Annotated in this window: 79 protein-coding genes and 1 tRNA gene; 31 read left to right on the top strand and 49 right to left on the bottom strand. The window is 72.2% G+C overall.

The annotated features are described in order from the left end of the window. Positions 1–199 precede the first annotated feature (199 nt). On the bottom strand, positions 200–736 hold the full coding sequence (locus ACGFZ2_RS27520; protein ID WP_393458345.1) for a pyridoxamine 5'-phosphate oxidase family protein: 537 nt from the start codon (positions 734–736) through the stop codon (positions 200–202). A gap of 257 nt (positions 737–993) precedes the next feature. Next, positions 994–1,347 (bottom strand): hypothetical protein, encoded by a 354-nt coding sequence (locus ACGFZ2_RS27515; RefSeq protein WP_393458342.1) that lies wholly within the window; start codon positions 1,345–1,347, stop codon positions 994–996. A gap of 162 nt (positions 1,348–1,509) precedes the next feature. Between ACGFZ2_RS27515 and ACGFZ2_RS27510 the strand changes: the two genes are divergently transcribed. Together ACGFZ2_RS27510 and ACGFZ2_RS27505 are read left to right on the top strand one after the other, a co-directional pair. Beyond that, entirely contained in the window at positions 1,510–1,950 is a 441-nt protein-coding gene (locus ACGFZ2_RS27510; protein ID WP_393458339.1) for a hypothetical protein, read from the top strand. Positions 1,951–2,278: 328 nt separating this feature from the next. Then, positions 2,279–3,025 (top strand): Sir2 family NAD-dependent protein deacetylase, encoded by a 747-nt coding sequence (locus ACGFZ2_RS27505; protein ID WP_357703687.1) that lies wholly within the window; start codon positions 2,279–2,281, stop codon positions 3,023–3,025. A gap of 157 nt (positions 3,026–3,182) precedes the next feature. Here the strand turns inward: ACGFZ2_RS27505 and ACGFZ2_RS27500 are convergent, their stop codons facing one another. Beyond that, on the bottom strand, positions 3,183–3,869 hold the full coding sequence (locus ACGFZ2_RS27500) for a hypothetical protein (protein ID WP_393458336.1): 687 nt from the start codon (positions 3,867–3,869) through the stop codon (positions 3,183–3,185). Between the two features lie 65 nt (positions 3,870–3,934). On the opposite strand from ACGFZ2_RS27500, the gene ACGFZ2_RS27495 reads away from it, so the two are divergent. Then, positions 3,935–4,462 carry a VOC family protein gene (locus tag ACGFZ2_RS27495; protein ID WP_393458333.1) on the top strand — a complete coding sequence of 176 codons (528 nt, stop codon included), beginning with the start codon at positions 3,935–3,937 and terminating at the stop codon, positions 4,460–4,462. 131 nt (positions 4,463–4,593) lie between these two features. On the opposite strand, the gene ACGFZ2_RS27490 is transcribed toward ACGFZ2_RS27495, so the two are convergent. Beyond that, entirely contained in the window at positions 4,594–5,406 is an 813-nt protein-coding gene (locus ACGFZ2_RS27490; protein WP_393458330.1) for an SAM-dependent methyltransferase, read from the bottom strand. A 39-nt stretch (positions 5,407–5,445) separates the two neighbouring features. Between ACGFZ2_RS27490 and ACGFZ2_RS27485 the strand changes: the two genes are divergently transcribed. Together ACGFZ2_RS27485 and ACGFZ2_RS27480 are read left to right on the top strand one after the other, a co-directional pair. Continuing rightward, positions 5,446–5,568: a hypothetical protein gene (locus tag ACGFZ2_RS27485; RefSeq protein WP_393458327.1), complete on the top strand. Its 123-nt coding sequence runs from the start codon at positions 5,446–5,448 to the stop codon at positions 5,566–5,568. A gap of 396 nt (positions 5,569–5,964) precedes the next feature. Further along, on the top strand, positions 5,965–7,185 hold the full coding sequence (locus tag ACGFZ2_RS27480; RefSeq protein ID WP_393458324.1) for a hypothetical protein: 1,221 nt from the start codon (positions 5,965–5,967) through the stop codon (positions 7,183–7,185). Positions 7,186–7,425: 240 nt separating this feature from the next. Here ACGFZ2_RS27480 and ACGFZ2_RS27475 read toward each other — a convergent pair whose 3' ends face one another. Further along, the gene (locus ACGFZ2_RS27475; protein WP_393458321.1) at positions 7,426–8,187 is read right to left on the bottom strand and encodes an alpha/beta fold hydrolase; all 762 of its coding nucleotides are present in this window, start codon (positions 8,185–8,187) and stop codon (positions 7,426–7,428) included. Positions 8,188–8,215: 28 nt separating this feature from the next. Here ACGFZ2_RS27475 and ACGFZ2_RS27470 point away from each other — a divergent pair, with 28 nt between their 5' ends. Continuing rightward, entirely contained in the window at positions 8,216–8,833 is a 618-nt protein-coding gene (locus ACGFZ2_RS27470; protein ID WP_393458318.1) for a TetR/AcrR family transcriptional regulator, read from the top strand. Positions 8,834–9,222: 389 nt separating this feature from the next. Here ACGFZ2_RS27470 and ACGFZ2_RS27465 read toward each other — a convergent pair whose 3' ends face one another. The 5 genes from ACGFZ2_RS27465 to ACGFZ2_RS27445 all read right to left on the bottom strand — a co-directional run bounded on the left by ACGFZ2_RS27465 (position 9,223) and on the right by ACGFZ2_RS27445 (position 14,594). Beyond that, a complete protein-coding gene (locus ACGFZ2_RS27465; protein WP_393458315.1) occupies positions 9,223–9,633 on the bottom strand; it encodes a hypothetical protein in 411 nt (136 codons plus the stop codon). 12 nt (positions 9,634–9,645) lie between these two features. After that, positions 9,646–11,739 (bottom strand): hypothetical protein, encoded by a 2,094-nt coding sequence (locus ACGFZ2_RS27460; protein WP_393458312.1) that lies wholly within the window; start codon positions 11,737–11,739, stop codon positions 9,646–9,648. Positions 11,740–12,848: 1,109 nt separating this feature from the next. Beyond that, complete coding sequence (locus ACGFZ2_RS27455; protein ID WP_393458309.1) at positions 12,849–13,883, bottom strand: tyrosine-type recombinase/integrase; 1,035 nt, start codon at positions 13,881–13,883, stop codon at positions 12,849–12,851. Further along, a complete protein-coding gene (locus ACGFZ2_RS27450; protein ID WP_393458306.1) occupies positions 13,873–14,394 on the bottom strand; it encodes a hypothetical protein in 522 nt (173 codons plus the stop codon). Before ACGFZ2_RS27450 ends, ACGFZ2_RS27455 begins: the two co-directional genes overlap by 11 nt. A 113-nt stretch (positions 14,395–14,507) precedes the next feature. Then, positions 14,508–14,594 (bottom strand) — tRNA-Leu (locus tag ACGFZ2_RS27445). A gap of 222 nt (positions 14,595–14,816) precedes the next feature. On the opposite strand from ACGFZ2_RS27445, the gene ACGFZ2_RS27440 reads away from it, so the two are divergent. The 6 genes from ACGFZ2_RS27440 to ACGFZ2_RS27415 all read left to right on the top strand — a co-directional run bounded on the left by ACGFZ2_RS27440 (position 14,817) and on the right by ACGFZ2_RS27415 (position 25,952). Then, complete coding sequence (locus ACGFZ2_RS27440; protein WP_393458303.1) at positions 14,817–17,645, top strand: tetratricopeptide repeat protein; 2,829 nt, start codon at positions 14,817–14,819, stop codon at positions 17,643–17,645. Positions 17,646–17,800: 155 nt separating this feature from the next. Next, the gene (locus tag ACGFZ2_RS27435; protein ID WP_393458300.1) at positions 17,801–20,425 is read left to right on the top strand and encodes a fibronectin type III domain-containing protein; all 2,625 of its coding nucleotides are present in this window, start codon (positions 17,801–17,803) and stop codon (positions 20,423–20,425) included. A 27-nt stretch (positions 20,426–20,452) separates the two neighbouring features. Beyond that, on the top strand, positions 20,453–21,448 hold the full coding sequence (locus tag ACGFZ2_RS27430; RefSeq protein WP_357700432.1) for a MoxR family ATPase: 996 nt from the start codon (positions 20,453–20,455) through the stop codon (positions 21,446–21,448). Between the two features lie 12 nt (positions 21,449–21,460). Further along, the gene (locus ACGFZ2_RS27425; protein ID WP_393268200.1) at positions 21,461–22,633 is read left to right on the top strand and encodes a DUF58 domain-containing protein; all 1,173 of its coding nucleotides are present in this window, start codon (positions 21,461–21,463) and stop codon (positions 22,631–22,633) included. Between the two features lie 152 nt (positions 22,634–22,785). Beyond that, positions 22,786–25,149 (top strand): transglutaminaseTgpA domain-containing protein, encoded by a 2,364-nt coding sequence (locus ACGFZ2_RS27420; protein ID WP_393458366.1) that lies wholly within the window; start codon positions 22,786–22,788, stop codon positions 25,147–25,149. A 401-nt stretch (positions 25,150–25,550) separates the two neighbouring features. Beyond that, on the top strand, positions 25,551–25,952 hold the full coding sequence (locus ACGFZ2_RS27415; RefSeq protein WP_393458297.1) for a hypothetical protein: 402 nt from the start codon (positions 25,551–25,553) through the stop codon (positions 25,950–25,952). Positions 25,953–26,161: 209 nt separating this feature from the next. On the opposite strand, the gene ACGFZ2_RS27410 is transcribed toward ACGFZ2_RS27415, so the two are convergent. The 7 genes from ACGFZ2_RS27410 to ACGFZ2_RS27380 all read right to left on the bottom strand — a co-directional run bounded on the left by ACGFZ2_RS27410 (position 26,162) and on the right by ACGFZ2_RS27380 (position 34,019). Beyond that, positions 26,162–27,061 (bottom strand): CU044_5270 family protein, encoded by a 900-nt coding sequence (locus tag ACGFZ2_RS27410; RefSeq protein ID WP_393458294.1) that lies wholly within the window; start codon positions 27,059–27,061, stop codon positions 26,162–26,164. Between the two features lies 1 nt (position 27,062). Continuing rightward, positions 27,063–27,677: an RNA polymerase sigma factor gene (locus ACGFZ2_RS27405; protein WP_393458291.1), complete on the bottom strand. Its 615-nt coding sequence runs from the start codon at positions 27,675–27,677 to the stop codon at positions 27,063–27,065. A 356-nt stretch (positions 27,678–28,033) separates the two neighbouring features. Further along, complete coding sequence (locus ACGFZ2_RS27400; protein ID WP_393458288.1) at positions 28,034–28,459, bottom strand: hypothetical protein; 426 nt, start codon at positions 28,457–28,459, stop codon at positions 28,034–28,036. Between the two features lie 334 nt (positions 28,460–28,793). Next, positions 28,794–29,438 (bottom strand): dihydrofolate reductase family protein, encoded by a 645-nt coding sequence (locus ACGFZ2_RS27395; protein WP_393458285.1) that lies wholly within the window; start codon positions 29,436–29,438, stop codon positions 28,794–28,796. A gap of 277 nt (positions 29,439–29,715) precedes the next feature. Next, on the bottom strand, positions 29,716–31,416 hold the full coding sequence (locus tag ACGFZ2_RS27390) for a substrate-binding domain-containing protein (RefSeq protein ID WP_393268178.1): 1,701 nt from the start codon (positions 31,414–31,416) through the stop codon (positions 29,716–29,718). Between the two features lie 840 nt (positions 31,417–32,256). Next, complete coding sequence (locus ACGFZ2_RS27385; protein WP_393268175.1) at positions 32,257–33,048, bottom strand: SDR family oxidoreductase; 792 nt, start codon at positions 33,046–33,048, stop codon at positions 32,257–32,259. Next, positions 33,045–34,019, bottom strand: a complete 975-nt coding sequence (locus ACGFZ2_RS27380) for an LLM class F420-dependent oxidoreductase (protein ID WP_393458363.1) — start codon at positions 34,017–34,019, stop codon at positions 33,045–33,047. The genes ACGFZ2_RS27385 and ACGFZ2_RS27380 overlap by 4 nt, the downstream gene beginning before the upstream one ends. Positions 34,020–34,167: 148 nt before the next feature. On the opposite strand from ACGFZ2_RS27380, the gene ACGFZ2_RS27375 reads away from it, so the two are divergent. Both ACGFZ2_RS27375 and ACGFZ2_RS27370 read left to right on the top strand, forming a co-directional pair. After that, positions 34,168–35,382 (top strand): low temperature requirement protein A, encoded by a 1,215-nt coding sequence (locus tag ACGFZ2_RS27375; protein ID WP_393458282.1) that lies wholly within the window; start codon positions 34,168–34,170, stop codon positions 35,380–35,382. Between the two features lie 79 nt (positions 35,383–35,461). Next, positions 35,462–36,343, top strand: a complete 882-nt coding sequence (locus tag ACGFZ2_RS27370) for a DUF1028 domain-containing protein (protein WP_393458279.1) — start codon at positions 35,462–35,464, stop codon at positions 36,341–36,343. A gap of 135 nt (positions 36,344–36,478) precedes the next feature. Here ACGFZ2_RS27370 and ACGFZ2_RS27365 read toward each other — a convergent pair whose 3' ends face one another. Next, positions 36,479–37,147, bottom strand: coding sequence for a maleylpyruvate isomerase N-terminal domain-containing protein (locus ACGFZ2_RS27365; RefSeq protein ID WP_393458276.1), 669 nt, complete (start codon positions 37,145–37,147; stop codon positions 36,479–36,481). Between the two features lie 123 nt (positions 37,148–37,270). Between ACGFZ2_RS27365 and ACGFZ2_RS27360 the strand changes: the two genes are divergently transcribed. Next, entirely contained in the window at positions 37,271–37,723 is a 453-nt protein-coding gene (locus ACGFZ2_RS27360) for a YbhB/YbcL family Raf kinase inhibitor-like protein (RefSeq protein WP_357458858.1), read from the top strand. Between the two features lie 100 nt (positions 37,724–37,823). Here ACGFZ2_RS27360 and ACGFZ2_RS27355 read toward each other — a convergent pair whose 3' ends face one another. After that, complete coding sequence (locus ACGFZ2_RS27355; RefSeq protein ID WP_393458272.1) at positions 37,824–38,711, bottom strand: phosphatase PAP2 family protein; 888 nt, start codon at positions 38,709–38,711, stop codon at positions 37,824–37,826. 86 nt (positions 38,712–38,797) lie between these two features. Here ACGFZ2_RS27355 and ACGFZ2_RS27350 point away from each other — a divergent pair, with 86 nt between their 5' ends. Further along, complete coding sequence (locus tag ACGFZ2_RS27350) at positions 38,798–39,484, top strand: DUF3159 domain-containing protein (RefSeq protein WP_393458269.1); 687 nt, start codon at positions 38,798–38,800, stop codon at positions 39,482–39,484. A gap of 349 nt (positions 39,485–39,833) precedes the next feature. Here ACGFZ2_RS27350 and ACGFZ2_RS27345 read toward each other — a convergent pair whose 3' ends face one another. Then, the gene (locus ACGFZ2_RS27345; protein ID WP_393458266.1) at positions 39,834–40,772 is read right to left on the bottom strand and encodes a cyclase family protein; all 939 of its coding nucleotides are present in this window, start codon (positions 40,770–40,772) and stop codon (positions 39,834–39,836) included. Positions 40,773–40,919: 147 nt separating this feature from the next. Then, entirely contained in the window at positions 40,920–41,531 is a 612-nt protein-coding gene (locus tag ACGFZ2_RS27340) for a CGNR zinc finger domain-containing protein (RefSeq protein ID WP_393458263.1), read from the bottom strand. A gap of 84 nt (positions 41,532–41,615) precedes the next feature. Here ACGFZ2_RS27340 and ACGFZ2_RS27335 point away from each other — a divergent pair, with 84 nt between their 5' ends. Continuing rightward, on the top strand, positions 41,616–42,209 hold the full coding sequence (locus ACGFZ2_RS27335) for a hypothetical protein (RefSeq protein WP_393458260.1): 594 nt from the start codon (positions 41,616–41,618) through the stop codon (positions 42,207–42,209). A gap of 276 nt (positions 42,210–42,485) precedes the next feature. On the opposite strand, the gene ACGFZ2_RS27330 is transcribed toward ACGFZ2_RS27335, so the two are convergent. The 3 genes from ACGFZ2_RS27330 to ACGFZ2_RS27320 form a co-directional block, all read right to left on the bottom strand. Then, complete coding sequence (locus ACGFZ2_RS27330) at positions 42,486–42,908, bottom strand: roadblock/LC7 domain-containing protein (protein WP_393268154.1); 423 nt, start codon at positions 42,906–42,908, stop codon at positions 42,486–42,488. Continuing rightward, the gene (locus ACGFZ2_RS27325) at positions 42,905–45,397 is read right to left on the bottom strand and encodes a nitrate- and nitrite sensing domain-containing protein (RefSeq protein ID WP_393458257.1); all 2,493 of its coding nucleotides are present in this window, start codon (positions 45,395–45,397) and stop codon (positions 42,905–42,907) included. Before ACGFZ2_RS27325 ends, ACGFZ2_RS27330 begins: the two co-directional genes overlap by 4 nt. A 103-nt stretch (positions 45,398–45,500) precedes the next feature. Next, complete coding sequence (locus ACGFZ2_RS27320) at positions 45,501–46,880, bottom strand: FGGY family carbohydrate kinase (protein WP_393268149.1); 1,380 nt, start codon at positions 46,878–46,880, stop codon at positions 45,501–45,503. Between the two features lie 255 nt (positions 46,881–47,135). Between ACGFZ2_RS27320 and ACGFZ2_RS27315 the strand changes: the two genes are divergently transcribed. Continuing rightward, positions 47,136–49,109, top strand: coding sequence for a chorismate-binding protein (locus tag ACGFZ2_RS27315; protein WP_393458254.1), 1,974 nt, complete (start codon positions 47,136–47,138; stop codon positions 49,107–49,109). An 85-nt stretch (positions 49,110–49,194) separates the two neighbouring features. Here the strand turns inward: ACGFZ2_RS27315 and wrbA are convergent, their stop codons facing one another. Next, positions 49,195–49,812 (bottom strand): NAD(P)H:quinone oxidoreductase, encoded by a 618-nt coding sequence (wrbA, locus tag ACGFZ2_RS27310; RefSeq protein WP_350711126.1) that lies wholly within the window; start codon positions 49,810–49,812, stop codon positions 49,195–49,197. Positions 49,813–49,921: 109 nt separating this feature from the next. Here wrbA and ACGFZ2_RS27305 point away from each other — a divergent pair, with 109 nt between their 5' ends. Then, complete coding sequence (locus ACGFZ2_RS27305) at positions 49,922–50,410, top strand: GNAT family N-acetyltransferase (protein ID WP_393458251.1); 489 nt, start codon at positions 49,922–49,924, stop codon at positions 50,408–50,410. Between the two features lie 46 nt (positions 50,411–50,456). Here ACGFZ2_RS27305 and ACGFZ2_RS27300 read toward each other — a convergent pair whose 3' ends face one another. Beyond that, positions 50,457–50,843 (bottom strand): DUF4190 domain-containing protein, encoded by a 387-nt coding sequence (locus ACGFZ2_RS27300; protein WP_393458248.1) that lies wholly within the window; start codon positions 50,841–50,843, stop codon positions 50,457–50,459. 164 nt (positions 50,844–51,007) lie between these two features. Here ACGFZ2_RS27300 and ACGFZ2_RS27295 point away from each other — a divergent pair, with 164 nt between their 5' ends. Together ACGFZ2_RS27295 and ACGFZ2_RS27290 are read left to right on the top strand one after the other, a co-directional pair. Continuing rightward, positions 51,008–52,075, top strand: a complete 1,068-nt coding sequence (locus ACGFZ2_RS27295) for a winged helix DNA-binding domain-containing protein (RefSeq protein ID WP_393458360.1) — start codon at positions 51,008–51,010, stop codon at positions 52,073–52,075. A gap of 150 nt (positions 52,076–52,225) precedes the next feature. Then, positions 52,226–52,960 carry a YsnF/AvaK domain-containing protein gene (locus ACGFZ2_RS27290; RefSeq protein ID WP_393458245.1) on the top strand — a complete coding sequence of 245 codons (735 nt, stop codon included), beginning with the start codon at positions 52,226–52,228 and terminating at the stop codon, positions 52,958–52,960. Positions 52,961–53,021: 61 nt separating this feature from the next. Here ACGFZ2_RS27290 and ACGFZ2_RS27285 read toward each other — a convergent pair whose 3' ends face one another. Genes ACGFZ2_RS27285 through ACGFZ2_RS27270 form a run of 4 tightly spaced genes read right to left on the bottom strand, consistent with a single transcriptional unit; the run spans position 53,022 to position 57,353 of the window. Continuing rightward, positions 53,022–54,227: an ABC transporter ATP-binding protein gene (locus ACGFZ2_RS27285; protein ID WP_393458242.1), complete on the bottom strand. Its 1,206-nt coding sequence runs from the start codon at positions 54,225–54,227 to the stop codon at positions 53,022–53,024. Between the two features lie 9 nt (positions 54,228–54,236). Beyond that, positions 54,237–55,070, bottom strand: a complete 834-nt coding sequence (locus ACGFZ2_RS27280; protein WP_393268134.1) for a carbohydrate ABC transporter permease — start codon at positions 55,068–55,070, stop codon at positions 54,237–54,239. Between the two features lies 1 nt (position 55,071). After that, positions 55,072–56,067, bottom strand: a complete 996-nt coding sequence (locus ACGFZ2_RS27275; RefSeq protein ID WP_393458239.1) for a carbohydrate ABC transporter permease — start codon at positions 56,065–56,067, stop codon at positions 55,072–55,074. Continuing rightward, positions 56,064–57,353, bottom strand: coding sequence for an ABC transporter substrate-binding protein (locus ACGFZ2_RS27270; protein WP_393458236.1), 1,290 nt, complete (start codon positions 57,351–57,353; stop codon positions 56,064–56,066). The genes ACGFZ2_RS27275 and ACGFZ2_RS27270 overlap by 4 nt, the downstream gene beginning before the upstream one ends. A gap of 231 nt (positions 57,354–57,584) precedes the next feature. On the opposite strand from ACGFZ2_RS27270, the gene ACGFZ2_RS27265 reads away from it, so the two are divergent. From ACGFZ2_RS27265 to ACGFZ2_RS27250, 4 genes are all read left to right on the top strand, one after another. Then, a complete protein-coding gene (locus ACGFZ2_RS27265) occupies positions 57,585–58,163 on the top strand; it encodes a DsbA family protein (RefSeq protein ID WP_393458233.1) in 579 nt (192 codons plus the stop codon). Positions 58,164–58,378: 215 nt separating this feature from the next. After that, positions 58,379–59,083 (top strand): VOC family protein, encoded by a 705-nt coding sequence (locus ACGFZ2_RS27260; RefSeq protein WP_393458230.1) that lies wholly within the window; start codon positions 58,379–58,381, stop codon positions 59,081–59,083. 186 nt (positions 59,084–59,269) lie between these two features. Further along, entirely contained in the window at positions 59,270–59,701 is a 432-nt protein-coding gene (locus tag ACGFZ2_RS27255; RefSeq protein ID WP_393458227.1) for a hypothetical protein, read from the top strand. A 47-nt stretch (positions 59,702–59,748) separates the two neighbouring features. Continuing rightward, complete coding sequence (locus ACGFZ2_RS27250) at positions 59,749–60,024, top strand: hypothetical protein (protein ID WP_350684079.1); 276 nt, start codon at positions 59,749–59,751, stop codon at positions 60,022–60,024. A gap of 37 nt (positions 60,025–60,061) precedes the next feature. Here the strand turns inward: ACGFZ2_RS27250 and ACGFZ2_RS27245 are convergent, their stop codons facing one another. From ACGFZ2_RS27245 to ACGFZ2_RS27220, 6 genes are all read right to left on the bottom strand, one after another. Further along, positions 60,062–61,957 carry a BTAD domain-containing putative transcriptional regulator gene (locus tag ACGFZ2_RS27245; protein WP_393458224.1) on the bottom strand — a complete coding sequence of 632 codons (1,896 nt, stop codon included), beginning with the start codon at positions 61,955–61,957 and terminating at the stop codon, positions 60,062–60,064. A gap of 940 nt (positions 61,958–62,897) precedes the next feature. Continuing rightward, entirely contained in the window at positions 62,898–64,583 is a 1,686-nt protein-coding gene (locus ACGFZ2_RS27240; protein ID WP_393458221.1) for a hypothetical protein, read from the bottom strand. Between the two features lie 71 nt (positions 64,584–64,654). Then, on the bottom strand, positions 64,655–67,423 hold the full coding sequence (locus ACGFZ2_RS27235; protein WP_393458218.1) for a DNRLRE domain-containing protein: 2,769 nt from the start codon (positions 67,421–67,423) through the stop codon (positions 64,655–64,657). An 86-nt stretch (positions 67,424–67,509) separates the two neighbouring features. Then, positions 67,510–68,313 carry a L,D-transpeptidase gene (locus ACGFZ2_RS27230; protein ID WP_393458215.1) on the bottom strand — a complete coding sequence of 268 codons (804 nt, stop codon included), beginning with the start codon at positions 68,311–68,313 and terminating at the stop codon, positions 67,510–67,512. A gap of 494 nt (positions 68,314–68,807) precedes the next feature. Continuing rightward, positions 68,808–69,515, bottom strand: a complete 708-nt coding sequence (locus tag ACGFZ2_RS27225; RefSeq protein ID WP_393458212.1) for an HAD family hydrolase — start codon at positions 69,513–69,515, stop codon at positions 68,808–68,810. Positions 69,516–69,952: 437 nt separating this feature from the next. Beyond that, the gene (locus ACGFZ2_RS27220) at positions 69,953–72,601 is read right to left on the bottom strand and encodes a glucosidase (RefSeq protein ID WP_393458357.1); all 2,649 of its coding nucleotides are present in this window, start codon (positions 72,599–72,601) and stop codon (positions 69,953–69,955) included. Positions 72,602–72,700: 99 nt separating this feature from the next. Here ACGFZ2_RS27220 and ACGFZ2_RS27215 point away from each other — a divergent pair, with 99 nt between their 5' ends. The 3 genes from ACGFZ2_RS27215 (at position 72,701) to ACGFZ2_RS27205 (ending at position 77,176) form a co-directional block, all read left to right on the top strand. After that, the gene (locus tag ACGFZ2_RS27215; RefSeq protein ID WP_393458209.1) at positions 72,701–74,644 is read left to right on the top strand and encodes an amylo-alpha-1,6-glucosidase; all 1,944 of its coding nucleotides are present in this window, start codon (positions 72,701–72,703) and stop codon (positions 74,642–74,644) included. Positions 74,645–74,782: 138 nt separating this feature from the next. After that, complete coding sequence (locus tag ACGFZ2_RS27210; protein WP_393268115.1) at positions 74,783–76,114, top strand: glycosyltransferase family 4 protein; 1,332 nt, start codon at positions 74,783–74,785, stop codon at positions 76,112–76,114. Between the two features lie 252 nt (positions 76,115–76,366). Beyond that, positions 76,367–77,176 (top strand): metal-dependent hydrolase, encoded by an 810-nt coding sequence (locus ACGFZ2_RS27205; RefSeq protein ID WP_350711186.1) that lies wholly within the window; start codon positions 76,367–76,369, stop codon positions 77,174–77,176. Between the two features lie 15 nt (positions 77,177–77,191). Here ACGFZ2_RS27205 and ACGFZ2_RS27200 read toward each other — a convergent pair whose 3' ends face one another. From ACGFZ2_RS27200 to ACGFZ2_RS27180, 5 genes are all read right to left on the bottom strand, one after another. Beyond that, positions 77,192–78,250 carry a phosphotransferase gene (locus tag ACGFZ2_RS27200; RefSeq protein ID WP_393458207.1) on the bottom strand — a complete coding sequence of 353 codons (1,059 nt, stop codon included), beginning with the start codon at positions 78,248–78,250 and terminating at the stop codon, positions 77,192–77,194. 11 nt (positions 78,251–78,261) lie between these two features. Then, positions 78,262–78,816 carry a hypothetical protein gene (locus ACGFZ2_RS27195; protein WP_393458204.1) on the bottom strand — a complete coding sequence of 185 codons (555 nt, stop codon included), beginning with the start codon at positions 78,814–78,816 and terminating at the stop codon, positions 78,262–78,264. A gap of 211 nt (positions 78,817–79,027) precedes the next feature. Next, complete coding sequence (locus ACGFZ2_RS27190) at positions 79,028–80,203, bottom strand: zinc-dependent alcohol dehydrogenase (RefSeq protein ID WP_393458201.1); 1,176 nt, start codon at positions 80,201–80,203, stop codon at positions 79,028–79,030. Positions 80,204–80,258: 55 nt separating this feature from the next. Next, a complete protein-coding gene (locus tag ACGFZ2_RS27185) occupies positions 80,259–80,852 on the bottom strand; it encodes an NTP transferase domain-containing protein (protein ID WP_393268287.1) in 594 nt (197 codons plus the stop codon). Between the two features lie 195 nt (positions 80,853–81,047). Next, positions 81,048–81,860, bottom strand: a complete 813-nt coding sequence (locus tag ACGFZ2_RS27180) for an NAD(P)H-binding protein (protein ID WP_393458198.1) — start codon at positions 81,858–81,860, stop codon at positions 81,048–81,050. 80 nt (positions 81,861–81,940) lie between these two features. Between ACGFZ2_RS27180 and ACGFZ2_RS27175 the strand changes: the two genes are divergently transcribed. Next, positions 81,941–82,354, top strand: a complete 414-nt coding sequence (locus tag ACGFZ2_RS27175; RefSeq protein ID WP_393268104.1) for a winged helix-turn-helix transcriptional regulator — start codon at positions 81,941–81,943, stop codon at positions 82,352–82,354. A gap of 13 nt (positions 82,355–82,367) precedes the next feature. Here the strand turns inward: ACGFZ2_RS27175 and ACGFZ2_RS27170 are convergent, their stop codons facing one another. From ACGFZ2_RS27170 to ACGFZ2_RS27160, 3 genes are all read right to left on the bottom strand, one after another. Next, positions 82,368–84,041, bottom strand: a complete 1,674-nt coding sequence (locus tag ACGFZ2_RS27170; protein WP_393458195.1) for a bifunctional 3'-5' exonuclease/DNA polymerase — start codon at positions 84,039–84,041, stop codon at positions 82,368–82,370. 60 nt (positions 84,042–84,101) lie between these two features. Further along, positions 84,102–85,322 (bottom strand): MFS transporter, encoded by a 1,221-nt coding sequence (locus ACGFZ2_RS27165; RefSeq protein ID WP_393458192.1) that lies wholly within the window; start codon positions 85,320–85,322, stop codon positions 84,102–84,104. Positions 85,323–85,397: 75 nt separating this feature from the next. Then, a complete protein-coding gene (locus ACGFZ2_RS27160; RefSeq protein ID WP_393458189.1) occupies positions 85,398–85,880 on the bottom strand; it encodes a hypothetical protein in 483 nt (160 codons plus the stop codon). A gap of 67 nt (positions 85,881–85,947) precedes the next feature. Here ACGFZ2_RS27160 and ACGFZ2_RS27155 point away from each other — a divergent pair, with 67 nt between their 5' ends. Beyond that, positions 85,948–87,732 carry an ABC transporter ATP-binding protein gene (locus tag ACGFZ2_RS27155; RefSeq protein WP_393458186.1) on the top strand — a complete coding sequence of 595 codons (1,785 nt, stop codon included), beginning with the start codon at positions 85,948–85,950 and terminating at the stop codon, positions 87,730–87,732. After that, positions 87,729–89,459, top strand: a complete 1,731-nt coding sequence (locus ACGFZ2_RS27150; RefSeq protein WP_393458182.1) for an ABC transporter ATP-binding protein — start codon at positions 87,729–87,731, stop codon at positions 89,457–89,459. Before ACGFZ2_RS27155 ends, ACGFZ2_RS27150 begins: the two co-directional genes overlap by 4 nt. 63 nt (positions 89,460–89,522) lie before the next feature. Here ACGFZ2_RS27150 and ACGFZ2_RS27145 read toward each other — a convergent pair whose 3' ends face one another. Genes ACGFZ2_RS27145 through ACGFZ2_RS27125 form a run of 5 tightly spaced genes read right to left on the bottom strand, consistent with a single transcriptional unit; the run spans position 89,523 to position 94,552 of the window. After that, entirely contained in the window at positions 89,523–90,452 is a 930-nt protein-coding gene (locus ACGFZ2_RS27145; RefSeq protein ID WP_393458179.1) for a carbohydrate ABC transporter permease, read from the bottom strand. Next, positions 90,452–91,360: a sugar ABC transporter permease gene (locus tag ACGFZ2_RS27140; RefSeq protein WP_357699230.1), complete on the bottom strand. Its 909-nt coding sequence runs from the start codon at positions 91,358–91,360 to the stop codon at positions 90,452–90,454. Before ACGFZ2_RS27140 ends, ACGFZ2_RS27145 begins: the two co-directional genes overlap by 1 nt. A 20-nt stretch (positions 91,361–91,380) precedes the next feature. Then, entirely contained in the window at positions 91,381–92,817 is a 1,437-nt protein-coding gene (gene ngcE, locus ACGFZ2_RS27135; RefSeq protein ID WP_393458176.1) for an N-acetylglucosamine/diacetylchitobiose ABC transporter substrate-binding protein, read from the bottom strand. Between the two features lie 26 nt (positions 92,818–92,843). Next, positions 92,844–93,593, bottom strand: coding sequence for a sugar isomerase domain-containing protein (locus ACGFZ2_RS27130; RefSeq protein ID WP_393268092.1), 750 nt, complete (start codon positions 93,591–93,593; stop codon positions 92,844–92,846). Beyond that, positions 93,590–94,552, bottom strand: a complete 963-nt coding sequence (locus tag ACGFZ2_RS27125) for a MurR/RpiR family transcriptional regulator (protein WP_393458173.1) — start codon at positions 94,550–94,552, stop codon at positions 93,590–93,592. The genes ACGFZ2_RS27130 and ACGFZ2_RS27125 overlap by 4 nt, the downstream gene beginning before the upstream one ends. Positions 94,553–94,658 lie beyond the last annotated feature (106 nt).

Genomic DNA, 94,658 nt, shown 5'->3' with positions numbered 1-94,658 from the left:
GCCCTCATCTGCCTCGCCCGACGCCGCTGCGACGTCCTGTTCGCCATGCTCCGCGACAAGATCCCCTACCAGCCCCGCCCCACACCGCCGATCACAGCTTGACGAAACCCATAGGGACACCCCCCCTTCGGACCGGCTCCCGGCCGCTTCACCAGATCTCTCATCACGTGGCTGGTCCCGATGCGGCCCGTGCTGCGGATCAGGACTGGGACGCCGCAGTGAGCTTCGCGATGTCGGGGGCGTAGACGGTCATCCAGTGCGGATGTAGCCGGTAGTAGACCACGTCGTTTTCCCAGTCGAAGAAGTCGTCGCCGTCGCCGTAGAAGTCCTTGAAGTACGCGAGCAGGTCGGGCCAGTCCGCGGCCGGCTCGCCGTCCTGGGGGTTGAGGATCTCCACCTTGCCGTGCGTGAACACGCCTAGGTCCTCACCGCGCATATGCGCGGCGCTGGCGGCGGGCCGCGCCGCGAGATGGCGCGCCTTGGCGGCGTTGCGCGCCGTGCCAAAGTGCCACTTCCCGTGCAGGAAGTGCCCGTCCACACCGCTGATCCGTGGCTCGCCCTTCGCCGTCACGGTGGACAGGGCGAGGGTGCGCATGCCGGTGAGGACCTGGGTGAGCTGCTCCGCGGTCAGTGTGCTTTCAGCCCTGATGATCGAGCGGAGGTGCGAGGTGGAGCGGGAGAGGGAGGCGTCAAGGAGGGCCTGAAGCTCTTGGAGATCTTCTGAAGTTTCGCGCATGGAGGTCCTTATCTATCCCATATGTATCCGTGGTGCCCAGTCCGCGCCATCGACGCCGACCGGTGAAGCCATACTCGACCCAAAGTCTGACACCTTGTGTCATATTTCTTCCTCTGTCTTGCGGACATCACCGCCCCGGTAATCATCGGCAGGATGCCTGGCCATGGATCCCCTAACGGGACGCCAGCACAGACGCCGATGGCCGAGCCCCACACCACCTACCAAGATCCACTATTTGGCCCCTGGTGTCGCCGTTCTTACCAGCACCCCAGTAACGCCCGTAGCGCCGCCGCCAGCCCACGCTCCACGTCGTTACCCGCCGCCGCCTCCAGACGGTCAACTTCGGCGTCGAGCTGCGGCAGATCCTCACGGCTGAGTACGCCATCTGACCATGGGTCAAGCTGACCCAAGATCGGAAGTTGGTTTCCGCCGGCCGCATTCATCAACGGCAACAGCTCCTCCACAGACACTTCGAGCAGCAAACCGCGTTCCTTCGCCGCGGCCCACTCTTCGGCGTCAGCGCGGTGGCGCTCACGCCGCTGCGTCCGGGTAGCACGGCGCAGGCTCTTCGGACGCGACTGCGGAGGGCGCAGCACCAACAGCAGACCCACCCCGGTGACGCTACGGCATCACTTTCACTGAGCCGGCGTCAGATCCACTGATCCAAGGCATCAACTCTCCCGACCCGCATCAGTTGCGCCGAGCCAGGACAGGCGGCACGTCTCGCCTTCCCAGTGGGCGACCGGGTAAGAGGCACCATAAGTGCCATCCCGATGGGTCCGGGACGGGTAGGGGTTCTGGTAGACCTTGGTCAGCCGCCGCAGGGATGGGTCGACGTCCTGCACCTGCCGGACGACCCGCCCGACTGGCCCGCGGTCGGCAAGACGGGGCTCTTCGAGGTGTTGCAACATCGGCCCGGCCAGGTGCGGCTGTTTCCGTTGGACGCCAGGATGCGCGGTCGACGAACCCGCTTCTCACGTTGGTCGGGTGAGGAATGGGCCGCGATCACCAGACGCTTCCCCGAGGGCACACTTGTCGTGGGAACCGTCACGAACGTGTTCCCCGGCAACCGGGAGTACACAGCCACGTTTGACGATTGCTGGTCGGCGGTCGAGTACGACGATACAGCGCCGTCGGTCGGCTGGACCGGCCCGTTTCAAGTGACGCGCCTGCTGGAGTGGACCCACCGAATCTTGCTGAGGCCGGCGACGTAGCGAGCGAGCAGATGGATATGCAGGACTCGCGTCGATCAGCCGAGCGCCTCCAAGGTCGCCGACGCACTCGAGTCGGCAAGGACCGATGATTCTCCCCCATCGCGCCTCATCACGAAGCGTGGTGCCCGGTCAGCGGCTACCGAAAGTCGAGACGCCCTACCGGCGGCAAGTAAGTGCACGGCGCCCTGCTGCAACCTGTGGTGAATGTTGTGGCAGATCAACCTATGCACGGAGTCCGGCATGGAAGGGTAAATGGGTTCGTGCCGACCGTGTCCGCGGCCTACCATCGGCGGTCATGGCCATGTGTTGGGCGGACGGGGTGACCCGGGTGGCGATACTTACCGGAGCCGGCATCTCGACCGACTCCGGTATCCCCGACTACCGCGGACCCTCGGGCGTGTGGACCCGCGACCCGACGCTGGTCAAGGCGTTCACCTACGACTCGTTCATGGCCGCGCCAGCGGTGCGGGCAAGGTTCTGGCAGACCTATCTCGAGCACGCCGCGTGGCGGGCCGAGCCCAACGCGGCGCACTATGCGCTCGCCGACCTGGAGCGCACCGGGGTCGCGGTGCGCCTCCTCACGCAAAACGTCGACGGATTGCACCAGAAGGCGGGCTCCAGTCCGCGTAAGGTACTCGAACTGCACGGCACGATGCGCGAGGTGGTCTGCACCGGTTGTCGCATGCGCGCGCCGAGCGAACAGACGTTGGCGCGAGTGGCGGCCGGCGACGGCGACCCTCGGTGCACCGACTGCGGCAACATTCTCAAGCTTGCCGTGGTGCTGTTCGGGGAGCGCCTCGACCCGGTTACGGTCAGCCACGCCGAGCGGATCGCCGCGAATAGCCAGCTTATGCTCGCGGTCGGCAGTTCGCTGCAGGTCGAGCCGGTTGCCTCCCTGTGCTCCGTGGCGGTCAATGCAGGTAGTCGGTTGATAATCGTCAACCGTGACCCAACCCCGTACGACGACCTTGCCGTTGAGGTGATTCGCGAGTCGATCGGTACGGCACTACCCCGGATCTGCGCCGCCCTCGGCTCGGCCGCTCAGGGCACCTCCGGCACGCCGGTCACACAGTAGCCGCCGGCGGCTACCAAGGTCTCTCGCAGGGCGCGGCGGACGGGAATGACCGCATCCGCCGAACGCGCTGATCGCGGCAGATCCGTGCGTTCCGACCTGAGCGCGGCAGGGCCTGTCAGCGGTCCGCAAAGCACTCGTCAACTGGGCACCGGGCTGTTCATCGGTAGAGCGGCTGGTCCTGGGTGGGGTCGGCGGGGACCACGTCGAGGCGCAGGTCGGTGGTGAGTTGGGTGATCAGCGCCCGGGTCCCGCCGATCCCGGCCCAGTGCGGATCGACGTCTTTGGCCACGCACCAGGCGTGATCAGCGGGCCAGGCGAATGCTGGCTCGGCGTTGCTGAGACGACGCTGGCCCGGCCACCCCGCAGCGGTGTCCCATGTGCCGACGTCGGCTAACGGCCCTCGAAACAACCAGTACGCACGGTGGGGCACCACAACCTTGGGCACACGCGGTGTCGAGGGCGGGGCAGCGGGTGTGAGTGCCAGTCCCGGCTGGCCGCCGAGCCGCTCGAGCAGGCCGCCTGTGTTCTCCTCGCCGATGTACACGGCGTCGTCGTCGGCTGCGTCGTCGGCGTCGCCGAAGCCTTCCCAGACGCAGAAGTAGCAGTCTTCGGGGGTCGTGGTGTGGGTGGCCAGCACCTCGAAGAGGGTGGGCAGTTGGTCGGTGGGCCAGTCCGCGTCGACGTCGTTCTCGCTTTGGCCGGGGCGTGTCGGATCGGGCAGGAACCGAAGCCGCCCGTAGGCGTCGAAGCCCGCAGGGCCGAGGCCCACAAGCTGCTGCCACGGCAGGTCGCTGTGGGTGATCCAGCCGGCGGCCGACAGTTCCCGACAGAAGTTGAGTGTCACCCACACAGGAAACGCCAAGTAACGCCCGGACGGCGGCAGATCCGGACGACCAGTAAGGTCGTGAGATGGTGCCCGTGACTCGGCTGGACCACGCCGTCATTGCTGTCTCGGATTGGCGGGTCTCCACCGACTTCTATCGTGATGTCGTCGGTGCTGAGGTGATCGGCGTTGGCGGCGACCGCGTTGCGTTCCGAGTCGGTCCCAACCAGTTGAACGTTCATGGGCCGGGTGTCGACCTTGCGGACAACGTTGCCCGTCTCCCCGTTCGCCCGGGGAACAGTGACATCTGCTTCGTCTGGGAGGGGCCGATCGAGGAGGCGGTGGCACACCTGCAACAACACAATGTCGAGGTGGAAACAGGACCTGTTCCGCGATTCGGTGCCGGCGGGACAGGGACGAGCGTCTACTTTCGCGATCCTGATGGAAGCCTGCTCGAGTTCATCTCCTACGAGGCGTCCCCGCGGCGGGCCAGCCCCGACCCGGCCGACCCCGACAGGCCAGCAGGCGGCCGTCCAGGCGTTGCCGATGCCCCACGCTCGTCACGGACCACATCTTCGCGCAGAAGCCGCAGGCCCGAACCTGGCTCAGCATGATCAGACATCCGCGCATCGGCACGTCCGGACGTCCTCGCACCGGGATGCGCCACCGTGACGGCTGCCGAGGGCGACGGACGTGCCAGCACCGACGCGCGTTGCCTGCGGCATGAGAGTGAACCGCACCACGATCAGGTACGGCGTAGCACCAGCGTCACGAAGCCCAGAACGTTGCGGTACCCGCGCAACCACTGATCGCGGTGCTCCCGGGCGGCGGTGAGTGCCTCGGCAGCGTCCGGATGGCCGGGGTTGTCCAGCGCCCACTCGGTGAGCGAGCCGGTCCACGACCATTCGTAGTCGTCCCACTCGGCGGAGTCGCTGACATGGGCGTACACCGGCGTCCAGCCGGCCTGCTCGGCAGCGTCGACCAGGCCGGCGAGGTCGGTGAATTCCTCAGGCTTTGCATTGAGCGCTGCGAGTGCCTCCGGAGTCGGCGGGACTTGCCAGAATCCTTCACCGACCATCAGGATGCCGTCGGCATTCACATGCCGACCGGCCATCTCCAGCGTCTCGCCGAATCCGCCGAACGCGTGTGTCGACCCGACGCACAGCACCAAGTCGTAGTCGCCGTCAGGAACGTACGTCCGGGCGTCGCGCTCGTGCAGTGTGAGCCGGTCGGCGAGGCCGCGTTCGGCGGCAGCGCTGGCGGCACGTTCAAGGGCGTACCGGCTGACGTCTACGCCGTCCGCGTGCCCGTCGGGGTAGTGAGCGAGGGCCTGCAGCGCCCAGGCTCCCTCTCCGCAGCCGAGGTCGAGGACACGAGCCGCCGGTTGGCGGCCCGCTCGGCGCAAGAGCCGGTTGAGGTTGACACCGAAGATCGGGGCCGCGATCGGGTGGTGCGAGTGCGCGATGCTGCTGAGCCGTTGACGATCCACCGTCAAAGTCAACCCGAGTCCGGTCGACGCCCGCAATCGGGTTGTCATGCCAGGCGCGGTCTGCGGCATGTGCGGATGGTGGCGTGGGCGCCGTGAGACGATCTAGGCGTGACAGAGTTCCGGCTCGACGTGCTGGTCGAGGAGCAGCTTGAGTCGGTCGTCTTCGTCAGGGACTACCTGCAGCTCGACTTTGTGACGCACGTTTTACCGCCTACGTCTGGCCAGCTGTGACCGTCGGCAACACCGTCCTCGAGTTCGGTGAGCCAGGCTATCGGGATGCGCTCTGTGCGTTCATCTCGCAGGAAGTCACCGCCGTATCGGAGTCACCAGAATGTGGTCTGGTGATCCGCTTCGCCTCGGGTGAAATTGTCACCAATCCCAAGCCATCCGACCTAGATGGACCGGAGATCGCGCAGTTTGAGGCGTATGACCCCGTATGCCCGCTGCTCGGGGTTTGGCGGCCCGGCGAGGACATCTTCGCTGGCCTCGATTGGTCGCAACTACGACGCGCGGTCCTCGGCATGTCCGAACGTTGCCGCGCCTGTACGTGCATAGGTCGACGAATACCGATCGTGACGGACGCGCCAGCGCCGTCGCGCGCTGCCTGCGGCAGAGTCGGATGCCCACATGGGTCGTCCCAGGATACCCAGATCAGGAACCGTTACCGGGAAGAATGCATTCGTGCATCACCCCTTGACCGCACACCGGCGGGACACGGTCCTCGCGCTGTTGCGCCCGCTGCATGGTGGGTCCGCGTCGCTGGTGGCGGAGGTGCCGCTCGGGCACGACTGGGCACCGGTTACGCGGTTGACGTTCGACCGCGACCTGCCCGGCGTCGGCCGGACTGTGGTGGTCAAGACGCGCCGCGTGGACGGGGCCGGTCACGGCGGCCCTGCCCACCTGCGACGGGAGGAGGCCGCGCTGCGGATGGCCGCGCCCACCGGGGTCCCCGCGCGGTTGATCGCCTCCGACCAGCCCGCGGGTGTCGTGGTCACCACCGACCTGGGGGACTGGCCGACGTTGGAGGATGTCCTCCTCGGCGCCGATGCCGACGCCGCCACGCGAGCGGTAGTGGAGTTCGGCGTGGCCGTCGGGCGGCTGCACGCCGGCACTCGTGACGCGGGTGAGGGGTACAGGCAGGCGCTGGCTGGTCTCGGCGCGCCGGAGGCGGATGCCGGCCCTGGACTGCCCTGGCCCGGTTTGGACAGGTGGCGGGACGTCGAGGTCGCCTGCGCCGCGCTGGGCCTGCCGGACGCGCGCGTCGCGGCTGGCGACGCCGCGTTCGTCCAGGATCGGATCACCGACCCCGGCCCGTTCGCGGCACTGACGCACACCGACCTCAATCCCGGGAACGCGCTGGTGACACCGCACGGCGTGCGGATAGTGGACTTCGAAGGCGCGATCTTCGGACACCTCGGCTTCGACGCATCGTTCCTACACTTTCCGTTCCCCACCTACAGCGCCCACTGGGCGACGCTGCCCGACAGCGTGGTGACCGAGGCCGATCGTGCCTACCGCCGGGCACTGGCCGAGGCCATGCCCGGTGCAATTCTCGGACGCCTTGACCAGGCACTCGCGGTCGGTGCTGCGGCAGCCCTCGCCGTCCGGGTGCAGCGGCTGCCGCTGCTGGCCGCCATCGACCAGCCGCCACGCACCCGCTGGCGCCGTCGAGCGCAGCTTGTGCAACAGATCCGGGTGTTCACCCAGCTCGCCGAACGAGCCACGACGCTGCCGTCGATGGCCGACTGGTTCGCCCGGCTCGCCGAGGCGATGTCCGCCCGCTGGCAAGACACGACAACCCCGCCGCCGGCAACGTTCCCCGCCTTCCGGCCGGCCAGGCAAAGATGACGCCCAAGCGGGCCGCACGGCGACCGGCGGACGTAGGCAGCGAGTGAATCCGGCAGGAAACCCACACCACTCCCGGCATGGCCAAGTGCACTGTACTCGGCATGACCAGACGCCGACCCGACCGAGCGCCGTGACGTCGCGTAGCGCGCGACTCGCGGCAGATCCGGATGGTGGCGCCGCGCTTCCGTCGCTCCCGCGTTAACCACTCGGACGGCTTCTTCCGTGGGTCGCCCCTCGGCCTCAGCGAAGGAATTCGCTGAGCACCGGGGCCAGGGTGCCCGCAGGCACGCCGTGCCACTCGCCGGGCAGGCTGCGGTGAACGGCCTGGGGAAGCAACTCCGTTACGACCGTTGCCATGTGAGTCAGATCGGTGGTGCTGCCCGCGCTGTTCAGTACCAGCGTCGGTGCCGTGACGTGTCGAAGCAGGTCCGCGTCGATGGTTTCGCTGAACATGCTGTCGTACGCCAGCGTGGATGCGACGGTGACCATGGCGGACCAGTGCGGCGTGTCCCGCATGCCGGCAAGGGTCTCGGCGGGCACACCGATGCTGGTCAGGAAGAACTCCACCGCGTCCGCGCCGGTGAGGCGCCGCAGTTGAGCGGTGAACGCTCGTTGCTCTGGATTGTCGCTTGCGGGCTCGATCGGCGGCTCAAGCAAGGCCAGACGACGTACGGCCAGGCCGGCTGCAGCCGCGTGCAGCGCGACCAGGCAGCCGGACGAGTAACCGTAGAGCGTCGCCGGCCCGCCGACCGTGTCGATCAGCGCCGCTAGGTCTTCCACCTCGCGTGCGGGGGCGTATGGCGGGGTGTCGGTGCTGGCGCCACGGCCGCGGCGGTCATACCGGACGACGGTGAAGTCCTCGGCCAGCAGGGTGGCGAGTTCACCCAGTGGACTGTTGGCGCGGAAGTGTCCGGCGGCGTCGATGAGGATGAGCGTCGGGCCGGAGCCCTGCTGCTCGTATGCGATGCGGGTCCCGTCCCGGGACGTAATGACAGCCTCCATGAACTGAACGGTATAGTACAGTTGAGGGGTGCGGAAAGAGCAGAAGCGTCAGGCGATTCTCGATGCTGCCCTGGCGGAGTTCCTGGAACACGGCTACCGGGGTACAAGCATGGACCGGATCGCCGCTCGCGCAGCAGCCTCGAAAGTCACGCTCTACGCGCACTTCGCCGACAAGCAGGCGCTCTTCGAGGCCGTCTTCACCAACGCGATCGCTGAAGCGGAGCGCTCAGGTTCACCGCTGACCGAATCACTGGCCGAGTCCCGCGACCTGGCCCGCGACCTGCGTGCTTTCGCCCGCGAACATGTCAGCACCGTCACGCAACCCCACTTGATCCACCTGCGGCGCATGATCATCGGCGAGGCCGTCCGGTTCCCCGAACTGGCCCGCACCTGGCATCGGAGCGCACCCGAACGCGGCGCCGCGACCCTCGCCCGCGCCATCGCCCGGCTCGCCGAGCGCGGGCTGGTCCACGCACCGGACCCGCTGCTGGCGGCACAGCACCTGAACTACCTGATCCTGTCGATCCCACTCAACGAGGCGACGTTCGCGGTCCGTGAGCGCCACGACGAGGCCGATCTGCACCGCTGGGCCGACCAAGCCATACGGGTATGGCTCGCCGCGTACGGCGTTGCCGGGACGGCCTGATACTGCCGATCAACCAACCTTCCACTCCGCACTAACATCGGCATGTTGGTACGCCGCGGATCGGAGACCAGCACCCTTTCGCCGACACGGACGGTGACGAGCCCGCCAGCGACCGCGCGCCTTGACAGCGGCAGATCCGGTCGTTCGATCTTGTGGGGGCCGTGTAGGCCGTCGAACTTGAACATGTTGAACGGGCAGCTCCTGGTGGAGTTGCCTGCTTGGCGTTTGGACGGCACGGTGATCACGTTGTTTTGGGTGCAGTCCTCCCGATCAGCCGCGCCATCAGGTAGGTCCGAGCAGCACGGACGGGTTGCCCGCTACACAACGAACCAGCCGCCCGCGTCGTCGCCGCCCAACCTCGACGCTGGACCGTCGCTGCGTCATAGACCTCAGCCTCGTTCGGGGACCGTGAAGTCGTACGGGTTTGGCCCGGGGGCCGGGTTGATGACCTCGTCGAGCGACGTACAGACGAGGAGAATGCCCGGCCGGAAGTGTGCGCTGCCCCAGCTTGGCGAATTGTCCAGGCCGGACTGCAGCTCGACGACCAGTTCGCCGTTCGCGTTGAGATCCGTCGATCGCGTGAACACGGCGGTGATCCACTCGGGTGGATCGTCGCGGTTCAGGAACGCCACCTCCACCGTCCACGCGTCGCCGGTCACGACCATGTCCAGGGGCACGTCGAAGTCGACCATATAGTGTCCGTCGACGCTCTCCGAGCCCGCGATCCTTAAGCGCTGCGTCGGACTAAGATCGCCATCCGCGAGGACAACGTGGAACGGACCGTACAGCGTTTCTGGCATAAGACTGTCTCCCTACGCCTCTTCGAGCCCTCGCTGGCGGGTGAACTCGCTGCTGAAGCCGTTCCGCCCGCCGTCCTCGGTAATGTGGCGCAGCGCCTGTCGCCAGAATCCCAGGTTGCCGCCCGGGTTGAGCGGGCTGTCGCCATAGATGCCCTCGACCTCGTCGCGGGTGTTGTCGTTGCGCTGGCCCCAGTGGAGCAGCCCGCGGATGTTTGGGTTGCGCGCCAGCTTCACCGCATAGTCGACAAGCTCCTGGCTGCCGCTGACGTCCCGAAGGCACGCGACCTCGACGGAGCACGTGGTGTCGAACTTCTGCATGCCGATCAGGGCCCGGGTCCGCTTCGTGAACCTGAGCGAGGCATAGCCGACGAATGCCTTTCCTTCGAACTCCTGCTTCATCTCGAAGGCGATCAGGGAGTCGACGAACGCGATCAGGCGGTCGTCCACGGCGTCGAAGAAGACTTCGACCGAGTCGACATTCACCTCGCAGCTGACGTTAAGATAATCCCGCTGATCCATGACCGCATAGCTGATCGCCTCGTAGTCGCGGTCGCCCTGCTGCGACTGGAAGGCGGCGTAGTAGATGAGCTGCCAGGTGAGGAGCCCGGCCGCCCTTTTGGCCGGGTTCGGTTCGTCGGGGTCGAGCAGCTCGTTCTTGATGTGCTCCATCTGCTCGCCGAACCGGCTGTCGTCGTCGAAGGCGTCGAGAATTTCCTTCAGGATGACCAGCGTGAGCAGCAGCGCCGGGATGAGCGCGAGGAGCCCGACCCCTCCCGGCACGGCAACCGCCGCGATCGTGGTTCCGACCACCGCCCCTTTGCTGTTCACGAACCGCTCGATCTCCTCGATCGTGGCGCCGATGATCCCTTTGAGGAAGCTGGAGTCGGCACACGCCCGCTCCAGCATTCCGGGGTCGGCGCCCTTGTGCGGGTCGTCCGGATCGGGGCTGAAGGCATGGTTCGCGCCGGCCCTCTCGAACCGCGGAGCCTGCAGCCGCTGGTCGAAGGGATCCACGATGCGCCCGACCCGCTCGTCGCGCCCGGCCGTGTTTACCGGCGGTCGCAGGGTCCAGCGTTTCGTGATGCCCACGAGGTTGCGCTGGAAGTTCGCGTGGGTCGTAAGGCAGACCGCGATCTGGAGAAAGCGCTGATCGCCGAACACCGGTGTCGAGGGAACGAACGTGGCGCCAGCCGGGACCGCGACGTCGGTGTAGAGCGGACTCCGGACATCCTTGATCTGGTGCCTAATATCCTGCCAGAGGTGCAGCCGCCGTCGCTCATAGAGCGCATACTGCGGCACGGCCTTGAGCACCACGGAATAGATCACCCCGAAGCGCCCCGCCGAGACGAGCACCGCGTCGAACACGTTGTTGTCGCGGATCAGCTCGAAGTTGGCTGCGCCACCCAGCTCCTCGGTGCGGAACTCGAGACTCATCAGGAAGTCGTCGGTCAGGTGCGGTTCGTTGCCGTCGACCGCCTCGATCCAGTAGTGCTTGCCGCCGTCGGCCACCAGGTGGATCGCCAGGACGCTGTCGGCGAGCGGTGGCCGGTCGAAGTCGCCCCCGTGCGTGCCGGTGTTGAAGGCTCCGACGACGGTCTGCCCGCCGGCGCCACCCAGGGTCGCGAAAGCCCACGGCCCGCCATACCTGGGGTCGCCGAAGTGGCGGTTGATGTAGCCCGCCAGCGTGGACGGATCACCCACGTCGATCACCTGGTCGAGCTCGGCATAGAGCTGGTAGATGCGCTTTCCCGCCTCGACGTGCACCAGATAGGAGGGGATGTCCTGCCCGAGCTGGACCATGCGCTCGACATAGTCGCGGTTCAGGCAGCCCGGAATGACGCTGATCAGCGTCCTGCCCATCGCCTGATGCACGTTGCGCGGGTCGTGAGTCTCGATGAAGGTATGGTCGCTGATCGCGGCCCGCGAGAGCGCCCAGTGGCTGCCGGCTGCCTTGAACCGTTCGTCGGGTTCGCGGTCCCGGCAGAGTTCGATCAGCTCGGGCAGGGACGTGGGATACACGATGCGGGACGCCTGTGGGATGAGGTTGAACCGAGGGTCGTCGTGCTTCCGCGTCCACGGGCTGTTGAAAACTTCGTCTATCGGCATCGCACCGCTCCTCCTCCGGACAGCAAGGCCTATCGTGGGACCGTCGCCGCCTTCTCGATCTCCACCTGACGCCCTACCCCGCCTCACGCGGCGCCGTGTGCTATCCGCTTCACCACGACGGTCTTCAGCCAACGCCGCGTGGCAGGTTTGAAGCCTCTCCGCAGGGCGGCTCCGAAGGGCCAGAACCGAACTCTCCTTGGCACTCAGAGCGCAATGTCCACGACGGACATAGCGGTGTCCAGTCTCCTTAACACAAGTTTCGCCTTGACCAGATCCAGTCGGTAGTCAGGCACCGAGTTCTTCACCAGGTACCTGAATATCCGTGCGGGCATGCCGACAACTCCTCGTGGCGGGAAGTCGCTGTTCTGATGACTGCTAGGCCTGACCATCGCTCAAACGGCGCCACTCCCCCAGCCCGGGTGCAGACCGGGCGGATGGTCAACGTGCGTGTCCACGCCACCCATTGTGGGGCTCCCGCCCTCGAGTCGTGCGCCTTTGCCCGGTTCCAATCAAGTGCTGGCGACGCGCCAGGTCCGCACCCCGGGCGGTCACCGCTCGCGGCGTGTCGGTGCGCCGGTGGACCGTGCTGCTCGCCTTCGCCAACTCGATCATCGATTAGGCCAAAGCTCAGCCTCCCCGACATAGCCACCATCGAGGTGGCTATCGCTGAAGAGGTCCGTTTCGCCCACGACGACGGTCGTATCGGCCGGAACCAGTGCAGTTCGCCGTTCCACAGTTATCTTCAAGATCATGTACGCCAAGATTGGCCTGACCGAAAGGTCCGACGCTCACCAATCGCAGTGGATGGGTGCGTACTCCCGTGAGGTTCGCCGACCCCAAGATCGTCATGATCATGGACTAATGCGCAGGGATGGAGATCATTCCAAACGCATTACTCCAAGGTAGGTGATGCCGGAGGCCGCACGGCGGAGCGTTGGCGGCCGAACCCAACCGCCGGACAAGATCAAACACGCTCTCATCGGCAGATCCGAATGCGGAGTGGTTCGCCGAAGTGGCGCGCGCCTGTTATGCAGTGTTACCGATCGGGAGCTGTGGGCGCAGGACCCGGGGGTAACGGCCCCATGCACTGACTGCGGCACGACCCTCGCCTATCTATCGGGTGTAGGCGTGAAGGCGGCGAGCGGGTGGGGCTGGCCGGTCATGGCGGCGAGGGCGGTGGCGACGGCGTGGAGGTCCGCCTTGATGTAGGTGGTGGTGGCGGGTCCGCGGCGGTCGGTGTGGCCGGCGTAGGCGCGCGCGATGCCGTAGCCGAAGTGGCGTTCCACCCAGGTGAGGGTGGTGTGGCGCAGCCAGTGGGTGGAGATGCCCTGCGCGGCGACCCATGGCAGGCGGTCTCCGATGCGTTTCCAGAGGTGGTCGTAGCGGCGGCTGCTGATCGCTTGCCCGTTGCGGTAGCGCAGCAGCCGGTCGGTGGGCAGGACCGCGCCCCGAGCCTGGGCGTGCTCGAGGAGGCGTTCGGTGAGGGTCGGGGTGATGGGTTGCCAGCGCAGGGTGCCGCCCTTCTCCGTGAGGCGGACCAGGCAGTGGCGGGTATCGAGGTCGACCAGGCGGAGAGCGAGGGCGCCGCCGCGTCGGCAGGCGGTTTCGGTGTGCAGCCGCAGCAGCAGTGCGTCGAGGATGACGTCGTTGCCGCTGTTCCGCGCCGCATGGTTGATGTCCTGCAGTTCCCCGGGCGTGAGGGCACGGCGGGGGTTGGGCAGCCGACGTGGCTTGGCCACCCGGTGGGCGGGGCTGTCCGCGGCGGTGAGGTAGCCGTCGGCGATGGCCCGGCGGTAGACAGCGCGGGCGGCTGCGATCACATGCTCGCCAGCGTGGCGGCCTTGGCGGCCGGTCCGCCGGGAGCGGGCGCTGGCGGTGACCTGCCGCATGAGGGCTTCGATGTCGCTGGCGCTCACCTCGTCCAGCCGCAGATGACCGAGCACGGCGGCCATCCGGTCCCAGTAGGTGCCGTAGGTGCGCCGCGTGCCCGGGCTGGCCGCGGCCGCGACGCGAGGCACGTACTCGGCGACTGTCGGCATCGTGCGGCCGGAAGTGTCGGGGTGGGCGGTGAGGTCGGCGGGGGTGAGGCCGAGATGGGCCAGCATCTGCCGGGCGGTGACGATGCGTGACGGATCAGCCGGCATCAGAGCGGCCTCCGAGGACGGCGGCGTGCAGGTCCGCGAGGAGCCGCGTGATGGTGTTCGAGGGGTGCACGACGAGCAGATCCCGCGCCGGGACCGCCGCCAGCAGCACCACCTGGTGCAAGGTGATGCCGCACATCTGCCGGGCCGCGACAGGCAGCGGGAGTGCCCCGCGGGCTCCCACGGCGTGCATCCCGTCGGCCATGGTGGTGATGAGCAGCAGGCCGTCGGTGACGTCGACATGGAGGCGGTGACCGGACGGCCAGCCCAGCGCCCGCAGCAACGCCCGGGCGGCCACCCGGCCGTCGGCGTCCGGGCGGGCCACGTCGAAGACGATGCCGTCGGCCGGTTCGCGCCCAGGTGGAACGGCTGCGGGTAGCTCCGCCATCGGGGCCAGCGGCGGTGCCGGGCGAGGACGCGGGGTGGGGATGACCGCGCCGATCAGATGCTCGTCGAGGTGCTGGCGGGGCGGTTGCCGGGCGGCCGTCATGGTGACCGCCGCAGCCGTTCGCACGGCCTCAGCGCGTGGTGCCGAGAGCCCTGACCTTCGATGGGTGCACGAGTGCTACGGGGTGCCCTCATCGGGAGCCACCGGGGTGGTGAGCTCCCGTGATCCCGCACGAAGACTGGTGTCCGAGGGGGGACTTGAACCCCCACGCCCTATACGGGCACTAGCACCTCAAGCTAGCGCGTCTGCCATTCCGCCACCCGGACTTACTCGTCCAGCCTACCGCGCCGACCTGGGGGATCTCATCACCCGCAGGCCGCTCTGGCGGGCCGCACGAGGAGTTACTGTACACGCCCCGGGTGGATCATGCACATCGGCTTCCGGCCGGTGCGTCCGTGCAGGTCGGGCCGGTCCACGACGCGGGACGACCGACGCCGACCGGCGGGCCCGGGTAGCGTCCGGCGGGTCCGACCCGGCAGCATGACCACGTGTCCCATCCCTCTCCCCTGGCCGCCGTCCAGCACCGGGCCCTCGCCCTGCGCGCCGCGGGCGATCTCACCGCCGCCCGCCGGTTGCTCGCCGACGCCGTCGGATCCGCCCGGCCGCCGTACGGCGAGGATCACCCGGATGTGCTGAGCACCGCGCACCTGCTGGCCCGCCTGCACCGGGAGGCGGACGACCCGGGCACTGCCCGTCGGACACTGGAGGAGGCGTACGCCGCCGGCGAGCGACGCTGGCCGCCCGCCGACCCGCTGATGTTGGCGCTCTCCTTCGAGTTGGCCTCGGTGGCGCATGAGTTGGGCAACCGGCACGAGGCCCGCCGCAACTACCGCCTCGTCGCCTCCCTGGGCCCCGCCGTGCTCGGTGTCGACCACCCGGCCGTACGCACGGCCCGGCAGTATCTCGGCGATGCCGCTCCCGCCCCTCAGCCGGCCGCGCCGGGCCCGCGGCCGGACCTGTCGGCCCTGTCGGAGCCGACCATCTCGCTGGCCGCCCTCTCCACCGCGTGGCGGCCCCACGAGCCGACCGCGATCCCCCAGCCACCCCGGTTTCCGGCCGCACAGCCCCCGACAGTGCAGCCTCCGCCCGCGCCGCAGGCGACCGCTGGCCCAACCACGGCGCCGCCCGCTCCGCCGTACCACCGGCCGATCCCGCCGCCGCCCACCGTTCCGGCTCCGCCGGGTCCGGCTCGGGCCACCGCCACCCCGCCGCACCCGCCACACACCGGCGCCGCGCCGGTGCCGCACCAGCCGCCGGCCCAGCCCTACCCGGGTCCGCCGCATGCCGGCCGTGTGCCGCCCCCGCCGGTGGTGCCCGCGCCGCCGCACGCCACCCCGGTGCCGCCTCCCCCGGCGGTGCCCGTCCCGCCACACACCGGCGCCGCCCCGGTTCCGCCCCCGCCGGTGGTGCCCAGCCCGCCGCACAGCGGATGGGCTCCCCCGGCCCCGCCCGTCGTACCGAACCCGCCGCACGCCGCCCGGGTGCCGGCTCCGCCCGTACCGCCGCACGCCGCCGCGACCGGACAGGCCACTCCGCACGCCGTCCCGGCGCAACAGATCCCGCCGCCTCCGGCGGTACCGCCGCACCACGCCAGCGGTACAGCAGCGCCGCCGCAGTCTCCGTGGGCCCCTGCCCCTGCCCCCGCGCAGCCGTCCGTGGCGCATGGTCCGTCGGCGCCCGCGCCGCAGAGCCCGCCTCATCCCGCCGCACCGGCGGCCGAGGGCACCTCCCCGTCCGCCAGGACGATCCCGCCACCGCCGCCGGTCCCGCCGCACGCGGCGCACGCCGTCTCGTCTCCCCCGCCTGCGGCGACGACCGCGGCGTCGGGCCCGCGACACGCGGCGCCTCCCGCCCCCGCCGCCGTGTCGGTGCCGCCCACGCCGCCCGCCGTCGCGCCGTCGCGGCCGGGCCCCGCCGTGCCACCGCAGCAGCGGACGGCCCACGGGGCGACGGCCGACGCCACGCCCTCCACGGCACCGGAACCCACCGCCGAACCGGCCGCGTCCCCGGCATCCGGCGGTCGGCCGACCGCGGCACCGACGTCCGGCGACAGGACGCCGACACCCCCCACCCCGCCGTCGGTCCCCACCGCCCAGACGTCCGCCCCGGCCGCCGCACGCCCGGCGCCCGACGCCGAGGCACCGCGTCCGGCCGTGCCGGACGACGCGGCGTCGGCCGGGCCGGAGGCGCCGGAACAGTCGACGCGCGGGCCCAGGTGGGACAACCCCACGATCCAGGTACGGCAGATCGAGCCCCTGCTCGCCGAGGAGGCCGCCCGCGCCGCCAACGCGAAGCAGGCCGAGGCCGCTGCGGCCACGCCGGCCACCACCGCGCCACCCGGTACGTCGGAGGCCACCCCCGCCTCACCCGGGACGTCCGAAGTCACCGCCACGGCCCCGCACCCGCCTGCGCCGACGACACCGGTCAGCGCACCGCCGGTTCCCCCGGTCAGCGCGCCACCGATCAGCGGACCGCCGGTCAGCGCGCCTCCCGGGTACCCGCCCGTCAGCGCACCGCCGCAGCCCTCGCCTCCCGTGAGCGGGGCGCCGGCGCCGCCGTGGAGCATGACCGCGCCGCCGTGGAGCAGCACGGCTCCCCCACAGGCGCTGACCGAGCCGCCGGCCACCGGGAGCGACCGCGACCAGGACGTCGAGGACGAGCGGGACCAGGAACCCGCGCTGGAGCGGAAGCGGGGCCGGGAGCAGGGGACCGGAGAGCAGGCGCCGGCGTACCTCGACATCGACGAGACGTTCCCCATGAAGGAGGTCCCGTCGCCGTCCACCGTGCCCGGGCCGGCCCACCAGGTGCCGGCCTTCCCGCCGCCGCCGGCGGCGTACCCGATGGTCGCGGAGCCCGAGGAGCGCGGCCGGAGCCGGACGGCGGTGGTCGTCGCCGTGGTCGTCGCGGTCCTGGCCGTGGCGGCGCTCGTCGGGGTGGGCGTGCTGGTGCTCAGCCGGGAGGCGGCGCCGCCGGCCGGGCCCGCCTCACCGACCGCGTCGACGACCGCGGCGGCCTCGCCGAACGCGGCCGGCCCGCCGCCGGGCGACCTGGCGCTGCGGGACGACTCGGCGACGATCACCCTGAGCTGGACGGACCCGGCGCGCGGCGGCGTGCCGTTCATGGTGGCCGGCGGCCGGGCCGGGCAGAAGCTGGGCGTGATGGCCACGGTGGACCCCGGCCAGACCAGCTACACGGTCAACGGCCTCAACTCGCGGGTGGACTACTGCTTCACGGTGCTGGCGGTCTACTCGACGGACTCGTTCGCCACGTCGGGGCAGGTCTGCACCGAGCGGGAGGGCGACACGCCGACGACCTGAGGCTGACCCCCGGCGCGGCGCGCACGCTCGGTGTCCACAGCGGGACAGCGCGGGTTCCCCCGCCCCCGGCCGGGCCATATGATGGCACCCGGCTCAGGGGAGGGTCGCCGGTCAGGGCGCGCCACCTGCCAGGACGACACGGGAGGCAGCCGGTAGTGGCCACCATCGACGACGCCGCGAACGCCGGCGGTCCGCGTCCCCGCTCCCGCCGGATGCGGGGCGGTCTGGTCACCATCGGGACGGTGGCGGCGCTGCTGGCCGCGATGGGGCTGACCGTCCTCGGTCTCGGCGCGGCGGACAACGCGGTGGCGAGCTACGACGCGAGTTCCTGGCTGTGGAGCACCGCCCGCAGCGAGATGGCCCGGGTCAACGGTGTCACCGCGCGGGTCGACACCCGGGTCGAGATCCCGGCCGCCCGCCGACACCCGATGCAGGTCACCCAGACCGACCGGCTGCTGATCCTGCGGGACCTGAACACCGGCCAGGTCAGCTCGCTGGACCTGGCCACCCTGCAGATCACCGCGACCACCCGCACCACCCCGGGCCTCGGGGTCAGCGTCGCCCTGCACGAGGACGCGGCGTTCGTCGTCGACGCCGTGCAGGGCATCGTCCGGCAGCTCGACCCGCAGTCCCTGACGCCGGTCGGCGAGCCCGTGCGCTACCCGCCGGGCATCACCGGCGGGTCCTTCGACGGGGAGGGCCGGCTCTGGATCGCGGTGCCCAGCGAGGGCACCGTCTCGGCGATCACCGCCGCCGCGCTGCCCTCCGCGCCCGCCTCGGCCGCCGCCGGGGCCGGCCTCAGCCCGAAGCAGGTCGAGACGTACGACGTCGCGGAGGCCAGTCACGAACTGGTCGTCTCCACCCTGGACGACGGCGTCGCGGTGCTCGACCGCACCGCCGGCGCGCTGGTCACCGTGCAGCGGGGCCAGGTCCGTCCAACGCCGCTGACGATGAGCGCCCCGGGCGCGCTGCCGGCGCGGACCAGCGGGCCGGCGGTGCCGGTAACGGTGCCCGGCGAGCGGCGGGTATACGTGGTCGGCAACGGCGGCGAGGTGCGCGTGTTCACCGTGCCGGGCACGGGCGACCGGCTCAGCCCGGCGGTGGCGTGGGCCGGCCGGTTCTACTGCGCTGACGAGGCGTCGGGCACGGTCTACGCCTTCGACGCGAACGGCCAACTGGTCGACACCATCCGGGGTAAGGGGACGGGGCCGCTGGAGCTGGAGGTGCGGGAGAACCACCTCTTCGTCAACGCCCCCGACTCGGCGACCGCCCGGGTGGTGGACGACAAGCACCAGGTCCGCGAGGTCGACAAGTACGCCAACGACGTGCTCGGTGGCGACCCGCCGCCGGCTCCCACGCCGCCGCCCCCGCCGAAGAAGCCCAAGGTCGGCAAGCCGGGCGCGCCGCGCAGCGTGACCGCCGCCGCCGGCAATGCGCAGGCCCGGGTCAGCTGGCGGCCGGCCCCGACCAACGGCGCGGAGATCACCCGGTACGTGGTGGAGGGTGCCGGCCAGCGGGTGCAGGTGGGCGCCAACCAGCGGGCCGTGGAGATCAAGGGCCTGACCAACGGCGAGACGTACCGGTTCTCGGTACACGCGGTCAACGCCAAGGGCGACGGCCCGGCGCGGACCAGCAACCCGGTGACGCCGACCGCCGCGGTGCCCGACCCGCCGGCCAGCGTCACCGCCCAGGAACGGCCGGACGGCACGGTGCTGGTGCGTTGGCCGGCGGCGAACGGTCAGGGCAACACCATCGCGAAGTACGTGGTGACGGCCACCTCGGCGGGCACCAACGCGCCGGCCGGCGAGTCCCGCAAGACGGAGCTGGTGGTGCCCGCCGGTGAGCTGGAGTACGGCACGCAGTACGCGTTCACCGTCGTCGCCGTCAACGACCGGGGCGCCGGCTCGGCGGCCTCCCCGGTGAGCAACACCGTCGTGCCGTACGCGGCGCCGGACCGGCCCGCCGACCTGCGGGCGACCACGGTCGCCGACCGGCCGGGCACGGTCGCGGTGCAGTGGTCGCCGGCCGGGGCGAACGGCCGCCCGGTGACGAAGTACCTGGTGGACGTGGGTGGGCGCACCAGCGAGGTGACCGACACCCGGGCCACCGTGGACGGGCTGGGCAACGGCCAGAACGTCACCGTGAAGGTGAAGGCGGTCAACGAGGCCGGTCCCGGCCCGGAGGCCACCGCCACGGCCCGCACGGTGGCCGAGCCCCGCATCACCGTGACCGGCTCGTCGGCGACCGCCACCTCGGCGACGGTCACGTTCACCGTGGACGCCGGCGGCGGCAAGGCGACCTGCTCGCTGAGCACGAACGGCGAGCCGACGAAGACCGGGAACTGCTCCGGCATCACGATGACGGGCCTGGCCCCGGGCACGGCGTACACCTTCACCGTGACCGCGAGCAACGCCGCCGGCAAGGGCACCGCCACCCGCGCCCAGGCCACCGACGCCCTCTACGGGATCGCCACCTGCAACAACGGCCCCGACGGCGACCAGCGGACGTACTGCAACTCCGACGTCGACGGCCGCAACGGCAACGAGATCTTCTCCGTCCCCCGGCAGGACAACAACCGGCAGGTCGGCTGGGCGAAGCCCGGCACCCGACTCAAGGCGTACTGCAAGAAGTCGGGCGAGAACGTCGACTCCTGGATCTACAACAACCAGAAGCAGAGCACCTGGTGGGTGCAGGTCGAGTACAGCGGGAAGAACTACATCCCCTGGGCCTGGCTCAACCTCGAGGGCGGCGACAACATCAACGTCCTGCCCACCTGCTGACCGCCCAGGCAAGGAGCACCACCGACCGTGAACACCCACGAGCCGCTCACCCAGCCGGAGGTGCAGGGCTTCGCCGCCCTCGCCGCCCGGCTGGCCGAGAACGTCAACGCGGTCGTGCTGGGCAAGCCACAGGTGGTCCGGTTGGCGCTCACCGCGCTCTTCGCCCAGGGACACGTGCTGCTGGAGGACGTGCCCGGGGTCGGCAAGACCACCCTGGCCCGGGCCATCGCCGCCACCGTGAAGGGACAGTGGCGGCGCATCCAGTTCACCCCCGACCTGCTCCCCTCGGACGTGTCCGGGGTGACCATCTTCAACCAGGCCACCCGGGGCTTCGAGTTCCACCCGGGGCCGGTTTTCGCCAACATCGTCATCGCCGACGAGATCAACCGGGCCTCGCCGAAGACGCAGTCGGCGCTGCTGGAGGTGATGGAGGAACGCACCGTCACCGTCGACGGCGTCCGGCACCCCGTGCCGCAGCCGTTCCTGGTGGTGGCCACCCAGAACCCGGTGGAGATGGACGGCACCTACCGGCTGCCCGAGGCCCAGCTCGACCGGTTCCTGGTGAAACTCTCCGTCGGCTACCCCGACGAGGCGGTCGAGGTGGAGGTGCTGCGCGGCGCGACGGTCCGCTCCCCCGAGGCGCTCACCGCGGTCACCGACACGGCCACCGTCGGGGAGATGGTCCGCATGGCCCGCCGGGTGCACATCGCCGAGCCGCTCTACACGTACGCGGTGCGGCTGGCCGCGGCCACCCGCGCCCACCCGCAGGTGCGCGTCGGGGTCAGCCCCCGGGGCGTGATCGCCCTGACCAGGGCGGCGTGCGCGTACGCGCTGATCGACGGGCGGGGCTGGATCATGCCGGAGGACCTCAAGGCGCTGACCGAGCCGGTCTTCGCGCACCGGCTGCTGCTCACCCCGGACGCGCAGGTGCGCGGGGTGACCGCCGCCGAGGTGCTGCGCCAGGCGGTCGCCTCGGTGCCGGTGCCGCTTCCCTCGGGCCAGCCCGCCCCGGTCCAGGGCTGACCGGCAACGCCGGTGTCCGCGCTCACCGCCCGAGGCGTCGGGCTGCTCGTCGCCGCCGTCGTGCTGCTCGGCGCCGGCTTCCGCTTCGCGTACCCCGAGCTGACGCTGCTCGGCGCGGCGGCCGGCACCGCCGTCGGCTACGCCCTGGCGACCGCGGCCTGGCGGCCCCGGCTGGAGGTGACCCGCAGCGCGGACCCCGACCGGGTGGCGCGGGGCGAGCCGGCCGCGATGACGCTGACCGTCCGCAACGCCGGCCGGCTGCCGGCGGCGAGCCTGGTGGCCGAGGACCGGTGCGGGAACCGGTCGGTCCCGGTGCCGCTGCTGCGGCTGCGACCGGGCCGCGACACCACAGTCCGCTACGACGTACCGACCTCCCGCCGCGGCGTGGTGCCGGTCGGGCCGCTACGGGTGACCCGGCGCGACCCGCTGGGCCTGGTGGCGCTGGCCCGCCCGTACGGCGGCACGGTGCCGGTCTGGGTGCACCCGCGCATCCATCCGCTGCACGCGGTGCCCACCGGGGCGGGACGCAGCCTGGACGGCCGGGTGGACAAGGTGCCGCACGGGTCGATCACCTTCGACTCGCTGCGCGAGTACGTGGTCGGCGACGAGCTGCGCCGGGTGCACTGGCGCACCAGCGCCCGGGTCGGCGAGCTGATGGTGCGGGAGAACGTCGACACCAGCCTGCCCCGGATCGTGGTGCTGCTGGACAACCGGGCGGTCGCCCACCCGGAGCGGGTCGACGGGGTGGCCGAGTCGTTCGAGTCGGCGTGCGAGGCCGCCGCCTCGGTGGTGACCGCCGCGGTCCGCGAGGACCTGCCGGTGGTGCTGCTGGTGGTCGCCCCGGAACCGTCCGGGCCGGACACCACGGGCGACGAGACGGGGCACGGCGGCGGGCCGCTGGACCGACTCGCGGCGGCACAACTCGCCGACGACGACGTCCTCCAGCCCGCCACCGCCCGACTGCGGCGGGAACGGCTCGGCGACACGCTCGTCTTCCTCACCGGTCCGGGCGGCCGGGGCGACCTGGGTGCGGTGGGCGCGCTGCGCGCCGCGTACCCGTCGGTGGTGGTGGGGATCTTCGGGGCGGCGGAGCCGGCGCCGTCGGGCGCGGCCGGCCTGGTGGTGATCGACGCCCCGGACGGCGCCGCGTTCGCCGCCGAGTGGGACGGGGTGCGCAGGTGGTGAGGGCGACCGGCGGAGTCCGCGCCGGCACGGCGGTGCCGCCGCCGGCCGACAGCGGCGGCCAGGCCACGGGCAGCAACGGCCAGGCCGCGGGCAGCGCCGGGCCGGACCGGGACGGCACCGGCGGCAGCGGGACCGCCGGGCCGGGGCGGGCAATGCTGCGGGCGCTGCGGGCCGTGCCGGTGCCGCTGGCGCTGATCGCGATGATCGGCCTGGCCGGCGCGGTGCTCGGCCGGGTCTACGCCGGCCCGCTGCTGACCCGGCTGGTGCTCGGTGCCGCGATTGGTTCGGTGCTGGTCAGCATGGCGGCCCGCCGGCTGCCGTCGTGGCTGGTCGCGCCGGTCTCGGTGACCGCGATGGCCGGCTGGACGGCCTGGTCGCTGCGGCTGACCGGGACCCGGGCCGAGCTGCCCGGCGGTCTCGCCGAGGTGACCGCGGACGCCGCCACGAACGGCATCCCCCGGCTGCTGACGGCGATGATCCCGGTCGAGCCGACCCCGGACACGGTGCTGGTGCCGCTGGTCGCCGCCTGGCTGGCCGGGCTCGCCGCGGCGGAGGTGGCGCTGCGGGCCGGCCGGGTGCTGCTCGGCTACCTGCCGCCGGTGCTGCTCTACGCCGCCGCGCTCTACGTGGTCGGCCCGAACGCCGACCCGGCGATCGGGCCCACCCTGGCCTTCGTGGCCGTGGCGGTGCTCGGCCTGGCGGTACCGCCGGGCGCCGCGGCGACGGCCGGCGGCGACCCGACCGCCGGGCTGACGCCCGCGGTCCGCGCCGCCGTGCGGACCCGGCTCGCCGCCGCCTCCGCCGCCGGGCTGGCAGTGGTCGTCGGCCTGGCCGCCCTGCTCGGCCCGGCGCTCGCCGGCCAGGTCGACGGCCGGCCGGTGGACCCGCGCCGGTACGTCGAGCCGCCGCAGGTGGAGGCGCTCGACGAGAGCCCCCTCATCCGCATCTCCGGGTGGGCGCTCAACCCCGGACAGAAGCTGCTCGACGTCCGCACCGACTCCCCGGACGCGCCCGCGCCGACCGGGGCGCCCGACCCCGCCCCCGACTCCGGGCCGGACACCGGCGGCCGGCCGGCACCGATCCGGCTGGCCGTGCTCAGCGACTACGACGGCGTGACCTGGCGGGTCGGCGCGACGTACCGCAACGCCGGACGGATCCTGCCGGCGACGGCACCCGCGCCGGACAGCACCGTGCGGACGGTACGACAGGAGATCACCGTCGCCGAACTCAGCGGCCGGCTGCTGCCCGCCGTCGCCACGCCGCGCGAGGTCACCGGGGCGCGGGTGGCGTACGACCCGACGACCGGGACGCTGATCCGGCCGGAGGGGCTGACGCCGGGCCTGAGCTACACCGTGACCTCGGCCGTGGAGACGCCGGACGGAAACCTGCTCAGCACGGCGGACGTGCCGGCCGGCGACGAGGTGGCCCGGGTGCTGCGGGTCGCCGACGGGGTGCCCGAGCCGCTGCGCCGGCTCGCCACCCAGCTCGCCGAGTCCAACGGCGCCCCGTACGCGCGGGCAGCCGCCGTGGAGCAGTTCCTCGCCGAGCACTACCGCCTCGTCGCGGACGCGCCGAGCGGGCACGCGTACCCGAACCTGAACTTCTTCCTCTTCGGACCGCGCGACGCCGGCGGCCAGCGCGGCACCTCCGAGCAGTTCGCGGCCGCGTTCGCCGTGCTGGGCCGGCTGGCCGGGCTGCCGACCCGGGTGGTGGTCGGTTTCCGGTCCACCGGCGACGGCCCCGTCCGGGCCGGCGACGCGTACGCCTGGCCGGAGGTCCTCTTCGACGGGCTCGGCTGGGTGCCGTTCGACCCGCTGCCCCGACCCGACGAGGAACCGCGCCCGGTGGAGGAGGACTTCCGCCCGACGCCCGACGAACCGCCCCCGTCGGAGGTGCCGGAGCCGACGGTCGAGCCGACCGCCCCGCCGGAGCCGGTGGCCGCGCCGGGCAAGCCGACCGACGCCGGCGGGCCGTCCACGGCGCTGCTCGTCGGCGGCGGTACCGGCGGCACCCTGCTGCTGGTCGTAACGGCGCTGCTCGTCCTGCTGGTGATGCGCCGGGCGCAGACCCGGGCACGGCTGGAGCGGGGCGACCCCGGCCAGCGCATCGCGGGCGCCTGGCGGGAGCTCACCGACGCGCTGCGGCTGGCCGGCCGACCGGTCGGCGGGGACCTGGCCGCCACCGAGGTCGCCGCCCACGCCCGCCGGGCCCTCACCGACGGCCGGGCCGGCATCTCCGGGGCCCCGGCCGATCCGGTCGGCACCGCCGGTCCCGCACCGGCAGACACCGGCCCGCCGCGCACCACGGCAGGTGGCGGGGATCCCGACGCCCGGGTGGACGAGCTGGCCGGCCTGCTCAACCAGGCGGCCTTCGCCCCGGGCACGGTCACGCCCGAGCAGGCCACCCGGGCCGGCGCGATCGCCAACGACTACGTCACCGCGCTGCGGGCCGCCCGCCCCTGGTGGCGCCGCGTCCTCTGGTCGGTCCGCCCCGGCCCCCTCCGCTGGCGGCGCTGAGCTCTGTCACGCAGGCCACCACGGATGAATGACCGGGGCTACGATGTGCCGCACCGTGACAGGAGGGCCGGTGGCACATCGTCTGCGGTTCGTCGCGCTGCTGCTGGGCACGGTCGGCCTGTACGTCGGCTTCTGGTGGCTGGCGGGCCGAGAATGAGGGGCTGACGGTCACGCTCACCCACCAGGCGCGACCTGCGCCGCGATCGTCGTAACGCGATCGAGGAACCACACTTGCTCCCTGACGAGGGCCACCAGGTTGAGTACCGCGACTCAGGCGGGCTGGCACGTGCCGGGCCAGGATCAGGGGCATGACCAACGCAGGGGATGACGACCGGCACGACGGTGCCGTTGCGGGCTCTTCCCCTCCCCGAGAGCCAGGCCACTGGGCGTACCCCTGGTTGATGCTGATCCTGGCGCTGCCCGGCGCCGCATGGTCCCTGTACGCGGGCCTCATCTCCTCCGCGGCATTTTTCGGTGAGCAGCCCTCTCCGACCGACCACGCCACCACCACCGCCGCTGTCCTGTCCGGGGCGTCTCTATGGCTGGTAACGGCTCTGCTCACCGCAGTCGTGTTCCGCCGCGCGGTGGTGCCGGTACTGTGTGGCCTTGCGGCAGCCGGCTTCGCTACGGCGGCCATGTCGGTGCAGCCGCGTGCTCCGCTGAACACCGCGGACAGTGCGGGCTGGCTGTCGGCCTGGACTCCACCGACGAGTTGGGCGATCGTCCTCTGGGGCGCTACCGCGCTGGTGCTGTCGGCGTACGGCCAGGCGGCCAGGGCGCGTGGCCGCCGCGCGGCCCGCTGACGACCGGGCGGCGCCCCCCTCAATGGGCAGCGGGTTGTCTTCTTGCCCAGCCACCACCGCACCACCTGCTCAGAACGCCGTCACCGCACCCCTGCCGTGGCCGCTGCGGTCACCTTCACCACGTGGAAGTCGGAACTGCTGGACATGGGATACCAGCCGGGCACCGATGGCGGGCCGCGCCGGGCGGCCCGCCCGGGTGGTACTGGAGGTCAGCCCGTCTGACCGACTTCGTCGACGACGGTGTGGGTGATCACCGCCGTGTATCGCGAGGTGCCGAGGTAGGCATAGGTTTCGGGGTGGAAGACGAGGACCATCTGCTCCGCTCCGTTCGTGGACGGCCAGGCGATTCCAATGCCCGGCCGGCCCGCGCCATCCGTGACGTGCTCGACGGCGCGTAGACCCGGGGCTGCTGCTGCGGCTTCGTACAGCGCCGCCCGCGTCTGCGGTCGTAGATAGCTCTCGGCGAGGAAGAGCACGTCCTTGCCGGCGGCATTCACGTCACCGGCTTCGCCGCTGCGGTGCTCGGCCAGGTAGGTCCGCATGGCGGCCGCGTCGGTAGGCAGGTCGGAGCGGTACGCGGGTTCCGGGGCGCACTGCTCGGTCCGGCCCGGAACCACCTGGCCGCCCTTCACCGCGGCCATCCGCCCGTTCCGGCAGCCCGGAATGACCGTCTCCGTGGTGCCGCCAGCGGAAGTTTCTCTGACCAGTCCGTCTCGGGTCCCGTCCACCGACATCCAGCTCTCACGGATCGACTGGCGGTTCTGAGTGCGCTGGTAGATGAGCTGGTCGGATCGGGGGGTGAGGTCAGGCATCCGGAGCGAAACGGCCGCCGCGTTCCGCAGCACCTGGCTGGCATCGGCCCTGGCAACCGGCGCGTCACCGCCGAGCTGATCCGGAGCGAGCACGACCACCGAGGTGACCGCCGCCGCGACGCCCACCGCCACCATCCCGCTGAGTACGAGTCGCCAGTTCCGTCGGTTCGAGCGGCGAATCGTCGTGGGAGCAGGGGACGTGGCGGTCATCGCGGCTAGAAGCCGGCCGCGGGCCGAGGCCAACTGTTCGGGGGCGGCCGGCGGGGTCTCCTGGCCGATTTGCTGGAGCAGTCGCATGTCATCCATTGCTCATTGCCTCCTCGATCGTGATGGTGGAATCGCCGCCCAGCGCGTCGCGGAGCAGCCTGCGGGCGCGGTTGAGTCGTGATCGCACGGTGCCCACCGGAATCCCGAGCGCGGCGGCCGCCTCGTCGTAGGTCAACTCCTCCCAGGCGATCAGGAGCAGCACATCCCGGTCGCCGGTGGAAAGCTCGGCCAGGGCGCCGAACAACATTCGGCGCAGCGACTGCGCGGTGACCACAGTGGCGACACGGTCGTCGTGCGACGCCTCGTTTGTCGCGGGGACGTACGCCTGCCGCAGCCGGTACTCGCGCTCCTCCTCGCGTCGGTGCTGGCTGACGATGTTGGTCGCGATTCCGTAGAGCCATGGCCGGGCGTCCGGACGGGCGGTGTCGTACCGCTCCCGGCGACGGAACGCCACCAGGAACGTCTCGGCGGCCAGGTCGTCCGCGATCCCGGTACCAAGCCGCCTCGCCAGGTAGCGGTGGATGTACGGGGCGTGCCGGTCGAAGATCACCGCGAAGCTCTCAGCATCCCGGATGGATCGCTCGATGACTGCCCCATCCGTCAACGTGCCGACGTCGACAGCCTTCACTCGTCTAAAACGGTTCATGCGCGACCTTCCGCGGAGCCGGGATTCATCACCTGTTATCCGCAGGTCGCGGGAAAACGGTTCACAGGCTGGCGCTCGTGCCGGGTGAACCTATCCGGCGGGTGGAGTGTTGCCGGCACCCAGCGAGGAGCCAACACTCGGAGTGGGAGCCGCTACTGCCCCGTCACCTTTTGATCGTCCCCAGCCGGGGACTCCTCGGTCGCCCGGTCCGGTACGACTTACTGCCCCTGTCGTTCGGACGATCCGGTGGGGGTGTTGTCGCCGGGTCGGGTGGCGTCGGTGGACCGCTGATGGGGACACGGGCAGCGAACGCCGACAACGCTGGGGCCGACCCCGCACCACAGCCGCCTGTCCGATCAGACCCGACGACGTTCATGGATAGCGCACTCGCCGGCACGTCGCGGCCGGTGCAGCCAGGGCGCGACCCGGGGCGCCGCCGCGATCAGGGCAACCGCGAGTGTCGTGATCACCGCTTGCCCGATCCGGCCGGGCGTGATGCCCGGCGCGGTGTCCAGCACGTAGTTGGCGTACCCATTCGCCGCCGCGTCGCTGCCCAACAAGACACAGCCGAGCAGCAGCCCTTCGATCCGGCGCAGCACCAGCAACAGCCCGGCGAGCGGATCGAACACGGTCAGCGAGGTGAAGTACAGCGTCAGCCAGGTGGGGATGGACTGGCTCGGACCACCCGGCCGGATGCCGAGCAGGTCGCCCAGGTGCACGATCCCGCCGTACGCGAAGAGGCAGACGGCGGCGATCGCGACGACCCGAACCCACCGGGGCACGCCGGCCCACCGCCGGAGCGATGTCTGCCGCGTCGCGCCCACTGGCCCCCCGTTCCGGTCGGGCTCGGCCCGCCCGCGCCGCTGTCGACCCTACGCCCGACTCCGTCCCCGCCGAGCAGGACGCTTAGTCGGTTCGGCGGAGTCGTGCCGTTCGTCCTTGCGGCATGAATGCCGCCCATGGCCTCTCTGTGGTCGTCAGGCTGGCGGATCAGGCGGGCAGCGGCGGTGGCAGATCGCGGTTCGCGACGGGCCGTGTCCGCACCTGTTCAGCTGGGCGCTGCCCTCGAACGGGACCGCAGAGCAGCCAAGCAGCCGCTGCCCAGGTGCCGTCGGGTCACTTTCGCCAGAACAGGTGGTGTGTCACGCCGCTCGGGCTGGGCACGACCTCGAGATGGAACCGGTCGAGCAGCTCATCGTGGGACTCCCAGAGTCGTAGTCCAGACCCGAGCTTCACCGGCGAAACCGCCACATGCATGGTGTCGACGAGGTCCGCGTCGAGGAACTGCCGGATGGTGGTGACCCCACCGCCGAGTCGGATGTCCTTGCCCTGCGCCGCCTCCCGCGCCTGCTCGAGGACCGTGGCCGGGTCTCCGTCGATGAAGTGAAACGTGGTGTCGGAGAGCGTGATCGAAGGACGTTTGTGGTGGGTCATGACGAACACCGGGGTGCGGAACGGGGGCTCGTCACCCCACCAGCCGCGCCACTCATGGTCGCTCCAGGGCCCGCGCTGGGGCCCGAACTTGTTGCGGCCCATGATTTCGGCGCCGATGTTGCGTGCGTAGTCCCGCGTGAAGTAGTCGTCGAGGCCCCGACTTCCCCCGGGGGCGGTGCGCATGGGCCAGCTCGCCGTGGCGCCGGCCCAGGCGAACAGCCTCTCGGGGTCGGCGTGGCCGAACGGACGCTCGAGGCTCTGGCCCTCACCGGCACCGATTCCGTCACTCGACACGTTGAAATTCTGCACTCTCAGTAGTTGAGTCACGCGTTCCTCCTGTGTTGTCGATGATGCTGGTGAGACTCTCCGGGCCGGAGAAACTCATCGCTGCGTCCGTGCCCGGCCAGAAATTGAGCTACCTCGTAGTAGTGACCATGAGCGTTGTTGACGGCGTGGCGGGTTGAAACGATGAGACCTCCGGCGAGGTGTGAGGTGCTGACGCCCACGACCAAACCGGAGGTCTCATGGCCCAACATCGCAGCCACGCCTCACTCGGCGGCAAACCACCGGTCACCCGCGTCAACAACGGTGCCGGGCATTCCAACTAGAAGCTACTGACCAGCTTGACGAACGCGTCGTCGATCTTCGCCGGGTCACGGGCGTCGAACGCCTTGCCCGCGGACGCCTTGGCGATCCGGTCCAGCGTCCCGAAATCGGACTGCTCATCAAAGGCGATGCAGAAAATCTTGATCGGTCGTTCCGGATCCAACGCGACGTCTTGGAGCAGCCGGGCGAGGTTGCTGTCCTTGTTGTACTCGTTCTTGCCGTCTGTCAGTACGACCACCGCGTTGATCCGGGACTGGTCATAGTGGTCGAGCATGTGACGGTGTGCCGCCCGTACGGTGGCGTACAGAGCGGTGCCGCCCTCGACGTGGAGGTTGTTGATCTTATTGGTGAGCGCCTTCTGGTCGAACGCCGACAGCCGGACCTCCTCGCTGTACGGCGACTTCGGCCGCTGTTTCGTCTCGGACGAGAACGACCAGAGCGCGACCTGGTCCTCGGAGTTCAAGAGGCCAAAGCCCTTGGCGGCGGCCCTGGTCGCCACCTGGAACCTGGTCCGGTCACCGATCCTTGCGTTCATCGAACCGGACGTGTCGACGGCCACGAGGATGTTCGCCTTCTTGCGCAGCGTGCCCCAGCCGGTGAGGATCGCCTTGACCACGGTGGGATCCGGCGGGTCGAAGTAGGTGAGGTCTTGGGCCCCGCGCCCGCCGACGGAGGCGATCAGCGGGCGGGCCGCGTTCTGCTGGTGGTCGCGGAACCCGAGCCGGCTGAAGCTCTCCTGCTGCGGCGCCTCTTGGAGGAACGCCAGGAAATCGGCAGCGGCGTCACGTTGCTCCGGGCTGGCCGAGGGGAGCACCACGTACGGGTGGTCGAGGTTGAACGTGCCCTCCTTCGGATACAGCGCGACCAGGGGGACCCTCGGCTTCTCGCCCCGGGTCGGGCTCAGCTCCCCCTCGTTGTACTGGTAGACCAACTCCTCCTGCGTCACCACCGCGCTCATGTCCGTCGGGGCCGCCGTGCCGGACAGGTCCGCCTCGGCGCGGTCCTTCAGCAGATCCACGATGTCGTCGCTGTAGTGGGACACGTTGGCCTCGATGCGACGGACGAACTGGGTCACCGTCGGATTCGCGATATCGCGCTCGGTAAGGTCACTGGCCCGGTTGATGGCCGCGTAGTAGCTCGCGATCGTGGCCGCCAGCCCGGAGGTGGACAGGTTCGGGTTGACCTTGCCGAAGGTAAACCGCCCCCACTCGGGGCGACCGAAGGTGGCCCAGCCCGAGCGCCCGGACGAGCCCAGGATCTCGCCCCAGCCGAGGGGACCCTGCTGTTGGAGCAGCTCTCCCTTCGGCTGCGGCATGGCGATGACCAGCGGGCTGTTCGCGATCGACGGATACCGGCCGGGGGTCTGCGCCGGACGCCCGGCGGCCTCGTCCCGCAACTTCAACTGCCCGGTCCACAGGGTGGACGTCGGCAACCACACCTGCGGCCGTGGCAGGTTGGGCTGCTTGACCGACCATTCGCCGGCCAGCGCGTCCGTCGCCGCACCGGACGAGAGTCCATGTACGGTCACCGCGGCGCACCGGCCACCGAACCGCCGATCGCTCTTGTTGTAGCGTTCCGCCAACTCGCCGAGCAGCACGTCCTTCTCGATCGACGAGCTGACCTCCAGCGGCGTGCACCCGACGTCCGCCGCCGGCCGAACGATCAGGTAGGCCGCCGTGACGACCGCGAATCCGGCCACGATGGCTGCGGTGTACGGCAGCCACGGCCGAGCAGTCGGTCGACCTGAAACCATGTGGTCCCTCCAGAGTGTCGGCTGACGGCGTCGACATCAGCCACCAGCCCGGCCGAGCCGCCATGCGGGCCGACCGGATCGTGTTCGTGGGTCAGGGCCCGGACCGGCCGAAGTCGATCACGCGGGGCCGTCGCATCCGGACTGACGGTGGCCGGCATCAGGTCGCGATGGACCAGGCCGGACGGGCGGGTCGCGGTCGACGCGGTGGCGGTGCCAACGGTCGGTCAGTCGGTGCGGCGCCTCCCCGGAGATCGGGCCACGCTCACGGACGTGCCGCTCCAGGGTCGGGCCATCGATGAACTCGCTGACCACGTACGGTGGGTCCGCGTCCACCTCCCGGTTGTCGTTCACGTCCCTGCCCGGGTGGACGACGCCCCGGCCGCCCGCACCCAGCCGCCCGAGCAGCTGGTAGGGCCCCGCCGTGCGTGGATCATGCGAACTCAGCGGCGTGGTACCAGGCATCGCTGCCCCTGTCAGCCCGGTCATTGTGGCTCCACCGAAACCCTTACGAGCCGCGCCGATGCGACGGACGACACAGGCATGATGTCACGGCTCCACCAGCACGAAAACCACTCGCGTTTCGGCGTGTCGTTCGACGACTTCGGCGATTTGGTCGACGGTAGAGACCGTGCCGCCACCATAAGGCCCCCACAACCCGCCGCGCCGTCGACAACGCTCATTCGTCACCACAATTAGTCGCGGGCGCCCTCTCGCTGCCGACGCCACACCAAGCCGCGCCAGCCACTACCGCCGACGCGGCTACCCGCCATGACTGCCGTCGCGGTACTACCCCCGCAGGCGGCGGACGAGTTTGCGCAGGCCGGCCTGCCAGCCGTCCGGGTCCTCCGCGCGGCGGAGGGCGTACGCGGCGACCTCCGGGTGCGGCAGGATGAGGAAACGCTCCTCGGCGAGGCCGGCGATCACCGAGTCGGCGACCTGGTCGGGGCTGAGCACCGCGCCGGAGGCGGCGATGACCCGGGCCCCGAGGTGCCCGGCGGCCAGCCCCTCGGCCAGCATCGGCGTGTCCACGCCCTGCGGGCACAGCGCACTGACCCGCAGGCCCTGGTCCCGGTAGGTGACGGAGAGCCACTCGGCGAAGCCGACCGCGGCGTGCTTCGTCGTCGTGTACGCCGCGTCGCCGACCGCGGTCAGCACGCCCGCCGCCGAGCACGTGTGCAGCAGGTAGCCGCCGCCCCGGGCCAGCATCGCCGGGAGCACCGCCCGGGCCGCGTAGACGTGGGAGAGCACGTTCACCCGCCACGCGCGGTCCCAGCCGGCGTCGTCGACCTCCACTCCCCCGCTCGTGGTCACGCCCGCGTTCGCGCAGAACAGGTCGATCCTCCCGTACCGCCGCTCGGTGTCGGCGACCAGCGCGCGGACCTGCTCCTCGTCGGTCACGTCCAGGGCGGCGGCGTGGGCGACCGGGCCGACGCCGTCGGCGACCGCGCGGGCCGCGTCGGCGTCGAGGTCGGCCACCACCACGGCGGTGGCGCCCTCGGCGGCGAACCGCCGCGCCAGGGCCGAGCCGATGCCGCCGGCCCCGCCGGTGATCACCACCACCCGGTCGGTGAGGTTCATCGCGGCTCACCCGGAGCCAGGCGCGTGATCAGGTCAGCCAGCGCCGCCGTGCCGCCGGCGGCCACCTCGGGGGTGGGCAGCAGGGCCAGCACCGGCACGTCGATCCCGGCGTCGGCGTAACGGCGGACCTGCTCACGGCAGTGTTCCGGCGAGCCGTGCAGCACCAGCGCGTCGACCACCTCGTCGGGCACGGCCGCGCCGGCGCCGCGCCGGTCCCCGGCGGCCCAGGCCCGCCACATCGGCCCGAGCACTTCCTCCCGGCCCAGCCAGCGGTGGAACTCGGCGTACGCGGGAACGGTCAGGTAGCTGGTGATCAGCCGGCGGCCCAGGGCGCGGGCGTGCGCGGCGTCGGAGGTGGGACAGACGAAGATCCGGGCGACCACCTCGAAGCCCGGACGCCGGTCGCCCACCTCGGCGAGCGCCCGCGCCACGTCACTCGCGGCGAGCCAGTTCAGGATGACGCCGTCGGCCTCCGCGCCGGCCAGTCCCAGCATCCCGGGGCGCAGCGCGGCGAGCAGCAGCGGCGGCGGCACGGCCGGCGGCCGTTCCAGGCGGAACCGGCGCACCGCGAAGGTGTCGTACGCCTCGTCGACGGTCGCGCCGGAGAGCGCCGCGCGCAGGAAACGCAGCACGTCCCGGGTCCGCCGGAACGGCTCGTCGAACGGCACGGCGTTCCAGTTCCGCACGATGACCGGCGAGGACGCGCCGATGCCGAGCGCGAACCGGCCGGGCGCGGCCTCGGCGAGCGCGGCGGCGCTCATCGCCAGCAGGCCGGGCCCCCGGGTGAAGACCGGCGTGATCGCGGTGCCCAGGCGCAGCTGCGGCTGCCAGGCGGCGGCGAGCGCCAGCGGGGTGAACGCGTCCGCCCCGGCGACCTCGGAGGACCACACGTCGGTGAACCCCGCCCGGTCGAGGGCCGCGTAGGCCGCGGCGTGGTCGGCGAGCGGGATGCCGTCCAGCGGCACGGTCATGCCCCATCGGGTCGTCATCGGTCGATGGTGCCCGCCGGCCGCCGGCCGGATCAAGATCCCGCCCCGGTTTCCCGGTAGTCGGGCGGTCGGGCGGTCGGCGGTGTTACGACTGCGGGATGGGCGCACGTGACGGCGGGGCGAGCTGACCATGGCCGCCCACGAGGCGGGACGCCAACTGCCCCCGGCCGTCGACGCCGGCCGGGCCACGTTCCTCGAACTCTTCTTCGACCTGGTGTACGTCTTCGCGCTCACCCGCATCTCGGTCCGCTCGTTCGAGGACCTGGCGCTGGAGCCCGGGGGCGCCCGGGGCTGGGGCGCGGTCACCGGCGGCGCCAAGACGCTGCTGCTGATCCTCGCGCTCTGGGCGGTGTGGCAGGGCACCTCCTGGACGACCAGCCGGTACGACCCGCACCACGCCTGGTTGCAGGCTGTCGTCATCACCGCCGCGGTGGCCAGCATGGTGATGGGGGTGGCGATCACCCGGGCGTTCAGGGAGACCGGGCTGATGTTTGCCGTGGCGTACGTGACCGCACAGCTCTCCCGCCCGCTGATCCTGCTGCTCGCCCTGGGCTCGCACCCGTACCGACGGCTGAACCTGCGGATGCTGCTCGTCTACAGCGCGACCGGCACGCTCTGGATCATCGGCGCGTTCGTGCCGACCAATCCGCGGGTGTTGCTGTGGACCACCGCGCTCGCCGCCGAGTACCTGGCCGCCCGGTTCGGCTGGCCGGTGCCGGGGCTGGGCCGCTCGACCGTCTCCCGGTGGGACATCGCCGGTGAGCACCTCGCCGAGCGGTACCAGCAGTTCTTCCTCATCGCGCTCGGCGAGACGATCCTGGTCGCCGGCCTCGCCTACAGCGAGGGCCCGTACGGCGGCGGGCACGCGCTCGCCTTCGCCCTGGCGCTGGTCACTTCGATCGTGCTGTGGCGGATCTACGTGCAGCGGGCCGGGCAGATCCTCGCCGAGGCCGTCGCCCGGGCCCGGCACCCGGCCAGCATCGGCCGGTCCGCGGCCGACACCCACCTGGTCATGGTGGTCGGGCTGACCGCCACCGCGATCGGTTACAAGCTGGTGATCGAACACCCGCTGGACCGCCCCGAGGCGGCCTGGCTGGCGATGGTGCTCGGCGGGCCGGTGCTCTTCCTCGCCGGCCGGGCCCGGTTCGAGTACGAGGTGTTCAGCCGGGTGTCGCCGTCGCGCTGGATCGCCGCCCTCGTGCTGCTGGTCCTGATGCCGGTGCTGCTGCGCACCGTGTCGCTGGTGGCCGCGGCCGTCGCCGCCGCGTTGCTGACCGCGGTCGCGGTCGCCGACGCCCGCCGGGCCCGGGGCGCGCCGCCGGAGGCCGCGGCGCCGCCCTTCTGAGCCATTGCCGGACCCACGTCGGCAGGAGGGTCGCATCCAGCACCGACGATGGCCGCCGGCAGCGCGCTAGTCTCCTGTCGTGACCTTCTCGCTCGTCGCCCGCTCCGACGACGGCCGCCTGCACGGCGTCGTCGTGGCCAGCCGGTTCCTGGCCGCCGGCGCGCTGGTCCCGGCCGCCGAGGCCGAGGTCGGCGCGCTCGCCACCCAGGCGCACGTCAACCTCGCGTACCGGCCGCAGGGGCTGACGCTGCTGCGCACCGGGGTGGCCGCGGCCGACGTGGTCGCCGGCCTGGTTGCCGCCGACCCCGACCGGGACCACCGCCAGCTCGGCGTGGTCGCCGCGGCGGGCGCGGGCGCGACCTGGACGGGCCCGGCCTGCCACCCGTGGGCCGGCGGCCAGGCCGGCGACGGCTGGGCGGTGCAGGGCAACATCCTGGCGGGCCCGCAGGTGGTCGACGCGGTGCGGGACGCCTGGCTGGGCGGGGCGGCGCTGCCGTTCCCCGACCGGCTGCTCGCCGCGCTGCGCGCCGGGGACCAGGCCGGCGGCGACCGGCGCGGCCGGCAGAGCGCCGGGCTGCTGGTGGTCGAGCGCGGCGGCGGGTACGGCGGCACCAGCGACGTCCTGGTCGACCTGCGGGTCGACGACCACCCCGATCCGGTGACCGAGCTGGGCCGGTTGCTCGCGCTGCACACCCTGCTCTTCGGCCGGCCCGATCCGGCCACCCTGCTCGACCTGACCGGGGCGGTGGCGACGGAGGTCGGCGGGCTGCTGGCCGCGCTGGGTCTGCCGGTCGACCCGGACCGACCGGAGGAGGCGCTCTTCGCCTGGGCCGGGATGGAGAACCTGGAGGAGCGGCTGGTGCCCGGCCGCATCGACCCCGTGGTGCTGGACCACCTGCGCAAGGCGGTGCCGCGGGTGCCCGCGCCGCGCGCGGCGGCGGACCCGTTCGCCACCACCTGACCCGCGTCGCCCGGCGACGACCATCCCGGGGAAGGGGGCGGACACCCGCGCGGGGAGACCGCGAGCAGCCCAGCCCCGGCCTCGCCGGTCGCCCGGACGCTGCGGCGGCTCGCGCGGTCGGCGGGAGGAGACCGGTCAGCCGCCGAAGGAGAGCCAGCGGAAGCCGGTGGCGCCCAGGACGGCCCGCTCCCGGGCGGTGAGGTCGGTCCGGCCCGTGGCCCTGCGGATCAGCGTGAGCCGGTCCCATCCCAGCTCCGCCGGGACGGGACGCCCGCCGGTGAGCAGGCCGGCGACGACCTCCGCCGCGGTGGGCGTCAGCCACGGCTCCCGGTCCAGCGCCGCCGCCAGGTCCAGGCCGTGCACCCCGACCTCCACCACGCGGGTACGCAGGAACTCGGCCAGCGCCATCGCGTCGCCGTGGCGGGTGCGCACCACCCGACCGGGCGGCTGGGCGTCGACGGCGGCCAGGGCGTCCCGCCAGGCCCGGTCGAAGTCGGCCACCAGGGCGGGGCCGTCGAGTTCCCGGGCCTCCCGCCGGCCGCTGTCGATGCGGGCGGCGTCCACCGGCGGGGTGAACTTGGCGGCGCCGTAGTACGCGGCGGCGTCGACCTCGGCGCGGGGCGGGGCCGGCGCGGCGAGCATGTCGACCAGCCGCCCGGCGCCGGTGCGCACGTGGGCCAGCAGCTCCCGCACGGTCCAGGGGCGGCAGTCGGTGGGGCGGTCCAGATCCGCCTCGTCGACGCCGCGCAGCACCTCGCCGAGCCGCGCGCACTCGTCCCGGAACGCCGCCCGTACCCGCTCCACCGGTCCTCCCCCGTCCGTGTCTGCCGCTCCGACCCTCTCACACCGCCGATCGGCGGCGGCGTGGCCGTTTCGGCGGTCGCCAGGCGGGTACGCGCGGCCGGGCCGAGGAGAGGAGCGCCACCGATGGCCGGGATCATGCTGCGCAGCACCGCGTTCAACGACCACGACATGTTGCCGACCCGCTTCGCCCGCGAGGGAGGCAACGTCTCACCGCCGTTGGAGTGGTCGCAGGTGCCGGAGTCCGCGACCGAGCTGGTCCTTTTCGTCGAGGACCCGGACGCCGGGAAGACCCCGTTCCTGCACTGGCTGGTGACGGGCATCGCGCCGACCGCGGCCGGGGTGCCCGAGGGTGGGGTGCCCCTGGGCGGCCGGGAGTGGCCCAACGACTTCGGCACGACCGGGTGGGGCGGGCCGCACCCGCCGCAGGGCGACGATCCCCACCGGTACTTCTTCCGGCTCTACGCGCTGGACCGGCCGCTGGAGCTGCCCGACACGCCGCACGCCGACGACGTGCACCGCACGCTCGTGCAGCGGGACATCGCGAGCGGGACGATGGTGGGCACCTACTCCCGCTGACGCGGGCGCCACGCCTGCCGGGAGGCGGCGAGCCGGGGCAACCCGGTGCCGGGAGGCAGCGGGGCCGCTGTCAGCCCTGCCGGGAGGCGGCGGGCCGGGCTCAGCCCTTGACGCGGGGCACCAAACGGTGGACGGCGGCGAGCACCAGCGCCATCACCACGCCCATCGTCCCGGCGATGCCGGCGGCGCTGCCGGCGTACCCGACGAACAGCGGCCGGCGGGCCAGCTCGTCGGGCGGGGTGGCGCGCAGGTCGAGCAGCCAGGCCAGGGCGAGCCCGCAGGCCACCGCCGCCAGCGCGCCGCCCATGCCGAGCACCGTGGCGGCGACCCGGTGCGCGTCGGCCGACTCCACCTGCGCCTGTTCGCGTTGCGTGACCAGCAGCAGCAGCCCGGCCAGCGCCGCCCACACCCCGACCACCAGGAACGCCGCCACCGCGTCGCTGGGCCGGTGCCAGCCGGCGGAGAGGGTGGCGACCCCGGCGACCGCGGCGTAGCCGGCCCCGAGGAAGGCGCCGAGTGCCCGCACCTTTTGCGGCAGCACGAGCACCAGCGCCACCGCGACCGATGCGGCGACGGTGGCGTGCCCGCTGGGCAGGCTGTTGCCGGCGTAGATCCGCTCCGGGTCGATGCCGAAGTCCGGCCGGGCCAGTCCGTACTTGAGCAGCTGGGTGGTGCCGTTTGCGCCGGCGATCAACAGGGTGGCCGTGACGGCGAGCGCGATGCGACCCCGGATCAGCGCGATGAAGCCGATCACCGCGGTCGCCGCCAGCAGCGACACGACCGACATGGCGTTGAGGATCCGGTCCACCGGGCCGTCGATGCGGTCCTGACCGATCCGGTTGCCGGTCAGGGCGACGGTGTCGATCCACTGGCCCGCCTCGATGTGCAGGGCGACCCGCCACACGGCCAGGAAGGCGGCTGCCTGAACGATCGCCAGGACGACCAACCAGACTGCGGTCCAACCCCTCGGCGTCGCTCGCACCCGCACACCGTAGCGGCCAGCCCGCCCCGGTCACCCGCTGGCCCGCCCGCTGGCGACGGATAGGTTGGGGGGCGGACGTGAGGAGGTGGCGGGTGGTCAGCACACCGGAGCGCGGGAAGCCCCCGGCGGACCGGCCGGAGAGCCTCGCCGACCTGCTCGGCGGGCGTCGGGGCGCGGTCGACGCCACCCTTCCGCCGGTGGCGTTCGCGGTCGGTTGGCTGATCGGCGGCCACTCGCTGTGGGCCGGGGTCGGCGCGGCGGTGGTCACCGGCACGGCCCTGGCCGGCTGGCGGTTGCGGCGGGGCGACCGACCGCGCTCGGTGCTGGTCGGGCTGTTGGCGGTCTGCGTGGCCGCGCTGGTCGCGTTGCGCACCGGGCGCGCCGAGGACTTCTTCCTCGTCCAACTGCTCTCCAACGCGGCGAGCGCGCTGGCCTGGGTCGTCAGCATCGCGGTGCGTTGGCCGCTGCTCGGGGTGGTGGTGGGCGTCGCGCTCGGGCAGCGCAGCCGGTGGCGGCGCGATCCGGCGCTGCTGCGCGCGTACGGCCGGGGAAGTTGGGTGTGGGCGGCGACCTACGTGCTGCGGGTGCTCGTGTTCCTGCCGCTGTGGTTCGGCGGCCAGGTGGTCGCGCTGACGGTCGCCCGGGTGGCGCTGACCTGGCCGCTGGTGGCGACCACGCTGGCGGTGAGCTGGGTGGTGGTGCGCCGGTCGCTGCCGGCGGGTCACCCGGGGCTGCGGCATCCGGTCGTTCCGGCCGTCGTGGTCGCGGCGGAAAGATGAGGGAGAGGCCGCCACGGGGGGAGCGGCCTCTCCGGTGACGTACGTTACTCCGTCGCGGTCCCGTGCGTGATCCCGTGACGGCCTGTTTTTGCGGGCTTTTTCGCGCCCGTTGCGTATCCGGGTGGTGGTGTGGGTCGGTCCGTTCCGCCGCACCGGTCGGAGGGCCGGCCCACCCGGCCTGACCGTGGGAGCCGGGCCGTTCCGCCGACCGGGCGTCGACGCGGCTGGCCCCTGCGGGTCGCAGCGGCCGGGTGTCGAGGGCGTCGGCCTCCCCCGCCCGGTTCGGTGCGCCACCGCGCGCCCCGCGAGCCGGGTCCTTCGTGGCGTCGCGCCCCTCGTGAAGCCGCGGTCAGAATGTGGCGATCGGGTTGACCGGGCTGCCGGACGTACCGGCGAAGCGGACCGGCGCGACTGCGAGGTGGAAGTCCCACTGGCCAAGCTCGGCAGCCGTCGTCGCGCACGCCTCCAGGTCGCAGTTGTCGAGCAGCCACAGACCCATCGCGACGAGGCTCACGGCGTGAACCGGCATCAACACGTCTTCGTACCCCGACGGCTGAACCTCCTGGGGGGTGTCAGCGCCGATCAGCGCGACCTCCCGTTCGTGCAGCCACGGCAGGCAGGACGCGTGCCAACCGGCCTGCGTGAAACCGTTGGCCGCACCGGTCTCGTGTCGGACGCGGCCACAGCCGGTCCGCAGGAGCACCGCATCGCCGGATCGCACCCGCACACCCTGGCGACGCTCGGCCTCCTCGAGATCCTCGGGAAACACACCCTGCCCCGGTTCCAACCACGGCACATCGCGGACCCTCGCGATGTCCAGCAGGACACCACGCGTGATGATCCCGTTCGCCGCCGCCGTGACGGCCGCCCACGCCGATCCCGTCGCGGCGTCGACCAACGAGTGCGACCGACCGTTGTACATCGTGCCGTCCCAGAAGATGTGGCACGGCGAGTCGACATGGGTGAGGGTGTTGCCGTGGAAGGTGATGCCGAGCCGCTCGGACGAAAAGCCCCAGCGCCGGTCGTCCCGGAATCCGGGCAACGGCATGTTCTCGGCACCCGGCATGTCGGCGGCGCACGGGCACGTCGTCGTCGACCGCTCCATGTCTTCCGGTACCGCAACCTCCCATGCGCACGACACGCTCCTGCCGTGGCGCACGGCCCGCGCCGCCGCCAGCCGAACGTCGTCGGTGATGTGGTTCAGGGTCCCCAACTGGTCGTCGTCGCCCCACCGTCCCCAGTTCGACAGGGTGTTGAAGTACCCGAGCACGTCGTCCTGTGTGGGCATCGGTCGCCCTGCCGTCATCCCAGCATCGGCTCCTCCGGTCACGCGGTTCGAGGCACCGCAGGTAGGGTATCCCGCCCCGGCGCGAGAACTCACCCGCCCGCGCCGCAGTCCGCGCGATCATCACTGGTCAAGTGGAGTGACGGTTGGTCAGTCCGGCTGCTGGCGGGCGGCATAGGCCCGTACCTTGGCCCGGTTGCCGCAACTGGCCATGCTGCACCAGCGACGCCGGCCCCGCCGGTCGAGGAAGAGCCATCCGCAGTCGACGGCCGGGCAGGCGCGTACGTCGGTGCGGGCCGGGGTGCTGAGCAGGTCGACGGCGGCACGGGCACCGGCCAGCAGCGGCAGCAGCAGACCGACGTCGTCGGGCAGCGTCCAGTGGGCGAGCCCGTCCTGGTCCGACTCCAGCACCGCCACGGCGGCGGCCCGCTGTGCCTGCTCGGCGACGTGCCGGAAGGCCGCGGTGTCGCAGGGGTCGAGCAGGACATCGTGCAGCGCGGTGCGCAGCAGCCGGGTCGCCACCAGTACGTCGTGTGCGGCGGCCGGGTGGCGGCGACCGTGTTCCCGAAGTCGACCGACGGTGGCCGGGGTGAGTAGCTGGACGTGCCCGGCCCACACCGCCAGGCGGTCGAAGTCGCGAAGCCACTCCCGTTCCGGACTGGGCGGTGCCGCCCAGCCGGCCCAGGTGTTGCAGAGCTCCAGGGCGGGATGCCCGCCGACCGGAACGGGCATCGGATAGCCCTCGACGTTCACCCAGTGCATGTCGACAGTGTGCCTTGACTCGGCGTAGTTAACCAGTACTGTCAACAACACCGGTTGACTGACATTTACTGGTTAGGTGATGACATGCGCCTGGGAAAGATCGTCAGTCGGTCTCTGCTCGGAATGCTGATGGTCTCCACGGCCCTCGTGACCGCTCCCGCCAGCCCGGCGGTCGCTGGGGACATCGGATCCCAGGTGACCGTTTCCGGTTGGCGAGGCTGGGGCGGCAACCGCCCCGAGCCCTGGCGTCCGTCGATCCAGGAGGAATGGACCGGTCCGGCCGGCCGCTACTGCTCGTTCCCGCTACACGTCCGCGTCGTCTCCCAGGACGTACGGGTCCGGGTGCTCGCCCGATATGCCACCGGGGCCGTCCGACGTGAGGAGTACGCCGGCCCGCTGACCGTGGACTTCGTCAACACCGACACCGGGAAAGCCGTACGCCGGGACGCGGGCGGCTCCGGGCTGCTCGAATACCGCCCGGACGGCGGGTGGCTGCGCTACACCATCGTCGGGCCTGCGGGGTTCGGCTTCCGGTTGGGAGACCGCCACCCGCGTGGCTACTACATCCTCGACGGGCTGCATGTCGTCTCGATCGATCCGGCCGGCACCCGTCAGTTGACGCTGGGGATCGGCCGGCAGGACAACGTCTGCGTCGCCCTCGGTGACCCGCCCGCCTGACCACGGCGACCCGGTGAAGGTGGTGGGTGGGGATGGCCACGACATGCGTACCTCGGCGCTGTACCGCACGTTCGGCAGTTCGCCGGCGCGCGGCGCCGAGCCAGCGGTGAGGGCGGTGGCGGCCACCATCGTGACGATCAACGACCTCCGCATGCGTCACCTCCTCTCCGCGTCGCCGACCGCCAGGCGGGGTGCCCGGCGGGCGGCGTCCGCCGGTCCACTGGGATCCGGCTGGGAGCGGAGCTAGGGAAGGGCGCGTCCCGCCGTCCGCCGTCGTCAGCGCGGCAGTGCCTGCTGCAGTTCCGCCCGCAGGGCCGGGGTGAGCATCTCCCCCGCCTGCTTGGCCAGCCGCGCCATCTCGTAGCCGACCACGCCGATGTCGGCGTCCGCGCCGGCCAGCGTGGCCAGGATCGACCCGTCGCGCACCTGCATGACCAGGAAGTAGCCGCGTCCCATCTCGACGACCGTCTGCTTGACCACGTCGCCGTCGAACATCTGGGCGGCGCCCGCGGTGATGCTCATCAGCCCCGACGTCACCGCGGCGAGCTTGTCGGCGTTGTCCCGTGGCAGGTGGTCGGAGATCGCGACCAGCAGGCCGTCGGAGGAGACCACGATGGCGTGTGCCACTCCCGGCACCCGCTGTGTGAATCCGCTGACCAGCCAGCTCAGATCGCGGGCCTCCTGGCTCAACGTCGTCATCTGTGTCCCCCTTCGGTGCACGTGCCGCCCGGCGGCATGAAAATCTCGGTGGTGTCCTCGGCTTCGGCCCGCCGGACGCCGCTGTAGAGCCGGGACAGCATGCCGCCGACCGCCTCCGGGTCCGGGTCGTGGCGTGCCGCCGGCTGTTGCGGCCGCGCCGGCTCGGTGACGGCGGAGAGCTGGGCCATCGGCACCCGTACGGGCAGCCCGCGGGCGTTGGTACCGCCGGTCACCGGGACGGTCGGCGGGGTGGGCGAGGTCTCCCGGACCGGGGCCGGCGCCGGGCCCTGGCGGGACCACCAGCCCCCGCCGGCGGGCGACCCGGCCGCCGGGGCGGTCACCTCCTCGGTCCGCACCGGCCGGGTCTGGTGGGGCACGGCGGCCTCCGGACGCCGCCCGGCCACCGGCATCTCGTCGGGCGACGGCGCGCCGGCCCAGGCGACCGCGGAGGTCAGCATCCGCGCCGGGGCGGGCGCGCCCGGCTCCGGCGCCGGCGCCAGCAGGTCACCGGGCAGCCGGATCCGGGCGACGAGGCCGGCGTTCGCGCCGCCGTGCAGCCGCACCTCGACGCCGAGCCGCGCGGCGAGGTGGCTGACCACGAACAGGCCCATCCGCTCGACGGTCGCGACGTCGGCCGCCGGCGGCGTGGCGAGGACGGCGTTGGCCTCGGCCAGGGCGGCCGGGCTCATGCCGAGGCCCTCGTCGGCGATCTCGACGACCGCGCCGGCGCCCTCGGCCCCGGCGGTGACGGCCACGACCGTGTCGGGGCGGGAGAACGAGGTGGCGTTCTCCAGCAGCTCGGCGAGGACGTGGACCAGCTCACCGACGGCGTGGCCGACGACGTGCAGGTCGGCGACCGCCTCGTGGCGCACCCGCTGGTACTGCTCGATCTCGGCGCTGGCCGCCAGCAGCACCGCGCCGAGTCCGACCGGCCGGTTCCACCGGCGGGTCGATTCGGTCCCGGCCAGCACCAGCAGGCTGTCGTCGTTGCGCCGCATGCGGGCGGCCAGGTGGTCGAGCTTGAACAGGTTCTCCAGCTGGTCCGGATCGCTCTCCTCGCGTTCCAGGTCGTCCAGCAGCTCCAGCTGGCGCTCGACCAGCACCTGGCTGCGGCGCGCGAGGTTGACGAACATCGCGTTGACGTTGCGCCGTGTGGTGGCCTGCTCCACGGCGACGCTGACCGCGCTGCGGTGCACCGCGACGAACGCCTCGGCCAGCTCGCCGATCTCGTCGAGCGAGCGGACCACCGCCGGCGGGACCTCGATCGTGGGGACGCCGCCGGTCACGGTGCGCAGCCGGTCCAGGGCCTCCGGCAGCTCGAGCTGGGCGATCCGCAGGGCCTGGCCGCGCAGCAGCCGCATGGACCGGGCAATGGACCGGCCGACCAGAACGGAGATGAGCAGGGCCACCAGCAGCACCACGACGACCACGCCGACGACCAGCAGCGTCGTGCGCAACTGCGCGGCGCTCACCTCGTCGGCCTGTCGTACGGCGTCGTCGAGCACCGACGCCTCGACCCGGCGCAGCAGCTCCTGGCGCTGCTCGCTGGCCGCCCACCACTGTGGAGCGGGCAGCACGGCCGGCTGGGCGTCGCCCGTCGGCAGGCTCTGCTCCTCCAGCCGGGTGGCGGCCAGGAACGCCGGGTCCACGGAGGTCTCGTCGTAGCGGCCGATCTGCGCGGTCGTCGCGGCTACCCGGAACGCGCCCAGCGCGGTGAGCTGCTGGGCCCGCAGGTCGGTCAGGACCACCTGGTCCTCCACGCCGTACCGGCCGGACCGGGCGGCCTCGTAGAGCTGGGCGCGGACCCGGGAGGACAGCTCCTTGACGCGGGCGAGCTGGACGTAGCGCAGCACCGCGTCGCTGAGGGCGGGCTGGTCCTCGCCGGGAGACGGCTCGGCGAGGAGGCTGAGCAGTGCGTCGACGGCGCGGTGGTAGTTGCTGAGGATGGTGTCGCTGCCCAGCACCGCCGGGGGGATCGCGGCGCGGATGTAGACGACCTGCTGGTAGGCCTCCAGCACCTCGGAGTAGGCAACCCGCCAGGACGCGTCGGCGTCGGCCAGCGGCTCGGCCGCCCGGCGCAGCTCCCGCAGGGCCTGGTCGGTGGCGCTCTGCAACGGTTTCAGCGCGACGATGGCCCCGTCCCGGTCGGCGCCCGCGCCGCTGCGCCGCAGCTCGCCCAGCTCACCGGCGGCCCGGTCCCGCTCCTGCTGGAGCTGGTGGACCACGACGGTGATCTGCCGACCGATGCCCACCTGCTCGGCGAAGTCGCCGAGCGCGGTGGTCTGCCCGACCAGGGCGTGGGTCTGCACGCCGGCCAGCACCAGGAACGCCACCGACGGGATGACCAGCACGGTGGCGAGCTTGGTGCGCATCCGCCAGTCCCGCAACCGGAACGGCGAACGGCGCCGGTGCGGGACGACCCGGACGTCGAACCGGCGCCGGCGGTGCTGCGGCACCTCGCCCCGTGCCGGGCCCGGACCTGCGCCCACACCTGCCTCCTACGTCCCTCGCGTCCGCCGCGGCGACCCGGGGAACGGAGTCCCATCCAATCAGGCCCGCGAGCTGTGTCAACGGGCCGGGCTGAGGTGCGACTCAGGAGGGTGAGGCGGGCTCGTCCGTCCGGCCGATGTCGGCGAGCCGGGTCGCGTCGCCGACGCGGCCCAGCGCGACCAGCGCCGCACCGCTCGCCCCGACCTCCGGGTTGCGCCCGTGCCACACGGGCCGGGGCGCGAGCACGGCGGCGAACGCCGAACGCCACCAGCGTGAGGCGGCCACCGCTCCCCCGCCGAGCACCACCTCGACCGGTTTGTCGACAGTGGACTCCAGCACCGTGAGGTCCTCGGCGACCAGGTCGCACAGACCCCGCATCAGCCCGGCCAGGATCTCCACGGCGGTGCTGCTGAAGCTCAGCCCCCGCAGCTCGCCGGAGCCCGCCGGCACCAGGCCGGGCGGCCGGTCGCCGCCGAAGCGGACGTTCACCGGCAGGCGGCCGTCGGGTGGCAGCCGGGCCAGCGCGGCGTCCAGCTCCGCGCCCTCGGGCAGTCGCAGCTCCCGGTTGGCCCAGGCGAACAGGTTGCCGCCGGAGGAGTACGCGGCACCGGTGACCACGTAATCGTGGTCGACCCGGTAGCGCCAGAGCGTCTCCGGCAGCGGGGGCAGTTCCTCGCCCGCCGGGCCGCGCTGCATCAGCCGGACCGCCGCCGAGGTGCCCACGGTCACCGCGACCCGGTCCGGGGCGGCGCAGCCGCTGCCGACGTTCGACGCCGCGCCGTCGCCCACCGGCCCGGCCCACGGCGCGTCGGTGAGCTGGGGCCAGCGCCGCGCGTACGCGGGCCGCAGCCGGCCCCGCCATCGCGCCGGGGCCAGCTCGGGCAGCTCCCCGGCCCGGCTGCCGGCCAGCGCGCAGGCCTCGGCGTCCCAGTCCAGGGTCCGCAGGTCCAACAGCCCCGTGCCGGACGCCTGAGAGATCGACATCGGCGCGGCGTCGAGCAGCTCGCCCAGCACGTACTCGGCCAGGCCGGCGAACCGGGCGATCGGGCCCCCGGTGTGCTCCCGCAGCCAGGGCAGCCGGATCGACCAGTAGCAGCGGTGCCACCACGTGCCCGTGCGCTGGTGGAAATCGGCCGGGTCGGCCGGCCCCGGCGCGCCGGGCAGGGCCGCCGGCCGGGTGTCCAACCAGGTCAGCACCGGCCCGAGGGGCGCGCCGTCGGCGCCCAGGGGGACCACCGAGTGCCACTGCGCGGAGGTCGCCACCAGGGACACGTCCCGCAGATGCCCCGCCGCGGCCAACTCGTCCAGGCACTCGACCAGGCAGGCCAGGTAGCCGGGGCCGTCCAGCGTGCCGGTCCCGTCGTCGTGCACGACGAGGCTCACCCTGCGCCGGGCCAGCGCGCCGGGCCGCGGGCGGGCGTCCGCGTCCAGCACGAGCCCGCGTACCGAGGAGGTGCCCAGGTCGAGCGCGAGAATGTTCATCGCCGTCAAGTTACCCGGTGCGCCGCGGCCCGGCGTCCCAGCGGATGGGCCGTACGCCCGATCGGCTTTCCGGCCCGTGGGCCGCCGCGTAGGGTGGTGCCATGCTCGCGCACCTGTCCTGCTGGTGGCCCGCCGACCCGGCGGCCATCCCCCGCGCGTAGCTTCCCCACGCGGCCGCCCGACGAGGCGGCCGCCGGTCTCTCCCCGGCCCTCCCGGTCGCCCCGCCCGGGTGCCGCCCGGCCCGAGGAGACCCGATGACCCACCTGCCCGAGCTGCTGGCCGCCGTCGCCGCCGGCGCCGACCCCGGCCCCTTCGCGCTCGTCCGACGCGAGGGCGCCGACCACCTGGAGCTGTTCACCGGCACGGTACGCGTGGCGGAGCGGCTCGCCGACATCCCGCTGCCCGACGGGCCGCCCGGCCCCCGCACGCTGGCGCTGGTGCCCTACCGGCAGGTCACCGAGCGGGGCTTCGCCTGCGTCGACGACGGCGTACCGCTGGAGTGCCTGGAGATCGCCCGGCACGAGCGGATCGGCCTGGCCGAGGCCCTCGCCGCGCTGCCCGACGTGCCCGTGCGCACCGCCGGCGCCCGCTTCGACGTCAGCGACGACGCGTACGCGGCCACCGTCGGCCGGGTGCTCGCCGAGGAGATCGGGCGCGGCGAGGGCGCGAACTTCGTCATCCACCGCTGCCTGCGCGCCACCGTCGAGGGGCCGCCGCTGGTCGCCGCGCTCGCCGCGTTGCGCCGGCTGCTGTCCGGCGAGCGCGGGGCGTACTGGACGTTCGTGGTGCACACCGGCACCCGCATCCTGGTGGGCGCCAGCCCGGAGCGGCACGTCAGCGTCGACGACGGGCTGGTCATGATGAACCCGATCAGCGGCACCTTCCGGCACACCGGCGCGGACGCCGACCGGGGCGCGCTGCTGCGCTTCCTCGCCGACCCCAAGGAGGTCGAGGAGCTGTACATGGTGCTGGACGAGGAGCTGAAGATGATGGCCACCGTCGCCGAGCACGGCGGCCAGGTGGTCGGGCCGTACCTCAAGGAGATGTCCCACCTGGCGCACACCGAGTACCTGCTCGCCGGCCGGGGCACGAAGGACGTGCGGGAGGTGCTGCGCGAGACGATGTTCGCGCCCACCGTCACCGGCAGCCCGATGGAGAACGCCTGCCGGGTGATCGCCCGGCACGAGCGCACCGGGCGGCGCTACTACGCGGGGGTGCTGGCGCTGCTCGGGCGCGACGACGCCGGCCGGCAGAGCCTGGACGCGCCGATCCTGATCCGGACCGCCGAGATCTCCCCCGCCGGCGACCTGCGGGTGCCGGTCGGGGCCACCCTGGTCCGGCACTCCACGGCCGAGGGCGAGGTGGCCGAGACGCACGCCAAGGCCGCCGGCGTGCTCGCCGCGCTGGGCCTGGGCCCGCAGGCCCCCGCGGCCGGCGCGCGCCCGGCGGTACGCCTCGCCGACGATCCCGAGGTCCGCGCGGCGCTGGCCGCCCGCAACGCGCCGCTGGCCCGGTTCTGGCTGGACCAGCGCGCCCCGGACGCGCCCGGCCTGCCCGGGTTGGCCGGGCGTCGGGTGCTGATCGTCGACGGAGAGGACACGTTCACCGGGATGCTCGCCCACCAGTTGGGCGCGCTGGGCCTGGCGGTGACGCTGCGGCCGTGGCACGCCGCCGGCCCCGTGGACGGCTACGACCTGGTGGTGGTCGGTCCCGGCCCGGGCAACCCGGGCAGCACGACCGAGCCGAAGATGATCGCGCTGCGCGGCCTGCTCGCCGGGTTGCTCGCCGAGGGCCGGCCGACCCTGGCGGTCTGCCTGGGCCACCAACTGCTGTGCGGCCTGCTCGGGCTGGCGCTGCACCGCCGGGACGCGCCCTACCAGGGGCTCCAGCGGGAGGTGCGGCTCTTCGGCACACGGCGCCGGGTCGGCTTCTACTCGACGTTCACGGCCCGGGCGGACACCGACCGGCTGACCACCCCGTACGGGCCGGTCGAGGTGGCGCGCGACGGCGCCGACGGCGCGGTGCACGCGCTGCGCGGGCGGGGCGTGGCGGGGGTGCAGTTCCACCCGGAGTCGGTGCTCAGCCCGGACGGCCTGGCGGTCCTGGCCGACCTGCTGTCCGGGCTGCTGCCTTCCCCCGCCGGGCGACTGTCGACGGGCGGGGAACGGTCGCCTGCCGGAGACCTGTCCGCCACCGGCGAGCGGTCGGCGACGGCCGAGCGTGCATAGTCGTCCCGATCGGGGGTAGGGCTGGAGGCGACCGGTGGTCCGGGCGGGTCGAGAGCCCCCGCCCGGGCCGCCGGTCGCCGCCGGCTCACCCGGCCAGACCGGCCTTCAGCGCGACACCGATCTGCACCGCCCGCCTCGTCGTCAGGGCGGTGGCGCCGAGGGCGATGTCGTCCGGCGCGGTCTCGCCGTTGTTGCTGGTGTGCGAGGCGCCGTACGGGTTGCCGGCGACGAACTGGCTCGGGTCGGTGTAGCCGGGGGTGACCACCACCCCACCCCAGTGGTAGAAGACGGTGAACAGCGACAGCAGGGTCGCCTCCTGGCCGCCGTGGGAGGTGGCCGTCGTGCAGAACGCGGAGTAGACCTTGTTCGCCAGGGCGCCCTGCGACCACAGCGGCCCGGTGGTGTCGATGAACTGCTTGAGCTGGGCGGCCATCACGCCGTACCGGGTCGGCGTTCCGAAGATCACCACGTCCGCCCAGGAGAGGTCGTCCAACTGGGCCTCCGGGACGTCCTGGGTCTCCATGCGGTGCGCGTGCCAGCCCGAGTTGGAGCGGATCGCCTCGTCCGGCGCCAGCTCGCGCACCTTGCGCAGGCGCACCTCGGCGCCAGCCTCACCGGCGGCCTCGCAAGCCGCCTGCGCCATCTGGTACGTGATGCCGGTCGCGCTGTAGTAGATCACCGCGACCTTGGTCTGGGCAGCCATCAGGTGTTTCCCTCCTCATGTCGGGTCAGCTCCGGCGACTACCCGGTACTTGCGGCGTCAAACGGCGGGGGAGGGATCCGGCCCGCCCGGCGTGCGAGATGCTGGGGGCATGCTGATCAGGGACGCCACCGCCGAGGACTGGCCGCGGATCTGGCCCTTCCTCCGGGAGATCGTGGCCGCCGGCGAGACGTACACCTGGCCCCGCGACGTCGACGAGGAGCGGGCCCGGACGATGTGGCTGGTGCCCCCGCCGGGCCGCACGGTCGTCGCGGTCGACCCGGACGGCGCCGTGCTCGGCTCGGCGAAGCTGGTGCCCAACCAGCTCGGGCCCGGCGACCACGTGGCCAACGCCAGCTTCATGGTCGCCCCGACCGCCGGCGGGCGCGGCCTGGGACGCGCCCTCGGCGAGCACGTGCTGGCGCTCGCCCGCGCCGACGGCTACCGGGCCATGCAGTTCAACGCCGTCGTGGCGACGAACACCCGGGCGGTGGCGCTCTGGCGCTCCCTGGGCTTCGAGGTCGTCGGCCGGGTGCCCGAGGCGTTCCGGCACCCCGACCAGGGGTACGTGGACCTGCTCGTCATGCACCGCCGGCTCTGAGCCCGCGGGCGACCGCCGCGGCTCAGGGGAGGACGCCCCCGGCCGGTCAGTCCAACCGGTCGCGCAGGTCGTCGACCTGTCGCTGTATCCGGTTCACGGCGCTCTCGTTGTTGAGGAAGGTGGTGATCCCGGCGGCGAAGGCCAGCCCGATCAGCACCGCCAGGGCGCTGAGCACCAGGCCGCCGAGCGCCACGCCCCGGCCGGTCACCCCGGGCCGGCGGGCCATCTTGAGCCCGACGATGCCCAGGATCACGCCGATGATGCCGAGCAGCAGGCCGATCCAGGACAGGATCACGGTCAGCACGCTGATCAGCGCGGCCACCCCGAAGACCAACGCGAAGGCCGCGGCGGCGCTGGTCTTGGCCGACGGGCCCGCCCGGCCGGCCCGGGTCCGTGCGCCGGCACCCCGGGCCGGCTCGCTGGACGCAGTCATGTCGCTCCCTCCGGGGCGCGTCACGCGCCCGCCGGCGGCCGGTTTCCCGCTGCGGCGGCCGTCATGCGTCGGATGTCGGGGGCCGGTCCTAAGCTGTGGCCCTGCCCCGACCCGAGGAGCCCGATCCCGTGGACCTGACCGGCCGTGAGGCGCTCGCGCTGCGGATGACCAGTCTGCTGCTGCGCCCGCACCCCACCGCCCACCCGGGCGGGGTCGCCGACGTGGTGGAGTGGTTCGGGGCCATGCAGGCGCAGGACCTGGCGAGCGGCATGTGGTCGCTCGGGGTCCGGCTGCCCGCGCTCAACCACGCCGACGTGCACGCCGCGCTGGAGCGCCGGGAGGCGCTGCGCACCTGGCCGATGCGGGGCACCGTGCACCTCGTGCCGCCCCGCGACGCCCGCTGGATGCTGGAGCTGACCGGCGTACGCTCGCTGGCCGCCGCCGCGACGCGCCGCGCGCAGCTCGGGCTGGCCGAGGCCGACGCGGACCGGGCGGTCGACGTGCTCGGCGCCGCGCTGGCCGGCGGTGGCCGGCTCACCCGGGCGCGGTGCCTGGCGGCGCTGGAGGCGGCCGGCATCGGCACCGCCGGGCAGCGCGGCTACCACCTGCTCTGGTACGCGAGCGTGCGGGGCGTCACCTGCCTCGCGCCGAACGTGGGCACCGAGCAGACCTTCGCCCTGCTCGACGAGTGGGCACCCGCGCCGCACCGGCCCGACCGGGACGAGGCGCTGGCGATCCTCGCCCGCCGCTACGTCCGCGGCCACGGGCCGGTCACCGACCGGGAGTTCGCCGGCTGGACGGGCCTGACGCTCACCGACGCCCGCCGGGGCCTCGCCGCGGCCGGCGACGCCCTGGCCCGCGTGCGGGTCGACGGGCAGGAGGCGCTGGTCGACTCGGCCCTGCCGGACGCGCCGCGCGCACCGGTCGACGACGACCTGCTGGTGCTGCCCGGCTTCGACGAATACCTGCTGGGCTACAAGGATCGTTCGCTGATGCTCGACGCCGCGCACCGGGACGCGATCGTGCCGGGCGGCAACGGCGTCTTCCAGGCCACGGTCGTGCGTGACGGTCGGGTCGTGGGCACCTGGAAACGGGCGGTCGGTCGGGACCGGGTGGCCGTGACGGTCCGCCCGCTGACGCCGCTCGGCGCGGCGCAGCGGGCCGGGGTGGAACGCGCCCTCGGCCGCTACGCGGCCTTCCTCGACCGCGCGCTCCACGTCGACTGGGCCTGAGTCGTCCACACCGCCCCCACTGGTCCCGGTGGCCCCGGTGGCCCCGGTGGCCCCGACGTACCCTGCTGCTCCTATTCACCGGGCCACCGACGAATCCGCTCCGGTCGGCCGGGTATCCGTCCGGCGACACGAGAGGGAGGTAGACGATCCATGAAGCTCAGCGCACAGCAGGCCAGTTCGCTGTACGGACAGGACGTCAAGGACCGCTCGGGTTCGAAGATCGGCAGCGTGGGTCAGATCTGGACCGACGCCGCCGGCGAGCCGACCTGGGTCAGCGTGAAGACCGGCATGACGGGCCGGAAGGAGTCGATGGCTCCGCTGGACAAGGCCCGGATCACCGACGGCGGGCTCGCGGTCGACTACGACACCTCCACCGTGAAGAACGCCCCCGCGGTGGACGCCGGCACCGACGAGCCGCTGAACACGGCCCAGATCGAGCAGCTCTACGCCCACTACCACCTGCAGCCGCAGGGCGCGCCGAGCGCCGCCCGGGGGCGGGCGCCGGCGGCGGGCGAGGACCTGATCCGGTCCGAGGAGCGACTGCGGGTCGGCACGGAGAGCCAGCCGGCCGGTACGGCGCGGCTGCGCAAGTACGTCGTCACCGAGGACGTGCACACCACCGTGCCGGTCGAGCACGACGAGGTGTACGTCGAGCGGGAGCCCATCGCCGCCGGCGACGCCCGCGATGTCCGCGCCGACATCGGCGAGGCCGAGCAGGAGATGACCCTGCGCGCCGAACGGCCGGTGGTCGGCAAGGACACGGTGCCCGTCGAGCGGGTCCACCTCGCCAAGGACGAGGTCGTCGAGCAGCAGCCCGTCGACGACCAGATCCGGCGGGAGCGGGTCGAGGCGGAGATCCCGGAGGCCAGCCGGCGACGCCGCTGACCGCCAACACGACAAGGGGCGGGTGGGTCGGCGCGACCCGCCCGCCCCGCGCGTCGTCGCGTCAGTCGGCGAGCGCGCCGGCCGCCCGGCCCTCGTGCAGGGTCAGGTTGCGCCCGTTCGACGGGTCGAACAGGTGGATCTTCTCCAGGTTGAACCAGACCCGCCGATGCTGCCCCTCCGCCACCGGCGACTCGGCCGACAGCCGGGTCACCAGGCTGGCGCCGCCGCCGCTGAAATCGGCGCCCGCGTCGGCCGCCAACTCCTCCAACTCCGCGGCGCTGGCCCGCTCCCCCTCGACGCTGAAGTAGACGTACTTGTCGGAGCCCATCGACTCGACGATGTCGACCGGTGCCTCGAACTCCATGCCCCGGCGGCGGGTGTCGTCGTCGATCAACGCGGCGTCCTCGAAGTGCTCCGGCCGGATGCCGAGGATCAGCTCGCGCGGCGCGTCGCCGCCGGACAGCTCGCGCCGGATCCGCTCGCCGATCGGCACGTCGCCCAACGCCGTACGCAGCTTGCCGTCCTCGACAACCGCGTGCAGGAAGTTCATCGACGGCGAGCCGATGAACCCGGCGACGAAGAGGTTGCGTGGGTGGTCGTACAGCTCCTGCGGCGGGCCGACCTGCTGCACGGCGCCGCCCCGCATGATCACCACGCGGTCGCCGAGGGTCATCGCCTCGGTCTGGTCGTGGGTGACGTAGACGGTGGTGGTGCCGAGTTGCTTCTGCAGGCGCGACACCACGGTGCGCATCTGCACCCGCAGCTTCGCGTCCAGGTTGGACAGCGGCTCGTCCATCAGGAACGCCTTCGGCTGCCGGACGATCGCCCGGCCCATCGCCACCCGCTGGCGCTGGCCGCCGGAGAGGTTCGCCGGCTTGCGGTCCAGCAACGGCGTCAACTCCAGGACCTTCGCCGCCTCCTCCACCTTCTGGTTGATCGTCTCCTTGTCCAGCTTCGCCAGCCGCAGCGGGAACGCCATGTTCTCCCGCACCGTCATGTTCGGGTAGAGGGCGTACGACTGGAACACCATCGCGATGTCCCGGTCCCGGGGGGCCTTGTCGTTGACCCGCTCGCCGCCGATGCGCAGCTCGCCGGAGCTGATGTCCTCCAGGCCCGCGATCATGTTCAGGGTGGTGGACTTCCCGCAGCCGGACGGGCCGACCAGGATCACGAACTCGCCGTCGGCGATCTCCAGGTCGACGTCCCGTACCGCCGTGGTCCCGTCCGGGAACCTCTTGCTCACCTTGTCGAGCACGATGTCAGCCATGACTACCACCTATCCCTTGACTGCGCCGGAGGTCAGGCCGGAGACGATGCGGCGCTGGAAGAAGAGGACGAACAGGATGATCGGAATGGTGATCACCACGGCGGCGGCGCAGATCGCCCCGGTGGGGTCCTCGAACTGCGACTCGCCGGTGAAGAACGACAGCGCCACCGGCACCGTGCGGGCCCGCTCGGTGGAGGTCAGCGTGATGGCGAAGAGGAAGTCGTTCCAGCAGAAGATGAAGACCAGGATCGCCGTGGTGAACAGCCCCGGCGCGGCCAGCGGGGCGATGACCCGCCGGAACGCCTGGCCCTGCGTCGCGCCGTCCATCTTCGCCGCCTTCTCCAGGTCCCACGGGATCTGCTTGAAGAACGCCGACAGCGTGTAGATCGCCAGCGGCAGGGCAAAGGTGATGTACGGCAGGATCAGCCCCGGCCAGGTGTCGAAGAGGCCGAGCTGCCGCTCGATCTCGAACAGCGGCGACACCAGCGACACCTGCGGGAACATCGCGATCAGCAGCGAGACGCCGACCAGCAGCTTCTTGCCGGGAAAGTCCAGCCGGGAGATCGCGTACGCGGCCATCGCGCCGAGCACCACGGCGATCGCGGTGGCGATCAACGCGATGCCGATCGAGTTGACCAGGGCGCGGACGAACTGGTCGGTGGAGAAGATCGTCCGGTAGTTGTCCAGCGTCCACTCACGCGGAATGAACTTCCCGTCCGTCAGGGTCGCCGGGGTCTTGAACGACAACGACATGATCCAGAGCACCGGCACCAGCGCGAAGACGACCACGATGGCGTCCAGCAGGCCCCAGCGCAGCTTGGCCCGGGTGGTGGTCTCAGCCATCTCAGCGCCTCTCCCCGTCGTCGCTGCCTGGAGCAGCGGTACCGAACAGCTTCACGAAGACGAAGGCGATGATCGCCACGGCGATGAAGATCAACACCGACATCGTCGACCCGATGCCGAGGTTCAGCCCCCGGATCAGGTTGTTGTAGGCGAGCATTGACACCGACGAGGTCTCGTTGCCGCCCGCGGTCAGCACGAAGATGTTGTCGAACACCCGGAACGCGTCCAGGGTGCGGAACAGCAGCGCGACCAGGATCGCCGGCTTCATCACCGGCAGCATCACCTTGGTGAACCGCTGCCAGGCCGTCGCGCCGTCGGTGGAGGCGGCCTTGAGCAGGTCCTCCGGCACCAACGCCAGGCCGGCCATCAGCAGCAGCGCCATGAACGGCGTCGTCTTCCAGATCTCGGCCAGCATGATGATCGCCAGGGAACTGGCCCGCTCGGTCAGCGGCGCGCCCTCGCTGAACAGGTTCGCCAGGTAGCCGGTGCCGGGCGTCCACGCGTACCGCCAGGAGAACGCCGCGACCACCGTGACGATGCCGTACGGGATCAGCGCCGCGGTGCGGACGATGCCCCGGCCGACCAGCGTGCGGTGCATGATCAGCGCCAGCCCCATGCCGAGCACCAGCTCGACCGCGACGGTGACCACGGTGATCAGCGCGGTCACCCCGAACGCCGTCCACCAGAACTCGTTGGTCAGCACCGTGACGTAGTTCTCCAGCCCGATGAACTCGCGCTCGTCGGGGAAGCGCAGGTCGAAGCGCTGAAGCGACAGCCAGACCGAGTAGAGGATCGGATACGCGGTCACCAGCACCATGACCAGCGCGGCGGGGGCGCAGAGCAGCCAGCCCAGGCGGCGCTCGGCCCTCCTGTTCTCGCTCAGCGGGGCCTTCCGGCCGCGACCGCCCCGCTGGGCCGGCACCGCGGCGTGCCGCCCGGCGGGGCGCTCGGCCTGCGCCGTGGCGTCGGCGCCGGCGGGCGTGGCGTTGACGCTCACGGCAGGACCCCCTTCGAGTCGAGGGCGTCGGCGATGGCGTCGCGCAGCTCGTCGGCGGTCTGCTGTGGCCTGATCGCCGACGGCGGCGACAGGATCGCCGACATGACGGTGGAGATGCTCTGGTACGCCGGGGTCAGCGGCCGGACCGCCGGGTCCCTGAGCTCCTCGAGGATGGTCTCCTTCATCGGGTACGCCTCGGCCATCTCCGGGTCGTCGTAGACCTTCTCGATGGTCGGCGGCACGCCGTCGTTGATCGCGGAGAACTTCTGGTTCTTCTCGTTGCGGATGCACCGGGCCGCCTCGAAGGACTCCTCGGGGTGCTTCGAGTACGCGCTGACCGCCATGTTGACCCCGCCGATGGTGACCTTGCTCGGGGTGTTCTCGTCGATGCCCGGGATCCGCGCCCAGCCGACCTGCTTGGCCAGCTCCGGATTGGCCTCCTGCATCGCCGGGTAGACGAACGGCCAGTTCACCTGGAACGCGCCGCTGCCGGACTGGAACTCCAGCCGGACGGGGTCCTCGGTGGCGTTGCTGAACGACGGCGACGTCACGCCCGACGTGGCGAAGCGCTGGAGCTGCTCCAGCGCCCGGACGGTGCCGGCGTCCATCACGGCCTGCTCGCCGTCGTCGCTGAGGATCTTGCCGCCGGCGCTCTCGGCGAGGGTGTTGTAGAGGACGACGAGACCCTCGTACTGCGCGCCCATCGTGAGCACCTGGTACGGCTTGCCCTGCTGCTTCAGCTCCTGGGCAGTGGAGATCATCTGGTCCCAGGTCCTCGGCGGCTCGGGGACGAGGTCCTTGCGATACCAGAGCAGCTGCACGTTGGTGTTCTTCGGCGCGCCGTAGAGCCTGTCCTGGTAGCGGGCCGCCTCGAGGGGCCCGGCGAGGGTGCCCTGCTCCACCTCGGCCTTGTCCTGGCCGGTCCACTCCAGGATCCAGTCGGCGCTGGCGAACTCCTGGGTCCAGGTGACGTCGAGGCCGAGCACGTCCATGCCGCTGTCCTGCGCGGCCAGCCGGCGGACCAGCTGCACCCGCTGGTCGTCCGCCTGCCGCGGCAGCACCCGATAGGCGATCTTGTAGCGCCCCTGGGCCTGCGCGTTGCAGTCGTCGACGACCTTCTGCAGGTTCTGCTCCGGCGGGTAGTACAGGTTGATCGTGGGCGTGCCGCCGTCCCCGCCGGAGCCGCAGGCTGCCGCCATCGGCGCCACCAGCGTCAACGCCGCGGCCGCGGCCACCGCGCGCACGCGGGGCCGTCCCCGGCGTCGGGCCTTGTCAGGGTCGCTCATCACCCCTCCCCTCGTGTCGGCCAAAGCCGGGGTGATGCTCCGTGCCCCGGCGCACGGCGGAACGATCAGGGCGTTGACCTGCGGATCCGCCGCCCCGGCGTTTCGTGGCCCCAACACTGCCCGACCTGCGAAGTCGCGAAACCTGACGCTGCTGAGACGGCCCCGACAGGGGCTGGGTGTGGTGCGGATCACCGCGGTGCGGGTCCGCCGGGCCGCCCGTAGGCTCGGCCGATGGACGCCACCTTCTTCTTCGACCCCGCCTGCCCGTGGACCTGGCGCACGTCCCGGTGGCTCGTCGCCGTCGCCGACGCCCGCGGTCTGCACCTCGAGTGGCGGGCGTTCAGTCTGGCCATCCTCAACGAGGGGAACGTCGCGCCGCAGTTCGCCGAGGCGATGGCCGCCTCCAGCCGGGCGCTGCGGCTGGTGGAGGCGCTGCGCGCCGACGGCCGCCACGACGACGTCGCCCGGTTCTACGCCGAGGTCGGCGCGCGCAGCCACGACGCCGGCAACCCGCTGTCGCCGAAGATCGTGGACACGGCCGTCGAGGCCACGGACCTCCAGGAGGCGGCGCCGGCCCTCGACGACGACCGCTGGGACGACGCGGTACGCGAGTCGCACGCGCTGGCGTACGCATCCGCCGGCCCCGACGTCGGCTCACCCGTGCTGATGCTGCCCGGCGCCGAACGCGGCATCCACGGCCCGATCCTGACCGAGGTCCCCGGCACCGACGACGCCCTGACCATCTGGGACTCCCTGCTTCCCCTGATCCGGATGCCCGCCTTCCACGAAATCAAGCGCACCCGCCACTGACCCACCCGCTCCCTCCCACCCGCCCCTCCCACCCCTCCTGTCCCGCCCGTCCCGCCCGTCCCGCCCGTTGATCATGAAGTTGTTGGGACCATTTGTCCGCTTCGTCGCCACTAACTTCATGATCAACCGGGCGGGGGCTGGGCGGCGGGCCGACTGGGCGGTGGAGCGGGCGTGGCGGGACTGGAGCGGGCGGGGGTGGGCGGGATGATGGGGGTGTGATCGCGAGCTTCAAGGATCTGTGTCTGGACGCCGCCGATCCCCGCGAGACCGGGGTGTTCTGGGCGCGGGTGCTCGACGGCGACGTGGTGGACCTCGGCGACGGGGACACCCGGGTCGACCCCCGGGCGGCCCGGTCCGGCGCGGAGTCGATCTGGGTCAACCGGGTGCCCGAGCCGCGTACCGTCAAGACCCGCGTACACCTGGACCTGCGCCTGGCCGAGGCGGACCCGGCGGCGCTGCTGGCGGCCGGCGCCCGCCTGGTGCGCGAGCCGGACGCGGAGATCAGCTGGTGGGTGCTGGCCGACCCGGACGGCAACCTGTTCTGCGCGTTCCCGCCCCGCGCGGGCGCCCGCCCCGGCCCGTTCGAGCTGGTCGTCGACGCGGCCGACCCGGCCGCCCAGGCCGCCTGGTGGGCCGGGGTGACCGGCGGCAAGGTCGAGGCCGGCGACGCGGGCGCGGCCTCGGTCGTGGGCGCCGTCGGCTTCCCGTGGGACCACTGGGTCTTCGGCCCGGTGCCCGAGCGCAAGACGGTCAAGAACCGGATGCACTGGGATGTCGACCTGACCGACCCGGAGCCGACCGCGTTGATCCGGGCCGGCGCGAGGCTGCTGCGCGAGCCCGACGACGCGGTCCAGTGGTGGGTCCTGGCCGACCCCGAGGGCAACGAGTTCTGCGCCTTCGCGCCGCGTCCCACCCCGTGAGCGTGCAGCTATCCAGCGGCCGGCCGGTCGACTAACGTTTCCGTAGCTCCGCAGCCAGCGCGTTCGCCGCCGACGTCGACACGCCTCCGGCCGACCCCAGCCTGTCCGATCGGTTGGTTCTCGCGGGAACTCCCCTGCACCGCTCCACCGGTTGGGCAGGATCGTCCCCAACGAGGAGGTGCCGTCGTGCAGGACACCCGCGCTCTCGCCCTGACGTTCGAGGTGAGCGGCCTGCCACCGGTCAAGACCGAGGCGCTGTCCATCTTCGCCGCCGGGCACCGGCAGGCGACGAGGGTCCGCGCCCTGCTCCTGGCGGCCTGCGAGGCGGCCCAGCGCACCGGCTGGACCCCGCTGTCGGGGCCGGTCGAGGTGGACCTCGTGCTGCGCTGCCCGCCGGGGCACCGTACCTCCGACGCCAGCACCCTGCTCGGCGGGGTGTGCGCGGTGCTCCAGGACAAGAAGCGGGTGGCCAGCATCGGCCTGGCGCACCTCGGCGTCCTCGTGGATGTCGCCCTCTACGACGACGACCGGCAGATCCGCCGGCTGTCGTACATGGAGGAACCGGCCGATGACTTCTCGTACCAGGTGCGGGTCGCCGCCGCACCGAACGTGGTTTGACCGACGGCCGCGGTGGGGTACCGCGGACGCCGACGAAAGGAGCGCCGATGTCGGAGCCACATGTCACGCTGGACCCTCGCGGGCTCGATCCCGTGCAGCAGAAGCTGCGCGGCCCGCTGGAGGACCAGCTGACCTCGGCGCTGCAGGCCGCGACGGAACGGGTCCGGGCCAGCTACGCCGGCGAGCCGGTCGAGCAGGTCTGCCAGCGGCTGCTCGACGAGACCCGCGGCGGCCTGCACCCCGACATCGCGGCCGGTTTCCAGCCAGACATGGACGAGTTCTGCCGGGTGGCGGTGGCAATCGTGCGCGGCGAGGTCTCCTGAGACTGCCTGCCGCTCGGCGGGCTTCCCGGCACGCTGCTCAGGCCGCGAACGGCTCAACCCTCCAACCCGTCAGCGGGTTCGCCGCGACGGTCGGCTCGGCGGCCATCTCGGCGGCGTACTCCCGGACCAACGCCGGCAGCCGGTGCCTCCCCTGCTCGTCCCGACAGACCAGGTGCGCGTCGGCCAGGTCGTCTAGGGCGCGGCGCATTCGCGCCGCGGAGATCCCGAGCTGCCGGGCGACCCGCTCAGGCTGGAGCAAGGCGTCAGGCGCCGCGCCCAGCAGCGCGAGGAGCCGCCCGGCCACCTCGTCGTCGGCGCGGACGGCGGCGACGACGGCGGCCAGGCTGGCCCGCACCGACAGATCGTCGTAGTCCAGCACGTCGAGCCGCTCCCGCCTGTCGGCGAGCTGACCGACCAGGGTGGCCACCGACAGCCCTGCACGGGCCGCCAGGCGCGTACTGGCGACGCGCAGGGCGAGCACCGACCCGGCGCAGAGGCGCACCAGCTCGCCGGTGGCCGCCGGATCGACGGCCAGCCGCTCCGGGCCGACGAGATCCGCCAGCAAGTCACGCGCGTCGTCGGCGGCGAGCGGGCGGAGCGTCACCCGCCGTACGCCGTCCAGGCTGGCCAACCGGCGCTGCGCGACCACGACCAGGCCTGGACCGGGGCCGGCCGGGAGCAGCGGTCGGACCTGGGAGGCGCGGGTGACCCCGTCCACCACCAGCAGGAGCCGCCGCCCTGCGACCAGCGACCGGTACCAGCCGGCTCGCTCGTCGGTGTGTCCGGGCACGTCGTCGGGCGCGACCCCGATCGCGCGCAGCACCCGGGCGAGCACCTCACCTGGGGTCACCGGGGCCCGGTTACGGAGGTCGACGAACACCTGCCCGTCGGGGAAGTCGGTGGCGACGGTGTGCGCGGCGCGTACCGCCAAGGCGGTCTTGCCGCTGCCGAACGCGCCGGCCACGACGACCGCGGCGGAGTTCGCACCGCGCAGGGCCGTGACCACCTCGGCGGTTTCCCGGCGCCGGCCGACGAAGGTGACCAGACCGGCCGGCAGCTCCCGGGGCACCACCCACCCGGCGCCTCCGAGGGGCCCGGCAGCCAGAAGCGGCGCTGGCGCGGCGACGGCCGCCGAAGGCGCTGGGACAACCGGAACAGCCGCCGTCGTGACCGGCGCGGGCGGCGGGGCGTACGTCAGCTCCGGCGCCCTGTCGAGCATCGCGCGGTGGAGGGTGGACAGCTCCTCGCCCGGCTCGATGCCGAGCTGCTCGTCCAGTATTGCCCGGGCGTCCTGGTAGACGGTGAGTGCCGCCGAAACGTCACCGCAGCGGTAGAGGGCCAACATGAGCTGCGCCCAGGCGCGCTCGCGCAGCGGGTGGGCCGCGAGGTGCCCGCGCAGCTCGGGCAGGAGGCGGCCGTGTTCACCGGCGGCCAGCCGCGCCCCGGCGAGTTCCTCGAAGACCTGGAGTCGCTGCTCATCGAGGCTGGCCCAACGGTTGTCCAGCGCAGTGCCCCGGGGCAGGCCGTCGCCGGACGCCCCGCGCCAGTGCGCCAGCGCGGCGGTGAGGGTGTCGACGGCGCTGGCCGGGTCGGCCGCGGCAAGCAGGCCCCGCCCCTCGCCCGCCAGCCGGTGGAACTCCGTCACGTCCAGCTCGTGCGGCGAGAGCCGCAGCTCGTACGCGTTGGGGCGGGCGACCAGCCGATCGCCCACCGCCCGCCGCAGCCCAGCGGCGTGGGAACACAGATTCGCCACCGCCGAGGCGGGTGGCACGTCGGGCCAGACCATGTCGGCCAGCCGTGGCAACGAGACGGCGCGGTTGGCGTCCAGTGCCAGACCCGCGAGGACCGCGCGCCGCTTTGCCGCGCCGGGCGTGACGACCTGGTCGTCGACGCACAGCTCCACACTGCCCAGAAGCCGGATCTGAAGCTTCATCATGCCGCTCCCCCGTTGAACCTTGAGCGCGCTCAGGCTAAGTGGAGCTCCGGGTACAACAAGGTGCAAAGCGGGCAAACTCGGGTGACAAACGTCTATATTTTCGATAGCGTGTCGGCGTAACGACATGGAAGCAGGAGGCGCTGCCGAGCGAGCGTTCGATACGATCGGCGAAGCGACGAAGCAGCCCGTCCACACCAGGGGACGAGAGCCACACTTACCCAACACGGCCTTCAGCCCGTAGGCAATTTCGCCCCCATGCTCAGCGCCCGGTCCGATCAACGCAACGCCCTTACGTAGCTCCATTCGGATCAATTCGCATTGCTCCTTAGCGGATCGACCGCGCCTCGCCGCCATTGTTCATGTATTTGATGGACAGGCCGGCAACTCTTCGCGCTGGAACAGCGTCCATCCTCAGAGTCGCAACCAGGCGGGGAACTTCATGGACGAATCCGCACGCAGAGGAGGCAACGACATACAACTCGGCCGGTTGGGTGAGCATTCACCCAACCGGCCGAGAGAGTCAGACCGTCATTTACCCCACTCCTCCCCCAATTGGCTGCCAAGCCGCAAGAACTGCTCCTCAGAAAGCTCCGGAACCACGTATCGGTTCATCCTGACATGGGCGAGAAAATCGTCAGGCAATAGCACGTGGTGCACTCCGACATAGTGGGACAGGTCCTGGCGCCACACCCATGTCCCGTCACTGATCCACGAGGAACATCCAGAGGACTCAGGATAGCCGTACTCATTCGTTATAACGTCCGGCGCCCCCTCCATGACCGGAATTATCAGGTGCCCCGACCGCAGGTAGTCAACAATTCGCAGTTCGTCTGGCTCCCCAACAGTTCTTACAGCATCGAAGATGCTGATGGCTTTAGGGTTCTTACTCTGCGGCTCCAGCTCACGAAAGAAACCTACTCTCTCTAGCAATCGACCCTCACCCTCTGACGATCGGCAGGAACAAGCGCCAGTATCCCCCATTGGCCACCTCGGTACCACCGCCGTAGACGCCTCGCGCCCTGTCGGTCGCACCACGGGTGGGAACACCGAGGAGGTTCGCCATTTCTTGCGCAAATCCGGAACTACCCGCATGGCAAACGAGGAGACGGCAGGTCTGCCCGCGGTAGGCAGGGTTGTTCCGGACGAGTTCTGCAATCTCATTCGCCCCAACCGGAACGCTGTCGATGACGGCATTACCATCTTTAGAGCCATGTGCGATGACGTCATGCTCGCCTTTCTCGTCGTACTTCGGAGCCGGGGTGACGATGAAGTCGCCGGCCGACTGGTCCTTCGGAATCCGGTTCTCCAGCGGGCGACCGAACGTGTCGTACGTCTGCGTGGTGTCCTTGCCGTAGGCGTCGGTGACCTTCAGGACGTTGCCGCGCACGTCGTAGACGAACGTCGTCGACTTGGTCTTCGCGTCGATGATCGTCTGCGGGTAGCCGTTCGGGTCGAACCTGTCGTTGACCGTGGTGTTGCCGTTGGCGTCGGTCGCCGTCAGCATCTGGCCCCACGCGTCGTACGTGTAGGAGGTCTTGTAGTCCTCCGGGTCCGACGTGGTGTTGCCCATCGGGTCGACCACCCAGGCGAGGTCACCATCGGGCTCGTACCCGAAGGTGTGCTTGCGCCCTTCCGGGCTGGTCTTCTCGGTGAGGTCGGCGACGTAGCCGTTGAGCTGGCGCTGGTAGGTCAGCACCGTGCCCGGCGTGCCGTTCTTGACCGCCTCGGCGTCCTTGGTCTCGGTCGGGTAGCCGGTCTTGGCGTCGTACGCCCAGGTGGAGACGGCGCCGTTGGCCTCCTCCAACCGTTCGACGTTGTGGTCGCCGTCCCAACCGAGCTTGGTGACCTCGTTCTTCGCATTGGTGACCTGCGTGGGCCGGCCGTCGCCGTCCATCTGGTACTGGCTGGCGTGATTCTCCGCGTCCGTCACCGTGGTGTGGATCGCATTCTCCTGCGGGCCGTCCGGGTCCACGTAGGCGAACTGCGTCAGGTGCCCGAGCCGGTCGGTGTACGACTTGGTGGTCCAGTGCCACTTCGGGTCGTCGCCGGCCTGCGGATAGTTGTAGACCAGCCCGGTGGCGTTGCCGCGCGGGTCGGTGACCTTGACCAATTTGACGTTCTTGTTCCCCTGCGTCATGTCGTAGGCGAACTTGAAGACCTTCTGGTCGCCCATGTTGCCGCTGGAACCGACACCGTCGATCAGCTCACCCAGCAGACCCTTGTCCGTGTAGGTGAAGGTGAGCTTGCGCCCCGAGATGTCGGTGATCTGCGAGACGTGGTCGATGATCTTCGGGTTGGTCAGGTTGGTCGCGGACTTCCGCGTCCAGTCCGTGTCGTCGATGTAGTCGAACGCCTTGCCCTTGGCGTAGTAGTCGATGGTCAGCGTTTGCCGGCCGGTCGGGTCGAGCAGGTACTTGAGGAACTTGGTCGGCTTGTTGTTGGACTTGCGCTCCTCGTACACGAAGCGCATCTCGTTGCCGTTGTTGTCCACCACGCTGGACAGGAAGCCCTCGCAGTCGTAGAAGAACTGCGTCCGGTCGGGCCGGGTCAGCACCCACGCCTTCGGCTCCTGGGTGTTGGGCTTGCAGTCGAGAGTGGTGACCTTCTGCAGGTGCAGGTGCACGCCCTTTGGCGCCTTCCACTCCCCCGCGGCGACGTCCCAGGTGAACCAGTGGCTCGTGCCGTCGCCATCGGTCAGGGTGACCTTCGTCGGGTTCGGGTTGGGGTGGAAGTCCAGCGGCGAACCAGGCGCATCATCGACGACGCCTGCAGCGACCAGCCGTAGCCTGCGACGGTGTCGCTGGTGTCCAGCGAGTTGTAGGCCAGCCGGACGAAGGTCGACAGGCCCCGCGACGGGTTGCTCAACGCGTTGTACGGCCAGACGGTGTTGCCGGCGTACAGGTTGTTCATCAGGGTGCCACCGGCGCCGGTGTTCTTCCCCGCGTACGAGTAGAACTTCTCCAGACCGAGCTCGTCGGAGGTCGGCTCCTCCACCGCCACGTTCTGTGGCAACGGCTTGATCGGGGTGGTCTCCGAGAGCCACTTCCCGGTGATCTTGTTGCGCAGTTGCCACTGGAGGATGTACTCGGTGCGCTTGTTGCCTTCCGTAGACGACGGCGGCGTCTTCACCTGCGCGGTGACGTCGACCGTGCCACCCGGCGCCACATCCTTCGGGAGCGCGGTGCGCAGCTCAAAACTCTCGTCGGTGGCGTCGACCAGGGCGCCGGTCTCGTCCCGCCGCTTCCAGTCGTACGACAACTCCCAGTCGCTGGTGTTCCATGCCGCAAGCGTCGGGTTCGACACGGTTACCGGGAGGGTGTACGTGGCGTTGGGCGTCAGCGTCTGCGGGGTCGAGGCGGCGTAGTAGGTAGACTCGGCGGTCTGCTCGAGGTAGGTGACCTCAAGCGTCGGCCGGAGCAGCCGCTCCGGAGCCTCCGAGCTGAGCATCATGACCCGCTGGTTGTCGGCCGCCTCGTTCTTGAACTTGAGCAGCAGACCGAAGTTGTTGGCGGCGGGGTTGAGCACCCACTTGGCGGCTGCCTTTGTGACGTCCCAGGTCTCCCACTCCGGGTCATTGGTGTACCCGTTGAAACCGGAGAGTGGGGTCGGGTCGTAGTTGCCGCCGCTCCACGACACGCCTGTCGAGGCTTGGTTCCAGGTAGCGGTGGTCTCGCTGAAGTTCTGCTTCAGCTCGTGCACGTCGACAGTGCCGCTGTCGGGGTCGTTCGGCCCGTAGTTGTAGGTGGTCCAGAGCCGCAACTGCGCATCGACGACCTTGGCGTTGCTGGGAATGCCCGAGAGGTTGGCGAACTTGATCAGGCCGCGGGTGTCACCGTAGACCGTGGAGTTGTTGCCAACCCCCACGTACGGGTCACCGTCGTAGACGCTGAGGTTCTGGTTCGGTACGAGAGAGCCGATATTGGTGTCGATCACGTCGCCGGCCGTGGCCCCGCGGCGGATGATCTTGGTGATCTGGCCCGCCTTCGGCAGCATCACCGGCTGGGTCGGACCGGCGATGAGCTGGCCGTCCCTGGTCTTGACCGCGATCATGTAGTAGTAGAACTTGCGGTCCATGGGGTTGGTGTTGTCCGCCGCTGTGGGCACCGCAGTGGTGTCCTGATGGGATCGTGCGGACTCCGACAGCGGCGCGATCAGGGTCGCTGCCGTGGGCGCGAAGACCTGGAACACGCTGCGGTGCACCTGGTACTCCACGACGTCGTCATTCGGCGAGGTGGACGGGTCGACGTAGCCGGGCCAGGTCAGAACGGCGCCGGTGGAGGTGACGGTCGTGGGCGGGTCCACCGCCACACCCGGACGACCCCAGGTCACGATCAGCCTCGGCAGGTTGAAGTCCCGCCGGTCGTTCATGTAGCGGTACTTGGACGCCTCGAAGATCGGGCCACCCCGCTGCTTCGTGGCCTCGTCCACCGCCTTGACCACAAAGCCGTGATTGGCCGTGCCGTTGAGCCACTGCTGCACGACGTCCCGTACGGCAAAGGAGTTCCAAGCACTCGAGACAGCGCGAGGCTTGTTGGACACGCCCCACCGCGTGAAGCGCACCGCGTCGACGATCACGCTCTTGCCCGCGACGTCCTTGAGCACGACCTTGCCGGTGGTGCCGGCGTTGAACCGGTAGGTGCCCAACGTGGCCCAAGCGCCACGGCCCACGGGCGAGGCCTGGTTGACCGGCGGAGCGTTGACGGTGCCATTGGCGTGGGTGACGGCGTAGGTGACGCTCGTCCGGTCCGTTTCCCCGACGTAGTGCGCCTCGACCTTGTAGTCCCCGGTCTCCGTGATCGTCGGCGTCCAGGTGTGCGTGTCTCCGGCGACGGGGTCGCTGTTGTACCGGTAGTCGGACTTGACAGCCAGCGGGGTCAGCTCCGCGTTACCGGAGTAGCTCCAGGTACCACTCACCGAGGTGCCAGCGTCGCCGTCGTCGAGCTGCACCAGGTTGCCAGCCGCCGTCGATGTCATGTTGGCGTTCATGTTCTGCCAGGTCGCGGTCTCCTCGCTCCATGGCTCAGTGACGCGCCGGGCCTCCATCAGGACGTCGTACTCCCAGGCGGTGTGCGTCTGGTCGTAGTACATCTCCAGGCGCGCGTCGTCGACGGCGGTGCCCGGCGGGATGATGCTGGACTGCAGCGGGAACTTGATCAGGGACCGCCAGGCGTAGTCGTCCGTGCCGACCTTCAGCTGGTACGTGCCGCCCTGCGGAGTGGTCGCGGCGCCCTGGTAGATCTGGGTCTGCTGGGCGGCGTCCGGCACCGGGCGGATCTGGATGGTCGGGTCGATGACCACCGGGTATACGCGGGCCTTGTCGGCGAGCCAGCCGGCATCCGCGCTGAGCGTGATCGTCGACGTGGCGCCGGACCGGGTCACCCTCTGGGTGACCTTGTCGCTCCACACCTTGCCGTGTGGGGAGGCGCTGTCGTCCTTGTTGTCGTGCATGAACGGTGCCGGCATCACGAAGACCGGCTCGCCACCGTCGGGGTGCCGGCACCTGGGCCGGCACGGCTGGAGGATCCGCGAGTTCGGATAGAGGGCGAGCGTCAGTAGCGGTCGAGGTTCGCGTACGGGCTGATCACGATGCGCGGCGACAGCGCCGGGTTGAGCCACCGCAGGACGGCCACCAGGTTGGTGTGCGAGAGGCTGACACAGCCGGCGGTGGGGTTGCCGCCGCTGGTGCTGAACTCGTGCAGGAAGATGCCGCTGCCCGCGTACGGCACGGGCTTCGCCACGTTCGGCGGCATGTTGTAGGTGATCACCGCGAAGTGCGTGTACGCGGGCGTCTCCTGCCACAGCGCCTCGCTGTAGCCGCCCGGGTTGGTGGCGCTGTGCTGGAAGGTGTTGTAGAGCGACGATTCCGGGTTCTCGTTCCACCAGTCGCCGCTGACGAGGCGGTGGTACGGGTAGCGCACGCCCGGGTTGGCCCCGATGCCGTACATGGTCGGGCCGATCGAGTAGACCCCGGTCGGGGTGGTGGGCACCCCTTCCACGTGGTTGTCGCTGAAACCCTTCGACCCGATCCGGGCGGGCAGCGCGCCCGACACCCGCCGCCAGTGGCCCAGCACCTTGGCGTACGTCTCGAGGGTCGCGTAGGTGGTGGTGTAGCTGGCGCCGCCGACGACGATGACCTGCCGGCACTCCACCGGCAGCGTCCGCAGCTTGGCGGCGCGGTTGTTCGGGTCGACCCACATGCGCCGATCACTCGGATAGCGGGCCACGGTGGTCGTGGTGCTCCAGGCGTCCCGGGTTGCCGGGGCCACCGGGGCCGCGGAGGCGCGGGCCCCGGGGGCGACGACGGCGGACGCCGCCGCGCCGGCAGCGGCAATTAGGAGGTTTCTCCGGTTCATGCCGGACATCCTGGCAGCCGGCACACGTTCCCGTGGTCCCTTGGCATCACGGTTCCCTGACCCCTTGACGTCGAGCCGGGGTGGAGGGGGCGTGTCCGCTGGGGGCGGGTCAGGACCGGGTCCGCAACTCCCCGATCCTGACCCCCAGCCGTCCGGCGTGGTAGCGGACATCACCGAATGAGCGCGCGGGCGTGGCACGCCGCCCACGCCGGGCTCACCACGGCGAGCCTGCCGCCTGCACTCAGCTCCACGGTGCCCAACTACCGGACTTCGGCGCGCCCCCGACTCACCCCGACGAGCCGTGAGCGCCGGATCAGGTTAGGCGCGCGTCCGCGGGCCGGACAAGGACGAACCGGGTCCGAGCGAGCGTGATTGATGTCAAGGTGAAAAAGCGGCATGTCGACGTAACGCGGCCCTGCGGGCCAGCGCTGTTCCCCGTCGAGGCGACCGCCGTGGCGCGGCCCTCGCGCCGCCGCCCGCGACCAGCGTACGGCTCAGAAGTGGAGCAGCAGTTCGGGGAACGCGGACAGCCGCAACACGCCCCGGTCGGCCGGGTCCAGCTCGGCGTGCTCCAGCACCCAGGTGTTGTCGTTGGGGATGAACACGGCGTTCATGCCGGCGGCGCGGGCGGGCAGGATGTCGGACTTCGGGGAGTTGCCGATCATCCAGGCGACGGCCGGGTCGATGTCGTGCTTCCGGGTCAGCCACCGGTAGGTGTCGACGTCCTTCTCCGGCACGATGTGGGCGGCCCGGAAGTGGTGCAGCAGCCCGGAGGCGTCGAGCTTGCGCTGCTGGTCCTCGGGCTCGCCCTTGGTCAGCAGCAACAGCTCGTGCCGGCCGGCCAGGTCGTCCAGCGCCTCGGCCACCCCCGGCATCAGCTCCACCCGGTGATCGGCCAGCGCCGCCGCCAGACCCTCGATCTCGCGCCGCTCGGCCTCCGTGGCGGGCCGCTGGCGCAGCCGCTCCAGGCACTCGGCCAGGCTGCGCAGGAAGACCTTGCTGCCGTAGCCGTGCGCGACCGTGTTGGCCCGCTCGATGTCGTCCAGGATGGCGCGGGTCTCGGCGCGGTCGAGCGTGGGGTGGTCCAGCCACTCCAGGAAGTCGTCGATCACCCGCTCGAACAAGATGTTGTTCTCCCAGAGCGTGTCGTCGGCGTCGAAGACGAGCACCTGCCCGCCGCGCCGGCGCGTCGTGTCTGCCATGGCTTTCCTCCCGTTGACGGCCGGCGCCACGGTACTGCCCTCCGCCGGCCCGGTCATCCGGGTTCCGCCGGCCCGGCGCCCGTCACGCCGGTCGTGGCGGAGGGTCACGGGCCGGCGAGCAGCCTCGCCACGGCCATCTCCTCCCGCTGTTCCTGCGTCTCCGGGCGCAGCCGCCCGCCGTGGGTGAGCATGACCATGCCGTGCAGCAGGGCCCAGCCGTCACCGCCCCCGGCCAGGCGCCGCGGTCGCTCCCGCCGGTGGCCCGGGCGGCGGCGAGCGCGGCGGCCAGGTCGGCGAAGCCGCGCACCGCCACGGCGGACATGATCCCGCAACCCATGCCCCTGCGGGGCGGACACCCGGCGACGCGGTCCGCCCCCGGCACCGGTGCCGCGAGCCCGGCCGGCCCGGTGACAGGCACCCGACGGGGCGCCGCCCGGTCAGCGGCGAAGGGTGAGGATCAGGTCGGCGACCAGCGCCGTCCAGCCGGTCTGGTGCCAGGCGCCCAGGCCCGCCCCGTTGTCGCCGTGGAAGTACTCCGGGAAGCAGATCAGGTCCCGCCAGTCCGGGTGGGTCTGGAAGAGGTGGGCGGCGCCGTAGATCGGGCGCCGGCCCCAGCCGTCGCGGGTGAACAGCGAGATCAGCCGCGCGGAGAGGTCGTCGGCGATCTCGTCGAGCGTCCGCTTCACCCCCGAGCGCGTCGGGTACTCCACCTGGAGGTCGTCGCCGAAGAACGCGGCGTAGTCGCGCAGCGCGCTGATCAGCAGGAAGTTCGTCGGCATCCAGATCGGGCCGCGCCAGTTGGAGTTGCCGCCGAACAGGCCGCTGGTCGACTCGGCCGGCTCGTAGCCGACGCTGAACTCCTGGCCGCCGAGGGTCACCGAGAACGGCTTGTCCAGGTGGGCCCGGGACAACGTCCGCAGGCCGTACTCGGAGAGGAACTCGTCGGGGTCGAGCATCCGGGCCAGCAGCGGGACGATCTGCTCCGGGCCGACCATGGACAGCAGCCGGTGCTGGCGGCCGTCCGGCCCGAGCCGCCGCGCGCCGATCACGTCGGCGTACTCGGGGCGGTTGGTGAGGAACCAGCGCAGCCGGGCGCCCAGTTCGGGCAGCCGGTGCAGGGTACGCGCGGTGAGCCGGGTGGTGGCGGCCAGCGGCAGCAGCCCCACCACCGAGCGGACCTTCAGCGGCACCTTCGTGCCGTCGGCGAGCCGCAGCACGTCGTAGAAGAACGCGTCCTCGTCGTCCCACAGGCCCTGCTCGTACGCGGCGGCCGCGATGTAGGCGAAGTGCTCGAAGAACTTGGTGGCGGTGTCGACCCAGGTGCGGTCGTGCTCGGCCAGCACGATCGCGATGTCGAGCAGGTTGAGGGCGTACATGGCCATCCAGCCGGTGCCGTCGGACTGCTCCAGCACCCCCGCCACGGGCAGCGCCGCCGAACGGTCGAACGGGCCGACGTTGTCCAGCCCGAGGAAGCCGCCCTCGAAGACGTTGTTGCCGCCGGTGTCCTTGCGGTTGACCCACCAGGTGAAGTTGATCAGCATCTTGTGCATCGCCCGGGCCAGGAAGTCGTGGTCCCGGCTGCCGTCGATCTCGAACACCTTGAGCGCCGCCCAGGCGTGCACCGGCGGGTTCACGTCGCCGAACGCCCACTCGTACGCCGGGATCTGCCCGTTGGGGTGCAGGTACCACTCGCGGAGCAGGAGCAGCAGTTGCTCCTTGGCGAAGCCGGGGTCGACCCGGGCGATGCTGACGCAGTGGAAGGCCAGGTCCCAGGCCGCGTACCAGGGGTACTCCCACGGGTCCGGCATGGAGATCACGTCGAAGCTGCTCATGTGCCACCAGGCGCTGTTGCGCCCGTGCCGGCGACCGGGCGGCGGCGCGGACCCCGGATCGCCCTCCAGCCAGCGCTTGACGTCGAAGTGGTAGAACTGCTTGCCCCACATCAGCCCGGCGATCGCCTGCCGGGCGACCAGGGCCTCGTCCGGGGTCGCCGCGGCCGGGATCACGCCGGCGAAGAACCGGTTCGCCTCCGCCCGCCGGGCCCAGACCACCGCGTCGAAGCCGTCGCCGAGGTCCGCCGGCGGGGGCGGGGTGCCGCCCGGCGGCGGGGCGGTACGGGTCAGCCGCAGCCGGATCCGCCGCTGCGCGCCGGCCGGCACGTCCAGCACGTAGTGCAGCGCGCCCTTGGTGCCCTCCCGGGCCGGGTTGACCGTCGCGGCCCCGTCGACTACGTGGTCGTTGATGCCGTCCTTCGGGTAGCGGGACCGGCTGCGCAGCCCCCAGAGCCGCTCGGCGTTGCTGTCGTTGTCGCAGAGCAGCGGCGTGGGCTCGCCGTCGCCCTCCAGCAGCAGTTGGCCGAGCACCCGGTGCTCCCCCACCAGGCGCGACCCCTCGCCGACCAGCCGAGGCACCCGGTCGCAGCCGGGCAGCCCCCACGCCCAGGTGTTGCGGAACCAGAGGGTGGGCAGCACGTGCAGGGTGGCCGCCCGGTCGCCCCGGTTGGCGACCGTGACGACGACGCACATGTCCGTCGGGGTCGCCTTGGCGTAGTCGACGGTCACCGCCCAGTACCGGTCGTCGTCGAAGATGCCGGTGTCGACCAGCTCGTACTCGGTGTCGTCCCGGCCGCGCAGGGCGTTGACCGCGACCAGCTCGTCGTACGGGAAGGCGGCCTGCGGGTAGTGGTACCGCCAGCGCATCCACGAGTGGGTGGGCGTGGAGTCCTCGTACCACCAGTACTCCTTGGCGTCCTCCCCGTGGTTGCCGCCGTCGCCGCCGAGGCCGAACATCCGCTCCTTGAGGATCGGGTCCTTGCCGTTCCACAGGGCGAGGGCGAAGCAGAACGTCTGCCGGTCGTCGCAGACGCCGGCCATCCCGTCCTCGCTCCACCGGTAGGCTCGGGACCGCGCGTGGTCGTGCGGGAAGTAGTCCCAGGCCGTACCGTGCTCGCTGTAGTCCTCCCGTACCGTCCCCCACGCCCGTTCGGACAGATAGGGACCCCATGCGCGCCAGTCCTGCTCCCCGGCGTCGGCCTGAGCCAGCCGGAGCCGTTCGGGGTCGGGCGCGCGGTCGTCGGGGGGCGGCATGTCGGTGATCACTCGCACATCTTCGACGCCGCCGGGGGACTTCACCACACGGGCCATTCTCGTCGTGGTCCGTCGCACGCCGCGGCCGGTGGAGGAAAGTTGATCGACATTCGCTTGGGTCCGCAGGTGTGCGGCGACCTGACCGGCGGGGCGGCCCGGGAGTGGCTGGTCACCGACGGCCTCGGCGGGTACGCCATGGGCACCGTCAGCGGGCTGCGGACCCGCCGCTACCACGGCCTGCTGGTGGTGGCCGGTGAGACGCCGGCGTCCCGACGGGTGGGACTGGTCAGCCTGGACCCGGCGGTGGTCCTCGCCTCCGGCGCCCGGGTGCGCCTGGGCGCGCACGAGTGGGCCTCCGGCGACGTCGACCCGCGTGGCTTCGAGCTGCTGGAGCGGTTCGACCTGACCGACGGCCTGCCCCGGTGGCGCTGGCGGGTCGGCGACGTGGTGATCGAGCGGGAGCTGGCGATGACGCACGGCCGCCCGTGCGTGGCGGTGGTGCACCGGCTGGTCTCCGGCGGTCCGGTGCGGCTCGAACTGGCGGCGGTCTGCACCTGGCGGGACGCGCACGGCGAGCGCCGCGCCGACGGGCCGGCCCCGCGGGTGGAGCCGGTGCCGGGCGGGGCGGTGGTGGAGGGCGGTTTCCGGCTCGCCGGGCCGGACTGGACGCCGGAGGGTCGGTGGTGGCACGGCGCGCACCACCGGGAGGAGGCGGCGCGCGGCCTGCACCCCGACGAGGACCTCTGGTACGCCGGTCGCTTCTCCGGGGAGCTGGGCGGGCCGGGCGACACGGTGTCGGTGCTCGCCTGGGCCGGCGACCCGGCGCAGGAGCTCCCGCCGGCGACCGAGGTGGTGGCGGCGGCCCGGGCCCGCAACCGGCGGGTCGTGGCGGCGGCGAAGCCGGCGGACCCGGTCGAGGCGACGCTCGCGCTGGCCGCGGACGCCTTCGTGATCCGCACCGGCGCCGGGCCGGACGTGGTGGCCGGCTACCCGTGGTTCGGCGCCTGGTCGCGGGACACGATGATCTCCTACGAGGGGCTGTTCCTCTGCACCAACCGGGCCGACGAGGGCCGCGAGCTGCTGCGGGCGTACGCGGCGACGCTGTCGGAGGGGATGCTCGCCAACACCGCCGACACCGGCCGGGTGGAGTACAACACCGTCGACGCGACGCTGTGGTTCCTGCACGCGGTGAGCCGGCACGTCACCGTCACCGGCGACACCGACCTCGGCGACGAGCTGCTGCCCGCGTTGCGCGGGGTGGTCGACGCGCACCTGGCCGGCACCCGGTTCGGTATCGCCGTCGACCCGGCCGACGGGCTGCTCACCCAGGGCGGCACCCCGGGCACGGCGCTGACCTGGATGGACGCCCGGGTGTACGGGGTGCCGGTCACGCCGCGCACCGGCAAGCCGGTGGAGGTCAACGCGCTGTGGGTCAACGGGCTGGCCGGCCTCGCCGAGCTGACCGAGCTGGCCGGGCGGGACGCGACCGACCTGTGGCGGCTGCACGAGCGGGCCGTCGCCGCGTTCCGGGACCGGTTCCCCGCCCCGACGGGCTGGCTGCACGACGTGGTGGACGCGCCCGCGCCGGCGTACCCGCTGGGCGGGGCCGCGCACCACGACGACGACCTGCTCCGCCCCAACCAGTTGCTGGCCTGGTCGCTGCCGTACGCCCCGCTGGAGCCCGACGAGCCCACGCTGCGCCGGGTCGCTGCCGGGCTGCTCACCCCGCTGGGCCCGCGCAGTCTCTCCCCCGACTCGCCCGAGTTCGTCGGGCGGCACCGGGGCGGGCCGGCCGAGCGGGACGGCGCCTACCACCAGGGCACCGTGTGGCCCTGGCTGCTCGGTCCGTACGCCGACGCCGCCCGGCGGGCCAAGATGCCGGTCGACGACCTTTTCGTGGGCATCGAAGCTCATCTGGCCGAATACGGCCTGGGATCGGTGAGCGAGACGGCCGACGGCCTCCCGCCGCACGGCGCGACCGGCTGCCCGTTCCAGGCGTGGTCGGTCGCCGAGGTGCTGCGCGTGCGCCGCACCCGCCGGTAGCGCTTTACACGACCGCAACGGCGGCGTCTCCGCTGGTTAGCCGGCCGCCAGGAGGATGGGTGCCGATCCGGTCGCGACACCCGGCGGGCACCCTCCGCGGTGCCGGCGCGCGCTCGGGGACAACTCAAAGGGGGCCGCATGTCACCTGACGCCGACGTGATCGACATCCACCCCACCCGGCAGCAGCGGGTGCTGATGCTCTCCTGGGAGTACCCGCCCGTACTCGTGGGCGGGCTCGGCCGGCACGTGCACGCCCTGTCGGTGGCCCTGGCCGCCGCCGGGCACGAGGTCACCGTCGTCACCCGGCACGCCGACGGCGCGCCCCTGGAGGAGTACGCCGACGGCGTCCGGATCCTGCGGGCCGCCGAGGACCCGGTGACCTTCCCGCTGGCCACCTCCTCCCTGCTCGCCTGGACGATGGCGTTCAACCACACCCTGACCCGGGCCGCCCTGCGCGCCACCGAGGCCGGCACGTACGACGTCATCCACGCCCACGACTGGCTCGTCGCGCACACCGCCGTCACCCTCGCCGAGCACCTGGATCTGCCGCTGGTCAGCACCATCCACGCCACCGAGGCCGGCCGGCACCAGGGCTGGCTGCCGGAGGAGATGAACCGCACCATCCACGGTGTCGAGCACTGGCTGAGCAACGCCTCCGCCCGGGTGATCGCCTGCTCCGGCTACATGCGCGAACAGGTCGCCACGCTCTTCGACCTGCCGGCCGACCGGATCGACGTGGTGCCCAACGGGGTCGACGACCGGGCCTGGCGGGCGCAACCCCGGGCGGTCGCCTCGGCCCGCGCCCGGTTCGCCGGCGACGGCCCCCTCGTCGGGTACGCCGGCCGGCTGGTCTACGAGAAGGGCGTGCAGCACCTGGTGCACGCCGTGCCGCACCTGCGCGACCGGCACCCCGGGCTGCGGGTGGTGATCGCGGGCGACGGCCCCTACCGCGCCGAGTTGGAGGAGGAGGCCCGCCGGCTCGCGCTCGGGCAGACCGTACGCTTCGCCGGCTTCCTGGACTCGACCCAGCTCCCGGCGCTGCTCGGCGCCACCGACGCGACCGTGGTGCCCAGCCTCTACGAGCCTTTCGGGATGGTGGCCCTGGAGGCGGCGGCGGCCGGCGCGCCCCTCGCGGTGGCCCGCACCGGCGGCCTCGCGGAGATCGTCGAGCCGGGCGTGACCGGCGTGACCTTCCCGCACAGCGACCCGGACGCCCTCGCCGGCGCGGTCGACCGGCTCATCGGCGACGAGGTCTTCGCCCGGCGGGTGGCCCGGCAGGCCCGCACCATGGTCGGCCGGCGGTACGGCTGGGCCACCATCGCGGCCCGGACCGCCGGCACGTACGCGACCGCGTGCCGGGAGCACGGCCCGGCGCAGGCCCGGCGGGCCGCCGCCCGGCTCGGTGAGCCCCGGCAGAAGATCACCATTCCCGAGGGGAATCTCCTCGCGGTCGGCGGCGCCGCCTGCTGAACCGGCCGGCGGCCTGCCGGACGGCGTGCGGGACGGCGTGCCGGGCCACCCCGCGCGGCACGCCGTCCGGTGGCCGACAGAACGGCCCCGCCCGCCCGGCGGCACGCGATACTTCCTGGTGGCCCGGCATCGACCGGCACCCCTCCCCGACACCACCCTCTGTGGACCGTCCGGGTGATGCCCCTGCGCCACCGCGACGAACTACAGTGGCGTAGTTTTGGCGCTCAAGATCCCTGGGGAGGGCGAGCCGACATGATGGGACCGTCCCACGCGCTGTCCGGCGCGGCGGTGTGGCTGACCGGGTCCTGGGCGCTGGACCACTTCGCCAACTACCACCAGACTCCGCTGGAGCTCGCCGTCGGCACCGCGGTCTGCGCCGGCGGGGCGCTCTTCCCCGACCTCGACCTGTCCGGCAAGGTGACCCGCAACCAGGGCGGGGCCACCGTCGCCCGCACCTTCGGCGTGTTCTCGCTCTTCATCGCCGAGGTGATGGAGAAGATCTCGCTCGGGGTCTACTACGCGACCAAGCTCAGCAAGGACCCCCGCCGCAACAACGGCCACCGGACGCTGACCCACACCATCCCGTTCACCCTGCTGGTCGGCTGGGGCACCACCACGCTCTGCGCCGCGTACGGCAAGTGGGCGGTGATCGGCATCCTGTTCTTCATGTTCGGGCTGGCCCTGCGCGGGCTGTTCGACAAGTGGGCGGAGCGGGCCGGCTGGGTCATCGTGACCCTCGCGTCGGCCGGAGCGGCCTGGTTCACCTTCGCCAACCTGCCCGGCGACCGGGGCTACCCGCTGATCGGCACCGCCGTCGGGGTGGGCTGCTTCGTGCACATCCTCGGCGACATGATCACCCGGGCGGGCGTGCCGATCCTGTGGCCGATCCCGATCAAACGTCGGATGTGGACGCCGATCGGCCTGCCGAACAAGATCGCCCTGCGGGCCGGCAGCAAGACCGAGGTGATCGTCGTCCGGGCCGTGCTGACGGCGGTCTCGGTGCTCGCGGCACTCGGGCTGGTCGCCCCGTCGGTGTTGCAGCGCTTCAACATCGAGGGCTGAGCGGCCCCCGACCCGTCAGGACAGCGCCTCGGCGGCCCAGCGCACCAGCAACTCCAGCACCGGCCGGCGGCCGGCCATCATCTCCGCCTCGTCACGCGCGTCGTAGGTCCCGCTGATCGCGGTCCGGCCGAGCCGGCCGAGCATCATCGGCGCCAGCCAGAAGTACTTGGCCGCCCCGGTGAGCCGGACGGCCCGGACGACCACGGCCGGTGCGACGGCGCCGCGCAGCCCCTCGACGTAGCGGTCGACCACCGTGGCGGCCACCTCGTCGAGCAGGGCGACGTCGACCAGCCCGTCGAGGAAGGTGTCGAGCACCAGGTTCGCCGCGTCCTCGCCGAGCGGCCCCGGCCCCACGCCCGACCAGTCCAGCAGCACCGGGCCGCCGTCGCCGAACACCAGGTTCATGGGCCAGCAGTCGTGGTGGCAGAGCGTGCGGGGCAGCGGGTCGGTGGCCGCCAGCACCTCGTGCCGCCGCTCCCACAGCGTGCGCAGGGCGTCGCGCAGGGGGCGCGGCCAGGCAGCGACGGCGACCGGGTGCTCCCACGGCACCGCGGCGGCCACCGGCCGGGTGAGCGTGTAGTCGCGCAGCCAGTCACGCGCCAGCCAGAACGCCCGGCCGCCCGGCAGCAGCTCCCGCGCCTCGGGATCGCCCAGCCAGCGGGCGTGCCCGGCGCCGAGCCGGGCGGCAACCTCGCCGAGGTCGGCGGGCGTGCAGGCGATGCCCGGCCGGCCGATCGCCTCGGCCAGCCACAGCGCCACCGACCCGTCCGGCCGGTCGTCGACCGCCAGCGACGTCGGCGCGGCCAGCCCCGCGTCGGCGTACGCGGCGGTGGCCAGGCCGCTGCGGTACGCCTCGACCTCGCGTCGCCAGTAGTTCCAGTGCCCTGGCTCGTCGCTGCCGGCCCAGTGCGCCGGGCCCGGGCGGCCAGGCGGGGTGACCAGCTTCAGCACGGCCGCCTGTCCGTCCCGGCGGGTGCGCCAGATGCCACCGGTCACCCCGTTGAGCGTGTTGTGGGTGAGCTGCTCGGCCGGCACGCCGGCAGGGACGAGGTCGGCCGGTGGACGGTCCGGCACGCCGGTCACCGTCAGGGCCGGTCGGCGTGGTCGGCCCGGGGGGCCGCCGGCACCGGGCCCTCGGAGCCGGCGGGCGACTGCTGGGCGGCCACGGTGTCGGAGGAATCGGTGCGGCGCCAGCGGGGCAGGAGCCGGGTCGCCGCCGGCGAGCCGTGCACGACGGCGGCGTAGGCCACGACGGGGCAGAGCAGCGCCGCCGTCGTGAGCGGCCAGGCCAGCACCGCGTCGGTGACGGCCGTCTCCGTGACCGCCGCGACGCCGCCGACGTACAGCCCGACGATCACCACGGCGACGGCGCAGGCCGCCAGCGTGCGGGCCACCGGCCCGTGGCGGCTCGCGGCGGCGTCGGCGATCACGACGGCCGGCGCCACCGCCAGCGGCACGAGCGCGGCGCCCAGCAGGGCGGCGACCAGCACCCAGAACGGCCCGGCCAACGGACTGCCCAGGGGGGCACCCGTGACCAGCGCGTACGCGAACAGCGCCAGGTAGCAGACCACCGCCTCGACGACGAACACCAGCCAGGCGGCCACCGCCCCGGCGACGTACCGGGCCACCGTGCCGATCATGGAACCTCCCCCGATGCCGGCGGGCTCCCCCGGCCCGCGTCGGCGAGCGGCGCCGCGCCGCGCCCCGCCGACGGTATCGGAAGGACCGCCCGTCGTGCGTCCCCGCGTCGCGGCCCCACCTGACACGGGGCACGTCGCCGACGGGCAGGAGCGATGTCACGCCTGGCGCCCGGGTGGGCGGCGGTGCGCCGGCCCGCTTCGGGTGTCGCGGTCACCCTGCCGGCTCGAAGACGACCCGTACGCAGCCGTCGAGCCTGTTCCTGAACAGGTGGTAGCCCTGCGGGGCGTCGGCGAGCGGCATGGTGTGGGTCGCGAGGTGTTCGGTGACGAGCTCGCCGCGGGCCATGCGCTCCAGCAGCATCGGAATGTAGCGCTGTCCGTGCTGCTGAGCGCCGCGCAGGGTGAGACCCTTGTTCGTCACGGCCCCGAGCGGGAACTTGTCGACCGGGCCGGCGTAGCCGCCGAGGAGGAACACGCTTCCGCCCTTGCGGCAGTGGTGGATCGCCTCGCGGGCGGCGACGGGACGCTCCGATTCGAGGCGAAGCTGCTGCTTGACCTGGTCGAACAGGAACTGCGGGCCGCTGCTGCGGGCCTGCGTGCCGACGGCCTCGATGCACACGTCGGGTCCGCGTCCGCCGCTGCGTTCCCGCAGTTCACCGCCGACATCCTGGGTCTGGTGGTTGAGCGTCTCCACCCCCAGGTGGTCCCGCGCCATCCGCAACCGGTACTCCATCCGGTCGATCACGACGACGCGCTCCGCGCCGAGCAGGACGGCTGCGCGGGCCGCCAACTGCCCGACCGCGCCGGCGCCCCAGACGGCGACCACGTCGCCGGCCTTGACGCCACCGAGATCGGCGCCCATCCAACCCGTCGGGGCGGCGTCGGAGGCGAACACGGCCCGCTCGTCGCTGACGCCGTCCGGGACGGTGAAGGCCCCGTGGTCGGCGTAGGGGACGCGGACGTACTCGGCGTGACTGCCCGCGAAACCGCCCAGGGCGTGCGAGTAGCCGTAGCACCCGCCCGGCGCGAAGCCCCACCCGCCCTCGGTGACGGCCGGGTTGGTGTTCCCGTTGTCACACAGCGAGAACTGCTGTTGCCGGCAGTACCAGCAGCGCCCGCAGGCGACGAAGGAGCAGACCACCACGCGGTCGCCCACCCTGTGCTCGCGCACCTGCGGGCCGACCTCGACCACCTCGCCGAGGAACTCGTGGCCCAGCACGTCACCCCGCTCCATGAACGGGATGTAGCCGTCCAGCAGGTGCAGGTCCGAGCCGCAGGTGGCCGTCTTCCGTACCCGGACGATCATGTCCTGCTCGTTGCGCAACTGCGGATCCGGCACCCGCGCCACGGCGAGCTCGTCGGCGCCCTGCCACACCAACGCCTTCACTTTCGCCCCTTCCGGCGCTGACCAGACACCGTCACCGACGTCGTGGGCGGGGCATCTAGACGCCGACCCGCTGGGGCGGGACCGTCAGCCCGTAGAGCGCCATCAGCTCCGGGGTGTCGACCCGGCTGCCGTCGGCGACCGAGTCGCAGGAGATGTCGACGATCTGGTCCTTGTGGGCCAGCAGGTAGGGCCGGGCGCCGACGTCCGCGCTGGCCAGGGTGGCGATGCCGGACCAGTGCCGGCGCCCGAACAGCATCGGGTAGCCGCGCAGCCCGGCGTACGTGGCGCAGACCAGCACGTCGGGGTACGGCAGCGCGATCACCCGGCGGACGGCGGCGGCGGTGAGGCCGGGCATGTCGACCGGCACGACCACGACCGCCTCGATCCCCTCGTCGTCGAGCGCGGCCAGGCCGGCCCGGATGGACGAGCCGACGCCGGTGCCCCACGCCCGGTTGATCACCACCGTGGCCCGACTCAGGTCGGCCGTCTCGCGGACCTGGTCGGCCGCCGCGCCCAGCACGACCACGATCTGCTCGCAGCCCGCCTCGGTCATCGTGTCGATCATCTGGTCCACCAGCGGCTTCTCTCCCTGGTGCAGCAGGGCCTCCGGGCCACCGATGCGGCGTCCCCCGCCCGCGGCGATGATCATTCCTGCGATCCGGTTCAGCTGGGCCCCCTCCACCATGGAGCGGACCGTGACGCGAGGGCACGGCCCGCTCCGTCGTACGGACATCGGGAGCAACGAGGAGACGGCGAGCCGGGTAGCGGGGCGAAAGGGGAAAATAGTGCAACTGTTACCAACCGGCAACCCCGCCGAATCGCCCGCCACGGACTGTCCGGCCGATCAGGACGACGCCCTCGCGGCGGCGACCGCGACCGGCATCGGGTCACGGGGTGGACGCGGGAGCAGGCGGGCAAGGTCGCCGTGGGTCTCGGCGAGGAACCCGCCCGCCGTGGCAGAGTAGATCGACATGAGCATCGCCGGCTGGAAGGGCAGCAGGCCCGGGCCCGCCAGCGCGGCACGACGCTCGCCCAGCGACACCGGACGGTAGGGCACCTCCAGCGCGGCGGCGAGACCGGCCGCCGTGAGCGCGACGGGCCCCGTCAGCTCGTACGTGCGGTGGCGGTGGGCGGCGGGGTCGGCGGCCACCCGGACGGCCGCGTCGGCCAGGTCCTGCCGGGCCACCGCCGCCAACGCACCCGCGCCGAACGGGGCGGTCACCGCGCCGCCGACGGGGGCGGCCAACTGGCCGAACAGCTCCGCGTAGAGCCCGTTGCGCAGGATCGTCCAGCCCAGCCGGCTCTCCCGCAGGCGGCGCTCCGTCCACCGGTGCGCCAACGCGAACGCCAGGTGGTCGCCGGCCCCGACCAGGCTCGTGTAGACCACGTGGTCCACCCCGTGCCGCTCCGCCGCCGCGATCACCCGCTCGTGGCGGGCGATGACCACGTCGTCCTCGCCGTAGCCGGCGGAGACCAGCACCAGGACACGTACGCCCGCGAGGTCCGGCCCCGCCGGGTCGTCGAAGTCCACGTGCCGCCCGGCGTCGGCGAAGCGGCCGGGGGTACGGGTGCCGGCGAGCGGGGCCAGGCCCCGCTCGGCCAGACCGGCGTGGATGAGGGAGCCCAGGTGCCCGGAGGCACCGGTGACCAGCAGCATGATGAGCCTTCCGCGTGGTACCGAATCGGAACTAACCTCATCGTCGGGAACCACGGAACCGGGCACAAGGAGGCACTTCCATGTCGGCAGGGCACACGGCGGTAACCGACGCGCTGGCACCGTGCGGGTTGCCCGAGCATCCGGACTGCGGAATCCGCGACGTGCTCGACCGCATCGGCGACAAGTGGTCGGTGCTCGCGATCGTCGAACTCTCCTCCGGCGTCCGGCGGTTCCGGGAGCTACAGCGGGGCATCCACGGCATCTCGCAACGGATGCTCACCCTGACCCTGCGCCGCCTGGAACGCGACGGCCTGGTGCTGCGCACCGCGTACCCGACCGTCCCGGTGACCGTGACCTACGAGCTGACCGCGCGCGGCCGGAGCCTGACCCACCTCGTCCGGCAGCTGGCCGACTGGTCGCTGGCCCACAAGGACGCGATCGCCGAGTCCCGTCGGACGTGGGACGCCGCCAACCCCGGATCAGCCGTCTCCTGACCGGCGGGCCCCGTCACGCCGCGTCCGCGTAGCAGTCGACGACGGACAGATCCAGCGGGAAGCGGACCGGGGTGTCGCCGAAGAGCAGGGCACCGGCCCGGTCGCCGGCGCGGGTGACCGCCTCGGCGACCGCGCCGGCCTGCTCCGCCGGGCAGTGCACGATCACCTCGTCGTGCTGGAAGAAGACCAGCTCGGCACGGGTGCCGGCGAGCCCGCCGCGCAGCGTCGCCAGCAGGGTCGAGGCCCACTCGGCGGCGGTGGCCTGGATGACGAAGTTGCGGGTGAACCGCCCCCGGGACCGGGCCGCCCGGGCACGCGGCGACTGCGGGTCGCCGCCGCCGTCGGGGTCGGCCTCCTCGCCGTCGCCGAACCCCGCCGTGCCGGGCGGGCAGGTGCGCCCCAGCCAGGAACGCACGAGCCCGCCGGCCTCGCCGGTGCGGGCGGCCGCCTCGACGTAGCCGAAGGCGGTCGGGTAGTTGCGCCGCAGCACCGCCAGCGCCGGCACCGCCGACCCGCCGGTCTGCCCGTACATGGCCCCGAGCAGGGCCACCTTGGCGCGGGCCCGGTCACCGGCGAAGGCGTCCTGGGCGAGGGCGGCGTAGAGGTCGCCGGCGCCGCCGGCCGCGGCGAGCCGGGCGTCGCCCGAGACCGCGGCCAGCACCCTCGGCTCCAACTGGCCCGCGTCGGCGACCACGAACCGCCAGCCCGGGTCGGCGACCACCGCCCGCCGGATCACCTTGGGGATCTGCAACGCGCCCCCGCCCCGGGTGGCCCACCGGCCGGAGACCACCCCGCCCGGGACGTACTCCGGCTGGAACCGCCCGTCGCGCACCCAGGCGTCGCGCCAGGCCCAGCCGTGTGCCGTCCAGATCCGGTACAGCTCCTTGTATTCCAGGACCAGCGGCACCGCCGGGTGGTCCACCCCCCGCAGCACCCAGGCGCGGGTGTTGGGCAGTTCCACGCCCGCCCGGGCGAACGCCCGCAACAGCTCCGCCGGGGAGTCGGCGTGCAGTTGGCGTACGCCGAACGCGTCGGCGATCCGGGCGGCCAGCTCGGCCAGCCGGCGCGGCGGGCCGCCCACGGGCGACGGCTCGCCGAGCAGCTCGGCGAGGATCTCGTCGTGCACCTCGGCCCGCCAGGGCAACCCGGCGGCACCCATCTCCACGGCGATCAGCGCGCCGGCCGACTCGGCGGCGACCAGCAGCCGGAACCGGCCGGGGTGTTCGGTCGCGGCGATCCGGGCGAGCTGGTCGGCGTACACCCGGGTCAGCGCCTCCATGCCGGGGCCCGGCGGACCGGGCAGGGCGTCGAAGAGCGCGCCCTGGCCGTGGCCGGGCGGCGCGGCCGGGCGCGGCGGTGGGTCGGCCGGCACCGGCGCGCCGGTGAGCCGCGCCCAGGCCGCAGCGAGCGCGCGGGGCTCGCCCCAGCGGCCGGCGTGCCCGAGCAGCAGGGCCTCGGTCAGCTCCACGTCGTGGCAGCGCTCCACCCGCACCCCGGCGCGCAGCAGCGCAGGGTAGACCGTGGCGCCGGACGCCCACACCCAGCGCGGCTGGGCGGCCCGCTCGCGCGCGGCCACCGCGGCGGCCAGGTCGGCCGCCGGCTCGACCGGGCCGACAGGAGCCCCGGCAGCGTCGAGGGGTTGCAGGGCTCCCCCGCCCCGCTCATCCGACACCACCGCCACCAGCACGAACGCGATTCTGCCTCGTTCCTACGACACTCCCCGCGACCCACCCCACCGCCACAACGTCTACCGTTGTGACCGCACAGGTGGGCGGGGTTGGCTGCCGAAGCCGTTGGTGGACGCGGTTACGCTCCGCCGCATCGGTGAGCGGTAGAAGGTGGCAACGGCAGAAGTCAGGCAGATCCCGGCAGCTGCGATGAGTGACGGGCGGCTGCCGAGGTGAACAGCCGCGGAGCCGAGCGGGATCGCCAGAGCGATCGGCCCGAACATCACGGTGTTGGCCGTCGCGGCGACTCGCCCGAGCAACGCCGTCGGTGTGTGCGTCTGCACTGCGGTCACCGCTGCGACCAGGGTCAAGGGCAGGCCGATGCCGGCGACCACCGAGGCGGCAACCGTGACCGGCCACCAGGGCAGGCAGCGTGCCAGGCAGCCGGCTGCGAACAGCACCGTGCCGGCGATGCCGACAGCAACTGGGCCCCGACGGGCGATGAGTGGGCCGACGATCAGTCCGCCGAGGATGGACCCGGCGCCCTGGGCACCGGCCAGCACGCCGAGGAACGCAGGCGGCAGGCCAAGCACCCCGATGACGATCGCGTAGACGGCCGCGGTCGTGAAGCCGGACATGGCAATGGACACTGCGGCGAGTGCGACGGTGACGCGCACCACCGGTTGCCCGAACAGGATGGCGAGCCCTGCGCGGAGGCCGCGCTGCCGCTGCTGCGGACGGTCGGCTGGCGTACGGGTCAGTCGCACTCTCGCGTACAGGATGGCGACCAGGACGGGCGCGGCCGCGCTGAGGACGGCCACCACGTGACCACCGTGCCATGCGTAGAGGCCCGCGCCGGCCAGTGGAGCCACGAGCTTCATGCCTTCCTGAGCGCTCGAACGCCAGCCGTTGACATGGCCGAGTTCCGTAGGTGACAGCGATGACGGCAGCAGCGCGGTCTCGCCCGCGTCAATCAGCACGTGGCCGAGCCCGTAGGCGCACAGGACGGCGAAGATCAGCCAGGTTTCGCCGGGTCCCCGCACCGCGAACAGACTCAGCAGAACGGCGGCCAACGTGAGGTTGACTGCGATGATCAGTGGTCGCGCCGGCGCCCGGTCGAAGAGACCTCCCAGCCACGGGCCAGCAAGTACCGGGGCATACACGCACAGCCCGGCGAGGGCCGCGAGGCTGCTGGAACCGGTGAGGTCGAGGAGCCAGATCCCGGCTACCAGGGACATGACGCTGCCACCGAAGCCCGACAGCAGCGATATCGCCACGAACAGTCCAGCATTGCGGCGCATGAGGCCTCCAAGGTTGAGCCGAGGTGACTCATCCTCATTACTTGAGCCTCAGCGAGGCAATGCCGCGGGCGGCTGTCAAGCTTTCGTTGACAGCCCCGCCTCCAGGCTCGCGGCGACCGCTCGAACGGGCCTCGGCAACCGTTGGCACCCCACCTCGGCGAGGTCGGCGGCGACATGCGATGCCAGCGCGTAGAGCGAGCCCGGAACGGCATCGAGCGCGGCCTCTGCCGTACTTCGTACGAGCGCCGCCCGCCGGAACCGGGTATCCCAACCTCGATCCACATCGATCCAGCGATGAAGATCCGCTATCGCGGTCCGCAACGCCGCGATCCGCGGCGAATAGTGAAGATCGAGGTTCTGCCGCCGGGACCATCGGGCTGCCGCCAGACGTTGGCGACGCTGCTCCGCGGCCTGCCGACTACCGAGTCCCAGCGCGGCAGCGATCTGCGCCCATGTCGCACCCTGGTAGCGGGCGCGGTCGATGAGCTCCAACTCTTGCTCGTCGAGTCGGCAACGGGCAGCTCGGATCTCGGCCAACTGACCCATCTCCGGTGTCACACGTCAACGCTACGTCGACGGTGGAAACGGGTCGATGCGGCGACAGCCTGCTCGGTAGCGTGGGCGGGTGCCACCACGGATCCCTCATCCCGACCCCGGAATTCCGGACACCAGGGGGCCGCTGCGGTACCTGTGGTGGCTGACCCGCTGCCAGCCGTGGCGGGTGCTGCGCGGCGGCCTGCTCGGCACGGCCTGGATGACCGGGCTGTCGGTCCGGCCCTACCTGATCTCCCGGGCCGTGGACGACGGGCTGCGTGCCGGCGACACCCGGGCCCTGACCCTGTGGGTGGCGGCGATCGTCGTCGCCGGCGCGGCGCTGGCCTACCTGGGCATCATGCGGCACCGCACGATGACCTTCATCCGGGAGGACGCGAAGGCCCGGTCGTCCGCCGTGGTGCTGCGCCACCTGTCCCGGGTCGGCGCGGTGCTGCCCCGCCGCAGCGCGGCGGGCGAGGTGGCCACGGTCGGCGGCGCCGACGTCGACCGGGCGGCGGAGGTGCTGACGATCACGGGACCCGGCGTCGGCGCGGTGGTCGCGTACGCGGTCGTCGCCGTCGTGCTCTGGTCGATCTCGCCCCTGCTCGCGCTCTGCGTGCTGGTGGGCGTGCCGATGGTCGGCCTGGTCGTCGCCCCCCTGCTGCGCCGGCTGGAGCGGGTGGAGTCGGCCTACCGGCAGCAGCAGGGCGAGCTGACCGCCCGCTCCGGCGACATCGTGGCCGGGCTGCGGGTGCTCGCCGGGGTGGGCGGCCGGGGCCTGTTCGCCCGCCGGTACGCCGCCCGGTCCCGGGACCTGCTCGCCGAGGGCTACCGGGTGGGGGCGGTGAACAGCTGGATCGACGCGGCCACGGTCGCCGTCCCCGGGCTGTTCCTCGCCGCGGTGGTGTGGCTGGCGGCCCGGATGGCGGTGACCGGCGAGATCAGCGTCGGGGAGCTGGTCGCCGTCTACGGCTACGTCGCCACGCTCATCGTGCCGGTCTGGTTCCTGCTCGAGGGCAGCCACCTGCTGATCCGGGGCCGGGTCGCCGCCCGTCGGATCATCGCCCTGCTCGCCGTGACGCCGGACGGTGTCGGCGGCCCGCGCGTCCTGCCGTGCGCCCCCGGCGCGGCACCGGTTCCCGACGCCCGGCGGCCGACACGGGCCGCCGCCCCGGCCGGCCCCGCCGACCTGCACGACCCGGCGAGCGGGTTGACCGTGCCCGCCGGCCGATTCACCGCGGTCGCCGCCACCGACCCGGCCGACGCCGTCGCGCTGGCCGACCGGCTCGGCCGGTACGTCGTCGGCGACGTGACCTGGGGCGGGGCACCGCTGACCGGCGTCGGACTCGACGAGGTGCGAACTCGCATCCTGTTCGCCGAGCACGACGCGCACCTGTTCGCCGGGACGCTGCGGGAGACGCTGCGCGGGGCCCGCCCGGACGCCGACGACGAGCGGATCGGCGCCGCTCTGCACGCCGCGTCGGCCGAGGACGTGGTCGACGCGCTGCCGCACGGGCTCGACACCCCGCTGGACACCCGGGCCCGGTCCCTCTCCGGCGGTCAGCGGCAACGGGTGCGGCTGGCCCGGGCCCTGCTCGCCGACCCGGAGGTGCTGATCCTCGTCGAGCCGACCTCGGCGGTGGACGCGCACACCGAGGCGCGCATCGCCGCGCGGCTGCGGGAGGCCCGGGCCGGCCGTACCACCGTCGTGTTCACGACCTCGCCGCTGCTGCTCGGGCGGGCCGACCGGGTCGCACACCTGGACGCGGGGCGGGTCGTCGGCGCCGGCGGGCACGCCGACCTGCTGGCGGCGGACCCGGGCTACCGGCGGCTGGTGGCGCGCGACGACGCCGACGCCGATCGGGTGCCGCGGTGAACGGGCTGCCGGTGGCCGAACGGGCCGCCGTACGCCGGGCGACGCGGGAGCTGATCAGCCGGGACCGGCGCGCCGTCGCCGCCGTGCTGGCGCTGCACGTCGCGGCCACGGTCGCGGGGCTCGCCCCGCCGTGGCTGCTCGGCGCCGTCGTCGACCGGGTCTCCGGCGGGACGAACGTCGGCACCGTCGACCGGCTCGCCCTGGCGATCGTGGCCTGCGTGCTGGTGCAGACGCTGCTGTCGCGCTTCGCGCAGTACGCCGGCCACCGCTTCGGCGAGCGGGCCGTGGCCCGGCTGCGCGAGGAGTTCGTCGACCGGACGCTGAACCTCCCCGTCGCCGTCGTCGAACGGGCCGGGTCCGGGGAGCTGGCCACCCGCAGCTCGGTCGACGTGGCCACCGTCGGCATCACGGTCCGGGACGTGGTGCCCACCATCGTCATCGCCTCGGTGCAGCTGACGCTGCTGTTCGGGGCGGTCTTCCTGCTGCACCCGGTGCTCGGGGTGGCCGCGCTGGCCGGGCTGCCGACGATCGTGGGGGTGACCCGCTGGTACCTGCGGCGGGCCAGCCCCGCCTACCTGGCCGAGGGGGCGGCCGCCGCCGAGCTGACCGAGACGCTGACCAGCACCGCCGAGGGCGCCCGTACGGTCGAGGCGTTCCGCCTCGCCGACGAGCGGGTCGGGCACGGCGACGCGCGCATCGCCCGGGTGTGGTCGGCCCGGCGGGCCACCCTCGCGCTGCGCTCCGTCTTCTTCCCCACGATCGAGGCCAGTTACCCGCTGCCCGTCGCGGCGGTGCTGCTGGCCGGTGGCTTCCTGCTCGCCCGGGGCGATGTGTCGCTCGGCGCGGTGGTCGCCGCGGCGCTCTACCTGCAACAGGCGATCGACCCGCTGGACCGGATCCTGCAGTGGACGGAGCAGGCGCAACGCGGCTTCGCCTCGTTCGCCCGAGTGCTCGGCGTCGGCGAGGTGCCACCGGAGTCGCCCGTCCGGGCCGCCGCGCCGGCCGGCGAACGGCTGGTCGTGCGCGGCGCCCGGTTCGGGTACGCGGACGGGCCCGACGTGCTGCACGGCATCGACCTGGCGGTGCGCCCCGGCGAGCGGCTGGCGGTCGTCGGGCCGTCGGGAGCCGGAAAGTCCACCCTGGCCCGGCTGCTCGCCGGCATCGACCCGCCCCGGGAAGGGCAGGTCAGCGTCGGCGGCTGCCCGGTCACGGACCTGGACCCGGCCGAGCGGCGGCGACGCATCGCACTGGTCACCCAGGAGCACCACGTCTTCATCGGTACGCTGCGCGACAATCTCGCCTTCGCCGCCCCGGAAGCCACCGACGACCGGATGCGCGCGGTGCTGGCCACCGTCGGCGCCGACTGGTACACCCGGCTGCCCGACGGCCTCGACACCCGCCTCGGCGACGGCGCGCATCCGCTCGGCGCGGCCGAGGCCCAGCAGCTCGCGCTGGCCCGGCTGGTGCTCGCCGACCCGCACACGCTGATCCTCGACGAGGCGACCGCCGCCCTCGACCCGACCACGGCACGGCGTACCGAGCGGGCCCTGGCCGCCCTGCTCGGCGGGCGGACCGTGATCGCCATCGCGCACCGGCTCAACACCGCGCACGACGCCGACCGGGTGGCGGTGCTGGAGGGCGGCCGGATCACCGAGCTCGGCAGCCACGACGAGCTGATCCGCGCCGACGGCCCGTACGCCGCTCTCTGGCGCTCCTGGCATTCCTGACGTCGGCCCCGTCCGGCCGGGCGGTCGACGTCGGCGGGCACCGCGTCGACCGCCCGGGTCAGGTCACTTCACCGCGCCGGAGGTGAGGCCGGACTGGATCTGCCGCTGGAAGATCGCGTAGACGACGATCATGGGGAGGATGGCGATGGTCAGGGCGGCGAAGAGGCCGGACCAGTCGGCCTCGTAGCCGGCGTTGACCGAGATGTCCGCGATGCCCTGGGTGAGCACCCACTTGTCCTTGGCGTTGGAGAGCAGTACGAGCGGCAACTGGTACTGCGCCCACTGGCCGATGATGTTGAAGATCCCCACGCTGATCAGGCCCGGCTTGGCCATCGGCAGCATCACCTGGAAGAACAGCCGGGTGTGCGAGCAGCCGTCGATCATCCCCGCCTCGGCGACCGACGCCGGCAGCGTCTTGAAGAACGCGGCCAGGAAGAAGACCGTGAACGGCAGCGAGTAGGCGATGTAGACCAGCACCAGCCCGGTGTGGGTGTCCAGCAGACCCAGGTTCTTCACCACGAAGAAGAGCGGCACCAGGGCCAGGAAGACCGGGAAGGCCAGTCCCGAGACGAAGAGGTAGTAGATCGCCCGGTTGCCCCAGAACTTGTAGCGCGCCAGCACGTACGCGGCCATCGAACCGAACAGCATGGTGCCGAAGGTGCTGCACGTCACCACGATCACGCTGTTGAGGAAGTAGCGGCCGACGTTCGCCTTGTTCCACGCCCGGGCGTAGTTCTCGAACCGCAGCTCCGCCGGGAGCGTCCACGGGCTACTGAAGATCTCCGTGGTGTTCTTGAACGAGGCGAGGAAGGTCCAGAGGATCGGCACGATCACGATCACCGCCCAGACCGCGAGCGCCACGTGCCCGAGGCCGGCGAACAGCCGGGCCTCCGAGCGTCGGTCCCCGCGCCCGCGCCCACCCGCGGCGCCCGGCTTGACGGTCTTCGGCGGTAGCGCCGCCGGTGTCGGCGGCAGCGTCGTCTGCGGGTTCATCAGTACTCCACGCTTTCCCGCTTGGTCAGCCGCAGCGTCAACGCCGCGAACGTGATGGTGAGGAAGAACAGCGCCACGCCCATGGCCGAGGCGTAGCCGTACTTCGAGTAGACGAAGGCGTTGCGGTAGATCTCCATGGCCAGCACGGTGGTCGCGCCGTCCGGGCCGCCGCCGTCCACCGAGAGCACGGAGACGATGGCGAACGCGTCGAACGCGGCGATGCCGAGGTAGACCCAAGCCACCTGGAGGGTGTCCCAGAGCAGCGGCAGGGTGACCCGGAAGAAGAGCGTCACCCGGCTCGCCCCGTCGATCTCGGCGGCCTCGTAGATCTCGCCGGGGATGGAGGCCATGCCCGCCGAGAAGAGCACCACGTAGAAGCCGACCGCCTGCCAGACCAGCACCGCGAGGATCGACCAGAGGGCCAGGTTCGGCCGGACCAGGAAGAGCACCGGGTCGAAGCCGAGCTTCATCAGCACGCCGTTGATCAGGCCGGACTCGTTGGGCCGGTAGACCGTCTGGAACAGCACCGCGATGATGGCCACCGCCAGGACCTGGGGGAAGAAGAACACCACCCGGTAGAACTTCGACCCCCAGACCCCCTGGCGCTGCCCCCCGCTGCTCTTGCCGCCCACGTTGAGCAGGAACGAGAAGAACAGCGCGATGGCGATGGTGATCAGCGGCAGGGCAAGCAGCAGTACGCCGTGGTGCTGGACCGCCTTCCAGAAGTTGTCGTCGTCGAACAACCTCCGGAAGTTGTCGAAGCCCACCCACTGCGGGGCGGAGAGCCCCCGCCAGTTGGTCATCGAGATCTGGAACGCCTGCGCGTACGGCGCGATGACGAAGACCACGTACAGCGTGACCGGGACGAAGAGGAACCCGATCACGAACGGATACTTGCCGTGCCGCATGACCCCTACGCTCCGTTCGATCAGCGCTTGAACTTGGTGACGGAGCTGTCCTTCTTGATCGCGTCGGCGCGCTTCTGGATCCGCTCCACGAAGGCGTCCGCCTTGATCCGGCCGAACATCAGCTCGTTGGTGGCCGTCCGCGCCTCCGTGTCGAGCTCCTTGTACCAGCCGTCGAAGTACAGGTTGAACACGTCCTGGCCGGCGGCCTTGAGCGCGGCCTGCGAGCTGGCCACACCCGGCGGGAAGGCGAAGCCCTCCGAGCCGGCGGTCAGCACCGTCGGGGCCTTGACCACCTCGGTGAAGCCCTTCGCGCCGGCCACCGAGAGCATCTGGCGCATGTACTCCAGGCCGCCCTTGGGGTTCCTGCTCTTGGCCGAGACGAAGTAGCCCTCACCGGCGGTCGCCCGCAGCGCCGTCGCCGGCAGCTTGTCCGAGGCGGACAGGCTCGGCACCGGCATCAGCTGGTACTCGAAGCCGGACGGGGTGTCCTTCTTCTGCTCGCCCTCCAGCCAGTCGCCGCTGGGGTAGAAGGCCAGCTTGTACTGGTTCTGCCGCAGCTGCACGTCGGTGTGCTTGAGTCCCTCGAAGCTCTTGTCGACGTACTTGGCGCCGATCTCGGCCCACGCCTCGGCGGCCTGCTTGACCGCGTCCTGCTGCCAGGCGCCGTCCTCCAGGTTGTCGATGTTCTTCAGCACGTCCGTGCCGCCGATCTTCGCCGCGTGGGTGAGGATCACGTTCCACTGGTAGTAGGCCGCGTTCGCGCCGGCGTAGCCGTACGGCGTGATGCCCTTGGCCTTGATCTGGTCGAGCAGCGCGGTGAACTCGCCCCAGTTCTTCGCCGGCGCCCAGCCGTTGTCCTTGAACAGCTTGCCGGAGTACCAGATGCCGAAGACGGTGGAGACGTAGTACAGGACGTACGGCTTGCCGTTGAACGACCCGGCCTCGACGGTGCCCGGCACCACGGTGTCGCGGACCTTCTTGTTGGGGTCGTCGACCGACGGGGCGTCCCACAGCTCGGTGAGGTCCTGGAGCTGGCCGTCGGCGACCAGGGCGCCGAAGTCCATCAGCTTCTCGCCGGAGTTGTTCACGAACTCCGGCGGGTTGCCCGAGGCGAACCGCGGCTGGAGCACCGTGGACACGGCCTGGGTCGACTGGTGCTTGACCTCGGCCTTCGGGAACGCCTTCTTGTAGAGCGGCTGGTGCACGTCGGTGGCGTACTTCTCGCCGTAGCCGCCGTTGAAGATGACCACCTCGATCGGGGCGTCCTCGGGGACGCCGAGCGGGTTGGTGGCGCTCTTCGTGCCGCCCGCGACCTGCTCGTTCTTCTCGTCGCCACCGCTGGTCGCGCAGGCGCTCAGCAGGCCGGCCGCCGGGGTGGCGAGCAGGCCCACCGCGGCGGCCCGGCGCAGCACGGTCCGGCGGCTCAGGTCGGCCGAGTTGTCGGGGGTAATCGACATCGTCGTCTCTCCTTGTGGTGTTCGGGTCAGGCGGTCCGCCGGAGACGCCCGGCGTACCGCGACTCGAGGGCGTGGTTGTGCTCGTCCCCGCCGGGGACGTTGGCGGAGAGGTAGATAGGGGGTACCTCACCGGCCTGGTGGAACCGTCGTACGACCTCGGCGGTCAGCAGCTGCGCCAGCAGCGCCGCGGTGACCGAGGAGACCGCACAGACCGCGCCGCCGCCCTCGAGCGGCAGCAGTGCGTCGCCGTACGGCGCGCCGTTGTCCAGCACGACGTCGGCGAGATCGGCGAGCCGCCGGCCCGACGGGTGCCGTGGGGCGACCCGGGCGGTGTGCTCGATCGAGGTGACCGCGATCAGCGGGTGGCCGCGGTCGGTGACCAGCGCCGCCAGCTCGACCACCGAGCCGTTGATGCCGGACTGGGACGCCACCACGAACACGTCCTGCGGCTGCGGGGCCGCCAGCGCGTAGAGCTGGTGGGCGATGGCGGGGTCGCGCTCCAGCTTCGGATCGGCGAGCAGGTCGCGCGGGGCGTCGCCGTGCAGCACAAGGTCGTGGATGGCGAGCCGGTTGGTGGGCACGAGTCCACCCGCCCGGGCGACCAGTTCCCCGGCGAACGCCTCGGAGTGGCCGGCGCCGAACGCCTGGAGCACCCCGCCGGCGCGCAGGCTGGTGGCGATCAGGTCGGCGGCGACGCGGATCCCGTCGGCGCTGGTGTCGACCAGCCGGTCGAGCACCGGACGGACCGCCTCGGCATACCCCTGGGCGCTGATCATGCGGTGGCCCCCTTGGCGGCCTTGTGCCCGTCGACGGCCTGGGCGGTGCGCCGGAAGGCCGCGTGGGCGCGGTCGTGGGTGCGCTGGGCGACGGCGATGTAGAGCAGGTCGAGCACGACCAGCTGCGGGTGCCGGGCCGACAGTGCGTCGGGGCGGAACGTGGTGGCCTGGCTGGCGGTGAGCAGCACGATGTCGGCCAGCTCGGCCAGCGGCGAGCGCGGGAAGCCCGTCAGCGCCACGGTGGTCGCGCCCCGGCTGCCGGCCTCGGCGAGCATCTCGATGGTCTCCCGGGTCTGGCCGGCGTGCGAGATGCCGAGCGCCACGTCGCCCTGGCGCAGCAGGGCCGCGCTGGCGAGTCCCTCGTGCACGTCGTTCCAGGCCCAGGCCGCCACGCCGATGCGGTGCAGGCTGAACTGCATCTCCTCGCCGACGAGGGCGCTGCCGCTGGCGCCGAAGATGTTCACCCGGGACGCCCCGGCGATGGCGACGGCGGCGCGTTCGACCTCGGCGAGGTCGAGCAGCGCGGCAGTGTCGTGCATGGCGCGGGTGTCGGCGGCCATGATCTGGTCGAGCACCCGGGAGAGCGGGTCACTCGGCTGGATCTCGCGTCCGATGTCGACGGTCCAGCCCGCCGAGCGGGCCCGGCCGGTCTCAGCGGCGATGCCCAGCCGCAGGTCGGCGTAGCCGTCGAAGCCCATCGCCCGGCAGAAGCGGGTGATCGTGGCCGGGGAGGTGCCGCTGCGCTCGGCCAGCTCGACGATGGTCGCCCGGGCGGCCGCCTCCGGGTCGCTGAGCACGTGTTCGGCGACCCGGCGCAGCGCCCCGGTCAGCTCACCCGCGCCGGCCCGGACCCGTGCCAGCACACCGTCGGAGGGGACCCCGAGGGCGGCCCGCCGGTCGACCGCGTCGGCGTCGACCACCGCGGTCCCCGCGGAGATGTCCACCTCGTGATCAACCATGGGACGCCTTTCCGAAAAGATTATTTACTGTTAGTGGTAAAAGTTCTTACTGAAGGCCCCTCCGTGTCAAGACCGTGGGCGAAGTTTTCAAACTGTTACCTGGCGC

Source organism: Micromonospora sp. NPDC048063, from assembly GCF_043202855.1.
Classification (GTDB): domain Bacteria; phylum Actinomycetota; class Actinomycetes; order Mycobacteriales; family Micromonosporaceae; genus Micromonospora.
Note: the sequence above shows the minus strand (reverse complement) of the source record. Positions and strands in the feature narration are given on the sequence as shown.

Coding starts and splice junctions, on each gene's coding strand:
- ACGFZ2_RS27405 (WP_393458291.1), bottom strand. CDS start 27,677: ATGAACCGTTTTAGACGAGTGAAGGCTGTCGACGTCGGCACGTTGACG.
- ACGFZ2_RS27210 (WP_393268115.1), top strand. CDS start 74,783: ATGTCACCTGACGCCGACGTGATCGACATCCACCCCACCCGGCAGCAG.
- ACGFZ2_RS27420 (WP_393458366.1), top strand. CDS start 22,786: ATGCTGCGGGCGCTGCGGGCCGTGCCGGTGCCGCTGGCGCTGATCGCG.
- ACGFZ2_RS27510 (WP_393458339.1), top strand. CDS start 1,510: ATGGGTCCGGGACGGGTAGGGGTTCTGGTAGACCTTGGTCAGCCGCCG.
- ACGFZ2_RS27305 (WP_393458251.1), top strand. CDS start 49,922: ATGCTGATCAGGGACGCCACCGCCGAGGACTGGCCGCGGATCTGGCCC.
- ACGFZ2_RS27270 (WP_393458236.1), bottom strand. CDS start 57,353: ATGAGCGACCCTGACAAGGCCCGACGCCGGGGACGGCCCCGCGTGCGC.
- wrbA (WP_350711126.1), bottom strand. CDS start 49,812: ATGGCTGCCCAGACCAAGGTCGCGGTGATCTACTACAGCGCGACCGGC.
- ACGFZ2_RS27175 (WP_393268104.1), top strand. CDS start 81,941: ATGTCGGCAGGGCACACGGCGGTAACCGACGCGCTGGCACCGTGCGGG.
- ACGFZ2_RS27380 (WP_393458363.1), bottom strand. CDS start 34,019: ATGACCGTGCCGCTGGACGGCATCCCGCTCGCCGACCACGCCGCGGCC.
- ACGFZ2_RS27315 (WP_393458254.1), top strand. CDS start 47,136: ATGACCCACCTGCCCGAGCTGCTGGCCGCCGTCGCCGCCGGCGCCGAC.
- ACGFZ2_RS27345 (WP_393458266.1), bottom strand. CDS start 40,772: ATGCCCACACAGGACGACGTGCTCGGGTACTTCAACACCCTGTCGAAC.
- ACGFZ2_RS27460 (WP_393458312.1), bottom strand. CDS start 11,739: ATGCCGATAGACGAAGTTTTCAACAGCCCGTGGACGCGGAAGCACGAC.
- ACGFZ2_RS27185 (WP_393268287.1), bottom strand. CDS start 80,852: ATGATCATCGCCGCGGGCGGGGGACGCCGCATCGGTGGCCCGGAGGCC.
- ACGFZ2_RS27290 (WP_393458245.1), top strand. CDS start 52,226: ATGAAGCTCAGCGCACAGCAGGCCAGTTCGCTGTACGGACAGGACGTC.
- ACGFZ2_RS27245 (WP_393458224.1), bottom strand. CDS start 61,957: ATGAAGCTTCAGATCCGGCTTCTGGGCAGTGTGGAGCTGTGCGTCGAC.
- ACGFZ2_RS27265 (WP_393458233.1), top strand. CDS start 57,585: ATGGACGCCACCTTCTTCTTCGACCCCGCCTGCCCGTGGACCTGGCGC.
- ACGFZ2_RS27295 (WP_393458360.1), top strand. CDS start 51,008: ATGACCAGTCTGCTGCTGCGCCCGCACCCCACCGCCCACCCGGGCGGG.
- ACGFZ2_RS27195 (WP_393458204.1), bottom strand. CDS start 78,816: ATGATCGGCACGGTGGCCCGGTACGTCGCCGGGGCGGTGGCCGCCTGG.
- ACGFZ2_RS27415 (WP_393458297.1), top strand. CDS start 25,551: ATGCTGATCCTGGCGCTGCCCGGCGCCGCATGGTCCCTGTACGCGGGC.
- ACGFZ2_RS27465 (WP_393458315.1), bottom strand. CDS start 9,633: ATGCCAGAAACGCTGTACGGTCCGTTCCACGTTGTCCTCGCGGATGGC.
- ACGFZ2_RS27280 (WP_393268134.1), bottom strand. CDS start 55,070: ATGGCTGAGACCACCACCCGGGCCAAGCTGCGCTGGGGCCTGCTGGAC.
- ACGFZ2_RS27520 (WP_393458345.1), bottom strand. CDS start 736: ATGCGCGAAACTTCAGAAGATCTCCAAGAGCTTCAGGCCCTCCTTGAC.
- ACGFZ2_RS27230 (WP_393458215.1), bottom strand. CDS start 68,313: ATGAACCGGAGAAACCTCCTAATTGCCGCTGCCGGCGCGGCGGCGTCC.
- ACGFZ2_RS27335 (WP_393458260.1), top strand. CDS start 41,616: ATGCGCCTGGGAAAGATCGTCAGTCGGTCTCTGCTCGGAATGCTGATG.
- ACGFZ2_RS27320 (WP_393268149.1), bottom strand. CDS start 46,880: ATGAACATTCTCGCGCTCGACCTGGGCACCTCCTCGGTACGCGGGCTC.
- ACGFZ2_RS27220 (WP_393458357.1), bottom strand. CDS start 72,601: ATGCCGCCCCCCGACGACCGCGCGCCCGACCCCGAACGGCTCCGGCTG.
- ngcE (WP_393458176.1), bottom strand. CDS start 92,817: ATGTCGATTACCCCCGACAACTCGGCCGACCTGAGCCGCCGGACCGTG.
- ACGFZ2_RS27235 (WP_393458218.1), bottom strand. CDS start 67,423: ATGCCGGCACCGTTCATGCACGACAACAAGGACGACAGCGCCTCCCCA.
- ACGFZ2_RS27455 (WP_393458309.1), bottom strand. CDS start 13,883: ATGCCGGCTGATCCGTCACGCATCGTCACCGCCCGGCAGATGCTGGCC.
- ACGFZ2_RS27140 (WP_357699230.1), bottom strand. CDS start 91,360: ATGCGGCACGGCAAGTATCCGTTCGTGATCGGGTTCCTCTTCGTCCCG.
- ACGFZ2_RS27125 (WP_393458173.1), bottom strand. CDS start 94,552: ATGGTTGATCACGAGGTGGACATCTCCGCGGGGACCGCGGTGGTCGAC.
- ACGFZ2_RS27285 (WP_393458242.1), bottom strand. CDS start 54,227: ATGGCTGACATCGTGCTCGACAAGGTGAGCAAGAGGTTCCCGGACGGG.
- ACGFZ2_RS27225 (WP_393458212.1), bottom strand. CDS start 69,515: ATGGCAGACACGACGCGCCGGCGCGGCGGGCAGGTGCTCGTCTTCGAC.
- ACGFZ2_RS27165 (WP_393458192.1), bottom strand. CDS start 85,322: ATGCGCCGCAATGCTGGACTGTTCGTGGCGATATCGCTGCTGTCGGGC.
- ACGFZ2_RS27495 (WP_393458333.1), top strand. CDS start 3,935: ATGGTGCCCGTGACTCGGCTGGACCACGCCGTCATTGCTGTCTCGGAT.
- ACGFZ2_RS27340 (WP_393458263.1), bottom strand. CDS start 41,531: ATGCACTGGGTGAACGTCGAGGGCTATCCGATGCCCGTTCCGGTCGGC.
- ACGFZ2_RS27375 (WP_393458282.1), top strand. CDS start 34,168: ATGGCCGCCCACGAGGCGGGACGCCAACTGCCCCCGGCCGTCGACGCC.
- ACGFZ2_RS27180 (WP_393458198.1), bottom strand. CDS start 81,860: ATGCTGCTGGTCACCGGTGCCTCCGGGCACCTGGGCTCCCTCATCCAC.
- ACGFZ2_RS27475 (WP_393458321.1), bottom strand. CDS start 8,187: ATGGAGGCTGTCATTACGTCCCGGGACGGGACCCGCATCGCATACGAG.
- ACGFZ2_RS27480 (WP_393458324.1), top strand. CDS start 5,965: ATGGGTCGTCCCAGGATACCCAGATCAGGAACCGTTACCGGGAAGAAT.
- ACGFZ2_RS27330 (WP_393268154.1), bottom strand. CDS start 42,908: ATGACGACGTTGAGCCAGGAGGCCCGCGATCTGAGCTGGCTGGTCAGC.
- ACGFZ2_RS27205 (WP_350711186.1), top strand. CDS start 76,367: ATGATGGGACCGTCCCACGCGCTGTCCGGCGCGGCGGTGTGGCTGACC.
- ACGFZ2_RS27490 (WP_393458330.1), bottom strand. CDS start 5,406: ATGCCGCAGACCGCGCCTGGCATGACAACCCGATTGCGGGCGTCGACC.
- ACGFZ2_RS27250 (WP_350684079.1), top strand. CDS start 59,749: ATGTCGGAGCCACATGTCACGCTGGACCCTCGCGGGCTCGATCCCGTG.
- ACGFZ2_RS27410 (WP_393458294.1), bottom strand. CDS start 27,061: ATGCGACTGCTCCAGCAAATCGGCCAGGAGACCCCGCCGGCCGCCCCC.
- ACGFZ2_RS27130 (WP_393268092.1), bottom strand. CDS start 93,593: ATGATCAGCGCCCAGGGGTATGCCGAGGCGGTCCGTCCGGTGCTCGAC.
- ACGFZ2_RS27300 (WP_393458248.1), bottom strand. CDS start 50,843: ATGACTGCGTCCAGCGAGCCGGCCCGGGGTGCCGGCGCACGGACCCGG.
- ACGFZ2_RS27145 (WP_393458179.1), bottom strand. CDS start 90,452: ATGAACCCGCAGACGACGCTGCCGCCGACACCGGCGGCGCTACCGCCG.
- ACGFZ2_RS27385 (WP_393268175.1), bottom strand. CDS start 33,048: ATGAACCTCACCGACCGGGTGGTGGTGATCACCGGCGGGGCCGGCGGC.
- ACGFZ2_RS27360 (WP_357458858.1), top strand. CDS start 37,271: ATGGCCGGGATCATGCTGCGCAGCACCGCGTTCAACGACCACGACATG.